Annotated in this window: 101 protein-coding genes, 5 tRNA genes and 1 riboswitch (2 of these 107 only partly in view); of the genes, 68 read left to right on the top strand and 38 right to left on the bottom strand. The window is 59.6% G+C overall.

The genetic code is table 11. The annotated features are described in order from the left end of the window. On the top strand, positions 1-283 hold the 3' portion of the coding sequence (locus tag ACOYXG_RS19975; RefSeq protein ID WP_460353557.1) for a hypothetical protein. It extends 863 nt beyond the left edge of the window; the window shows 283 of its 1146 coding nt (coding positions 864-1146); the start codon falls outside the window, past its left edge; its stop codon occupies positions 281-283. A 9-nt stretch (positions 284-292) separates the two neighbouring features. On the opposite strand, the gene ACOYXG_RS19970 is transcribed toward ACOYXG_RS19975, so the two are convergent. The 5 genes from ACOYXG_RS19970 to ACOYXG_RS19950 form a co-directional block, all read right to left on the bottom strand. After that, positions 293-1276 carry a hypothetical protein gene (locus tag ACOYXG_RS19970; protein WP_460353555.1) on the bottom strand — a complete coding sequence of 328 codons (984 nt, stop codon included), beginning with the start codon at positions 1274-1276 and terminating at the stop codon, positions 293-295. A gap of 270 nt (positions 1277-1546) precedes the next feature. Continuing rightward, positions 1547-1777, bottom strand: a complete 231-nt coding sequence (locus tag ACOYXG_RS19965; RefSeq protein WP_456017747.1) for a DUF7683 domain-containing protein — start codon at positions 1775-1777, stop codon at positions 1547-1549. A 42-nt stretch (positions 1778-1819) separates the two neighbouring features. Continuing rightward, the gene (locus ACOYXG_RS19960) at positions 1820-2053 is read right to left on the bottom strand and encodes a DUF7683 domain-containing protein (protein ID WP_456017746.1); all 234 of its coding nucleotides are present in this window, start codon (positions 2051-2053) and stop codon (positions 1820-1822) included. Continuing rightward, positions 2050-3243 carry an S-type pyocin domain-containing protein gene (locus tag ACOYXG_RS19955; RefSeq protein WP_456017745.1) on the bottom strand — a complete coding sequence of 398 codons (1194 nt, stop codon included), beginning with the start codon at positions 3241-3243 and terminating at the stop codon, positions 2050-2052. Before ACOYXG_RS19955 ends, ACOYXG_RS19960 begins: the two co-directional genes overlap by 4 nt. A gap of 232 nt (positions 3244-3475) precedes the next feature. Further along, positions 3476-3985, bottom strand: a complete 510-nt coding sequence (locus ACOYXG_RS19950; RefSeq protein ID WP_456017744.1) for a BRO-N domain-containing protein — start codon at positions 3983-3985, stop codon at positions 3476-3478. 572 nt (positions 3986-4557) lie between these two features. On the opposite strand from ACOYXG_RS19950, the gene dcm reads away from it, so the two are divergent. The 3 genes from dcm to ACOYXG_RS19935 all read left to right on the top strand — a co-directional run bounded on the left by dcm (position 4558) and on the right by ACOYXG_RS19935 (position 7958). After that, the gene (gene dcm, locus ACOYXG_RS19945) at positions 4558-5994 is read left to right on the top strand and encodes a DNA (cytosine-5-)-methyltransferase (RefSeq protein WP_456017743.1); all 1437 of its coding nucleotides are present in this window, start codon (positions 4558-4560) and stop codon (positions 5992-5994) included. Between the two features lie 44 nt (positions 5995-6038). Next, entirely contained in the window at positions 6039-6521 is a 483-nt protein-coding gene (locus ACOYXG_RS19940; RefSeq protein ID WP_456017742.1) for a very short patch repair endonuclease, read from the top strand. Between the two features lie 111 nt (positions 6522-6632). Beyond that, positions 6633-7958 (top strand): type II restriction endonuclease, encoded by a 1326-nt coding sequence (locus ACOYXG_RS19935; RefSeq protein WP_456017741.1) that lies wholly within the window; start codon positions 6633-6635, stop codon positions 7956-7958. Between the two features lie 127 nt (positions 7959-8085). On the opposite strand, the gene ACOYXG_RS19930 is transcribed toward ACOYXG_RS19935, so the two are convergent. After that, complete coding sequence (locus ACOYXG_RS19930; RefSeq protein WP_027612630.1) at positions 8086-9336, bottom strand: ribonucleotide-diphosphate reductase subunit beta; 1251 nt, start codon at positions 9334-9336, stop codon at positions 8086-8088. A gap of 553 nt (positions 9337-9889) precedes the next feature. After that, a complete protein-coding gene (locus tag ACOYXG_RS19925; protein WP_027612631.1) occupies positions 9890-10150 on the bottom strand; it encodes a DUF2790 domain-containing protein in 261 nt (86 codons plus the stop codon). 417 nt (positions 10151-10567) lie between these two features. On the opposite strand from ACOYXG_RS19925, the gene acs reads away from it, so the two are divergent. The 7 genes from acs (at position 10568) to argR (ending at position 18626) form a co-directional block, all read left to right on the top strand. Beyond that, positions 10568-12523 carry an acetate--CoA ligase gene (acs, locus tag ACOYXG_RS19920; protein WP_047599664.1) on the top strand — a complete coding sequence of 652 codons (1956 nt, stop codon included), beginning with the start codon at positions 10568-10570 and terminating at the stop codon, positions 12521-12523. Positions 12524-13231: 708 nt separating this feature from the next. After that, positions 13232-14005, top strand: coding sequence for an ABC transporter substrate-binding protein (locus tag ACOYXG_RS19915; RefSeq protein WP_027612633.1), 774 nt, complete (start codon positions 13232-13234; stop codon positions 14003-14005). A gap of 91 nt (positions 14006-14096) precedes the next feature. Beyond that, positions 14097-14786: an ABC transporter permease gene (locus ACOYXG_RS19910; protein ID WP_003227287.1), complete on the top strand. Its 690-nt coding sequence runs from the start codon at positions 14097-14099 to the stop codon at positions 14784-14786. Beyond that, positions 14783-15481 (top strand): ABC transporter permease, encoded by a 699-nt coding sequence (locus ACOYXG_RS19905; protein WP_003227285.1) that lies wholly within the window; start codon positions 14783-14785, stop codon positions 15479-15481. The genes ACOYXG_RS19910 and ACOYXG_RS19905 overlap by 4 nt, the downstream gene beginning before the upstream one ends. Position 15482: 1 nt before the next feature. Beyond that, on the top strand, positions 15483-16595 hold the full coding sequence (locus ACOYXG_RS19900; protein WP_460353545.1) for a M14 family metallopeptidase: 1113 nt from the start codon (positions 15483-15485) through the stop codon (positions 16593-16595). A 27-nt stretch (positions 16596-16622) separates the two neighbouring features. Next, the gene (locus ACOYXG_RS19895) at positions 16623-17387 is read left to right on the top strand and encodes an ABC transporter ATP-binding protein (protein WP_003227281.1); all 765 of its coding nucleotides are present in this window, start codon (positions 16623-16625) and stop codon (positions 17385-17387) included. Positions 17388-17633: 246 nt separating this feature from the next. Then, complete coding sequence (gene argR / locus ACOYXG_RS19890; RefSeq protein WP_178083198.1) at positions 17634-18626, top strand: transcriptional regulator ArgR; 993 nt, start codon at positions 17634-17636, stop codon at positions 18624-18626. Positions 18627-18652: 26 nt separating this feature from the next. Here argR and ACOYXG_RS19885 read toward each other — a convergent pair whose 3' ends face one another. Continuing rightward, a complete protein-coding gene (locus ACOYXG_RS19885) occupies positions 18653-23698 on the bottom strand; it encodes a dermonecrotic toxin domain-containing protein (protein WP_460353542.1) in 5046 nt (1681 codons plus the stop codon). A gap of 310 nt (positions 23699-24008) precedes the next feature. Between ACOYXG_RS19885 and ACOYXG_RS19880 the strand changes: the two genes are divergently transcribed. The 7 genes from ACOYXG_RS19880 to astE all read left to right on the top strand — a co-directional run bounded on the left by ACOYXG_RS19880 (position 24009) and on the right by astE (position 31874). Continuing rightward, complete coding sequence (locus tag ACOYXG_RS19880) at positions 24009-25229, top strand: aspartate aminotransferase family protein (RefSeq protein WP_460353539.1); 1221 nt, start codon at positions 24009-24011, stop codon at positions 25227-25229. Positions 25230-25430: 201 nt separating this feature from the next. Beyond that, positions 25431-26450 carry an arginine/ornithine succinyltransferase subunit alpha gene (aruF, locus tag ACOYXG_RS19875; protein WP_025112905.1) on the top strand — a complete coding sequence of 340 codons (1020 nt, stop codon included), beginning with the start codon at positions 25431-25433 and terminating at the stop codon, positions 26448-26450. A 51-nt stretch (positions 26451-26501) separates the two neighbouring features. Next, positions 26502-27527, top strand: coding sequence for an arginine N-succinyltransferase (gene astA / locus ACOYXG_RS19870; protein ID WP_027612638.1), 1026 nt, complete (start codon positions 26502-26504; stop codon positions 27525-27527). Continuing rightward, a complete protein-coding gene (gene astD, locus ACOYXG_RS19865) occupies positions 27524-28993 on the top strand; it encodes a succinylglutamate-semialdehyde dehydrogenase (RefSeq protein ID WP_460358510.1) in 1470 nt (489 codons plus the stop codon). Before astA ends, astD begins: the two co-directional genes overlap by 4 nt. 163 nt (positions 28994-29156) lie before the next feature. After that, on the top strand, positions 29157-30503 hold the full coding sequence (gene astB / locus ACOYXG_RS19860; protein ID WP_003227272.1) for an N-succinylarginine dihydrolase: 1347 nt from the start codon (positions 29157-29159) through the stop codon (positions 30501-30503). A 57-nt stretch (positions 30504-30560) separates the two neighbouring features. Continuing rightward, positions 30561-30851 (top strand): hypothetical protein, encoded by a 291-nt coding sequence (locus ACOYXG_RS19855; protein ID WP_027612641.1) that lies wholly within the window; start codon positions 30561-30563, stop codon positions 30849-30851. A gap of 12 nt (positions 30852-30863) precedes the next feature. Beyond that, a complete protein-coding gene (astE, locus tag ACOYXG_RS19850) occupies positions 30864-31874 on the top strand; it encodes a succinylglutamate desuccinylase (RefSeq protein WP_027612642.1) in 1011 nt (336 codons plus the stop codon). A gap of 152 nt (positions 31875-32026) precedes the next feature. On the opposite strand, the gene ACOYXG_RS19845 is transcribed toward astE, so the two are convergent. Continuing rightward, entirely contained in the window at positions 32027-32536 is a 510-nt protein-coding gene (locus ACOYXG_RS19845) for a 6,7-dimethyl-8-ribityllumazine synthase (RefSeq protein WP_027612643.1), read from the bottom strand. Between the two features lie 99 nt (positions 32537-32635). After that, a riboswitch (FMN riboswitch) is annotated at positions 32636-32807 on the bottom strand. 360 nt (positions 32808-33167) lie between these two features. Here ACOYXG_RS19845 and ACOYXG_RS19840 point away from each other — a divergent pair. The 9 genes from ACOYXG_RS19840 to ACOYXG_RS19800 all read left to right on the top strand — a co-directional run bounded on the left by ACOYXG_RS19840 (position 33168) and on the right by ACOYXG_RS19800 (position 40376). Next, positions 33168-34103 (top strand): IS110 family transposase, encoded by a 936-nt coding sequence (locus tag ACOYXG_RS19840; RefSeq protein WP_103369841.1) that lies wholly within the window; start codon positions 33168-33170, stop codon positions 34101-34103. A gap of 160 nt (positions 34104-34263) precedes the next feature. Further along, a complete protein-coding gene (gene ltaE / locus ACOYXG_RS19835) occupies positions 34264-35268 on the top strand; it encodes a low-specificity L-threonine aldolase (protein WP_460353533.1) in 1005 nt (334 codons plus the stop codon). 146 nt (positions 35269-35414) lie between these two features. Continuing rightward, a complete protein-coding gene (gene alaS, locus ACOYXG_RS19830; RefSeq protein WP_098965156.1) occupies positions 35415-38033 on the top strand; it encodes an alanine--tRNA ligase in 2619 nt (872 codons plus the stop codon). A gap of 90 nt (positions 38034-38123) precedes the next feature. Continuing rightward, positions 38124-39365 (top strand): aspartate kinase, encoded by a 1242-nt coding sequence (locus tag ACOYXG_RS19825; protein WP_025112914.1) that lies wholly within the window; start codon positions 38124-38126, stop codon positions 39363-39365. A gap of 188 nt (positions 39366-39553) precedes the next feature. After that, positions 39554-39742, top strand: coding sequence for a carbon storage regulator CsrA (gene csrA / locus ACOYXG_RS19820; RefSeq protein ID WP_002554426.1), 189 nt, complete (start codon positions 39554-39556; stop codon positions 39740-39742). A 62-nt stretch (positions 39743-39804) separates the two neighbouring features. Continuing rightward, positions 39805-39895 (top strand) — tRNA-Ser (locus ACOYXG_RS19815). A 107-nt stretch (positions 39896-40002) separates the two neighbouring features. Beyond that, positions 40003-40079 (top strand) — tRNA-Arg (locus tag ACOYXG_RS19810). 71 nt (positions 40080-40150) lie between these two features. Further along, positions 40151-40227, top strand: a tRNA-Arg gene (locus tag ACOYXG_RS19805). A gap of 72 nt (positions 40228-40299) precedes the next feature. After that, a tRNA-Arg gene (locus ACOYXG_RS19800) sits at positions 40300-40376 on the top strand. 18 nt (positions 40377-40394) lie between these two features. Here the strand turns inward: ACOYXG_RS19800 and ACOYXG_RS19795 are convergent. After that, positions 40395-40913: a cell envelope protein SmpA gene (locus tag ACOYXG_RS19795; RefSeq protein ID WP_460353530.1), complete on the bottom strand. Its 519-nt coding sequence runs from the start codon at positions 40911-40913 to the stop codon at positions 40395-40397. A gap of 321 nt (positions 40914-41234) precedes the next feature. Between ACOYXG_RS19795 and mgtE the strand changes: the two genes are divergently transcribed. Beyond that, positions 41235-42677, top strand: a complete 1443-nt coding sequence (gene mgtE / locus ACOYXG_RS19790; RefSeq protein ID WP_027612263.1) for a magnesium transporter — start codon at positions 41235-41237, stop codon at positions 42675-42677. Between the two features lie 128 nt (positions 42678-42805). Here mgtE and ACOYXG_RS19785 read toward each other — a convergent pair whose 3' ends face one another. Next, complete coding sequence (locus tag ACOYXG_RS19785; RefSeq protein WP_003178899.1) at positions 42806-43132, bottom strand: Arc family DNA-binding protein; 327 nt, start codon at positions 43130-43132, stop codon at positions 42806-42808. A 388-nt stretch (positions 43133-43520) separates the two neighbouring features. On the opposite strand from ACOYXG_RS19785, the gene phnN reads away from it, so the two are divergent. After that, positions 43521-44090 carry a phosphonate metabolism protein/1,5-bisphosphokinase (PRPP-forming) PhnN gene (phnN, locus tag ACOYXG_RS19780; RefSeq protein ID WP_460353526.1) on the top strand — a complete coding sequence of 190 codons (570 nt, stop codon included), beginning with the start codon at positions 43521-43523 and terminating at the stop codon, positions 44088-44090. On the opposite strand, the gene ACOYXG_RS19775 is transcribed toward phnN, so the two are convergent. Further along, positions 44065-44244 carry a PA3371 family protein gene (locus ACOYXG_RS19775; RefSeq protein ID WP_460353523.1) on the bottom strand — a complete coding sequence of 60 codons (180 nt, stop codon included), beginning with the start codon at positions 44242-44244 and terminating at the stop codon, positions 44065-44067. The genes phnN and ACOYXG_RS19775 overlap by 26 nt on opposite strands. A gap of 20 nt (positions 44245-44264) precedes the next feature. After that, positions 44265-44495 carry a hypothetical protein gene (locus ACOYXG_RS19770; RefSeq protein WP_041074282.1) on the bottom strand — a complete coding sequence of 77 codons (231 nt, stop codon included), beginning with the start codon at positions 44493-44495 and terminating at the stop codon, positions 44265-44267. Between the two features lie 294 nt (positions 44496-44789). Between ACOYXG_RS19770 and ACOYXG_RS19765 the strand changes: the two genes are divergently transcribed. Next, positions 44790-44866, top strand: a tRNA-Arg gene (locus ACOYXG_RS19765). A gap of 82 nt (positions 44867-44948) precedes the next feature. On the opposite strand, the gene ACOYXG_RS19760 is transcribed toward ACOYXG_RS19765, so the two are convergent. After that, positions 44949-46316: a lysozyme inhibitor LprI family protein gene (locus tag ACOYXG_RS19760; RefSeq protein WP_460353520.1), complete on the bottom strand. Its 1368-nt coding sequence runs from the start codon at positions 46314-46316 to the stop codon at positions 44949-44951. A 212-nt stretch (positions 46317-46528) separates the two neighbouring features. Here ACOYXG_RS19760 and ACOYXG_RS19755 point away from each other — a divergent pair, with 212 nt between their 5' ends. From ACOYXG_RS19755 to ACOYXG_RS19740, 4 genes are all read left to right on the top strand, one after another. Next, complete coding sequence (locus ACOYXG_RS19755) at positions 46529-48133, top strand: tetratricopeptide repeat-containing response regulator (RefSeq protein ID WP_095137132.1); 1605 nt, start codon at positions 46529-46531, stop codon at positions 48131-48133. After that, on the top strand, positions 48130-48822 hold the full coding sequence (locus ACOYXG_RS19750) for a sensor histidine kinase (protein ID WP_095137133.1): 693 nt from the start codon (positions 48130-48132) through the stop codon (positions 48820-48822). The genes ACOYXG_RS19755 and ACOYXG_RS19750 overlap by 4 nt, the downstream gene beginning before the upstream one ends. 200 nt (positions 48823-49022) lie before the next feature. Beyond that, the gene (locus tag ACOYXG_RS19745) at positions 49023-50264 is read left to right on the top strand and encodes a glutamine synthetase family protein (protein ID WP_178083275.1); all 1242 of its coding nucleotides are present in this window, start codon (positions 49023-49025) and stop codon (positions 50262-50264) included. A gap of 69 nt (positions 50265-50333) precedes the next feature. Next, positions 50334-51716, top strand: coding sequence for an MFS transporter (locus ACOYXG_RS19740; protein WP_095137135.1), 1383 nt, complete (start codon positions 50334-50336; stop codon positions 51714-51716). A gap of 254 nt (positions 51717-51970) precedes the next feature. On the opposite strand, the gene ACOYXG_RS19735 is transcribed toward ACOYXG_RS19740, so the two are convergent. The 4 genes from ACOYXG_RS19735 to flgA all read right to left on the bottom strand — a co-directional run bounded on the left by ACOYXG_RS19735 (position 51971) and on the right by flgA (position 54574). Further along, positions 51971-52717 (bottom strand): flagellar brake protein, encoded by a 747-nt coding sequence (locus ACOYXG_RS19735; RefSeq protein ID WP_027612274.1) that lies wholly within the window; start codon positions 52715-52717, stop codon positions 51971-51973. Positions 52718-52809: 92 nt separating this feature from the next. Then, on the bottom strand, positions 52810-53277 hold the full coding sequence (locus tag ACOYXG_RS19730; protein WP_007963060.1) for a flagella synthesis protein FlgN: 468 nt from the start codon (positions 53275-53277) through the stop codon (positions 52810-52812). Positions 53278-53325: 48 nt separating this feature from the next. Then, complete coding sequence (gene flgM, locus ACOYXG_RS19725; RefSeq protein WP_007917589.1) at positions 53326-53652, bottom strand: flagellar biosynthesis anti-sigma factor FlgM; 327 nt, start codon at positions 53650-53652, stop codon at positions 53326-53328. A 160-nt stretch (positions 53653-53812) separates the two neighbouring features. Further along, positions 53813-54574, bottom strand: a complete 762-nt coding sequence (gene flgA, locus ACOYXG_RS19720) for a flagellar basal body P-ring formation chaperone FlgA (RefSeq protein ID WP_027612276.1) — start codon at positions 54572-54574, stop codon at positions 53813-53815. Positions 54575-54656: 82 nt separating this feature from the next. Between flgA and ACOYXG_RS19715 the strand changes: the two genes are divergently transcribed. The 7 genes from ACOYXG_RS19715 to ACOYXG_RS19685 all read left to right on the top strand — a co-directional run bounded on the left by ACOYXG_RS19715 (position 54657) and on the right by ACOYXG_RS19685 (position 63935). Continuing rightward, positions 54657-55589 carry a chemotaxis protein CheV gene (locus ACOYXG_RS19715; RefSeq protein WP_103368760.1) on the top strand — a complete coding sequence of 311 codons (933 nt, stop codon included), beginning with the start codon at positions 54657-54659 and terminating at the stop codon, positions 55587-55589. A 46-nt stretch (positions 55590-55635) separates the two neighbouring features. Continuing rightward, positions 55636-56463, top strand: coding sequence for a protein-glutamate O-methyltransferase CheR (cheR, locus tag ACOYXG_RS19710; RefSeq protein WP_007963053.1), 828 nt, complete (start codon positions 55636-55638; stop codon positions 56461-56463). A 365-nt stretch (positions 56464-56828) separates the two neighbouring features. Then, on the top strand, positions 56829-57236 hold the full coding sequence (flgB, locus tag ACOYXG_RS19705; protein WP_007917581.1) for a flagellar basal body rod protein FlgB: 408 nt from the start codon (positions 56829-56831) through the stop codon (positions 57234-57236). 3 nt (positions 57237-57239) lie between these two features. Further along, positions 57240-57683, top strand: a complete 444-nt coding sequence (gene flgC / locus ACOYXG_RS19700; RefSeq protein WP_007963049.1) for a flagellar basal body rod protein FlgC — start codon at positions 57240-57242, stop codon at positions 57681-57683. A gap of 15 nt (positions 57684-57698) precedes the next feature. Next, on the top strand, positions 57699-58427 hold the full coding sequence (gene flgD / locus ACOYXG_RS19695; protein ID WP_096796810.1) for a flagellar hook assembly protein FlgD: 729 nt from the start codon (positions 57699-57701) through the stop codon (positions 58425-58427). A gap of 30 nt (positions 58428-58457) precedes the next feature. Continuing rightward, complete coding sequence (gene flgE / locus ACOYXG_RS19690) at positions 58458-59789, top strand: flagellar hook protein FlgE (protein ID WP_097085783.1); 1332 nt, start codon at positions 58458-58460, stop codon at positions 59787-59789. A gap of 261 nt (positions 59790-60050) precedes the next feature. Beyond that, positions 60051-63935, top strand: a complete 3885-nt coding sequence (locus ACOYXG_RS19685) for a beta strand repeat-containing protein (RefSeq protein WP_460353511.1) — start codon at positions 60051-60053, stop codon at positions 63933-63935. A gap of 169 nt (positions 63936-64104) precedes the next feature. Here the strand turns inward: ACOYXG_RS19685 and ACOYXG_RS19680 are convergent, their stop codons facing one another. Next, positions 64105-66999, bottom strand: a complete 2895-nt coding sequence (locus tag ACOYXG_RS19680) for a ribonucleoside-diphosphate reductase subunit alpha (protein WP_096796807.1) — start codon at positions 66997-66999, stop codon at positions 64105-64107. A gap of 856 nt (positions 67000-67855) precedes the next feature. Between ACOYXG_RS19680 and ACOYXG_RS19675 the strand changes: the two genes are divergently transcribed. Further along, positions 67856-68578 carry a response regulator gene (locus tag ACOYXG_RS19675; RefSeq protein ID WP_027612283.1) on the top strand — a complete coding sequence of 241 codons (723 nt, stop codon included), beginning with the start codon at positions 67856-67858 and terminating at the stop codon, positions 68576-68578. Continuing rightward, on the top strand, positions 68575-70185 hold the full coding sequence (locus ACOYXG_RS19670; RefSeq protein ID WP_460353507.1) for an ATP-binding protein: 1611 nt from the start codon (positions 68575-68577) through the stop codon (positions 70183-70185). The genes ACOYXG_RS19675 and ACOYXG_RS19670 overlap by 4 nt, the downstream gene beginning before the upstream one ends. A 117-nt stretch (positions 70186-70302) precedes the next feature. Here the strand turns inward: ACOYXG_RS19670 and ACOYXG_RS19665 are convergent, their stop codons facing one another. Together ACOYXG_RS19665 and ACOYXG_RS19660 are read right to left on the bottom strand one after the other, a co-directional pair. After that, on the bottom strand, positions 70303-71028 hold the full coding sequence (locus ACOYXG_RS19665) for a 4'-phosphopantetheinyl transferase family protein (protein WP_460353504.1): 726 nt from the start codon (positions 71026-71028) through the stop codon (positions 70303-70305). Positions 71029-71167: 139 nt separating this feature from the next. Further along, positions 71168-71959 carry a dienelactone hydrolase family protein gene (locus ACOYXG_RS19660; RefSeq protein ID WP_460353501.1) on the bottom strand — a complete coding sequence of 264 codons (792 nt, stop codon included), beginning with the start codon at positions 71957-71959 and terminating at the stop codon, positions 71168-71170. Between the two features lie 141 nt (positions 71960-72100). Between ACOYXG_RS19660 and ACOYXG_RS19655 the strand changes: the two genes are divergently transcribed. The 3 genes from ACOYXG_RS19655 (at position 72101) to ACOYXG_RS19645 (ending at position 74878) form a co-directional block, all read left to right on the top strand. Further along, complete coding sequence (locus tag ACOYXG_RS19655; RefSeq protein ID WP_027612287.1) at positions 72101-72706, top strand: membrane protein; 606 nt, start codon at positions 72101-72103, stop codon at positions 72704-72706. A 151-nt stretch (positions 72707-72857) separates the two neighbouring features. Beyond that, a complete protein-coding gene (locus ACOYXG_RS19650) occupies positions 72858-73535 on the top strand; it encodes a response regulator transcription factor (RefSeq protein ID WP_027612288.1) in 678 nt (225 codons plus the stop codon). Continuing rightward, the gene (locus tag ACOYXG_RS19645) at positions 73532-74878 is read left to right on the top strand and encodes an ATP-binding protein (protein ID WP_027612289.1); all 1347 of its coding nucleotides are present in this window, start codon (positions 73532-73534) and stop codon (positions 74876-74878) included. Before ACOYXG_RS19650 ends, ACOYXG_RS19645 begins: the two co-directional genes overlap by 4 nt. A gap of 111 nt (positions 74879-74989) precedes the next feature. On the opposite strand, the gene ACOYXG_RS19640 is transcribed toward ACOYXG_RS19645, so the two are convergent. Beyond that, on the bottom strand, positions 74990-75988 hold the full coding sequence (locus tag ACOYXG_RS19640; RefSeq protein WP_460353497.1) for an AraC family transcriptional regulator: 999 nt from the start codon (positions 75986-75988) through the stop codon (positions 74990-74992). 350 nt (positions 75989-76338) lie between these two features. Here ACOYXG_RS19640 and ACOYXG_RS19635 point away from each other — a divergent pair, with 350 nt between their 5' ends. Further along, a complete protein-coding gene (locus tag ACOYXG_RS19635) occupies positions 76339-77673 on the top strand; it encodes a dicarboxylate/amino acid:cation symporter (RefSeq protein WP_027612291.1) in 1335 nt (444 codons plus the stop codon). Positions 77674-77929: 256 nt separating this feature from the next. Continuing rightward, complete coding sequence (locus tag ACOYXG_RS19630; protein WP_096796801.1) at positions 77930-79111, top strand: CaiB/BaiF CoA transferase family protein; 1182 nt, start codon at positions 77930-77932, stop codon at positions 79109-79111. Positions 79112-79221: 110 nt separating this feature from the next. Here the strand turns inward: ACOYXG_RS19630 and ACOYXG_RS19625 are convergent, their stop codons facing one another. Further along, the gene (locus tag ACOYXG_RS19625) at positions 79222-79716 is read right to left on the bottom strand and encodes a SprT family zinc-dependent metalloprotease (protein WP_003227192.1); all 495 of its coding nucleotides are present in this window, start codon (positions 79714-79716) and stop codon (positions 79222-79224) included. Positions 79717-79864: 148 nt separating this feature from the next. Then, entirely contained in the window at positions 79865-80467 is a 603-nt protein-coding gene (locus ACOYXG_RS19620) for a Yip1 family protein (RefSeq protein WP_007917515.1), read from the bottom strand. Between the two features lie 289 nt (positions 80468-80756). On the opposite strand from ACOYXG_RS19620, the gene ttcA reads away from it, so the two are divergent. Continuing rightward, positions 80757-81581 carry a tRNA 2-thiocytidine(32) synthetase TtcA gene (gene ttcA / locus ACOYXG_RS19615; RefSeq protein WP_007968702.1) on the top strand — a complete coding sequence of 275 codons (825 nt, stop codon included), beginning with the start codon at positions 80757-80759 and terminating at the stop codon, positions 81579-81581. 133 nt (positions 81582-81714) lie between these two features. Further along, complete coding sequence (locus tag ACOYXG_RS19610; protein WP_098965089.1) at positions 81715-82389, top strand: DNA-3-methyladenine glycosylase I; 675 nt, start codon at positions 81715-81717, stop codon at positions 82387-82389. A 113-nt stretch (positions 82390-82502) separates the two neighbouring features. Here ACOYXG_RS19610 and ACOYXG_RS19605 read toward each other — a convergent pair whose 3' ends face one another. From ACOYXG_RS19605 to arsC, 3 genes are read right to left on the bottom strand one after another with little or no spacing between them, the layout of a single operon-like run. After that, positions 82503-82928: a DUF2069 domain-containing protein gene (locus ACOYXG_RS19605; protein WP_027612294.1), complete on the bottom strand. Its 426-nt coding sequence runs from the start codon at positions 82926-82928 to the stop codon at positions 82503-82505. A 2-nt stretch (positions 82929-82930) separates the two neighbouring features. After that, positions 82931-83527: an NAD(P)H:quinone oxidoreductase gene (wrbA, locus tag ACOYXG_RS19600; protein ID WP_460353491.1), complete on the bottom strand. Its 597-nt coding sequence runs from the start codon at positions 83525-83527 to the stop codon at positions 82931-82933. Next, positions 83524-83877 carry an arsenate reductase (glutaredoxin) gene (arsC, locus tag ACOYXG_RS19595; protein WP_460353488.1) on the bottom strand — a complete coding sequence of 118 codons (354 nt, stop codon included), beginning with the start codon at positions 83875-83877 and terminating at the stop codon, positions 83524-83526. The genes wrbA and arsC overlap by 4 nt, the downstream gene beginning before the upstream one ends. Positions 83878-83991: 114 nt before the next feature. On the opposite strand from arsC, the gene ACOYXG_RS19590 reads away from it, so the two are divergent. After that, positions 83992-84459 (top strand): TlpA disulfide reductase family protein, encoded by a 468-nt coding sequence (locus tag ACOYXG_RS19590; RefSeq protein WP_096796797.1) that lies wholly within the window; start codon positions 83992-83994, stop codon positions 84457-84459. A gap of 210 nt (positions 84460-84669) precedes the next feature. On the opposite strand, the gene ACOYXG_RS19585 is transcribed toward ACOYXG_RS19590, so the two are convergent. Continuing rightward, positions 84670-85074, bottom strand: coding sequence for an META domain-containing protein (locus ACOYXG_RS19585; protein WP_007968709.1), 405 nt, complete (start codon positions 85072-85074; stop codon positions 84670-84672). Further along, on the bottom strand, positions 85074-85508 hold the full coding sequence (locus ACOYXG_RS19580; protein WP_025112952.1) for a hypothetical protein: 435 nt from the start codon (positions 85506-85508) through the stop codon (positions 85074-85076). The genes ACOYXG_RS19585 and ACOYXG_RS19580 overlap by 1 nt, the downstream gene beginning before the upstream one ends. Before the next feature lie 133 nt (positions 85509-85641). On the opposite strand from ACOYXG_RS19580, the gene ACOYXG_RS19575 reads away from it, so the two are divergent. Then, positions 85642-86082: a hypothetical protein gene (locus ACOYXG_RS19575; RefSeq protein ID WP_460353484.1), complete on the top strand. Its 441-nt coding sequence runs from the start codon at positions 85642-85644 to the stop codon at positions 86080-86082. 12 nt (positions 86083-86094) lie between these two features. On the opposite strand, the gene ACOYXG_RS19570 is transcribed toward ACOYXG_RS19575, so the two are convergent. After that, positions 86095-87084 (bottom strand): 2-hydroxyacid dehydrogenase, encoded by a 990-nt coding sequence (locus ACOYXG_RS19570; protein WP_150367909.1) that lies wholly within the window; start codon positions 87082-87084, stop codon positions 86095-86097. 83 nt (positions 87085-87167) lie between these two features. Then, entirely contained in the window at positions 87168-89921 is a 2754-nt protein-coding gene (locus tag ACOYXG_RS19565) for a response regulator (protein WP_027612300.1), read from the bottom strand. A 217-nt stretch (positions 89922-90138) separates the two neighbouring features. On the opposite strand from ACOYXG_RS19565, the gene ACOYXG_RS19560 reads away from it, so the two are divergent. The 7 genes from ACOYXG_RS19560 to ACOYXG_RS19530 all read left to right on the top strand — a co-directional run bounded on the left by ACOYXG_RS19560 (position 90139) and on the right by ACOYXG_RS19530 (position 98628). Continuing rightward, a complete protein-coding gene (locus ACOYXG_RS19560) occupies positions 90139-90861 on the top strand; it encodes a response regulator transcription factor (RefSeq protein ID WP_460353480.1) in 723 nt (240 codons plus the stop codon). Next, complete coding sequence (locus tag ACOYXG_RS19555) at positions 90848-92272, top strand: histidine kinase sensor domain-containing protein (protein WP_460353477.1); 1425 nt, start codon at positions 90848-90850, stop codon at positions 92270-92272. The genes ACOYXG_RS19560 and ACOYXG_RS19555 overlap by 14 nt, the downstream gene beginning before the upstream one ends. A 202-nt stretch (positions 92273-92474) precedes the next feature. Further along, positions 92475-93377: a cysteine synthase CysM gene (cysM, locus tag ACOYXG_RS19550; RefSeq protein WP_045122014.1), complete on the top strand. Its 903-nt coding sequence runs from the start codon at positions 92475-92477 to the stop codon at positions 93375-93377. Beyond that, positions 93377-94753: a 23S rRNA (uracil(1939)-C(5))-methyltransferase RlmD gene (gene rlmD / locus ACOYXG_RS19545; RefSeq protein ID WP_460353474.1), complete on the top strand. Its 1377-nt coding sequence runs from the start codon at positions 93377-93379 to the stop codon at positions 94751-94753. The genes cysM and rlmD overlap by 1 nt, the downstream gene beginning before the upstream one ends. A 101-nt stretch (positions 94754-94854) precedes the next feature. After that, positions 94855-97098, top strand: a complete 2244-nt coding sequence (relA, locus tag ACOYXG_RS19540; RefSeq protein ID WP_103368743.1) for a GTP diphosphokinase — start codon at positions 94855-94857, stop codon at positions 97096-97098. Positions 97099-97225: 127 nt separating this feature from the next. Then, a complete protein-coding gene (mazG, locus tag ACOYXG_RS19535; protein ID WP_096796789.1) occupies positions 97226-98059 on the top strand; it encodes a nucleoside triphosphate pyrophosphohydrolase in 834 nt (277 codons plus the stop codon). A 26-nt stretch (positions 98060-98085) separates the two neighbouring features. After that, complete coding sequence (locus tag ACOYXG_RS19530) at positions 98086-98628, top strand: DUF2058 domain-containing protein (protein ID WP_007968960.1); 543 nt, start codon at positions 98086-98088, stop codon at positions 98626-98628. 70 nt (positions 98629-98698) lie between these two features. On the opposite strand, the gene ACOYXG_RS19525 is transcribed toward ACOYXG_RS19530, so the two are convergent. From ACOYXG_RS19525 to ACOYXG_RS19500, 6 genes are all read right to left on the bottom strand, one after another. After that, complete coding sequence (locus tag ACOYXG_RS19525; RefSeq protein ID WP_095137166.1) at positions 98699-98887, bottom strand: hypothetical protein; 189 nt, start codon at positions 98885-98887, stop codon at positions 98699-98701. Between the two features lie 390 nt (positions 98888-99277). After that, on the bottom strand, positions 99278-100498 hold the full coding sequence (fabB, locus tag ACOYXG_RS19520; protein WP_007968959.1) for a beta-ketoacyl-ACP synthase I: 1221 nt from the start codon (positions 100496-100498) through the stop codon (positions 99278-99280). 11 nt (positions 100499-100509) lie between these two features. Next, complete coding sequence (fabA, locus tag ACOYXG_RS19515) at positions 100510-101025, bottom strand: 3-hydroxyacyl-[acyl-carrier-protein] dehydratase FabA (protein ID WP_003227150.1); 516 nt, start codon at positions 101023-101025, stop codon at positions 100510-100512. 247 nt (positions 101026-101272) lie between these two features. Beyond that, a complete protein-coding gene (locus ACOYXG_RS19510; RefSeq protein ID WP_103368741.1) occupies positions 101273-103177 on the bottom strand; it encodes a response regulator in 1905 nt (634 codons plus the stop codon). Beyond that, on the bottom strand, positions 103174-104106 hold the full coding sequence (locus tag ACOYXG_RS19505) for an ABC transporter substrate-binding protein (RefSeq protein WP_103368740.1): 933 nt from the start codon (positions 104104-104106) through the stop codon (positions 103174-103176). The genes ACOYXG_RS19510 and ACOYXG_RS19505 overlap by 4 nt, the downstream gene beginning before the upstream one ends. A gap of 1 nt (position 104107) precedes the next feature. Continuing rightward, positions 104108-106231 (bottom strand): TonB-dependent receptor plug domain-containing protein, encoded by a 2124-nt coding sequence (locus ACOYXG_RS19500; RefSeq protein ID WP_103368739.1) that lies wholly within the window; start codon positions 106229-106231, stop codon positions 104108-104110. 196 nt (positions 106232-106427) lie between these two features. On the opposite strand from ACOYXG_RS19500, the gene ACOYXG_RS19495 reads away from it, so the two are divergent. The 9 genes from ACOYXG_RS19495 (at position 106428) to ACOYXG_RS19455 (ending at position 114486) form a co-directional block, all read left to right on the top strand. Then, entirely contained in the window at positions 106428-107453 is a 1026-nt protein-coding gene (locus ACOYXG_RS19495; protein ID WP_027612311.1) for an NAD(P)H-dependent glycerol-3-phosphate dehydrogenase, read from the top strand. 18 nt (positions 107454-107471) lie between these two features. Continuing rightward, positions 107472-107819 (top strand): DUF4389 domain-containing protein, encoded by a 348-nt coding sequence (locus tag ACOYXG_RS19490; protein WP_007968953.1) that lies wholly within the window; start codon positions 107472-107474, stop codon positions 107817-107819. Beyond that, the gene (gene sixA / locus ACOYXG_RS19485) at positions 107816-108268 is read left to right on the top strand and encodes a phosphohistidine phosphatase SixA (protein ID WP_027612312.1); all 453 of its coding nucleotides are present in this window, start codon (positions 107816-107818) and stop codon (positions 108266-108268) included. The genes ACOYXG_RS19490 and sixA overlap by 4 nt, the downstream gene beginning before the upstream one ends. Before the next feature lie 122 nt (positions 108269-108390). Beyond that, on the top strand, positions 108391-110046 hold the full coding sequence (locus ACOYXG_RS19480; protein WP_460353465.1) for an AMP-binding protein: 1656 nt from the start codon (positions 108391-108393) through the stop codon (positions 110044-110046). A gap of 31 nt (positions 110047-110077) precedes the next feature. Then, positions 110078-110521 (top strand): hotdog fold thioesterase, encoded by a 444-nt coding sequence (locus ACOYXG_RS19475; RefSeq protein WP_098965067.1) that lies wholly within the window; start codon positions 110078-110080, stop codon positions 110519-110521. Between the two features lie 275 nt (positions 110522-110796). After that, entirely contained in the window at positions 110797-111603 is an 807-nt protein-coding gene (locus ACOYXG_RS19470; RefSeq protein WP_096796783.1) for an alpha/beta fold hydrolase, read from the top strand. After that, entirely contained in the window at positions 111600-112454 is an 855-nt protein-coding gene (locus ACOYXG_RS19465) for an alpha/beta hydrolase (protein WP_027612316.1), read from the top strand. Before ACOYXG_RS19470 ends, ACOYXG_RS19465 begins: the two co-directional genes overlap by 4 nt. A 115-nt stretch (positions 112455-112569) precedes the next feature. Continuing rightward, the gene (locus ACOYXG_RS19460) at positions 112570-113376 is read left to right on the top strand and encodes a DUF4892 domain-containing protein (RefSeq protein ID WP_027612317.1); all 807 of its coding nucleotides are present in this window, start codon (positions 112570-112572) and stop codon (positions 113374-113376) included. 69 nt (positions 113377-113445) lie between these two features. Continuing rightward, a complete protein-coding gene (locus ACOYXG_RS19455; RefSeq protein ID WP_027612318.1) occupies positions 113446-114486 on the top strand; it encodes an AI-2E family transporter in 1041 nt (346 codons plus the stop codon). 660 nt (positions 114487-115146) lie between these two features. Here the strand turns inward: ACOYXG_RS19455 and xopAW are convergent. Continuing rightward, positions 115147-115343, bottom strand: partial view of a XopAW family type III secretion system calcium-binding effector gene (gene xopAW / locus ACOYXG_RS19450; RefSeq protein ID WP_460353460.1) — the final stretch only. Its footprint extends 655 nt past the window's final position; 197 of the gene's 852 nt are visible here — the last part of the coding sequence; its start codon lies beyond the right edge, outside the window; the stop codon is at positions 115147-115149.

Here is a 115343-nt window from a genome sequence, read left to right as displayed (position 1 = left end):
CAGCCAGAGTGACGTGTTTGTGCAATGGTTGATAAAGCAATTCACCTCGCTGTATCCCAACGAAATGAAGAAGCCGGCTGTAGGTGACGAGGACAGTTGCGACTACACCGATGAAAACGTCTGGGTCGTTTCCGATTGGTACTTCACCGCGAAGGGCATTTATCTCGGGCCGTATTTCCCTCGTGTACAACGCGGTTGCGATGAGCCCGAATGGACGATCCTGCCGTACTCAGTGGTCAAACAGCATCCCGGTGCAGTCAAACTGCAACTGCCCCAGGGCTGACCCCGAGCATCACACCAACCCCGGCGCTTCCCGCACAATGAAGTGATCCAGATTCTCGATGTTGGCACTGAACACCCCGAACGTCTGTTCGGGGTTCTTCTTGCTCGGCACCTGCTTCAACTCCGGCGTCACGCCATAGAAGAAACAGAACAACTCCTTGTCGCTGTCGATCGCGTGCTTGATCTCTTCCAGAAACGCCTTGCGCTTGCGGTAGTTGTCGATCAACTTCTTGCTCAAGTACACGTTCACCGAATACGGCTTCTTCTTCGCCTCATCCGCCTGCTTGAACCAGACCTTCTGCTCGAAATCGATACGAAAACTCTGGGTGTAATCCTTGATCTCCTTGATCTTGCCCCAGTAAATCAGCCCCTTGTTGTCCGTCAGATACTCGATCTTCTTGAAGAACGAGCCATAAGGCGCCGTGTGCTCACCGATCTTCAACGGCATGCGCTTAAGCAACTCCTTGTCGGCGAAGTTCGACACAAAACACTCCACCGGATGCGCAAACACACTGGTCTTGTCCGGCGCCGTCTCACGCCCCGGCGACTCCTTGGAACTCACCTGCGCCACCCGCACCGGATCATCCCGCAACGCATCCGCCGCCCCCGCAGGCGTAGCAGGCTTGCGCACATACTCACGCCGCGTCAGCAACAACTCTGATGGGAAATGCTCCTCCCGTCCGTCATCCGTTTCGCCATCCGCCGTCTCAACGCCAGACGCCGACGCCTTCAAACTCACATACGGACAACCCGCCACATGCTGCGTAGTGGGCAAGTTCTTGAAGTGCGGCGTGCGCACGTAATTCACGTTCTTGGCGTTGAAGGTGCCCAGCTCGTTTGAAGCATCAAACGCCAAACGACAGGCATCGTTGGGGCACTGGAAATGCTCCTTGGCCGAATCGAACGCCACCGTCTCATCGAAATTGAGATCGCGAACGTCATAGATCGACAACTTGTCGTCGAGGCTGAGGCAGTAGGCGAGATCGAATTTCATGGTGGGGCTCGGATCCTTGAGTGGGGGAGAGGTATTAATAGCGGGAGGCGCGGCGGGTTGCACTGATTGTTTTCAGGATGATGCAAAACCTGTGGGAGCCAGCCTGCTGGCGATTCCAGGCATCAACCAGATTTCAATCCTCACCCCGCCACTGTAGGCAGCACATCACCCCTGTGGCGAGGGAGCTTGCTCCCGCTGGGCTGCGAAGCAGCCCCAAATCCGGTGAACATGCGACCGGTTTGTTCTGCTCACCGGTGTCAGAACCATCGGTTACACATTGCAGCTGAGCTGAAATTTATAAGCAGGGTTATAAACTTTCTTTCCCAAGAGTTTTTCCAGGGCACTAAGCTGTTCGTGTGAGAGATCGTATCCCTCCCATCCTTCCTGTTCCAGCGTCCATTCCATGATGGCTTTTATAGACTGATCAGATCCACTTGGGAGTTCCTCTTCAAATGCCAGAAAACCGCTTTCTTTATCAAATGCTTCGATTAGAAAAATCATGGATCTGCTGTCTTCGTACCATCGCTGGGTTGCCTTGGACCGTTAGTTACCATAGCTAGCCAGTTGGTAATCGTATTGAGGATCGTAGAAGGATCTTCCAGTTAACATTTCCAGTTGTGCTAACTGCTGAGAGTCAAGATCGTAACCGTAGAGTTCGTCTTCTGCGTCATTCCATTTCATGATGACTCGCAACTTCTCGATATCCTCTGCCGAGATAGGCACTTCGAAAATCAGAGCTTCGGTGGATCGATCAAATGCATAAATTACGTGAGTCATGGTTCTATCCTTCTTTTTGGATCGGCCGGTTTGTTCTGCTCTCCAGTATCAGCATCGAATTCGCCCAGATGCCGACCGCGTTTGTCGTACATCTCTACCGCTCCATGTTGATAATCCCATTCCAGAATTAGCCCATCCTTGGTTTTCCAGCGCATACGAGTACCTCGTCCTTTGACCCTGGTCTTCTGTTTTGCGGGTGTTGCGTCGGGAAACGCACTTAATCCTTTGGGTGCCGGATGATATTTGTGATCAGAAACACTCACCACAATATAAACCGGCCTTACCCCCGAACTCTCTGGAAACACCAGAATGAAATCCTTGTATTCCTGTGGATAAACCGGATTCACAAGGATGTCGTTCGCCGCTTTCGTTGGCGGGTAAACCCAGATATGCGGTGTCTGCGGGGCGGCTTCCAGAGCCGGAATGCCGAGGATGTCCGAGCCGTCTACGGCGGGTGTCCAGATCAGCTCGACGCCTTCACCCAGGTTGGCGACGTACTGGGTGTCGCGGGTCTCAAGTTTCACGACCTCGACCATTTCCCAATCCCGGTTCTTACCGGTGTAGAAGGCATAACCTTTTAGAGCGCCATCGGATTGCTGCTCAATGCGCAGGCGAACACGGGTGCGGGCCTGCTTGAGGGCGCGTAATTGTTCGTCGGTGTAGAGAGCGCTGTCACCCAGACTGGGTGTCCAGAGCAAAGCGACCATGCCGGTCATGAGTGCGGCACTGGTCGCGCCGATGGCTGCTCCCAGACCTGCCGTTGGCGTAGCGAGTGCCGGGCTGCGAAGAGCAAGGCGCCCGAGGCCAAGTGCGACAGTATCTCCGCTGATGGTTTGCAGGTTGTGCAGCCCAGCGTCATCGGCTTCACGGGCACCAAGCAGTGCGAACTCGCCATAATCCTTCAGGCTGTCGGTCGGCACCATCCCTGAAGGATTCGAGTAGTCAATGATGGCGTCCGGCAGCTTGCAAGACTTCGCGAACACACATCCGGCCCTGACCGCGTCGTTTTTTTTGGCTGCGACCTGCCGGCTGCGCTCAAACGCATCCTGCCGGGCCAGCATGGCCTCGTAAGCGTTCTGCGTGGCTTCGCGCTCGGCCAGTTCGGTCGCGTTCATGAACCGGTAGGTGACGTGATGCCCGTCACCCGAAGGTGGATTCCTGACCCGGGGAATATCCTTTTTGCCAGCCACTGATCATCCTTTCGTTCATTTATAGGTCGCACCGGAATGAAGCCGGGCGACGTTAACGAAGGTGATGCTTTGAGGCTGTAGGACGGGTCTTGGATCAGGTTAGGAATTGTCGCTGTTTGATTTGGGTGTCAGTACAGAGTGTATGGGGCGGTGGGCGTCGTCCCTCCAAAAAAAGGATTTTGAGCCACAAAAAATCCGCGGCTTGAACCTCAAACAGCGGATCTTGAAACCCTCAGCAACCACGCAACAATCGAGAAGCCTTACGCCACCAGGTCTCCTGTCGATTGAACGGATCCTCCGCCAGCAAACAAGGCATATCCCGCAACCGAATCCACGGCTCGTCCTGCCAGTGCAGCGTACTCAGCGACATCTGCGGCCAACTCAAGACACTCAGCGTCGGACGCTCAACCGAGCGCGTCGGACGAGCATCACGCAGCGCTGGCACGACCTGATGCGTCAGCCACTCACGAAGCTGCCGATACTCAGGACAGTAGTGATAGATCAGCAGCGCATACACGCCGGACTCACTCACCATCATGTGGTCCTCAGATTCGCCATAGGTTTCTACACGCATCATCTGCCGCTGATCAGCGTCGAGTTTGCGCAACTGGCGCTCATCAAGATGTTTGCCCATCAACCGGCCCAGCTCATGGACGCAGAACCACGCCTGGTTCTCGACCAGAAGGGCATGCAGGTGGGTTTTGTTGCGGGTGAAACGAGTCGGGAGAAGTGGTTCAGACATGGCGTGCCTCCCGAGTAGGAAGCACGGAATTCAAACGGCGGGTACAGCGAATCACCTTCATCATGAAGGTTGGATAGTCAGGCATTTCCATTTACCTCTGGCTGCTTTCTTAGGGCATTCGTTAGGGTGTCGGGAGCTAAGAAACCCACCAGAGACGGGCCGGACATATTCCCCTTTCGGGTCTTGTATTCGCCCACTCCCGACATAACGGGATTTTTCGCAGGCGTAGAGAAACCGCAGACGAAAAAAAGCCGCATGACTGTCGGGTGCGGAGGACCGCTCTGGTTTGTAGAGTTTCTTAGGCTCGTAGCTGAGGGTAGGGGCATCACGGATGGTCGTCAACCAGCGAATTTTCCTACTGATCCTGAGGCGAAAGGAAACCTGGACAAAGACGCAGAGTAAATTATGCTGTGTTTATATCCAGTATTTGTCCGCCATCGAATCCAGCAGCTCCCATATCCGTGTCGCCACGACCATCTCACGGAATATAGGAAATTTCATTTACTTTGAAGTTTTGCGGGCTAGAATGGTGACCATTCGTCACAGCTTTGACCCAGAGGAATTTCGGGCTCATGAATCTTTTTGAAACACCGTCTTTTGAATCCATGAGCGAAGCAACCTCGGCTTCTTACGAGCCTGATACCCATCCCGTAACTGACTTGGCGCTGCTGCACAAACTGCTGGAAATCTATGACCAAGGGCAGTTGGCCGAAATTCTCAACGATGTGAGCCCGAATCACTGGTGCCGTGAAACCATCAATAGATGGATCAAGGGCAAGGCTTCGCCGAAGCTTTCCCACATTGAGTTCACCCGCCTCAAGGATCTGCTGCCCAAGCGTTTGAACCACAAACCTTCATTCACCTTTATCGATCTCTTTGCCGGTATCGGCGGTATCAGAAAAGGGTTTGAAGCCATCGGCGGCGAGTGCTTGTTCACATCCGAATGGAACAAGTACGCCGTTAAAACGTACAAGGCGAACCACTACTGCGATCCTGCTCGTCATCGCTTCAATCTCGATATCCGCTCGGTCACGCTTTCAGACAAGCCCGAAATCAGCGACGAGGAAGCCTACAAGAATATTGATCGTGAAATTCCTGATCACGATGTTCTGTTGGCAGGCTTTCCATGCCAGCCGTTTTCGCTTGCAGGTGTTTCCAAGAAGAACTCCCTGGGGCGTAAGCACGGTTTCGAGTGCGAGACCCAAGGCACTCTGTTTTTCGACGTGGCGCGGATTATTGCCGCGAAACGCCCGGCTGCATTCTTGCTTGAGAACGTGAAAAACCTCAAAAGCCATGACAAGGGCAATACGTTCCGGATCATCTGCGAAGCGCTGGATGAATTGGGCTACGAGGTTGCAGATGTAAATGCGCCAAAGGGGTCAGATCCGAAGGTTATCGATGCCAGACACTTTGTGCCGCAACATCGTGAGCGAATAGTTCTGGTCGGTTTCCGGCGTGATCTGAATGTTCACCAGGGATTCACTCTGAGTGAAATCAGCAAGCTCATACCAAAGCAGCGACCTAGTTTCGGTGATCTGCTTGATAGGGAAGTGGACGAAAAATACATCCTTACCCCGAAGCTTTGGGATTATCTCTACCGCTACGCTGCTAAGCATCGTGAGAAGGGCAACGGATTTGGTTTTGGTTTGACCCGTCCTAACGACATTGCTCGCACCCTCTCAGCGAGATATCACAAAGACGGGTCGGAAATCCTGGTTGACCGTGGATTTGTGGAAACGCTGGACTTCAACAATGAATTGAATCAGCTCAATCGTCCGCGTCGTCTGACTCCGCATGAGTGCTCGCGTCTGATGGGTTTCGACAAACCGGGGGAAAGCAAGTTTGTGATTCCAGTGTCCGATACCCAGGCATATCGTCAGTTTGGAAACTCGGTTGCCGTTCCGGTTTTCGAAGCGGTAGCCCGGTTGATGAAAGAGCGCATCCTGAAAGCGAAAGAGAAAATGGCCGATACTGGGCAGCCTCAATTGGAGTTCGCCCTTCCCACTTGATGCTAGAGACGCTTCGGCCGATCTGACGACAATATGGATGCGAAATGACTGATGTCGTGGATGTAGCTACTCGTTCAAGAATGATGGCTGGAATTCAGGGTAAAAATACCAAGCCTGAAATTCTAATCCGCAAGGCCCTGCATGCGCGGGGCTTTCGCTTTCGTCTGCACGTCAAAGACCTTCCCGGTAAACCAGATCTGGTGTTGCCGAAATATCGCGCGCTCATCCTTGTACATGGCTGTTTTTGGCACGGGCATGCGTGTAAATATTTTAAGGTTCCTCAGACTCGCCCCGAGTTCTGGCTGGAGAAGATCGGGAAAAATCAAAAACGCGACAGCCTGCAGGAAGAAGCGCTCAAGGCGATGGGCTGGAGAGTTCTTGTCGTTTGGGAGTGTGCTGTACGGTCAATGAGCAAAGGGAAGTCCTCATTGCTTGTTGACCTGATTGCTAGCTGGCTTAAAAATGGATCGAAATATTTCCAGATCGACGAAACCATGTTGAATTCACGATGCGATTTCTCACATTAGCGCGTGCTGATTTGCGGTTTTAGTCAAGTTTGCACAGTAATCGGGTGGTTCAGTCGGTCGAGCTTTTTTGCTTACCTAAGCTCAGCTGAAAGTCATAAATAAGGAATAAAGATGGGTTTCCATCCTGAATGGAATGATATTTCTACTTTGGTCAATCAAAGTGAGAGCATCTTCATTAAGAAGCTGTCTCGCAATGACTCATCATGGGCAGACAGTGCAGATAATGGCCACCAGAATGGCCCTTTCATTCCTCGTACTATTGCAGAGTCTGATTTTTTTCCGAAGCTGAAAAATTTACAGCCAGAGAAGCCGCACATTTTCGAAGTTGATTATCAGACCTTCTGGCCATCCTCCGGGGAAATAAAAACCTCCACGATCAAATACTATTCGAAGCGAAATCCCGGTAAGGAGACAGAAAGACCGCGATATGAATGGCATCACACGGGGGTACCAAAAGAGCAATTTCGATCGCTTTCCCCTGCCTCATTGCTTGTTGTCGGAAAGCTGAAGCAAGCTATATCTGGTGCGCTCTATTGGCTTATTGTTGTCGACTCGATAAGCGAAGAGGCGGAAATTATTGAGACGGCTTTCGAGCTAAGCGCCGACTTTCACTATGATTTTTTCGATCCGGCGGCTATTGCTCAGCCTGCTTCCGAAACCGATCAGCTCATTGCCGAGTTATCGCAAGCGATCAAAGATGGAACGCTAGAGCAGTTTATTAAAAATCAGGCTCTGCCTACTCCAGACGCGCTAGCCAGAATGGCGCAGGATAAATGGCTTTACGAAAACGATCTTCGCCACATGAACCCCTTCTGTGTTCGCGAGCCTGGTGATGCGGTAATGCGTATTAGTAGAGACATCGAATACTCCATCTATAAGCAAGCGGAGCGCCGTTTTCGAGCAGCTCAAGTCGCCCGCCTTCTCCTTCATGGGGGAGGTGATCCTGTTGGTAATCTTGTACGGGCATTTTCTGAGCTCGACTCGATTTTCCTTAGCGCGGCGCAAACCCGTAAAAGCAGGGCCGGGCTTTCTTTTGAGCATCACGTGGCGAGGCTTTTCAAGGAAGGTCGAATTCGTCATGAAGCACAGGCTGTCTTTGGTGGGCGCCGGCCGGATTTTGTTTTACCTGACGTTAAGGAACTCAACATCAAGGGGGACGCTGTTATTGTTTCCTTGAAAACAACCCTGCGTGAAAGATGGAAACAGTTGGCGTTAGAGAAACCGTTTGGAGCAATTTTTCTCGCTACTGTTGATGACCGTGTGTCGAGTGAGGCTATTACTGAGATGGGTAAAAACTCAATCACCCTGATCGTTCCGGAGTCCCTGAAGAAAGCTAAAGAGTCTGCTTATGCGGGCTACGATAATGTCATCACGTTCAGGCAATTTTTCGATGATGAGGTGAAGTCGAAGCGCCCTTCAATGATTATTCCGCTGTAGCAAGAGGCGTTCAGTCATATACCTTTTTTATTTCGTCCAATAAAAAAGCCCCGATCAGATCGGGGCTTTTTGCTTTCTCGACTTGGCGACTCAGGCAGCAATCGTCAAATCGTGCCAAGCGAGACCATTAGTCCCAGCTCAACGCACCACCAGTTTGGTATTCGATCACGCGAGTCTCAAAGAAATTCTTCTCTTTCTTCAAGTCCATAATCTCGCTCATCCAAGGGAACGGGTTAGTCGTCCCTGGGTACTCTTCCTTCAAACCAATCTGCGACAAACGACGGTTAGCGATGAACTTCAGGTAGTCCTCCATCATCGCCGCGTTCATGCCCAGTACGCCGCGAGGCATGGTGTCGCGGGCGTATTCGATCTCCAGCTGCGTACCCTGCAGGATCATCTGGGTCGCTTCTTCTTTCATCTCGGCATCCCACAGGTGTGGGTTTTCGATTTTGATCTGGTTGATCACGTCGATGCCGAAGTTCAGGTGCATGGATTCGTCGCGCAGGATGTACTGGAACTGCTCGGCGACGCCGGTCATTTTGTTGCGGCGGCCCATGGAGAGGATCTGGGTGAAGCCGCAGTAGAAGAAGATGCCTTCCAGAACGCAGTAGTAGGCGATCAGGTTGCGCAGCAGTTCTTTATCGGTGTCCGGGGTGCCGGTTTCGAACTTCGGATCGGAGATCGAACGGGTGTATTTCAGGCCCCAGGCTGCCTTTTTGGCGACCGATGGGATCTCGTGGTACATGTTGAAGATCTCGCCTTCATCCATGGCCAGCGATTCGATGCAGTACTGGTAGGCGTGGGTGTGGATCGCCTCTTCGAACGCTTGGCGCAGGATGTACTGGCGGCATTCCGGGTTGGTGATCAGGCGGTACACGGCCAGCACCAGGTTGTTGGCAACCAGGGAGTCGGCGGTGGAGAAGAAGCCGAGGTTGCGCATCACGATGCGGCGCTCGTCGTCGGTCAGGCCTTCCGGGTTTTTCCAGAGGGCGATGTCGGCGGTCATGTTGACTTCTTGCGGCATCCAGTGGTTTGCGCAGCCGTCCAGGTACTTCTGCCAAGCCCAGTCGTACTTGAAAGGTACGAGTTGGTTGAGGTCGGCGCGGCAGTTGATCATGCGCTTTTCGTCAACGGCGACACGGGCGGAGGCGCCTTCGAGTTCGGCGAGGCCTTCGGCGACGTCGAGGGAATCCAGTGCGGCCTTGGCGCGGGCCACGGCGGCCGAGTCGTCGGCGGTCACGGCGCGGGCTTCCAGCGCTGCGGCACCGCCGGCGCTGTCGAGGCGGTCCATGTTGGCTTCAGTAGCGTGGCCGGCGTTGGCGCCTTTCACTGCTGCTACTTCACTGTCTTCTTTGTCGAATTCGTCCCAGCTCAGCATGACGTGTCGTCTCCTGCGTGAGGGCCTGTCGCCCCGTGTGAAACCTGATTGGTTGGTTTTTCACACGGTCGTACAGACCGCGTTGGATCTTAAGGAATCGTTTTTTGCGGCAGCCAAGGCAGGCAATAAAACAGAATTTTGTACGGGTTTCCGAGAGCCTCTGACGGGCGCAGATCAGCGTTGACGCTGCTGCGGGGCTTCAGAATGGCTTTTGTTCCCTGTAAGGGAATATTGCTGACCCGATTAGGGCGGCATTATAGGGAAAAAAACACGGCTGTGCTGAGGCGAATCCGCGCATGGAGCGGTCGAGGAGGGTGGTTTTTCGATGAGAGTGCGGGTTTACAGGGCTTTGCCGGGTGAAGATTTTTTTTCGTAAAAATCTCGCGATTGTGGAGTTGCTCAAAAAACGAACAGAAAAACCGGTTTTTCACTACATCTAGTGTTTTGCAAGCATTTTTGACGACTCCAGACACAACTGAGCCCGACCGAAGCCGGGCTGGAATCGACCCTCAAATGAGGCACTGAGCGGTCCTATTCGGTGCAGTCTCAATCATCAATTGGTGCAGCCGTTGCCCATGACGCTGTAACGCAGGATGTGGCGCTGACCCTTGGAGTCGTCGTACTCCATTTTGGCCGGTACCACTTCGCAGACATTCGGCACTTCGCTCATCGATACAACTTTGGCGATGTCCAGGTGAGTGGAGTAAGTGTATTCCTCGATCACCGGTTGTTGCTGTGCGACATCAGTCGGGACCTCGTCTGCCATGGCGGTTGCGCACAGACTGCTGAGGGCCAGAACCAATAAAGCTTTCATTTCAGATTTACCTTTTTGAGGTCGAGTGGGGTCACGCAACCTTTTTAGGGTTGCGTGTGGAACTTCATCATTTGCAGTTATTACTTGAGAGCTGGATTAACGGCCTTCGTGGGGGCTGTAACGTTGTTAATCGCGTTTGCCTTGTTGGCGAGGTGGATTTTAAGGAGGTGGGGTGGGGGTAAACAGGTGGGGTTTTGATAAACACTTTTGGCGGTTTTGGTAACAATCGCCGCAAAACACCGCCCAACCCTTGTAGGCGCTGCCGAAGGCTGCGATCTTTCGTCTTTGATTTTGCAAAGCAGGATCAAAAGATCGCAGCCTGCGGCAGCTCCTACAACCATCGTCGAATGGTTCTATGGGCCCGGCCCGGCTACAACGGGGTCATACAAAAACAACTATTCCACCGAGGTAAGAAAGATGAGTGCGGCTTCTCTGTATCCCGTTCGTCCCGAGGTTCTGGCCAATACGCTGACTGACGAGGCGACCTACAAAGCCATGTACCAGCAGTCGGTCGTCAACCCTGACGGTTTCTGGCGCGAGCAAGCCAAGCGCCTCGACTGGATCAAGCCTTTCACCACGGTGAAGCAGACTTCCTTCGACGATCACCATGTCGACATCAAATGGTTCGCCGACGGTACCCTGAACGTTTCCTACAACTGCCTCGACCGTCATCTGGCCGAGCGCGGCGATCAGATCGCAATCATCTGGGAAGGCGACGATCCTTCCGAAAGCCGTAACATCACTTACCGCGAACTGCACGAACAAGTCTGCAAGCTGGCCAACGCCCTGCGTGGTCAGGACGTGCACCGCGGCGACGTGGTGACTATCTATATGCCGATGATCCCCGAAGCGGTGGTCGCCATGCTGGCCTGCACCCGGATCGGCGCGATTCACTCGGTGGTGTTTGGCGGCTTCTCGCCGGAAGCGCTGGCGGGGCGGATCATCGACTGCAAATCGAAAGTGGTGATCACCGCTGACGAAGGCATCCGTGCCGGCAAGAAGATTTCGCTGAAGGCCAACGTCGACGACGCGCTGACCAACCCGGAAACCAGCAGCATCCAGAAAGTCATCGTGTGCAAGCGCACCGGCGGCGACATCAAGTGGAACCAGCATCGCGACATCTGGTATGAAGACCTGATGAAAGTGGCGGGCACCGTCTGCGCGCCGAAAGAGATGGGTGCTGAAGAAGCGCTGTTCATCCTTTATACCTCTGGCTCGACCGGCAAACCGAAGGGCGTGCAGCACACCACCGGCGGTTATCTGCTGTATGCGGCGATGACCCACGAGCGCGTGTTCGACTACCGTCCGGGCGAAATCTACTGGTGCACCGCCGACGTCGGCTGGGTCACCGGCCACAGCTACATCGTCTACGGCCCGCTGGCCAATGGCGCGACCACGCTGCTGTTCGAAGGCGTGCCGAACTACCCGGACATCACCCGGGTGGCGAAGATCGTCGACAAGCACAAGGTCAACATCCTCTACACAGCGCCGACCGCGATCCGCGCAATGATGGCTTCGGGCACCGCCGCCGTTGAGGGCGCTGATGGCAGCAGCCTGCGTCTGCTCGGTTCGGTGGGTGAGCCGATCAACCCGGAAGCCTGGGACTGGTACTACAAGAATGTCGGCAAGTCCCGTTGCCCGATCGTCGATACCTGGTGGCAGACGGAAACCGGCGGCAACATGATGAGCCCGCTGCCGGGTGCGCATGCACTGAAGCCGGGTTCGGCGGCACGTCCGTTCTTTGGTGTGGTGCCGGCGCTGGTCGACAACCTCGGCAACATCATCGAGGGCGAGGCTGAGGGGAATCTGGTGATTCTCGATTCGTGGCCGGGTCAGGCGCGCACGCTGTATGGCGACCATGACCGTTTCGTCGACACCTATTTCAAGACCTTCCGTGGCATGTATTTCACCGGTGACGGTGCGCGGCGTGATGCCGATGGTTACTACTGGATCACCGGGCGTGTCGACGACGTGCTCAACGTTTCCGGCCACCGCATGGGCACCGCCGAGATCGAAAGCGCGATGGTCGCTCACCCGAAAGTCGCCGAAGCGGCGGTGGTCGGTGTGCCGCACGACATCAAGGGGCAGGGCATTTATGTCTACGTCACCCTGAAGAATGGCGAAGAGCCGAGCGAGCAACTGCGTCTGGAGCTGAAGAACTGGGTGCGTAAAGAGATCGGCCCGATTGCTTCGCCGGATGTGATCCAGTGGGCACCGGGGCTGCCGAAGACCCGTTCGGGCAAGATCATGCGGCGGATTCTGCGCAAGATTGCTACGGCTGAGTACGATGGGTTGGGCGATATCTCGACCCTGGCGGATCCGGGTGTGGTGCAGCATTTGATTGATACGCACAAGACGATGAATGTGGCGTAAGCCTGTCTGATGCATTGAAAAGCCCTGTCCGGTGATGCCGGGTGGGGCTTTTTTGTGTCTGGTGGGTTTGTGGTGGTTTTGCTGGCCTCATCGCGAGCAGGCTCACTCCTACAGTTGATTGGAGCGCGATCACTGTAGGAGTGAGCCTGCTCGCGATAGCCATCTGTCAGACACCGGTGTACTTCGCTGTCGGAATGAAAACCCACCCAACCAATAATTATCGATTTCCTGCGTAAGCCCCTTCCCGCTGTTACCCATCCCCGTCCGAGTAACCAAATGTGTAACCGCCCGCCCCGCCGCGGGGCGAAGGGAAACGCAATGCCCCGTTTTAGAGCCTCAAAACCCCCGGTGAAAAATAAGACACAACGCTGCGCTTGCCGGATTAGAAGGGTTTGCGAATAATAGGCCCGCAATTTGCAGCATAGATCGGTTCACTGTCTTTCGCTCTTGCATGAATTTGCAAGGCTGTCAATGCGCTCAAGCGGGTTTCTCTGTGCATCTGTAATTAGTTGTCGCATTGAAGAAATATCGGCTTCGGGCCTGTCGTTAGAATGCCGATCACTCGCTCATCGTGGCTGACGTTGAAACCCCCGAGGGTTTCAATGGGAAATTTCCCACCGATGCTGCACCGCTTTCCCGATTCACCCATTCGCATATTGGGCTGTCGCTCACTCTGCCGTTTTTGCCCTTTACCGATGGAGTCCCAAGATGAAGAAACTTGTGCTGCTTGGCGCCCTGGCACTGTCCGTGCTGTCGCTGAATTCCTTCGCTGATGAAAAACCTCTGAAGATCGGTATCGAAGCGGCTTACCCTCCGTTCGCTTCCAAAGCGCCGGATGGCAGCATCGTTGGTTTCGACTACGACATCGGCAATGCCCTGTGTGAAGAAATGAAGGTCAAGTGCCAGTGGGTCGAGCAAGAGTTCGACGGTCTGATCCCGGCACTGAAAGTGCGCAAGATCGACGCGATCCTGTCGTCCATGTCGATCACCGAAGACCGCAAGAAGTCCGTGGACTTCACCAACAAGTACTACAACACCCCGGCCCGTCTGGTCATGAAGCAAGGCACCGTTGTCAGCGACAACCTGTCCGAGCTCAAGGGCAAGAACATCGGCGTGCAGCGTGGTTCGATCCACGAGCGTTTCGCTCGCGAAGTCCTGGCCCCGCTGGGTGCCGAGATCAAGCCATACGGCTCGCAGAACGAAATCTACCTCGACGTGGCCGCCGGTCGCCTCGACGGTACCGTGGCTGACGCCACCCTGCTGCAGGACGGCTTCCTGAACACTGATTCCGGCAAAGGCTTCGCCTTCGTTGGCCCGCAGTTCACCGACGTCAAATACTTCGGCGACGGCGTAGGCATTGCTGTGCGCAAGGGTGACGCGCTGAAAGACAAGATCAACGCGGCCATCGCGGCCATCCGTGAAAACGGTAAATACAAAGCTATCCAGGACAAGTACTTCGCCTTCGATATCTACGGCAAGTAACACGTCTCTGCGACAAGTCAGAAATGGCGCAAGCAACAGGATCTCTGCGGTTTGCGCCATTTTTTCATCCCAACTTTCGAGGACCTGAATCATGTTGAAAGGCTACGGGGCTGTCATCCTCGATGGCGCATGGCTGACGCTTCAGCTCGCCTTGTCGTCCATGGCCCTGGCCATCGTTCTCGGGCTGATCGGGGTCGCATTGCGCCTGTCGCCGATTCGCTGGCTGGCGTGGCTGGGCGATCTGTATTCCACGGTGATCCGCGGGATTCCCGACCTGGTGCTGATCCTGCTGATCTTCTACGGCGGCCAGGATTTGCTCAACCGCGTTGCGCCGATGCTCGGCTATGACGACTACATCGACCTGAACCCGCTGGCCGCCGGTATCGGCACCCTCGGTTTCATTTTCGGTGCGTACCTGTCCGAGACGTTCCGCGGTGCGTTCATGGCGATCCCCAAGGGCCAGGCCGAAGCGGGCATGGCGTACGGCATGAGCAGTTTTCAGGTGTTCTTCCGAGTGATGGTGCCGCAGATGATTCGCCTGGCGATTCCCGGCTTCACCAACAACTGGCTGGTACTGACCAAAGCCACCGCGCTGATTTCGGTGGTCGGTCTGCAAGACATGATGTTCAAGGCCAAGCAGGCGGCAGATGCCACCCGCGAGCCTTTCACCTTCTTCCTCGCAGTGGCGGCGATGTACCTGGTGATCACCAGTGTCTCGTTGCTGGCGCTGCGTCACCTTGAGAAGCGCTACTCGGTAGGCGTAAGGGCGGCTGATCTATGATCTTCGACTACAACGTCATTTGGGAGGCCATGCCGCTGTACCTCGGCGGCCTGCTGACCACCCTCAAACTGCTCGCGCTGTCGCTGTTGTTCGGTCTGCTCGCGGCACTGCCGCTGGGGCTGATGCGCGTCTCCAAGAACCCGATCGTCAACGGCGCCGCGTGGCTCTACACCTACGTGATTCGCGGCACGCCGATGCTGGTGCAGCTGTTTTTGATCTACTACGGTCTGGCGCAGTTCGAAGCGGTGCGTGAAAGCTTCTTGTGGCCGTGGCTGTCCAGCGCGACGTTCTGTGCGTGCCTGGCCTTCGCGATCAACACCAGCGCCTACACCGCCGAAATCATTGCCGGCAGCCTCAAGGCCACGCCGAACGGCGAGATCGAAGCCGCCAAGGCCATGGGCATGTCGCGCTTTAAACTGTACAAGCGCATTCTGTTGCCATCGGCCCTGCGCCGGGCGTTGCCGCAGTACAGCAACGAAGTGATCATGATGCTGCAGACCACCAGTCTGGCGTCCATCGTGACCCTGATCGACATCACCGGCGCGGCCCGTACCGTCAACGCGCAGTACTACCTGCCGTTCGAGGCGTACATCACCGCCGGCGTGTTCTACCTGTGCCTGACCTTCATTCTGGTGAAGCTGTTCAAGCTGGCCGAGCGCCGCTGGTTGAGCTACCTCGCCCCGCGGAAGCACTGATATGGAACGCATCGACCACGTATTGCCTTGGAGCCATCTGGGCAGCGAGCGCAAGATTTCGGTCTTCCGCTTCGGCAGCGGCGAGCGCAAGGCTTACATCCAGGCCAGCCTGCACGCTGACGAACTGCCGGGCATGCGCACCGCCTGGGAGCTGAAAAAGCGCCTCGGCGAACTCGAAGCCCAAGGTCTGCTCAACGGTGTGATCGAGCTGGTACCGGTCGCCAACCCTCTGGGCCTCGGCCAATTGCTGCAAGGCAATCATCAGGGGCGTTTCGAGGCGGGCAGCGGCAAGAATTTCAACCGCGATTTCGTCGAGCTGAGCGCGCCGGTGGCGGCGGCTTTGGCCGACAGCCTAGGTGATGATCCGCACGCCAATATTCGTCTGATCCGTCAGGCCATGGCTGATCATCTGGCGGCATTGCCCGAGGCGAGCAGCCAGTTGCAAGGCATGCAGCGCGTTTTGCTCAGCCACGCCTGCACTGCCGATGTGGTGCTTGACTTGCACTGCGACGCCGAAGCCGCGCTGCACATGTATGCACTGCCGCAGCACTGGCCGCAGTGGCGCTCCCTGGCCGCACATCTGAATGTGAAGGTCGGTTTGCTGGCGGAAGATTCCGGCGGCAGCTCCTTCGATGAAGCGTGCTCGTTGCCGTGGTTGCGACTGTCGCGGCAGTTCCCCGACGCGCAGATTCCACTGGCGTGCCTGGCGACTACCGTCGAGCTCGGCGGTCAGGCCAATACCGACCGCGCGGATGCGGTGGCATGGGCCGAAGGCATTCTGGCGTTCCTCGCCGAGCAAGGCCTGATCACTGGCGAGTGGCCGAAGCCGGCCAGCGAGCCGTGCGAAGGCATGCCGTTCGAAGGCACTGAATTACTGTTGGCGCCGCACCCCGGTGTGGTGAGTTTCCTGCGTAAACCCGGCGAGTGGGTTGAAGCCGGGGATGAGATTTTCGAAGTGATCGACCCTGTGTCCGATCGGGTCAGCACCGTGTGTGCTGGTACGTCCGGGGTGCTGTTTGCCATTGAACGGCTGCGCTATGCCCAACCCGGTTTCTGGCTGGCCAAGGTGGCGGGGCGCGAAGCGCTGCGTCACGGGCGCTTGCTCAACGACTGACTGACTGTTTTTGTGAGAACCGACCGCATGTACAAACTTGAAGTCCAAGACCTGCATAAACGCTATGGCAGTCACGAAGTGCTCAAGGGCGTGTCCCTGAAAGCGGCAGCCGGCGATGTGATCAGCATCATCGGCTCCAGTGGCTCCGGCAAAAGTACTTTCCTGCGCTGCATCAACCTGCTTGAGCAGCCGCACGCGGGCAAGATCCTGCTCAACAACGAAGAGCTGAAGCTGGTAGCGAACAAGGACGGCGCGCTGAAAGCCGCTGATCCGAAACAGCTGCAGCGCATGCGCTCGCGCCTGTCGATGGTGTTCCAGCATTTCAACCTGTGGTCGCACATGACTGCGCTGGAAAACATCATGGAAGCGCCGGTCCACGTACTGGGCGTGTCCAAGGCCGAAGCCCGCGAGAAAGCCGAGCACTACCTGAACAAGGTTGGCGTGGCCCATCGCAAAGACGCGTTCCCGGGGCACATGTCCGGTGGCGAGCAGCAGCGTGTGGCAATTGCCCGTGCGCTGGCGATGGAGCCGGAAGTGATGCTGTTCGACGAACCGACTTCGGCGCTCGACCCGGAACTGGTCGGCGACGTGCTCAAAGTCATGCAGGCCCTCGCTCAGGAAGGCCGCACCATGGTCGTGGTCACACACGAAATGGGTTTCGCCCGTGAAGTGTCGAACCAGTTGGTGTTCCTGCACAAGGGTGTGGTGGAAGAGAGCGGCAACCCGCGCGAAGTGCTGGTCAATCCGCAATCCGAGCGTTTGCAACAATTCCTGTCGGGTAGCTTGAAGTAATCAGAACTGCCGATATGCACCGGAATAGTGCATGCTTCGCAGCCTGAAGGCTGGCTACAATCCCTGTGGGAGCTGGCTTGCCAGCGATAGCGGTGGGCCAGTTGGCATTTCTGGTACAGATTCACCGCCATCGCTGGCAAGCCAGCTCCCACAGTGGATCGGTGCAGGTTTCGAGATTTGCGTTCATTTACGGGCTAGCATTGGCCCATGCCTTCATCACCGTTCTTCGTTTCGGATTGCCCGCCCATGACTGCCCATCGAATTGGTTTCCTGATTTGGCCCAGCACTAAAGCTCTGACGCTGGCGCTGGCGGAGGAGGCCTTGCGTGTTGCTCAGCGGGTGCATCCGGAGGTGGTTTACGAATTGTCGTTCCTCCAGGCCGAAACCGTGACAGACGTTGCGGCCGAGGGGGCGTGGCAACTGCCGGGCGAGGCGTGGACCGGCAAGCTGGAAAACTTCCAGAAACTGTTCCTGCTCGCCGACGAGCCGCCGACCAATCTGGCCCCGGCCCTCAGCAGCGCGCTCAAGCAACTGGTGCGGGCCGGTTGCGTGATCGGTGGTCTGTCGGCCGGTGTCTATCCGTTGGCGCAACTCGGTCTGCTCGACGGTTATCGCGCGGCTGTGCACTGGCGCTGGCAGGACGATTTCGCCGAGCGCTTCCCGAAAGTCATCGCCACCAGTCACCTGTTCGACTGGGATCGTGATCGCCTGACCGCGTGTGGCGGCATGTCGGTACTCGACCTGCTGCTGGCGGTGCTGGCCCGTGATCATGGGGCAGAACTGGCCGGTGCGGTGTCCGAAGAACTGGTGGTCGAGCGCATCCGCGAGGGCGGTGAACGCCAGCGCATTCCACTGCAGAACCGCCTCGGTTCCAGCCATCCGAAGCTCACCCAGGCGGTGTTGCTGATGGAGGCCAACATCGAAGAGCCGCTGACCACCGACGAAATCGCCCAGCACGTGTGCGTGTCCCGTCGACAGCTGGAGCGGATCTTCAAGCAATACCTCAACCGCGTGCCGAGCCAGTACTACCTGGAACTGCGCCTGAACAAGGCCCGGCAGATGTTGATGCAAACCAGCAAGTCGATCATCCAGATCGGCCTGTCCTGCGGTTTCTCCTCCGGGCCGCATTTCTCCAGCGCCTACCGCAACTTCTTCGGCGCCACGCCGCGCGAAGATCGCAACCAGCGGCGCAGCAGCAGTCCGTTCGAACTGTCGTCAGTGCCGCCGGAGCGCGGTTGACGCACCCCGGCAGAACCCGCTGAGCGTCACTCATCGACCCCCGAATCTTCGGACGTGGACACCTCCATTTCCGCCCGTTCGATGACGGCTTCCACGCCAAAATCGATGCGGTGCTTTCTGAAGTAGGCGATCAGCCGTTGCAGGCTCAGCTCAGAGAGCGGATTGCTCCGCAGGCTGAATTTTTCCGCACGCTCTTCTGGCAACTCCAGGATATCGCTGGGAACCTGGGTGATCGCGTTGTCGCTCAGGTCGGCGATTTCCAGGTGTTCGAGTTGCAGCAAGCCCGGCGGCAGGCTGGTGATGCCGCTGTTGTCCAGCATCAGCGTTTGCAGATTAGTCATCTGGCTGACATCCGGCGTCTCGCCCAACGGGTTGTCACTCAAGTCCAGGTGATCGAGGCGCTCCATTTGCGCAAGCTCAAGGGCGTTTTGCGGCGTGAGCGTCAGCTCGCAGTGTGAAAGCGACAAATAGGTCAGCTTGGCCATGCGAAACACCGCCGGCGGAATGTGTTCAAGCCGATATTGATAAATCGTCAGTCCTCTGAGGCTGGCAAACGTCTCGACAAACCTGTCGATTCCAAACGTCTGACCCGGCAGGCTTCTGAGGTACAGATGGGTGACATGGCTGAAATCGGCATTGAGTACGGGCAAGTCGCCGCGGATGATCGTCGCCAGGTTCAAGTCATGCAGTGGCTGGAGGTTCTGGTCCGGTTCGTCCTGCTCGGTTTCCCGGCGCCAGCACTGTTCAATGAGCGATTTGAATTCGTGACGTGCGGCGTGCTCGTTCAGCACTTGCTCAATCGTGAAGGGCTCGCCACTGATCGGGTGCAGGGCCGGGTGGTCGGTCGCCCAGTTGGCGAGGTTGCTACTCAAGTCGCTGTATTCACGCTCAAGCCGTGCAAGTTCGATTCGACCCTCGGCCAGGGTGCCGGGTAGCAGATAGAAAAATTCACTGGCCTGTTCCAGATCCATGTGTGTGTACAGCGCCTGTACGCGCAGCAGATCAGCCTGTTCGGCCATTACGCCGAAGTCCTGGCGGGTGTCGTTGAAGTGGCGTTTGATGCGCTCCCGGTCTGCGTTGGCAATCGGATTGCCGCTCAGATCGAAGCCTTCCGGAACGTTGTTGGGCAGCTCGAAAAGGGCGGGAGGCAACGACCGGATCTGGTTGTCGTTGAGCAGCGCAGTGCGCAATAGCGGGCGCGTGAGCAGGCCGGGTGGCAGTTCGGATATGCCGGTCTCCGACACATCGATGTAATTGAGTCGGGGCATTTTTTCGACATTGGGGGTGAGTCCGAGCGGGTTCCTGAACAGGTCCAGGGTTCTCAGCTGAGTCAATGCCGCCAGTGTGGTTTGGCTCTCGGCTGTCAGGGTGATGCTGCAGTCGCTCAGAATCAGCTCGCGCAGTTGTGGCGAACGGCTGATCGACTCCGGCAGACTGCCCAGCTGGAAATTGCGCAGCGCCAGACGACGCAAGCCGGAGAAGCAGTTCAGAAACCCGTGTATACCCTGAGTGCTGCCGACCCCTTCGATGGTCAGGTAGTCCACGTGACTGAAGTTCACCTCAAGTTGTGGCAGCTCTCCGATGATTGACTGTGACAGACGCAGATCGATGGTCTGCTCGGTGTTCTCCGACAAGGAAACCTGCTGTTTCCAGCAGTCCAGGATGTCGACCCGCATCTGCCGTCGGCGATGACGCTGGATCGCGTATTGCTCGGTGGTGAGGCGGGCACCGGACTGCGGATGAACGAGGGGAATCCCCTCAGTCCACGGACTCAGCACCGCGTCGAGGCGGTTGCGTTCAGTGATCAAGCGGCTCAGCTCCGCTCGCGGGCCGTTCGGATGGCGTTGCAGGCGCTCGACAAACGCGTTGAGTTCCTCGGGCAGCAAGTGCGGCAGCAGCCAGTGGGCATGGGCGTGCAGCGTCGGCGTATTGGTAGGCATGCGCCGATAGCCGCTGGTACCGCCACGCAGGCGCATCACGGTGGGGTCGTAAGCAGGTTTGCGAAGCGGGTTTTGCGACAGCAGGTTCAGCAACGCTTGACGGTCGAGCGCGTGGTCACGAATCAGCTGCTTGAGCTGCAGGTCTTGCGTGATGTGGATGTTCAGCGCCGAACGTTCTGCGTCGGGCAGGGCATGCAGCAGGCTTGAATACAGTGAACCCGGCGCGCTGAGTGACTCACCGCTAGCGTCGAACGGCTGATAGTCGCCCTGTTCGGTCAGTAACAGCACCTTGCGAATGAGCGCGTCCTGCGCGCCGAGGCTGTCGATCAGTTGCCCGCTATGGCTGTAGTGCCTGAGCTCCATTCGTATCGACGGCGACCAGCCCGGCAAGCGTGGCAGCGAGTGGAGGGCCAGCCGATCCGTATCCAGATTATTGACTGTCGCTTGCAGCTCCAGCCCTTCAAAGGCTCGGGTTACGCGCACTTGCAGAACCGTTTCCTGAGTCAAAACCACCAGTCTTGCGGAGAGTGTTCCACGCTGTAATTGCAGGTATTCAGCATCACTTGCCGTTTCCAGTATCGATTGCGCCAACGCCTTCGGCAGGCCGGGTTCGGCATCCATCAGTACCTGTACCAGCGGGCTGGCGCCGCGCTGTAACTGACGATATCGATCCTCGAACAGGCTTTGGCGCTTGCGCTGTGCCAGCTCGGCGACGCTGCGCCGCAGGCTAGTTGCGCGGGCCTCGGCCGAGGGGGCGGGCGTATGCAGGGCTTCGCTCAATAGCCGCCTTCGTTGCGATTCTGTCAGGCGTTGCAGACAGGTCTTGAGCAGGTCGCCATCGTCCAGTCGTGAGCCCTCGATTTGTATGAAGGGCACATCGGCGACGGGGCTGCGCCACAGGGTTCTGCCTTGACGGTCGATCAGTTGCAGGCCTCGGTCGGCAGGCCAGTCGCCGTTGTCGAAAAGCAGTTGCAGTTGGGTGGCCGGGTCGGCCTTTAGGTAATCCTCGGCATTCGAGCTGCCAATCTGCGCGATGAACAATTGAATGTCCTGATCGATCTGCCAGCGCTGCAGCGTGTCACTGAGTAAGGGTGGCAATTGATCGCGCTCGACGTGCATCTGGCGCAGGGTGTTTTCCTCGCAGCCACTGATATTCAGCAGGCGCTCCCGCAGAGCGGCGGGAAGGCGCTGCATCTGCGCACTGCTGCGGCTCAGCACGGTGGCGCGATCCCAAGCCAGTGGCTGGTCTATTTCGGTTTGCCAGGCGCCTGCGGTGTTGTGCCTGAGTGCGGGTTTGTAAGCCTCGGGGCGCGTCGGATGGTCGATGCGATGGGCGCCCGTTTCGGTGTCAAGGCTGACGGCATACAACTTGTCTTCCAGGGCCAGCAGGCTCTTGCCCTGGTGGGTTTGCAGGCCCAGTGCATCGGTTCTGGCGTCTTTGGACAGCGTGGCGGGCCACTCGTAAGGGCGCAGGTCGGGTTTCCAGTAGCGGGTCTTGCCATTGGCCGTTTTCACCGGAATGAAGCGGTCGATGAACTGGACGACATTGGCAGGCAACAGCGCGCGAAACTCGCTGACGGCGATAGCGCCGCCGGCGGCGAAGGTGCCGACCTGCACCATGGACTCCACGACGCCGATCAAATGCGCGAACGCTTCGCGGGGTTGTCCTTCGGCCCAGTCGACGATGCTTTCGAACGTCTCGTCGAGCAGTTGGTAGGCCGTGTAGGCAAGCATCAGCTCGCCGAGAAATGGCACGAATGGCAAGGCGACAAACGCGACGAGGTTGAGCAACGACTGTGCGATGTCCGTGAAGGAATCCCAGAGTGCCCAGCGCGCCTTGCGATCGACCATGGCCGTCGAGACGGCGATGACGCGGGCATCGTTGAGCATCTTGTCGAGCTTGCGCTGGTAGAGGTAAACCCACAGCTCACCCCGGATTGGGGTCGCGACGATCTGCAGGGCAGGCCGCACGGTTGGATGCTCGCGCCAGGTGGGGCGTGGATCGCCGGCCGGTACGGGTTGCCAGGTGACGGGGCTGAGCAAGGCCCGCAACTGACCGAAGAAAGCGCCGCGCTCGGCGTGGTCGATAAAACGGCTGAAGAAGGCCTGATAGTCCGGATCGCGCAAGCGTTGCGCCAGCTCCTCAGCGAAGGCAGCGGAACTGGCGTATTCCTTGACCGGGTGTTGCGGGTCATCGGGAATGTAAACCACGACTCGCGCTGCTGCGTTTGCAGCTTCAAGATTCGGCGCGAACAGCACGATGCCGGTCAGGCTGACTTTCATCATCGTCAGCGCATGGCAATGCCACGCCTGACGATTGAGGCGTAAATGCTGCAAGCCATCGAGCAGCCCGAGGATCAGGCGATGGACATCGGCTCCCAGCAGCTTTTGCATGTAGGCCATTTGCAGGGCGGCGACCAGTGCGGCTTTGTCACTCGTGCAAACCTGCGGTTGCAGCACGGCTGCGACCAGCGGATTGCTGATGCCCAGATTGTCTTGCAGATAAGTGTTGTAGCGGCGGCCGATATCCAGCTCGCGACACAGTCGGGTGAAGGCAGGGATCGGCATCGCCTTGGGGATGTTCGGCAGCACGCTGAACTGACCGTCAGGTGAGGGCTGGCTGACATAACCCGAGGCGGACTCAAAGGCGTCAGCGCTGGTCTCGCTGCTTTCAAAATTGTGCAGCGCGGCGTCCAGCAGCGAGACGGTCCAGGTGCGTGCGGCGCCGGATTTGATGCGCAGCCACGGAACATGGTCGGGCAGGTACAGGCGCAGGAAGGTCTGCCGGACATCCAGATTCAAGCCAAAGCGCTTTGCCAGTTCGGCGCGCAGCAGCGGTTCGGCGAACGCTTTGGCGTCCTGCAACCGGGCAAGGCTTCGTTCGACGCGGTTGTGTGCGCTCCAGTGCGCGGCATTTAGTGCGCGCAGTTTTGCATGCTCGGTGCGTGATGCCTGTTTGAGGTTGGCGGGCAGCAGCGGACTGGCCCGTTTCAATGCCGTGCGCTTGTGTGCCGCAGCCTGAATCAGCCATGTCGGGATAGCCTGGAGCAGCGGTTGATAGTGTGCGTCCTGCCGGGGTAGCAGCAGTGGGTCGGGCAGTGTCGCGGGGGCGGGTGTGGTTTCTTGAATCATGGGGTGAGGCCGTTTGCCTGGAGAAAGGTCCCTAGCAAACACCGGCCGTTGATTCGATGTGCGGTACATATATACCGCACGCCACAAAACTCTCTTGATTAAGATCCCCGGTACGTCTGCGCAAATGGCGGCGTGCAGTTTAAACTGCGCCTTTGCGACGCTATATGTCGCATTGCCGTAAACCCGGGAAAATCCGGGGTTTGCGCTATAAGAAGTTGTCGCTTGGCGGCAAGGCCGGGCTGAAAACTGTCCTTACAATCCCCCCATCGCTCGCCAGTTTCAGGCGGGTGTTCCTCTTCAGGAGACTCCGATGTCCGTTGAGCACGCTGCGGTACAACGCGCCGATTTCGACCAGGTAATGGTTCCCAACTACGCGCCTGCCGCTTTCATTCCGGTGCGTGGCGCCGGTTCCCGCGTCTGGGACCAGAGCGGTCGCGAGCTGATCGACTTCGCCGGCGGGATTGCCGTAAACGTATTGGGCCACGCGCATCCGGCGCTGGTCGGTGCCTTGACCGAGCAGGCGAACAAGCTGTGGCACGTGTCCAACGTGTTCACCAATGAGCCGGCCCTGCGCCTGGCGCACAAGCTGATCGACGCCACGTTCGCCGAGCGCGTGTTCTTCTGCAACTCGGGCGCCGAAGCCAACGAGGCCGCGTTCAAGCTGGCCCGTCGCGTAGCGTTCGACCGTTTCGGCAGCGAAAAATACGAGATCATCGCCGCGCTCAACAGCTTCCACGGTCGTACCCTGTTCACCGTCAACGTCGGTGGCCAGTCGAAGTACTCCGACGGTTTCGGTCCGAAAATCACCGGCATCACTCACGTTCCTTACAACGATCTGGCCGCGCTGAAAGCGGCGGTGTCCGACAAGACCTGTGCGGTCGTGCTCGAACCGATCCAGGGCGAGGGCGGTGTACTGCCGGCCGAACTGGCTTACCTGCAAGGTGCCCGCGAACTGTGCGACGCGCACAACGCGCTGCTGGTGTTCGACGAAGTGCAGACCGGCATGGGCCGTACCGGTCACCTGTTCGCCTACCAGCATTACGGCGTAACCCCGGACATCCTGACCAGCGCCAAGAGCCTGGGCGGTGGTTTCCCGATCGCCGCGATGCTGACCACCGAAGCGCTGGCCAAACATCTGGTCGTCGGCACCCACGGCACCACTTACGGCGGTAACCCGCTGGCGTGCGCCGTCGCCGAAGCAGTGATCGACGTGATCAACACCCCCGAGGTGCTGAGCGGCGTCAACGCCAAGCACGACAAATTCAAGACCCGCCTGCAGCAGATCGGCGAGAAGTACGGCCTGTTCACTCAGGTGCGTGGCCTCGGTCTGTTGATCGGTTGTGTGCTGAGCGACGCCTGGAAAGGCAAGGCCAAGGACATTTTCAACGCCGCTGAAAAAGAAGGCCTGATGATTCTGCAGGCCGGCCCGGACGTCATTCGTTTCGCCCCGAGCCTGGTGGTGGACGACGCCGATATCGACGCCGGCCTCGACCGCTTCGAACGCGCGGCTGCTGCACTGACGCAAGCCTGATAGACCCTTCGGCGCCCGAGGATTCGGGCGTCGATCAAAATTTTATGCCGAACCCGATCCACTGTAGGAGTGAGCCTGCTCGCGATTGCGGTATGTCAGTCGACTCATTGGTTTCTGACAGACCGCAATCGCGAGCAGGCTCACTCCTACAAGGTCCGGTGTTTTTTCTTCTGTAAATTTATAAGAGAAAGGAGTGACACCATGCTGGTGATGCGCCCTGCGCAAATGGCTGATCTGGGCGAGGTACAGCGTCTGGCTGCGGACAGTCCGATTGGTGTCACTTCCTTGCCGGATGACGTGGAACGTCTGAGCGACAAGATCGCGGCGAGCGAAGCCTCGTTCGCCGCCGAAGTGAGTTTCAACGGTGAAGAGAGCTACTTCTTCGTCCTCGAAGACACCGCCACCGGCAAACTGGTCGGCTGCTCGGCCATCGTTGCCTCGGCCGGTTACTCCGAGCCGTTCTACAGCTTCCGCAACGAGACCTTCGTCCACGCCTCCCGCGAGCTGAAGATCCACAACAAGATCCACGTGCTCTCGCAATGCCACGACCTTACCGGCAACAGCTTGCTGACCAGTTTCTACGTGCAGCGTGAGCTGGTCGGTTCGCCGTGGGCCGAGCTCAACTCCCGTGGCCGCCTGCTGTTCGTCGCCAGCCACCCGGAGCGTTTCGCCGATTCGGTGGTGACCGAGATCGTCGGTTACAGCGACGAGAACGGCGATTCGCCATTCTGGGACGCAATCGGGCGCAACTTCTTCGACCTCAACTACGCCGAGGCCGAACGCCTGTGTGGCCTGAAGAGCCGCACGTTCCTCGCCGAACTGATGCCGCATTACCCGATCTACGTGCCGCTGCTGCCGGATTCCGCTCAAGAAGCGATGGGCCAGGTGCACCCGCGTGCGCAGATCACCTTCGACATCCTGATGCGCGAAGGCTTCGAGACCGATCACTACATCGACATTTTCGACGGTGGCCCGACCCTGCATGCGCGTGTTTCGGGGATCCGTTCGATCGCCCAGAGCCGTGTAGTGCCGGTGAAGATCGGCGAGCCGGTCAAAGGTGCCGGACGCCAGTATCTGGTGGCCAACGCGCAGTTGCAGGATTACCGCGCGGTGTTGCTGGAACTGGATTACGCGCCGGGCAAACCGGTGACCCTGGATCTGGAAGCAGCCGAAGCCCTGGGCGTCGGTGAAGGTGCCAGCGTGCGCCTGGTGGCGGTTTAACGCCTTAGCGAGTTTCACGGGTGGCGAAGGCGGCCCGTTTGAGGAGATAGCATGATTGTTCGTCCCGTACGCAGCAGCGATTTATCCGCGCTGATCGACCTGGCCCGCAGCACCGGCACCGGCCTGACCACCTTGCCGGCCAATGAAGAGCGCCTGACCCATCGGGTCGGCTGGGCCGAGAAGACCTTTCGCGGCGAAGCCGGCCGTGGCGATGCGGACTACCTGTTCGTGCTCGAAGACGACAACGGTCGCGTGGTGGGGATTTCCGCCATCGCCGGCGCGGTCGGTCTGCGCGAGCCGTGGTACAACTTCCGCGTCGGCCTGACCGTCAGCGCCTCGCAAGAGCTGAACATCTATCGCGAGATTCCGACGCTGTTCCTCGCCAACGACCTGACCGGCAACTCCGAGCTGTGCTCGCTGTTCCTGCATGCCGATTACCGCACTGGTCTGAACGGCCGCATGCTGTCCAAGGCGCGCATGCTGTTCATCGCCGAGTTCCCTGAGCTGTTCGGCAACAAGATCATCGCCGAGATGCGCGGCGTCTCCGACGAAGCCGGTCGTTCGCCGTTCTGGGAAAGCCTGGGTCGGCACTTCTTCAAGATGGAATTCAGCCAGGCCGATTACCTGACCGGTGTTGGCAACAAGGCGTTCATTGCCGAACTGATGCCGAAATTCCCGCTGTACACCTGCTTCCTGTCGCCGGATGCGCGCAACGTCATCGGTCAAGTACACCCCGACACTGAACCGGCACTGGCGATGCTCAAGAGCGAAGGTTTCAGCTATCAGGGCTACGTCGACATCTTCGACGCCGGCCCGGCCATCGAGTGTGAAACCAGCAAGATCCGCGCAGTCCGCGACAGCGAAGCACTGGTGCTGGCGATTGGTACGCCGGGCGATGATGCTACGCCGTTCATCATCCATAACCGCAAGCGCGAAGACTGCCGCATCACGGCTGCGCCAGCCCGACTGGCTGCTGGCACGCTAGTGGTCGATCCGCTGACCGCCAAACGTCTTCAACTCAACGCCGGCGATCAAGTGCGCGCCGTGGCGTTGTCTGCTGCTCGGGAGTCGAAATAATGAATTCGCTATACATCGCAGGTGAATGGCTGGCCGGTCAGGGCGAAGCATTCCAGTCGCTGAATCCGGTGACCCAGCAAGTGCTGTGGTCGGGGGAAGGTGCGACTGCCGCTCAGGTCGAGTCGGCCGTGCAGGCTGCGCGTCAAGCGTTTCCGGGTTGGGCGCGGCGTTCGCTGGACGAGCGTATCAGCGTGCTCGAAGCCTTCGCCGCCGCCCTGAAAAACCACAGCGACGAACTGGCCCGCACCATCGGCGAGGAAACCGGCAAGCCTCTGTGGGAAGCCGCGACTGAAGTCACCAGCATGGTCAACAAGATTGCGATCTCGGTGCAGAGCTACCGCGAACGTACCGGCGAGAAGAGCGGCCCGCTGGGCGACGCCACCGCCGTACTGCGCCACAAGCCACATGGTGTGGTGGCGGTATTCGGCCCTTACAACTTCCCCGGCCATTTGCCGAACGGGCACATCGTGCCGGCGCTGCTGGCCGGTAACAGCGTGCTGTTCAAGCCAAGCGAGCTGACGCCGAAAGTCGCCGAGCTGACGGTCAAGTGCTGGATCGAAGCCGGTCTTCCGGCCGGCGTGTTGAACCTGCTGCAAGGTGCTCGCGAAACCGGTATCGCGCTGGCGGCGAACCCGGGCATCGACGGTCTGTTCTTCACCGGTTCGAGCCGCACCGGCAATCACCTGCACCAGCAGTTCGCCGGGCGTCCGGACAAGATTCTTGCTTTGGAAATGGGTGGCAACAACCCGCTGGTGGTCGATCAGGTGGCTGATCTGGACGCGGCGGTGTACACGATCATTCAGTCGGCGTTCATCTCCGCCGGTCAGCGTTGCACCTGCGCCCGTCGTCTGCTGGTGCCGCAAGGCGCGTGGGGCGACAGCCTGCTCAAGCGTCTGGTGGACGTCAGCGCGACCATCGAGGTCGGTGCGTTCGATCAGCAACCCGCGCCGTTCATGGGCTCGGTGATTTCCCTTGGCGCGGCGAAAGCGCTGATGGATGCCCAGCAACACCTGCTGGCCAATGGCGCGGTGTCGTTGCTGGCGATGACTCAGCCGCAAGCGCAGTCTGCCTTGCTGACCCCGGGCATTCTGGATGTGACCGCCGTGGCCGAGCGTCCGGACGAAGAACTGTTCGGCCCGTTGCTGCAAGTGATTCGCTACGCCGATTTCGCTGCGGCGATCGCTGAGGCCAACGACACCGCTTATGGCTTGGCGGCTGGTTTGCTGTCGGATTCCGAAGATCGTTATCAGCAGTTCTGGCTGGAAAGCCGCGCCGGTATCGTCAACTGGAACAAACAGCTGACCGGTGCGGCGAGCAGCGCGCCGTTCGGCGGTGTTGGCGCTTCGGGCAACCATCGCGCCAGCGCCTACTACGCGGCGGATTACTGCGCGTATCCGGTGGCGTCGCTGGAAACACCGAGCCTGGTGTTGCCTGCGGCCCTGACGCCTGGCGTGAAAATGGCGTAACGGCCATCGCGAGCAGGCTCACTCCTACAGGATTTGTGTCGTACACAACATGTGTGTTCCCCGCCAAACCTGTAGGAGTGAGCCTGCTCGCGATAGCCGCGACGCGGTCTGACTGAATTGTTACTTGAAGCCTATAACAACAGATTCTCGTGGAGCCTCGCTGATGAAATCCTATGAAGTCAATTTTGACGGTCTAGTGGGGCCGACCCATAACTACGGTGGTCTGTCCTACGGCAACGTTGCGTCCCAGAGCAACAGCCAGCAGTCCTCGAACCCGAAGGAAGCGGCGCTGCAAGGTCTGGCGAAGATGAAAGCGCTGATGGAAATGGGCTTTCAGCAAGGCGTGCTGGCGCCGCAGGAGCGTCCGGACGTGGCCGCGTTGCGCCGTCTGGGTTTCAGCGGCACCGACGCGCAAGTGATCGAGCGCGCCGCGAAGGAAGCCATGCCGTTGCTGGTCGCCAGTTGCTCGGCATCGAGCATGTGGGTGGCCAACGCCGCTACTGTCAGCCCGAGTGCCGACACCGCTGACGGTCGCGTGCATTTCACCGCCGCCAACCTCAACTGCAAATACCACCGCAGCATCGAACACCCGACCACCAGCCGCGTGCTCGGTGCGATGTTCGCCGATCAGCAACACTTCGCCCATCACGCCGCGTTGCCGGCGGTGGCGCAGTTCGGTGACGAAGGCGCGGCCAACCACACGCGTTTCTGCCGTGAGTACGGCGAGGCCGGTGTCGAGTTCTTCGTGTTCGGTCGCAGCGCGTTCGACACCCGCTACCCGGCGCCGCAGAAGTACCCGGCGCGCCAGACTCTGGAAGCCTCGCAAGCGGTAGCGCGTCTGCACGGTCTGCGTGACGAGGGCGTGGTTTACGCGCAGCAGAACCCGGCGGTGATCGACCAAGGCGTATTCCACAACGACGTGATCGCGGTGGGTAATGGCGAGGTGCTGTTCTATCACGAGGACGCGTTCCTCGACACCGAACAGATGCTGGCCGAGTTGCAGGGCAAACTGGCCAAGGTCGGCGGCAAGTTCCAGTCGATCTGCGTGCCGCGTTCGGCGGTCACCGTCGATGACGCAGTGCGCTCCTACCTGTTCAACAGCCAGTTGCTGTCGCGTCCTGATGGCTCGATGCTGCTGATCGTGCCGGAAGAATGCCGTGGCAACGAGCGCGTGTGGAACTACCTGCAAGGTCTGACCAGCTCCGGCGGGCTGATCCGCGAAGTCAAAGTCTTCGACCTCAAGCAGAGCATGCAGAACGGCGGTGGCCCGGCGTGCCTGCGACTGCGCGTCGCGCTCAACGAAACCGAGCTGGCGGCGGTCAACCCAGGGGTTATCATGACGGCCCCGTTGTACGGTTCGTTGACCGCATGGGTTGAAAAGCACTACCGCGACCGCCTGAGCGAAACCGATCTGGCGGACCCGCAGTTGCTGCTTGAATGCCGGACGGCACTGGATGAACTGACGCAAATCCTTAAACTGGGCGCGGTTTATCCATTCCAGATTAATTGATGGCCGGCGCGTCGCCTGAACGCGACGCGCGGCTTGTCTCCCCAAGAGAGTAAAAACATGAGCGATTCCCTGCAGCTGATCCTTGAAGACACCGACGGCACGCAACTGCAAACCTCGTGCACCCGCGTCGCGGTCATGTGGCAAGGCAAAGAGCTGTGGATCCAGCAGGACGGCCGTGGCCAACTGCTGATCGGCGTGGACGTCGAGGAAGGTGACGAAGAGTACGCCAACCTGCTGCTGCGCCCATTGGCAACTAATCTGGTAAGTCTGCAACTGGAAATGGAGCCGGCTGACGTCGGCGACGACGAAGACCACGTGCACGGCCCGGATTGCAACCACGATCACTAAGGAAACCGCTCTATGCTCGCCCTCGGCAAACTGCTTGAACTGACCCTCGCCGGCCGCGAACCGGCGGAGAAGACTCAACTGACTGTCGAAGGCGTGCGCATGCGCTGGTTGAGCGAGGGTGCGCTGGAAGTCCGGCCACCCGAAGCGCGTGACAATGGCCTGGACCTGCTGCTGTCGGCGGGTATCCACGGCAATGAAACAGCGCCGATCGAGTTGCTCGATCGGCTGCTGCATGACATCGCTCGCGGCGATCTGAAGCCGCGTGCACGCATTCTGTTTCTGTTCGGTAACCCGGAAGCGATCCGCAAGGGCGAGCGCTTCGTCGAGCAGGATGTCAACCGGCTGTTCAACGGCCGGCATGAACAAACCAGCGGTTCCGAAGCCATCCGCGCCTGTGAGCTGGAACGGCTGGCGGCGAGCTTCTTCAGCCTGCCGGATCGGCAGCGCCTGCACTACGACTTGCACACCGCCATTCGTGGTTCGAAGATCGAGCAGTTCGCGCTGTATCCGTGGAAGGAAGGTCGCCAGCATTCGCGCCGCGAGCTGGCGCGTCTGCGCGCCGCCGGGATGGAAGCGGTGCTGCTGCAGAACAAGCCGTCGATCGTGTTCAGTTCCTACACCTACGACAAGCTCGGTGCCGAGGCTTTCACCTTGGAACTGGGCAAGGCGCGGCCGTTCGGGCAGAACGAAGGGGTGGATGTTTCACGTCTGGAAACTCGTCTGAAGCAGATCATCGAAGGCAATGAGCCGGATCTGGCAGCAGAGGGACTGGATGGTTTGCAGCTGTTCAGCGTCGCCCGGGAAATCATCAAGCACAGCGATGCGTTCCGCCTGAACCTGCCAGCGGACATCGAGAACTTTTCTGAATTGGATGTGGGTTATGTGCTAGCCGAAGATCTGGCCAATACCCGCTGGGTCATCGAGGAAGAGGGCGCGCGGATCATCTTCCCTAATCCCAAGGTCAAGAACGGCTTGCGTGCGGGCATCCTGATCGTGCCGGCCACCGACGAACATCTCGCCTGACGCAATTAGGCAACTGACGCAAATCCCCTGTGGGAGCGAGCCTGCTCGCGAATGCTGACCGTCAGCCAGCAATTATGATGGCTGACACACCGCATTCGCGAGCAGGCTCGCTCCCACATTTGATTTGAGTGAGGTCAAAACCTCACTCAGCTTTAGACCGCTACAGCACGCGGCTCACTGCGACGCAGCGCACGAACCTTCTGCAGCGTATCCGCGCAAGTCCGCGCCGCTTCCTGACCCTTGTGCACGAAGTGCTCGAAGAAGAACTTCTGATGTTCTTCACCGGCATGGAAGTTATGCGGGGTCAGGGACACCGAGAACACTGGCACTTCGGTTTCCAGTTGCACCTGCATCAGGCCGCTGACCACTGACTGGGCGACGAATTCGTGACGATAGATGCCGCCATCCACGACCAGAGCGGCCGCGACGATGCCGGCATAACGGCCAGTTTTGGCCAGCAACTTGGCGTGCAGGGGCATTTCAAAGGCGCCGCCGACTTCGAAGAAGTCGATGTCCGATTCCTGATAACCCTGAGCCAGCATTTCGGCGACGAAGCCTTTACGGCTCTGGTCGACGATTTCCTTGTGCCAGCAGGCCTGGATGAACGCAACGCGCTCGCCGTGAGGGTGTTTGGTTTTGCTGTCGATAGCGGTGGGTTGCATGTTCTGACTCCTGTTTGTGTGAAAAACAGGGCGTTATGAATCGAAAGGGATTCAAGGGTACGCACGAGCACACAAGCGCGGGCGGCCCTTTGGCGTCAATCCCGTTCTCTCTTCATCCGGACTATGACCGTCGGCCCCGGAATCACACCGGGTCTGCTGACCTTGTCGCCGATCACAGCCTTTGCCGTGTTCGTCGCCAAGCGCTCGCGGGCTATGCGCATTGCGCGCAATTACCGCCGGTGGGGAATTGCACCCCGCCCTGAGAACGTTTTTGCCGCCCTTTCTCGGGCGGCGCAGCGTTTTTATCACATATTTTCCGGCCTTGCACAGAACCTGTGGGAGCGAGCCTGCTCGCGAAAGCGGTCTGTCAGTGACACATCTGCTGACTGACACACTGCTTTCGTCGGAACGCCGCCCGGAGCAGGCTCGCTTGTATGTTTAGACTTGAAGGGGTGGGCGGGACTACAGACTCGATTCTGACTCTGACCAGTACAGACCGTGGGAGACTTCTCGTCCCGCCCCTTCTACCCAAAGCGCCAATAAGGAATTCATCGGTAAACCGACGATAGAGACAAGCCAGCGCAACGGTAGACCCCAACAAGCTCTTAAACCCTAGCTCCGAGGATTCGTCATGACAATCCTTACTTCGCAGACGGTTGTTGGTATCGATATCGCCAAGGCCGAAATCGTTGTCTATCGCGCCGACTTGGAAACCATTGAAGCGGTCAAGAATGATCGTGCCGCCCTCAAACGTTGGCTCAAAACTCTGCCCGCGCAAAGCGCTATCGCTGTCGAAGCCACCAATATCTACCATTTGGAGACTGTTGATCTGGCTCATGCGATGGGACATCAGGTCTATGTGGTGGATGCTTATCGAGTCAGCCACTATCGTCGCGGTGTCGGTCAGCGAGCCAAAAATGATCCCTGCGATGCACGCGTGCTCGCACGCTATCTGACGAATGAACAAAGCAAACTGCGGCTTTGGAACCCGCCTCCTAAAGCCTACACCGTACTGAAAAGCTTGCTGCACAGACGCGCGACGCTGATTCAGAACCATACGGGTCTGATGTTGAGCTGGGCCGACGAACCCTTGCTGAAGAAAGAACGTACGGCTCAGCAAAAGGCATTCGAGCGATCCGACAAGGTCATTCAAAAACTGCTGCGCAAAGTCAGCAAAGAGGCCGGTATTGATGACAATATTGACCGCTGCAAAGCAATCGAGGGCGTGGGAGAGCTGACTGCGACTGGGTTGGCAACGACCTATATGCGCGGTGACTTTGCCAACAGCGACGCGTTCATCGCGTTTTTGGGTATGGATCTGACGGTGGACGATTCGGGGAAAAAGAACGGCCCGAGGTTCCTGAGCAAAAAAGGAGATCCGGAGATCCGTCGATTAGCCTACAACGCCGCAATGGCGGCGTGTCGCTCAACCAAGTGGAAGCCTTTTTACGAGTCATACTTGGCCAGAGGCTTCTCGAAAACACAGGCATTGGTAGCTCTTGCTCGCAAGCTCTGCCGAGTGGCATTCACCCTGATGAAGAATCAGGGCGAATACCGATCAGTTTGAGATTCTAGGGTTGCTGAGCAACATAGAATCTCCCACATGGATGGCGTGTTCGCAAGAAGTAACCTGACCTTTTCGCGCTCAGGGGTTGATTAATCGGCGCCATGACCGCAGTAATTCACCTTCGAAAAGGGATTTCCCCTGCTGACCAGAGGCCAGGTTCATGAGCGTTATCGATCTTCGCAGCGACACCGTCACTCAACCGACTCCAGCCATGCTCGACGCGATGACTGCGGCGGCTACCGGTGACGACGTGTACGGCGAAGATCCGACGGTCAATCGTCTGGAGGCCGAATTGGCGAAAAGGCTGGGTTTCGCGGCTGCGCTGTTCGTGCCGACCGGCACCATGAGCAACCTGCTCGGGCTGATGGCGCATTGCGAACGTGGCGACGAATACATCGTCGGCCAGCAGGCGCACACCTATAAGTACGAGGGCGGCGGCGCGGCGGTGCTCGGTTCGATCCAGCCGCAGCCGCTGGAAGTGCAGGCCGACGGTTCGCTGGATCTGGATCAGGTAGCAGCGGCGATCAAGCCCGATGACTTTCACTTTGCCCGTACCCGGCTGCTGGCGCTGGAAAACACCATGCAGGGCAAAGTGTTACCGCTGGAGTATCTGGCCCGCGCGCGCCAATTCACGCGGGAGCACGGCCTGGCCCTGCATCTGGACGGCGCGCGGCTGTACAACGCGGCAGTCAAGCTTGGGGTGGATGCCCGCGAGATCACGCAACATTTCGATTCGGTGTCGGTGTGCCTGTCCAAAGGCCTCGGCGCGCCGGTCGGTTCAGTGCTGTGTGCCACTGAGCAGCTGATCGGCAAGGCCCGCCGCCTGCGCAAAATGGTCGGCGGCGGCATGCGTCAGGCCGGATTGCTGGCAGCGGCGGGGCTGTATGCACTGGATCACAACGTCGAGCGCCTGGCCGATGACCACGCCAACGCGCAGTTTCTGGCTGAAGGCCTGCGCGAGGCCGGGTTCAGCGTCGAGCCGGTGCAGACCAACATGGTGTACGTGCAAATGGGCGACCAGGCCGAAGCGCTCAAGGTGTTTGCCGCCGAACGCGGGATCAAGTTGAGCGCCGCCGCGCGCTTGCGCATGGTCACGCACATGGACGTCAGTCGCTCGCAAATCGAGCAAGTGATCGCGACATTCGTCGAGTTTTCGCGCAAGTGACAGCGTTAGCCGTCCAATTGACCGTTACTATCGTATAAACACGCTGTACCCCGCGCGAAGGGCCGATATAATGCGGCCCTTTGCCGTCGTTTCGTCTGTTGACGTTTCGTACAGGCCTTTGGCCGCAGCCTCCGTGGAAGAACCTAATGAAAAGCGCAGAAATCCGTGAAGCCTTCCTTCGCTTCTTCGAAGAGCAAGGCCACACCCGTGTAGCCTCCAGCTCTTTGATTCCGGGCAACGACCCAACCCTGCTGTTCACCAACGCGGGGATGAACCAGTTCAAGGACTGCTTCCTGGGCCAGGAAAAGCGCGCGTACACCCGCGCAACCAGCAGCCAGAAGTGCGTGCGTGCCGGTGGCAAGAACAGCGACCTGGAAAACGTCGGTTATACCGCTCGTCACCACACCTTCTTCGAAATGCTCGGTAACTTCAGCTTCGGTGACTATTTCAAGCACGACGCGATTACCTTCGCCTGGACCTTCCTGACCGGCGTTCTGAAACTGCCGAAGGAAAAACTCTGGGTCACCGTCTACGCCTCCGACGACGAAGCGTATGACATCTGGACCAAGCAGATCGGCGTGCCGGTCGAGCGCATGATCCGTATCGGCGACAACAAAGGCGCGCCTTACGCGTCCGACAACTTCTGGACCATGGGCGATACCGGCCCGTGCGGCCCGTGCACCGAGATTTTCTACGATCACGGCGACCACATCTGGGGCGGCCCACCGGGTTCGCCGGAAGAAGACGGCGACCGTTACATCGAGATCTGGAACAACGTGTTCATGCAGTTCAACCGCACCGCCGATGGCGTGTTGCATCCGTTGCCAGCGCCGTCGGTCGACACCGGCATGGGCCTGGAGCGGATCAGTGCGGTGATGCAGCACGTCAATTCCAACTACGACATCGACCTGTTCAAGAACCTGCTCAAAGCCTCGGCCGAAGCGATCGGCTGCGAAAACGGCGATCAGTCGTCGCTCAAAGTGGTGTCCGACCACATCCGTTCGTGCGGTTTCCTGATCGCCGACGGCGTGCTGCCGTCCAACGAAGGCCGCGGCTACGTGCTGCGCCGGATCATTCGTCGCGCCTGCCGTCACGGCAACAAGTTGGGCGCCACCGGCAGCTTCTTCTACAAGATCGTCGCTGCGCTGGTCGCCGAGATGGGCGAAGCCTTCCCGGAACTGAAGAAGCAGCAGAGCAACATCGAGCGCGTACTGAAGGCCGAAGAAGAGCAGTTCTCCAAGACCCTGGAGCACGGCTTGAAGATTCTCGAACAGGATCTGCTGGAACTCAAAGGCACCGTGGTGCCGGGCGACGTGGTATTCAAACTCTACGACACCTACGGTTTCCCGATGGATCTTACGGCTGACATCGCTCGCGAGCGCGGCCTGACCGTCGACGAGGTCGGCTTTGAACGTGAAATGGAAGCCCAGCGTGTTCGTGCGCGTTCCGCCAGCTCGTTCGGTCTGGACTACAACACCCTGGTCAAGGTTGATGTGGCCACCGAGTTCACCGGTTACAAAGACACCAGCGGTTCGGCAAAAATCGTCGCTATCTATAAAGATGGCCAGTCGGTCGACGTTTTGAGTGAAGGCGAAGAGGCGGTGATCGTCCTGAACCAGACGCCGTTCTACGCTGAATCCGGCGGCCAGATCGGCGACTGCGGTTTCCTCCAGGCCGGTAACGCACGTTTCGACGTCCGTGACACCACCAAGACCGGCGGCGCATTCCTGCACCACGGCGTGCTGGATTCCGGCAGCCTGACCATCGGCGCGCCAGTGGAAACCCATGTCGATGCCGAGGTGCGTCACGCGACTTCGCTGAATCACTCGGCCACCCACTTGCTGCACGCTGCGCTGCGTCAGGTACTGGGCGAGCACGTTCAGCAGAAGGGTTCGTTGGTGGATAGCCAGCGTCTGCGCTTCGACTTCAGCCACTTTGAAGCGATCAAGCCGGAGCAGATCAAAGCGCTGGAAGACATCGTCAACGCCGAGATCCGCAAGAACTCCGCAGTTGAAACTGAAGAAACCGACATCGAAACCGCCAAGCAGAAAGGCGCGATGGCGCTGTTCGGCGAGAAGTACGGCGACAACGTGCGCGTGCTGAGCATGGGCGGCGATTTCTCTGTCGAGCTGTGTGGCGGTATCCACGCCAACCGTACCGGTGACATCGGCCTGCTGAAGATCATCAGCGAAGGCGGTGTGGCATCGGGTGTGCGTCGTATCGAGGCAGTCACCGGTGCTGCGGCACTGGCCTACTTGAACGCTGCAGAAGAACAACTCAAGGAAGCGGCCAACCTGGTCAAGGGCAGCCGCGACAATCTGATCGACAAGCTGTCGGCCGTGCTGGAGCGCAACCGCGCGCTGGAAAAGCAACTCGAGCAGTTGCAGGCCAAGGCTGCCAGCGCCGCGGGCGACGATCTGTCGAACTCGGCAGTCGACGTCAAGGGCGTGAAGGTTCTGGCCGCACGTCTGGATGGTCAGGATGGCAAGGCGCTGCTGGCGCTGGTCGATCAGCTGAAAAACAAACTCGGCCGCGCAGTGATCCTGCTCGGCAGTGTCCATGAGGAAAAGGTCGTACTGGTTGCAGGCGTAACCAAAGACCTGACTGGCCAACTCAAAGCCGGTGATTTGATGAAACAGGCTGCTGCGGCAGTGGGCGGGAAGGGCGGTGGTCGTCCGGACATGGCGCAGGGCGGCGGTGTTGACGCCGGCGCACTGGATGGCGCGCTGGCGCTGACCGTTCCATTCGTCGAGCAGGGTTTATAAGACGGCCCGCCGGGCCCGCAGTCTAGTGGCGGGCCCGGCGGCTGTTCGAGTGATTATTGGGCGCCCTTCATGGGCAGAGGCGGCTTTGAAATGGCTTTGATCGTACAGAAATTTGGAGGCACCTCGGTCGGCACTGTCGAGAGAATCGAGCAGGTCGCCGACAAGGTTAAGAAATTCCGCGATGCCGGCGATGACCTGGTGGTTGTGCTGTCTGCAATGAGCGGCGAAACCAACCGTCTGATCGATCTGGCCAAGCAAATCAGTGGCGACGTGCAACCGGTTCCGCGTGAACTGGATGTGATCGTTTCCACCGGTGAGCAGGTGACGATTGCCCTGTTGGCCATGGCGCTGATCAAGCGCGGTGTGCCGGCGGTGTCGTACACCGGTAATCAGGTGCGGATCCTGACGGACAGTGCGCACAATAAAGCGCGTATCTTGCAGATTGATGACCAGAAGATTCGCGGTGATCTGAAAGCAGGTCGCGTGGTGGTTGTCGCCGGTTTCCAGGGCGTCGACGAGCACGGCAACATCACCACCCTCGGCCGTGGCGGTTCCGATACCACAGGCGTGGCACTGGCGGCTGCATTGAAGGCTGACGAGTGCCAGATCTACACCGACGTCGATGGTGTCTACACCACTGACCCGCGTGTGGTGCCGGTCGCTCAGCGTCTGGACAAGATCACCTTCGAAGAGATGCTGGAAATGGCCAGCCTCGGTTCCAAGGTGCTGCAGATCCGTGCGGTGGAATTCGCCGGCAAGTACAACGTTCCGCTGCGCGTACTGCACAGCTTCAAGGAGGGTCCGGGCACCCTCATTACTATTGATGAAGAGGAAACCATGGAACAGCCGATCATTTCCGGCATCGCTTTCAACCGCGATGAAGCCAAGCTGACCATCCGTGGCGTGCCAGACACCCCGGGTGTGGCGTTCAAGATTCTCGGCCCGATCAGTGCCGCGAACATCGAAGTCGACATGATCGTGCAGAACGTTGCGCACGATAACACCACCGACTTCACCTTCACCGTGCACCGCAACGACTACCAGGCCGCACAGACCGTGCTGGAAAACACCGCTCGCGAGATCGGTGCCCGGGAAGTGGTGGGCGACACCAAGATTGCCAAGGTCTCGATCGTCGGCGTCGGCATGCGTTCCCACGCAGGCGTGGCCAGCCGCATGTTCGAATCCCTGGCCAAGGAAAGCATCAACATCCAGATGATCTCGACGTCGGAAATCAAGGTTTCCGTGGTGATCGAAGAGAAGTATCTGGAGCTGGCCGTGCGCGCCCTGCACACGGCTTTCGAACTGGATGCGCCGGCCCGTCAGGGCGAGTAAATCCGGTCACCTGAAGGGCGCGGTCTGACCGCGCCCTTTATTTTTTGAATGGCGCGAGCCCTGAACTGTTCTTTTGCTCGCGCTGGTCAATACTCAGGCATGTAGGGCTACGATCGCTCCGGTTGTAGGTCGGGTGCCTTTTTTTTGCAGACTGTTGTCCCTGAAATGAAATGCGTGAGGAGAAAGGTATGCTGATTCTGACTCGTCGGTGCGCAGAAAGCCTGATTATCGGTGATGGCGAAATCACCGTGACCGTGCTCGGCGTCAAAGGAAATCAAGTGCGCATCGGCGTCAACGCCCCGAAAGAGGTTGCCGTGCACCGTGAGGAAATTTACCTGCGTATAAAGAAAGAGAAGGACGAAGAACCAAGCCATTAATTTTTATCGATTTTTATGTTTGCAAACGGGGAAGAAGGTGGTTAATATACGCCCCGTGTTGCGGAGAGCTGGCCGAGTGGCCGAAGGCGCTCCCCTGCTAAGGGAGTACACCTCAAAAGGGTGTCGGGGGTTCGAATCCCCCGTTCTCCGCCATTATTTGCTTAGTACGTTGTAATCTGGCTTTTTCTGTAAGTTGTTGAATTTATTAGAAAAAGTGGTTGGAATAGAGATTAGACGGGCTATAATGCGGCGCAACAAATGCACTCGTAGCTCAGCTGGATAGAGTACTCGGCTACGAACCGAGCGGTCACAGGTTCGAATCCTGTCGAGTGCACCATTTAAGAGTTGTTTATAGCGATATAAAGAACTCGGCTTCAGCCAGTTGTGGTCTGGTTTAAAAACACAAATGCACTCGTAGCTCAGCTGGATAGAGTACTCGGCTACGAACCGAGCGGTCACAGGTTCGAATCCTGTCGAGTGCACCATTTAAGAGTCGTTTGTAGCAATACAGGCAACTCGGCTTCAACCAGTTGTGATCTGGTCTAAAAACACAAAATGCACTCGTAGCTCAGCTGGATAGAGTACTCGGCTACGAACCGAGCGGTCACAGGTTCGAATCCTGTCGAGTGCACCATATTCAAGAAGCCCGCGTTTAACGCGGGCTTTTTGTTGCCTGCGATTTGGCTTTTCCTTTCACGCATCCCTTCGCGTCAAAATCGACTTGAGCACTTCGGCCTCTTTTCAGGTCATAGCGATAGCTCGTCGTCGACGTTCGAATATTCACCTTGTCCGGTTTGCCGAGCGCGCTCTCGACATCCTGTTGGCTCATGCCGGCAATCACTCGTTGATTGATGATTGCTGCGCGGCGCTGCCTGGCATCGATCAGGTTGCCGCATTTGTCCTCCAGGCGGCCAACGATGTCCGGTTCACGTCCCCTGATTGTCATACCGGATATTTCCTCATGGTTGTGTTCCGGCATGATCGGTACGACGGATCCGGGCGAGTAGGGGTGAACCTGTTGCTCTGAAAGCTGCTCGTCGCTCGCACAGCTCAGGGTCGTGAAGGTGATGCCGCCGTCGGCAGCTTCGCAGCGGTGAAGGGTGGTGGCGGCTCCGGCGGGTGGCAGGCAGAGCAGGCTGGCGACTACAAAAAGGCATGTTCTGGATAGCATTCGACGTCCTCCATGACGGTCTACGCTCAAGGGTAGTCGCTACATTTTTCAACGCCGGTGTGTTTTCTTTTCAAGATGAGTCGTCGCATCTGCACGGGTCAGGACAGCGCTCAACTTTGTCGCGCAAGCACTTGTTTCGACCGCGATTTTTTAACGTTTAAAACCGTCAGGCGGTGTATCATTGCGCCCGTCAGCCCCGCCGGGGCTTATGGAAAACCTCCATGGACTTACCCAGTAGTTACTCAGTAGCCCGTTTCACCAATCATGAATTGACTGATTGATCCTTCCGGCGTGCCCCGCTGCTGGGAGTGGAGTTCGCCTATGTCCGAAATCGAAGTAAAGAAAACCCAGGAAAGCCTGCAGGATCGCCTGGCTCAGGTCGTTGAGCTGCTGCAGCGCCAGAAGGTCGTCGAAGACCTGACTCATCGCCAGGAAGGCGCGCACCACGACCGGGTCGAGAACCTGGTTCACCGGCAGAACCTCGTCGAGCTGCAACGCAAACTCGATGATCTGCACTCCGCCGACGTTGCCTACATCCTTGAAGCCTTGCCGCTGGACGACCGTCTGACGCTCTGGCAACTGGTCAAGGCTGATCGCGACGGCGACATTCTTCTCGAAGTATCCGATTCCGTTCGTGAAACGCTGATCGCCGACATGGACGATCACGAGCTCCTGGCTGCGGCCAAGGACATGGACGCCGACGAACTTGCTGACTTGGCCTCCGAGCTGCCGCGAGACGTCGTCCATGAGCTGATGGAGACGCTCGACCAGCAGCAACGCGAGCGCGTGCGTTCGGCCCTGTCCTATGACGAGGAGCAGGTCGGTGCGCTGATGGACTTCGAGATGGTGACGATCCGTGAGGATGTCAGCCTCGAAGTGGTTCTGCGTTACCTGCGTCGTCTCAAAGAGCTGCCGGGCCACACCGACAAACTGTTCGTGGTCGATTACGACGGCGTGCTCAAGGGCGTGCTGCCGATCAAGCGTCTGTTGGTCAACGACCCGGAGAAGCAGGTTTCTGAAGTCATGGCCAGCGATCCGGTGAGTTTTCACCCGGACGAAGACGCCTATGACGCGGCTCAGGCGTTCGAGCGTTACGACTTGATTTCGGCCCCGGTGGTCGACAAGAACGGCAAGCTGATCGGCCGTCTGACCATCGACGAAATGGTCGACCTGATTCGTGAGGAGAGTGAAAGCGAAGTCCTCAACATGGCGGGTCTGCGCGAAGAGGAAGACATCTTCGCCTCCGTCTGGAAATCCCTGCGCAACCGTTGGGCGTGGCTGGCGATCAACCTGATTACGGCATTTGTCGCGTCGCGGGTGATCGGTCTGTTCGAAGGCTCGATCGAGAAGCTGGTGGCGCTGGCGGCGCTGATGCCGATCGTGGCGGGTATCGGCGGTAACTCCGGTAACCAGACGATCACCATGATCGTGCGTGCCATGGCGCTCGACCAGGTCAGCACCGGCAACACCTCGCGTCTGATGCGCAAGGAGCTGGCGGTGGCGTTGATCAATGGTCTGGTCTGGGGTGGGGTGATCGGTGTGGTCGCCTACCTGCTTTACGGCAGTTGGTCGCTGGGTGTGGTGATGACGGCGGCGATGACCCTCAACCTGCTGCTCGCGGCGCTGATGGGGGTGTTGATCCCGATGACGCTGGCCAAGATGGGCCGCGACCCGGCGATGGGCGCCAGCGTGATGATCACGGCCATGACCGACAGTGGTGGCTTCTTCATCTTTCTGGGGTTGGCGACGATCTTCCTGCTCTGATTCGCTGCCATACAAAAGCCCGCCGAAATGGCGGGCTTTTTTGTGCCTGTGTCTTTATTTGTAGTGAGGGTCAGATTTCAAACAAAAAAAAGCCAGCACTTAAGCTGGCTTGAGATGTTCGGCACGACTCAGGACGCGTCTGCGGCCATCTCGGCGTCGTGAGCGATCAGCGACACCAGTGCGTTCTGTTGACGGTGCGACAGCTGACGGAAGCGTTGCAGCAGCTCACGCTCATGCAGCGAAAGCTCCGGGCTGTCCAGGCGCATGCTCAACTCTTCGCCCAGTGCACCTTCCTGAATAAGACTCTGCTCAAGGCGCGCAATGATTTCGGAGTTCATGCTGCGATGATGATTGCGAGCCACCTCGGCAATGCGTTCACGCATCCCGTCTGGCAGACGTACGACGAACTTGTCAGCCGTACGGCTGGAATAAATTGCCTGTTTCAATGGGCGCATATATTTAACCGGTTAGTTCAGGGGAGCGGTTCTCGGGATTGGCCGCAGGATGTGTGGTAGGACAAGCATCCGCGCCAAATGGTTCAACCTGAATTGTTAAGAGGCCCGCATCATGCCTCAAAATTGCCAGATCATTGGCGTCAATTCTGTGACAAATATTGAGCTGGGTAAAGGCGTAATGCCAGCACCAATTATCAGAAATGCGGACTGGTTGGAAAACTTTGCCTTGGTCCGCATCAATGACCGCTTCCGGGTGCACATCTGTTGATGTCCGAAGACGTCAGAACGTGCATGCTATGCGGCTTTCAATCCTTGTTCCTTACCTGTACAGGATAGTGGCAATTTGCCGATTTACTAGGGCAAACACCCGTTGGAGGGCGTTTTCAGGATGGATGGCAGGCTTATTTATCTGATGGGACCCTCCGGTTCAGGCAAGGACAGCCTGATCGAGGCCGCGCGTGAGCCTTTGCGTGAGTTGAAATGCGAAATCATCCGCAGAGTGATTACCCGATCAGCGGAATCGGTGGGTGAGGATGCCATCAGCGTGACGCCCGAAGAGTTCGAGCGACGCCAGCAAGCCGGGGATTTCTCGCTGTCCTGGCAGGCCAATGGGCTGGCTTATGGTATCCCGGCAGAAATCGACGAATGGTTGCGCACTGGACGATCTGTGCTGGTGAACGGCTCACGCGCCAACCTGCGTCAGGCGCTTGAGCGCTATCCGACGCTGCTGCCGGTACTGCTGACGGTCAAGGATGAGGTCTTGCGTGAACGCCTGCTCAGACGAGGGCGGGAGACGCCTGAGCAGATCGATGCAAGGCTGGCGCGCAATTCGCTGTTCAAGGACAGAAGGGCAACTGACTTGCCCGTGCATCTGATCGACAACTCGGGCGACCTGGCGGACGCCGTCAAGCAACTGCTGGGCTTGATCCGTCTTAACGCAGCACCGGATCAAACTTGATCCTGCGCCCGGCCACCAGGGCCAGCACAAACAACACCGCAAACACGCCGCAGCCAATCAGGGGCAGGGTGACTGAGGTTTCCTCGAACAGCGAAAAATGCACAAAGCCACTCAATAAGGCGAGGATCAGAAATCCTGCGGCTGATTTGGACATGCTGTACTCCTGAAGATATTTCAAAAAACCAGACGTTCGGTGTCACGCGTCGGCAGTGCTTGCTCAGGCTCATTGACTGCCTGCGCCGCGAAGTCGCCCTGATCGCTCAGCACCGCCAACTGCGGCGCTCTCTGCACCTGCAAGTAATGCGGCATACGCTGAGCCACCGGCTCAGCACGCTCTGGAACAAAATGAAAACCCACCAAAACCGCGAGGGCGATTGCATTTGCGAGCAGGAGAGTGCTGTTCATGGGGCGGACTCCGTTTGTTCTGTTATACGAACAGACAAAGCACCCGGCGTGCCAACAGTCTAACCGCTGTGAAGTCCTTTAAAAACAAGCATTTGGAAGGGTTTTTAGCAAGTGTCGGGTTGCAATCTGCAATGATGGCTTTTTGCGGTAGTGCAAATTGCACGGTAAATGTTCCCGCAGCATTGCAAGGCGCCTGCCTACACTTAAAAAACCCATGGACGACATGACAAACCAAGGGCTGGCCGTTAACATGCTCGCCGTCCGTCGCGCCGTGTCCGGCCGCGACAACTCAGTGTCTCAGTAGCTCAATTGGATAGAGCATCCCCCTCCTAAGGGGAAGGTTGGCAGTTCGAACCTGCCCTGGGACACCATTATTCAGAGCCTTGCAACGGTTCGAAAAAAGCCCCGCACAGGATGATCTGGCGGGGCTTTTTCATGCTCGTAACAAGTGGCTCAGTTCAGTGCTCCGCCGTCGGCCTTGCCAATTGAGGTGCTGACTTCGATCACATGCCGGCGCCCGTTGACCTCGAAACTGCGCCCATCTGCATCAATGTCCGGTTTGCGCATTGCCAGTTGTGCAAACAAGCCATGTTTTTCGTCGTAGCTGCCAAACCAGTCAACCAGTTTTCCGATGTAGCATTCGTTACCGATAATCACCGGCAGGTCGAAAACATCTTCCACCGAGTAATGCACCGGGCCGTAGCTGTAGTAATCGCTCTCGCCTGCGCCTGTTGCAGGAATCGGGCAAAGAGGCGTGCGCTGAGTGTCCGGTTTACGGGGGCGTGCTTCGTTCGCCTTGGTGATTGCCTGATTGAGCGTAAGCCGCAGATCAGGTTCCAACTCAAAGGTGCTGGCGCCGTCATCCTTGTGTTGGGTGGTGGGCACGTTCAAGTAGTAGCCATATCGCACCGTCACGGTAGGCACTTCACGGTTGATCTTCAACGGATTGAGCAAGTAGATGTGATCAACGCCGTAGGCACCGTTGCGGTAGGCGAGGTAAATATTGCCCCGAGCCTTGATCCAGTACGCCGATTGGTTGGCTCTGCGATCATTGGTGTAGAACAGCGCGCTTTCAGGCTCAGGAGACCTTTTGACAAAATGGTCACCGTCTCGGCGCCAGGTTTCCACGTAGGTAAACATGCCGGTGCCACCGGCGTAAGTCTGGACGATCAGGTCTCGTTGCCCGTCGCCGTCCATGTCCAGCAACGAGTAGGAGGTTTGACCGGTTTCTGCTGCCGCATCGATTTCGGTGGCGGTCAATGCCTTCCATTCATCCGGTGTAACGTCTTTGGGAATCGAAGCTGGAAAGTGCGTTTGCTCGCTGGGGTTTTCTTTGTCGGAGTCGCCTGAAAACGATGTCTCTTCAGAGTTGAAAGCCAGTGAAGCCAGCACTCGTTCAACCGCCACCTCGCGATTGCCGCCCTCGCTGGCCGCTTGAATGCTGCGTTGCAGATCTTCCAGAACCTGTTTGTCGATGCCGGTCGGTCTGTGCGCAACGGCATCCATCTGCTGCGCCCGTAATAATTTCAGCCGGTCACGATAACTTTGTTCAAGGCAAGCAATACCCGCTTCGCATTGATTACGTGTCTTGAGCCACAACCGTTGTGTGCGCTTGAGTTCAGACTGCTTATCACCGGAGATCTTCATCAGCTCCCGATAAGCCGCACCCATCTGCGCATCCAGCGCATACAACCCTCTATCCGCACAAACAGCCTTCTCCACGGCATTCGCCGCTTTCGCACAATCCATTCCGCCCGCCATCGCCTGCTGGAAAAACAGCAGCGCACAGGCGGACACGATGCAACGTCCTTTGATGTACACGAGATAAACCTTGTAGGGGGGAAAGGTGAGTCGGTGCGCAGGTTAATCGCTGCGCCAGGAATCTTGAAGTGTCCGCTTCAGAGAACGTCACTTGTGGCCGATAACCCACTCGGTGACTTAAAAGTCGCGTGAAATCGCTTGATAGCATTTGGCCGGCAGCTATCATCTGCGCGCCTGAAATTGCCCTCACTTCAATTGCCTGGAAATCCTCGATGCTGTCGTATCACCAAAAGAGTTTTCTGATCGTCGATGATTTCTCGGATTTCCGCAGTTCCGTACGCTCGATGCTGCGCGAACTGGGGGTCAAGGATGTGGATACCGCCGATACCGGCGAGCAGGCGCTGAAGATGTGTGCGCAGAAGTCCTACGATTTCATTCTGCAGGATTTCCACCTCGGCGACGGCAAGAAGAACGGCCAGCAAGTGCTGGAAGACTTGATGTCGGAAAAGCTCATCAGCCATGAAGCGGTGTTTGTCATGGTCACGGCCGAGACCAGTCAGGCGATGGTGCTCAGTGCCCTGGAGCATGAGCCGGATGCTTACCTGACCAAGCCGTTCAATCGCTCCGGTCTGGCGCAGCGCCTGGAGCGTCTGGAGCAGCGCAAGACGTTGCTCAAACCGATTCTGCAAGCCCTTGATCGCGGTAAGCCGGTCGAGGTGCTCAATGCCTGTATTGCGCTGTGCAAGCAGGACATCCGTTATTCGCCGCTGTGCCTGCGTTATCGCGCCGATGCGCTGCGCGATATGAATCAGAACGAAGCGCTTGAACGCCTCTACGACAGCATCATCGCTGACCGGCCGTTGCCGTGGGCGTTTGCCGGGCTGGGCAAGTTGCTGTTCAAGCGTGGGCAAGTGGCGCAGGCCAAAGATGTCTACGAAAAAGCGCTGAAAGTGTTCCCGATGATGCCGGCGTTGTACGACGGCATGGCCGATGTGCTGGTCGCCGAGGGCGACACCAAGGGCGCGCAGCGGGTGCTGGAGGAGGCGATTCGTTTGTCGCCGCTGGCGGTGCGCCGGCAGGCGTTGCTCGGCAAACTGGCGATGACCAACGAGGATTTCGACACCGCGTCCCGGGCCTATCGTCAGGCGGTGGCGCAGGGCGCGCAGTCGCGTTTCAAGGACCCGGAAAGCAACCTCGGCCTGGCCCATGCCTTGATCAGCAAGGGCAGTGAGCGCGGGCTCGATACGCGCACCCGGCTAGAGATCAACACCACGCTCAGCGCCGTCGCCAAAGAGAATCCGTCTGACCCCGGCCTGCAGATTCGTGCGCGCCTGATGAAGGCCACCAGTCTGCTGCTCAACGATGCCGAGACCGCCGACAAGCTCACCGAACAAGCGCTGATGCGCCTCGACGGCATGGAACAGTTCATGAGCCCTGAAGCGGCGCTGCTGGTGGCCAAGCAATTGCAGATGCTCGGTCAGGCCGAGGCGGGCACTTCGATGCTCAAGAGCTGTGCGGAGATCTACGGCGACGATCCGGCGGTGATGAAAGACATCGCCAAGCTTACTGACGACCCGACTATCCTCAGTTCGAGCAACGCCGCGGCCGACCTCAACCGGCAGGGCGTGCGTGTGTACAAGACCGGCAACCTGGTGGAAGCCCGCGAGGTGTTCCGCAAGGCGCTGAAGATGCAACCGAAAAACATCAGTATCGCGCTGAACATGGCCCAGTCGCTGCTGCACGGCACCGACACCAGTGTGCCGTCGGCGGAGCTGGAAGAATGTCGGGCCTGCCTGAAAATGGTCGGCCTGATGCCCGACACCGACGCGCGTTTTGCGCGTTATCAGAAGCTGAAAAGCAAGGCGTTTGGCGAATGAACCAAGACGAGCAGGCTCTGGATTTCTCCACGGTGATTGCCTCCACCGTTCACGACATGAAGAACTCGCTGGCGATGCTGATGCAGGCCCACAGCCAGTGGCTGGCGCGCTTGCCCGAGGGGCAGCGCGCAGGAGCGGAGCAGGGCGTGATCGACTTCGAGTTCGCCCACCTCAACGGCATGCTGGTGCAGTTGCTCGGGCTGTACAAACTCGGCGTCAACCAGTTGCCGTTGCAACCGGCTTATCACGAGCTGGATGATTTCATCGAGGCGCAACTGGCCGCGCACCAGGAGGTGTTTGCCAGTCGCGGGATCATTGCCACCTACGAAGTTGATCCGCTGAGCCCGCTGGGTTTCTTCGATCGCGAATTGGTGGCGTCGGTGTTGGGCAACTGCATCAACAACGCCATCCGTTATGCCCGCGAGTCGCTGCTGATTACCGTCAGTGACGAGGCCGGGCAACTGGTGTTGAGCATCAACGATGACGGCGACGGTTACCCGGCCGAGATGCTCGAGCGTCAAGCCGATTACGTGCAGGGCATCAATCACGGCAGCGGCAGCACCGGGTTGGGTCTGTATTTCGCCAACCGGATTGCTGCGTTGCATCAGCGCAATGGCGTGGTCGGGCACACCGAGATTCGCAATGGCGGACCGTTGGGTGGCGGGGTGTTCAGCCTTTATCTGCCGTGACCCGGGTTTTTGTTTGACGCTGCTTGATATTCCGAACGGCCGGAGCCTATTTTGTACGGGTTGCCGCTTGCGGCTCGCACAATAACAAGGATTGCGTCATGACAACCGATGGCCAGCGTTCACTCGCGCAGCGACTGACCGGCATTGATGAGATTGAATGTGTCACGCCGGATTTGAACGGCGTGCCGCGCGGCAAGGTGATGACCGCCGAGGGTTTCCTCGAAGGGCGGCGTTTGCAGATGGCTCGGGGTGTGCTGCTGCAATGCATCATGGGCGGTTATCCGCCGGCGCGGTTTTACGGCAGCGATGACGGCGACCTGGCGCTGGTGGCCGAGCCGAGCATGATCCATCCCCTGCCATGGAGCGACGAGCCACGTGCTCTGGCCATCTGCGATGCCGACGAACTGAGCGGCGAAAGCTCCAACCTGTCGACCCGCGGTCAATTGAAGAAAGTCATTGCCCGGTACGCCGCACGCGGTCTGGCGCCGGTAGTGGCGACCGAGCTGGAATTCTTCGTCTTTGCGCCGAACACTGATCCGACCCAGCCGTTCCGTCCGCCAGTCGGCCTCGACGGACGTCGCGAGGATGGGCAGTCGGCGTTCAGTGTCAGTTCCAACAATGGCCTGCGGCCATTCTTCAGCGAAGTCTATAAATGCATGGCAGCCCTCGGTCTGCCGCGCGATACCTTCATGCATGAAATGGGCGTCAGCCAGTTCGAGATCAACTTGCTGCATGGTGATCCGCTGTTGCTCGCCGATCAGACCTTCTTGTTCAAACACCTGCTCAAGGAAGTCGCGCTCAAGCATGGTCTGAGCGTGGTTTGCATGGCCAAGCCGCTGGCGCACACGCCGGGCAGTTCGATGCACATTCACCAGAGCCTGATCGAGATCGCCACCGGCAAGAATGTGTTCAGCGACGAGGACGGCCAGCCGACCGCGATCTTCCGCCATTTCATCGGCGGGCAGCAGGCGGGCATGGCCGATTTCACTGCGCTGTTTGCGCCGAACGTGAACTCCTATCAGCGTCTGTGCCACCCGTATGCGTCGCCGAACAATGCCTGCTGGTCGCACGACAACCGCGCCGCAGGGCTGCGGATTCCGGCCAGTTCGCCGGTGGCTCGCCGCGTCGAAAACCGCTTGCCGGGCGCCGACGCCAACCCGTATCTGGCGATTGCCGCGAGTCTGGCCGCCGGCTTGCATGGGATCGAGCATGAGCTGGAACCGACTGCGGCGATTCAGGGCGAATTCGAAGTGCCGGACAATCTTTCGCTGCCGTGTACCTTGCATGCCGCACTCGAACGTCTGAAACGTAGCCAATTGGCCAGGGAACTGTTCGGACAGGAGTTCATCGAAGGCTACATCGCTTCGAAGACCATGGAGTTGACCAGCTTCTTTGATGAAATCACTCCCTGGGAACGGCGTGTTCTAGCAGCCCAGGCCTGACTAACTGTCGCCGTCGGGCTATCGTCTGGATAGCCCGATACTCACTGCAAGGAGCCGCTCGGAACGCCGATGCGCCAAATCTGGAAATCCTTTCGAGCGCTGTATTTCGCCTCGCTGATGATGTTGATCGGCTCGGGCCTTCTATCTACTTACCTGGCGTTGCGCCTGGCCGCTGACAATGTTGACGGGCTGTGGGTCGGTGCGCTGATGGCGGCCAACTATTTCGGCCTGGTGCTGGGCGGCAAGATCGGTCACCGCTTGATCGCCCGGGTCGGACACATTCGGGCGTATTCGGCGTGTGCCGGGATCGTCGGCGCGGCGGTGCTCGGGCATGGCCTGGTCGACTGGCTGCCGGCGTGGCTGGTGCTGCGGACCATCGTCGGTCTGGGCATGATGTGCCAATACATGGTGATCGAGAGCTGGCTCAACGAGCAGGCCGACGCCAACCAGCGCGGTCTGGTGTTCAGCGGCTACATGATCGCTTCGTATCTGGGGCTGGTGCTCGGTCAACTGATTCTGGTCATGCATCCGGGCCTCGGTCTGGAGCTGCTGATGCTGGTCGCGCTGTGTTTTGCCCTGTGTCTGGTGCCGGTGGCGCTGACCCGCCGGATTCACCCGGCGCCACTGCATCCGGCACCGATGGAGCCACGCTTCTTTATCAAGCGGGTGCCGCAGTCGTTGAGCACGGTGCTGGGCGCCGGCTTGATCATCGGCTCGTTCTACGGTCTGGCGCCGCTGTATGCGTCGCAGCAGGGGCTGTCGACCGAGCAGGTCGGTCTGTTCATGGGTAGCTGCATTTTTGCCGGACTGCTGGTGCAGTGGCCGTTGGGCTGGCTGTCCGATCGTTATGACCGGGCGCTGCTGATTCGCTGCTTTGCCGGGTTCCTGGCGGTGGCGGCGTTGCCGTTGGCGATCCTGCCGCAGGTGCCGCTGGAAGTTCTGTTTGTCGTCGGGTTCATGTGTTCACTGGTGCAGTTCTGCCTGTACCCGCTGGCGGTGGCGTTCTCCAATGACCACGTCGAGGGTGATCGCCGGGTGTCGCTGACGGCGATGCTGCTGGTGACCTACGGTGTCGGCGCGAGCATCGGCCCGCTGCTGGCCGGGGTGCTGATGAAGCTGTTCGGCAGTCAGAGCCTCTATGCGTTTTTCAGCTTTTTTGCGTTGGTGCTGGTGTGGCGCATCCGGCCGAAAGCGGTGACCAATCTGCATCAGGTCGACGACGCACCGCTGCATCACGTTGCGATGCCGGACAGCATGTCCAGCTCGCCGCTGGTGGCCGCCCTCGACCCGCGGGTGGATGAGCAGGTGGTGCAGGAGCAGATGCAGACCACGGTTACGCCAGAGCCGGAACCGGAGCCAGAACCCGAAGTGCAGCCTGAAGCGGCGGTGGAAACTGATCCGGCTGATGAGGGGGATAAACCAGCACCGGATATCAGTGGGGCCAGACCCTGAATCGGGTGATGGCAACGCTGTTCAAAGAATGATGCTTTAACTGTGGTGAGGGGATTTATCCCCGATGGGTTGCGAAGCGGCCCAAAAGCCATTCAGTGCGGTGTGGCAGTGGAATCGAGGCGTCCGGTTTGGGGCTGCTGCGCAACCCATCGGGGATAAATCCCCTCGCCACAGGTGTCCAGCCCAGGACGGGACAGTAGAAATAAAAAAGGGCAGTCCCGCCAGGGACTGCCCTTTCTATTTGCCTGCAGAAATTACAGATCGTCTTTATCGAACCGGCGTGCTTCACGCTGCAGCTGATAGACGAAGCGCTCGACATTGCGCGCCGCCTGGCCACTGATGTTGTGAAAGCGCAGGCCGGCGAAGGTGATGTTGAGCTTTTCTTCGAAGTGCAGATAACGCAGTTCGACCGAGATCGGTTGATTGCCAAACAGCGGGGTGGCGATCATGCGGTCGTAGACCTGGCCCAGTTGCAGGCGGTCGGTGATGTCGCCTTCAAAGCGCAGCTTGCAACCGGTGGCGGAAATATCCAGCAGTTTGCCGTTGATCGGCGCCTTGAGCTTTTCGCCGCCGAGTTCGACGCTGACCAGGTCAGTCAGCTTCAGGGCTGCACGAAAGGCGTTGCGGCGCTGGTGGTAAACCACTTCGGTCGGCAGTTCGCCGGTGTAGAAGCGATCGCCCTCGGACTCTTCAATGTTCAGCTTACCGGTGCATTCCCAGGCGATGCGCACGCCCTCGTGGAAGCCTTCGACCTTGAACGGTTCGCCCGCCTGCAGAAAGCGCTCGCCATCGCGCGGGATCATTTCGTCCAGGGCAATCGTTGCGGTTTCGCGGTCGACCTTGATCAAGTAGCTCTGAAAGCGCTGGCTGCGCTCGTGGAACGTGATGATCAGCGGATCGTGGCTTTCTTGCAGCTGGCGCAGGTTGCTGGAGATTTCCAGGGGCGTGGTCAGCACCTTTGGTGGCTGCGGACTATCATCCGCGCTTAGGGCGTTTGGCACGTTTTCTCAATCTCCAGACAAAATTTGACTACGACTAGCCAGCATTTTGCCAGCATGTTTCGCGGGTTGATAGTGCAGGCACATCGAATGGCTCACGCCTGGCTGAGCGTACGCGGCTTGGTGGGTTTGGCGAAAGTGCCCGAGGCGTCATACAACGCTGGCGGCTCGCCCCCGGTGAGGATTTTCAGCTGATTGGCCGTGGCAGCCTGCTGAATCTGGATCGACTGGCCGTTCTTGACGTTCGCCGCCTGGCACTGGGCAATCAGGTCGGTCAACACGTCGCTCTGGGCCAGCAACTGGTCGCCAATGCTCGAGTGGCTGGCCAGTTGCTCCAGGCCCTGACGGTCGAGCGGCAGGTTGAGGCTGGCGAGGATTTCGCTGCGCTTGCGGCCATGCTGTTCAAGCAAAATGATCAATGCCTGTTTGCGCGCCAGAATATCTTCGAGCAAAGGCATGTCGCGACCGTGCAAGGCGAGGGACTCGGTTTGCAGTAACTCCAGCAATTGTTGAGCTGGAGCAAAGTCGTCGGTGATCAGTTGCAATAAATTAGTGTCGTGCATGGCTGGCCTTGGGTTTTAAGCGTCCAAAAGCCTGGCGCCGGCAAAAGCCTAGCGCTGGGCTTCGAAGTTGAGCAGTTTGCTGGCTACACGGTTGCTGTCGACTTTATAGCTGCCATCGGCAATCGCTGCTTTCAACTCGGCCACCCGGGCTTTGTCGACGGCAGGCTGATCGCGCAGCTTGTCAGTGACCTTCTGCAACTGTTGAGCCTCATTGCTGAGGTGTACCGATTCCCCGCTTTTTGCGGTACTGGCCGTTTCGGCCTGGGTATTCAGCGGCGCGGAGGTGCCGGATTCGGCGGTTTCCTTGGCGTTGCTGGTACGTGTACTGCCCGTAAGTGACGAGGAGCTGTTCAAACGGCTGAAATCGATGACCATGTTAAAAACCTCTGGGAATTTGGACGCTTGCCATGTTCTCGGCCATTCCCTGGAAAACTTTAGGCTCACTTTGCAATGAGCTGCATGTGCCGAAGCGTGTTCTGCTGCGGCACAGTTTAGGGAAGCATCGAGGCCGGCGCCAGTTTTCTGCCTGAGCGTTTTACATGGCCACTTCCACCTGGCCCGGCGCGATGACCTGCGCCTTGATCACCCGGTTGGAATTGAGGTTTTTCACCCGGATCTGTTCTTTCAAACCGCCATTGGCCAGGGCTTCGCCGGGCATGCGCACGGCGAGCGTACCGCTGCGGGCGATGATGACCACCTGATCACCCTTGCGCACCACTTCAGCCTGTTCCAGATGCACCAGGGTAATCACCTGATCGGCGACCGTTGGTCGGGTCAATTTCTGCCCGATGGCTTCATCCACCGACGTCAGGAAACCCTGATTGATCTGGCTGATGTCGCGTTCACGCAAGGTCACATCCTGCGGCTCGATAATTCCGGCGCGTTTCAGCGGGCGGGTGGTGGTAACAATTTCGCGAAACAGGCGGACTTGAGCGGGCACGAACACCGTCCACGGCGAGCTTCCCTCGCACCGGACCTTGACCGTTACCCGGCCCAGCGGACGGGCCGGACTCTCCAGCGACGCTGTCAATTCCTTGTCGCACATAGGCATGCGCATACGCGGGTCGAGCTGGTTGACCTCGATTTCGTAGCGGCCTTCCGTTTGACTGGTAGCCAGATAGTCTTCTACGGTGAACTCAAGAAAGCCTTGGGTGACGCCGATAAGCATGTCAGGCAAGGTAACCGTATCAGCACCGGCAGGGCTGCCAGCGAAGAAGAAGCAGACGGCAGACACCGCGCACAGCGCTTTGCGGGTGCGGGAGGTCAGGCGTCGGAAAAATGTCGTTTGAGCGTTCATACGAGTTAAAAAGCAAGCGCCGTGCCGTTTAGCAATGAATGTGCGTCGCAACAACACTTGGCGTTGGTGTAGGAGTCTGGGCATGGCTGGTGTAATGGATTCGGTGAACCAGCGCACGCAACTGGTAGGGCAGAATCGCCTGGAGCTGTTGTTGTTCCGTCTCGACGGTCAGCAGCTCTACGGCATCAACGTGTTCAAGGTGCGGGAAGTGCTGCAATGCCCGTCGCTGACGTTGATGCCCAAGTCCAGTCCTGTCGTGTGCGGGGTGGCGAATATCCGGGGGGCGACCATTCCGATCCTTGATCTGGCAATGGCGACCGGTTCCGGGGCGTTGAAAGACAAGAACAGTCCGTTCGTGATCATCACGGAGTACAACACCAAGACCCAGGGTTTCCTGGTTCGCTCGGTGGAGCGCATCGTCAACATGAACTGGGAAGAGATCCATCCGCCGCCCAAGGGCACCGGGCGCGATCACTACCTGACCGCTGTGACTCGGGTCGACAATCAGTTAGTCGAAATCATCGATGTCGAGAAGGTGCTGGCGGAAGTGGCGCCGACGCCCGAGGCGATTTCGGTCGGTGTGGTCGATGTCGAAACCCAGAGCAAGGCGTTGTCGCTGCGGGTGCTGACGGTCGATGACTCGTCAGTGGCGCGCAAGCAGGTCACGCGTTGCCTGCAGACGGTCGGGGTCGAAGTGGTGGCGCTGAACGACGGCAAGCAGGCGCTGGATTACCTGCGCAAGCTGGTCGAAGAGGGCAAGAAGCCGGAAGAAGAGTTCCTGATGATGATTTCCGACATCGAGATGCCGGAGATGGACGGGTACACCCTGACGGCGGAGATCCGCAGCGACCCGCGCATGCAAAAGCTTCATATCATCCTGCATACTTCGTTGTCGGGGGTATTCAATCAGGCGATGGTCAAGAAAGTCGGCGCCGATGACTTCCTGGCCAAATTCCGTCCTGATGACCTGGCATCCCGGGTAGTCGACCGGATCAAAGCAGCAGATATCAGCTAGGGACCTTTTGTCCCTGGCGGTCAACACGATTTAAGAGGCGGCATCATTGTCTACGGGTAATTTGGATTTCGAACAGTTCCGGGTCTTCCTGGAAAAAGCCTGTGGCATTTTGCTCGGTGAAAACAAGCAGTACCTGGTCTCGAGCCGTCTCAACAAACTGATGGAGCAGCAAGGCATCAAGTCCCTGGGTGAGCTGGTACAGCGCATCCAGACCCAGCCGCGCAGCGGTTTGCGCGAGCAGGTGGTCGATGCCATGACGACCAACGAAACCCTGTGGTTTCGGGACACCTATCCGTTTGAAGTCTTGAAGAACAAGGTGCTGCCCGAGGCGATCAAGGCCAGTCCCAACCAGCGTCTGCGGATCTGGTCGGCGGCGTGCTCGTCGGGTCAGGAACCGTATTCGCTGTCGATGTCGATCGACGAGTTCGAGCGCAGCAACCTCGGTCAGTTGAAGATGGGCGTGCAGATTGTTGCCACGGACTTGTCCGGCAGCATGCTGACCAACTGCAAGACCGGCGAGTACGACAGCCTGGCGATCGGCCGCGGTTTGTCCGCCGATCGTCTGCAGCGCTACTTCGACCCGAAAGGGCCGGGGCGCTGGGTGATCAAGGCGCCGATCAAGAACCGGGTGGAATTCCGTTCGTTCAACCTGCTCGACAGCTACGCCAGTCTGGGCAAGTTCGACATCGTGTTCTGCCGCAACGTGCTGATCTACTTCTCCGCCGAGGTGAAGAAAGACATCCTGTTGCGCATTCACAGCACGCTGAAGCCGGGCGGGTATCTGTTCCTTGGCGCGTCCGAAGCGCTGAACGGTTTGCCGGATCATTACCAGATGGTCCAGTGCAGCCCGGGGATCATTTACCAGGCGAAGTGATTGCACGGGCAACACGAGAAACGGGAGTCCTTGGGGGCTCCCGTTTTTTTGTGCCTGAATTATCTCCCTCACGCACCACAAAATCCCCTGTGGGAGCGGGCTTGCTCGCGAAGGCGGTGTGCCAGGACAACAAATATTGACTGACACGACGCCTTCGCGAGCAAGCCCGCTCCCACAGTTGTCCGGTGTTGGCGAGAGCACGCAAGCGGCAGAAAAGCGGCAGCCAGCGGAAACCGGTTGCCGCTTTTCTGGCATTGCCGCTTTGCCGGCTCCTCGCAAAGCCCCGGTTTATGGGGGTTGTTCTGTTTGGCACGGCGCTTGCTAAAGCTCAGGTACGAAAAACCGGTCACCCGAAGGTTCCCGACATGAGCATCAGCTTCGATAAAGCGCTCGGCATTCACGAAAAGGCATTGGGCTTCCGCGCCCAGCGTGCCGAAGTGTTGGCCAACAACATCGCCAACGCCGATACCCCGAACTACAAGGCTCGGGATCTGGACTTCTCCAAGGTGCTTGAAGCACAGACCCAGAAGAACGCCAACGGCACCATCGCGCTGAACATGACCAACAGCCGTCACATCGAAGCTGAAGGCCTGGGCAATGGCGACGAGTCGCTGATGTATCGCACGCCGATGCAGCCTTCGATCGACCAGAACACCGTTGACGCTCAGCTTGAGCAGTCGAACTACGCGGAAAACGCGGTCGGCTTCCAGGCCAGCTTCACCCTGCTCAACAGCAAATTCAAAGGGCTGGTGTCAGCCCTGCGCGGAGAGTAATCCATGTCCCTGTCCAGCGTTTTCAACATTGCCGGCAGCGGCATGAGCGCACAAACCACGCGTCTGAACACCGTGGCTTCGAACATCGCCAACGCCGAAACCGTTTCGTCGAGCATCGACCAGACCTACCGCGCCCGTCACCCGGTGTTCGCCACCATGTTCCAGGGCGGCCAGAACACTGGCAGCAACTCGCTGTTCCAGAGCCAGGACGCCGCAGGGCAGGGCGTGCAAGTACTTGGCGTGGTCGAAGACCAGAGCAATCTCGAAGCGCGTTACGAGCCGAACCATCCGGCCGCTGACGCCAAAGGCTACGTCTACTACCCGAACGTGAACGTGGTGGAAGAAATGGCTGACATGATTTCCGCGAGCCGTTCGTTCCAGACCAACGCCGAAATGATGAACACCGCCAAAACCATGATGCAGAAGGTACTGACCCTCGGTCAGTAATAAGGGGCGACTGCCATGAGCGTTACCGATACCACCAGCAGCCTGAGCATGAATGACATCCTGGCGAACTCCTCGAAGAAAACGAGCAGTACGACCACCGGTGGCATTGCTTCGGCCACCAACAGCGCCACTGGCGGCAAAGCCCTGGGCAAGGATGCGTTCCTGCAACTGCTGGTCACCCAGCTGAAAAACCAGAACCCGCTTGATCCGCAGGACAACAGCGCCTTCGTAGCACAGTTGGCGCAGTTCAGCAGTCTTGAGGGCATCACCACCCTCAACAGCACCGTCAGTTCGCTGGCCGGCAACTACAGCTCCTCGCAAGCCCTGCAGGCGTCGTCGCTGGTTGGCCGCAACGTGATCGTGCAGACCAACACCGTTCAATTGGACGACCCGAGCAAAGGCATGACCGGTTCGGTCACCGTGCCGTCGTCGATTGCCGGTGGCACCGTCAGCATTACCGACAGCAGCGGCACGGTGGTTCGCACCATCGATCTGGGCAGTCGCGCCGCAGGCAGCGCAAGCTTCACCTGGGACGGCAAGGACAAGGATGGCAATCTGGTGAAGACCGGGACCTACACCGTCAAAGCCAACGCCTCGATCAATGGCACCGCGACCGATCTGGCGACCTACCTGCCAGCCACGGTCAACAGCGTGACCATCAGCCAGACCGGTGGCGAGCTGATGCTCAACCTGTCCGGCAAGGGCACCGTCGCCCTGTCCAAAGTACAAACCATTGGTATATAGAGCCGACTAACCGGCACAAAGGAGTGGAATATGTCTTTCAATATCGGCCTTAGCGGTCTCTATGCAGCCAACAAACAACTGGACGTGACCGGCAACAACATCGCCAACGTCGCGACCGCCGGTTTCAAATCGTCCCGTGCAGAATTCGAAGACGTCTATTCGGCCACTCGCCTGGGTAGCGGCAGCAAGGTCATCGGCAACGGCGTGCGCCTGGCCAACGTGTCCCAGCAGTTCACCCAGGGTGACATCAACAACACCGGTAACGTGCTGGACATGGGCATCAACGGTTCCGGCTTCTTCACCATGAGCAACAATGGCTCGATCACCTACACCCGTGCCGGTACGTTCAAGGTCGACAATGCCGGTTTCATCACCAACACCGACTACACCTCGCGTCTGCAGGGTTACGGTGTGGACGCCAACGGCAAGATCATCAACGGCGTGTTGACCGACCTGAAGATCGACACCTCGAACCTGGCGCCGAAGTCGACTTCGTTGGTGACTTCGAGCATCAACCTGAACTCGTCGGCACCCGTGATCGACGACACAGCGGCGGCAGGCAAGTTCGACCCGGCAAAACTCGAAACCTACACCAAGTCCTTCAGCACGCCTATCTATGACTCTCAGGGCAACTCGCACGTCATGGATCAGTACATGGTGAAAACCGGCCAAAACACCTGGAAAGTCTACACCCTGGTGGACGGGCGCAATCCAGATGCAACCGGCAGCGATCCAACCAAGACCGCCCCGACTGCTTCGACACTGACGTTCGACAGTTCGGGCAATCTCACTCAGGTCAGCACGCCTAACCCGGCAGATCCGACCAAGCCGATCATCAGCAGCGACCTGAAGCTGACCGGCTGGGTACCGGGTACCGTGACCAACGGCACCTTCACGCCAAACGGCGCGTCTGCCAACACCAATGGCGTGACCATATCCATGGCCAAGACCACTCAGTTCAACGCTGACACCGCCCGTTCGATCCCGACTCAGGATGGTTACGCCACTGGTCAGATCACCAACCTGACCATCGACGGCACAGGCACGTTGTTCGCCAACTTCAGCAACAACCAGAGCAAGGCCATCGGCCAGGTTGCGCTGGCCAGCTTCACCAACGAACAAGGCTTGCAGGCGGTCGGCGGTACCAGCTGGAAAGAGACTTTTGCCTCGGGTATCCCGGGTTACGATGCGCCGGAAACCGGTACGCTGGGTTCGATCGCGTCCAACTCGCTGGAAGAGTCCAACGTTAACCTGACCAACGAGCTGGTGGATCTGATCAAGGGCCAGAGCAACTATCAGGCGAACGCCAAGACCATTTCGACCCAGAGCACTATCATGCAGACCATCATTCAGATGACCTGATTGGGTTTACCCGCTTCATGAAAAAGCCGACGCCTTGAGCGTCGGTTTTTTTATGCTTGTGGTTAAACATATTCACGATCGTACCGTTTGTCTGAATTTATGGTGTGGAAGTTGCAGCCCTGCCCGGTAAGGGACCTTGGCGTCAAAACTTCGCACAACCTGCTTCATTGAGCCAGGACACTGTACGGCGATATGGAAATCAGGAAGCTCCTACCAGGTTTTTCAACGTAGTTTCCAACACAAAAACACAAGGACGATGTAATGGCGATAATCAACGGGACCGCTGGTGCCGATAATCTGATCGGTTCTGCGGGCGATGATCAGATACGCGGGTTGGCGGGAAATGATGTTTTGAATGGTGGCGATGGTAATGATCTGTTGATCGGCGGCGATGGCGCCGATCAACTGATTGGCGGCGCAGGTTTCGATATTGCCAGCTATGAAGACGTACCCAACAGCGTTGCGGTAACCCTGAACCTGAAGACGGGTGTGCATACCGGGTATGCAGCGGGCGATACGTTTGTCGGGATCGAGAGTTTCCGTGGTTCAAATTATGACGATACGTTCTTTGCCAGCGCTGCTGCCGACAATCTCGATGGCTACAACGGCAACGACCGGCTGAGCTACTCGCAGTCGGAGCAAGGCGTCAACATCACCATGACCGCTGCACGTTCGGGTACCGGTCTGGGCGGCGACGCTCAGGGCGATACGTTCTCCGATTTCGAAACCATCATCGGCTCGAACTACAACGACGTGTTCACGGCATCGCTGGGTACCACGGCTTTTTACGGCGGTGCCGGCAATGACGTGTACATCATCAACGGCTCGGCCAGCCAGAACGTGGTGGAAATGGCCGGTGGCGGTGATGACGAAGTCCGCACCACGCTGAACATCATCACCTTGGCCAATGAGGTCGAGCGTCTGACCTTTACCGGTTCCGGCACCTTCATCGGTCGTGGTAATGCCTCGGACAACGTCATTACCGGCGGTGCCGGCAACGACATCCTGATGGGGGGCGCAGGCGCCGACCAGCTGATTGGCGGCGCAGGTTTCGATATTGCCAGCTATGAAGACGTACCCAACAGCGTTGCGGTAACCCTGAACCTGAAGACGGGTGTGCATACCGGGTATGCAGCGGGCGATACGTTTGTCGGGATCGAGAGTTTCCGTGGTTCAAATTATGACGATACGTTCTTTGCCAGCGCTGCTGCCGACAATCTCGATGGCTACAACGGCAACGACCGGCTGAGCTACTCGCAGTCGGAGCAAGGCGTCAACATCACCATGACCGCTGCACGTTCGGGTACCGGTCTGGGCGGCGACGCTCAGGGCGATACGTTCTCCGATTTCGAAACCATCATCGGCTCGAACTACAACGACGTGTTCACGGCATCGCTGGGTACCACGGCTTTTTACGGCGGTGCTGGCAATGACGTGTACATCATCAACGGCTCGGCCAGCCAGAACGTGGTGGAAATGGCCGGTGGCGGTGATGACGAAGTCCGCACCACGCTGAACATCACCACCTTGGCCAATGAGGTCGAGCGTCTGACCTTTACCGGCGTCGGCAACTTCATCGGTCGTGGTAATGCTTCCGACAACATCATTACTGGCGGTGCCGGCAACGACATCCTGATGGGGGGCGCAGGCGCCGACCAGCTGATTGGCGGCGCAGGTTTCGATATTGCCAGCTATGAAGACGTACCCAACAGCGTTGCGGTAACCCTGAACCTGAAGACGGGTGTGCATACCGGGTATGCAGCGGGCGATACGTTTGTCGGGATCGAGAGTTTCCGTGGTTCAAATTATGACGATACGTTCTTTGCCAGCGCTGCTGCCGACAATCTCGATGGCTACAACGGCAACGACCGGCTGAGCTACTCGCAGTCGGAGCAAGGCGTCAACATCACCATGACCGCTGCACGTTCGGGTACCGGTCTGGGCGGCGACGCTCAGGGCGATACGTTCTCCGATTTCGAAACCATCATCGGCTCGAACTACAACGACGTGTTCACGGCATCGCTGGGTACCACGGCTTTTTACGGCGGTGCCGGCAATGACGTGTACATCATCAACGGTTCGGCCAGCCAGAACGTGGTGGAAATGGCCGGTGGCGGTGATGACGAAGTCCGCACCACGCTGAACACCATTACCCTGGCCAACGAAGTCGAGCGTCTGACCTTTACCGGTTCCGGCACCTTCATCGGTCGTGGTAATGCCTCGGACAACGTCATTACCGGCGGTGCCGGCAACGACATCCTGATGGGGGGCGCAGGCGCCGACCAGCTGATTGGCGGCGCAGGTTTCGATATTGCCAGCTATGAAGACGTACCCAACAGCGTTGCGGTAACCCTGAACCTGAAGACGGGTGTGCATACCGGGTATGCAGCGGGCGATACGTTTGTCGGGATCGAGAGTTTCCGTGGTTCAAATTATGACGATACGTTCTTTGCCAGCGCTGCTGCCGACAATCTCGATGGCTACAACGGCAACGACCGGCTGAGCTACTCGCAGTCGGAGCAAGGCGTCAACATCACCATGACCGCTGCACGTTCGGGTACCGGTCTGGGCGGCGACGCTCAGGGCGATACGTTCTCCGATTTCGAAACCATCATCGGCTCGAACTACAACGACGTGTTCACGGCATCGCTGGGTACCACGGCTTTTTACGGCGGTGCTGGCAATGACGTGTACATCATCAACGGCTCGGCCAGCCAGAACGTGGTGGAAATGGCCGGTGGCGGTGATGACGAAGTCCGCACCACGCTGAACATCACCACCTTGGCCAATGAGGTCGAGCGTCTGACCTTTACCGGCGTCGGCAACTTCATCGGTCGTGGTAATGCTTCCGACAACATCATTACTGGCGGTGCCGGAAATGACACGTTGTTCGGTGGTGCAGGGGCGGACCAACTCAATGGCGGAGATGGTTTTGATACGGTCAGTTATGCCGATGCCGACAAGGGCGTGAGCCTCAACACTAAAACCGGGATACATACCGGAATTGCTGCTGGCGATGTTTACACCAGTATTGAAGCAATCAGTGGTTCGAATTTCAGTGATGCTTTTGTCGGGGATGCGGGTATAAACCGCTTCGACGGTGGTAGCGGCATGGATATGGTGAGCTTTGCTGACGAAACTGCAGGTATCACCCTTGATTTGGGGGCGCCTGTTTTGACGGGGGCGGCCGCTGGCGATATTTACACCTCGATCGAGATATACCAAGGCACTGCGCAAGCCGACAGCTTTACCGGAAGTGCGGCAGCTGCGGAGAATTTCGTAGGTGGCGCTGGCGCCGATCTACTGACGGGTGTGGGTCGAGGTGATGGCGCCTGGTACTTGACCAGTACTGGCAGCGTTCAGATAAATTTGCTGGATGGCACTGCCGCAGGTGGCGACGCTCAAGGTGACGTACTGATCAACATCGATAATCTGATGGGGTCGTCATTCAATGACACGCTGACAGGCAATGCCTATTCGAACAAGCTTGAGGGTGGAGCGGGTAACGATGTCATCTATGGTGGCGAAGGCGATGACTTTATCTATGGCGGCACTGCCACTGATATCGGTGCATTTGGACTGCTCGCTATCAGCGGCGTCCAGGCCGATACGCTTTACGGTGGCAATGGTAACGACACTATGCGCAGTGCCGATGAAGATACTGGCAGCATTCTCTATGGCGAGGCTGGCAACGACAACATAACCGTGTCGGCAGGGATTGCTTATGGTGGCGACGGCAACGATACCTTGACGGGTACCGGTTACGGCTACGAACTCCAGGGTGGTGCAGGCGTTGATACGTTGAACCTGCGCGGCTCTGGAGATGCCTTGGGTGGAGAGGGCGGTGACACCTATGTCGTGTTCTCGAAAACCATGGTCGGCATCCAGGACACAGGCACTTCGGGGGTTGATACCGTCACCCTCAAGAATATTCAAAGTGTCAGTGATGTGCGGATTGTTCAGAACGACCTTGGCGCCTACATCTTCAATGCCGCCGATCTGCAAAGCGGCAACCTGGACTCCGGCGTATTCCTGAAAGACTGGTACAAGGGGGGGAACACCATTGAAACCTTTTTCACCAACAACGGTGAGTCCTTCACCATTCCTGTCGTAGGGCAAGCGATGATGGAGTCTTTCGCAGTCTGACAAAGGCGTTGCACACATAAAAAACGGCGAAGCCTGTATTCAGGTCTCGCTGTTTTTTTGCCGTTTTTTTAGGTTGCCAAAAGAAAACCCCCGACAAACCAGAAGTCTGTCGGGGGTTTTCTTTTGCCTGGAAGCATCAGGCGTCTCGCGACGCCTGACCCGGCTCAGCTTATTGGCAAGCTTCGCAATCCGGCTCGTCGATCGCGCAAGCCTTTGGCACTGGCGCTGGGCCGGCCGGAGCTGCCAGAACCGAATCGTCGCCGTGGTTGCCGCCGCTGGAAACAGCGTTCAGCTTGCCGGTGTTGATGGTCGACTTCTCGGTGCTGGTCGCGGCCAGGGCACGGAGGTAGTAAGTGGTTTTCAGGCCACGGTACCAGGCCATGCGGTAGGTCACGTCGAGTTTCTTGCCCGAGGCGCCGGCGATGTACAGGTTCAGCGACTGGGCCTGGTCGATCCACTTCTGACGACGGCTGGCGGCGTCAACGATCCACTTGGTATCCACTTCGAACGCGGTCGCGTAGAGCTCTTTGAGTTCTTGCGGGATGCGCTCGATCTGCTGAACCGAACCGTCGTAGTACTTCAGGTCGTTGATCATGACCGAGTCCCACAGACCGCGAGCCTTGAGGTCGCGAACCAGGTACGGGTTGATCACGGTGAATTCGCCCGACAGGTTCGATTTCACATACAGGTTCTGGTAGGTCGGTTCGATCGACTGCGATACGCCGGTGATGTTGGCGATGGTCGCGGTCGGTGCGATGGCCATGATGTTGGAGTTACGAATGCCTTTCTGTACACGGGCGCGAACCGGTGCCCAGTCCAGGGTTTCGTTCAGGTCAACGTCGATGTACTTCTGGCCGCGTTGCTCGATCAGGATCTGTTGCGAATCCAGCGGCAGGATGCCTTTGGACCACAGCGAACCGTTGAAGGTCTCGTACGCGCCACGCTCATCGGCCAGGTCGCAGGACGCCTGGATCGCGTAGTAGCTGACCGCTTCCATCGACTTGTCGGCGAACTCGACGGCAGCGTCGGAACCGTAAGGGATGTGCTGCAGGTACAGCGCGTCCTGGAAGCCCATGATGCCCAGACCGACCGGACGGTGGCGGAAGTTGGAGTTCTTCGCTTGCGGCACCGAGTAGTAGTTGATGTCGATCACGTTGTCGAGCATGCGCACGGCGGTGTTCACGGTGCGTTGCAGCTTGGCGGTGTCCAACTTGCCGTCGACGATGTGGTTCGGCAGGTTGATCGAGCCCAGGTTGCAAACGGCGATCTCGTCCTTGTTGGTGTTCAAGGTGATCTCGGTGCACAGGTTCGAGCTGTGAACCACGCCGACGTGCTGCTGCGGGCTACGCAGGTTGCACGGGTCTTTGAAAGTCAGCCATGGGTGGCCGGTTTCGAACAGCATGGAGAGCATTTTGCGCCACAGGTCTTTGGCCTGGATGGTCTTGAACAGCTTGACCTTGCCCGGGTACTCGGTCAGGGCTTCGTAGTACTCGTAGCGCTCTTCGAAGGCTTTGCCGGTCAGGTCGTGCAGGTCCGGCACTTCGGAAGGCGAGAACAGGGTCCACTTGCCGTCATCGAAGACACGCTTCATGAACAGGTCAGGGATCCAGTTGGCGGTGTTCATGTCGTGGGTACGACGACGATCATCACCGGTGTTCTTGCGCAGTTCGATGAACTCTTCGATGTCCATGTGCCAGGTTTCCAGGTAGGCACACACAGCGCCTTTGCGCTTGCCACCCTGGTTAACGGCTACAGCGGTGTCGTTCACCACTTTCAGGAACGGAACCACGCCTTGCGACTTGCCGTTGGTGCCTTTGATGTACGAACCCAGGGCGCGCACAGGGGTCCAGTCGTTGCCCAGGCCGCCAGCGAATTTGGACAACATGGCGTTGTCGTGGATCGCGTGGTAGATGCCCGACAGGTCGTCCGGAACGGTGGTCAGGTAGCAGCTCGACAGCTGTGGACGCAGGGTGCCGGCGTTGAACAGGGTCGGAGTCGAAGCCATGTAGTCGAACGAGGACAGCAGGTTGTAGAACTCGATCGCACGGTCTTCTTTCTGCTTCTCTTCGATCGCCAGGCCCATGGCCACGCGCATGAAGAAGATCTGCGGCAGTTCGAAACGCACGCCATCCTTGTGGATGAAGTAACGGTCGTACAGGGTCTGCAGGCCCAGGTAGGTGAATTGCTGATCGCGCTCGTGGTTGATCGCCTTGCCCAGTTTTTCCAGGTCGAAGGTGGCCAGCACAGGGTTCAGCAGTTCGAACTCGATACCTTTGGCGATGTAAGCCGGCAGTGCCTTGGCGTACAGGTCGGCCATTTCGTGGTGAGTGGCGCTTTCGGCCACTTCGAGGAAGCCCAGGCCTTCGGCACGCAGGGTGTCCATCAGCAGGCGGGCGGTGACGAACGAGTAGTTCGGCTCACGTTCAACCAGGGTACGCGCGGTCATCACCAGTGCGGTGTTGACGTCGTTCAGGGCCACGCCGTCGTACAGGTTTTTCAGGGTTTCGCGCTGGATCAGGTCGCCATCGACTTCAGCCAGGCCTTCGCAGGCTTCGGTGACGATGGTGTTCAGGCGGCCCATGTCCAGCGGCGCGAGGCTGCCGTCAGCGCGGGTGATGCGGATCGACGGGTGCGCGTCGACCGCAGCTTCGACCGGCGCGTGGGCAGCGCGTTCTTTCGAACGGCCGTCACGGTAGATCACGTAGTCACGAGCGACTTTCTGCTCGCCGGCACGCATCAGGGCCAGTTCGACCTGGTCCTGGATTTCTTCGATGTGGATGGTGCCGCCCGACGGCATGCGACGCTTGAAGGTCGCGGTGACCTGTTCGGTCAGGCGCGCAACGGTGTCGTGGATTCGCGACGAAGCGGCAGCGGTGCCGCCCTCAACTGCGAGAAACGCTTTGGTGATAGCGACGGTGATCTTGTCATCGGTGTAAGGAACGACAGTGCCATTGCGCTTGATCACGCGCAGTTGACCAGGCGCGGTGGCGGCCAGATCCGAATTCGAATCGGCGGCCTGCGGCAAGGTGCCCTGCGGGTTCTCGCGAGTTGTGTCGGTTTGCATGGGGGGTGATCTCCACATTCTCTATGTTTGTTTGGGCACCATCATGGTGCTCACCGTTCTGGTCCGAAGCACTACAACCGACGGGCGTCGGGCATAACAACTTCGGACCAGTAGGAAAAAGGCTAATGACGCCGCATCCTTGCCGAAGTTTTTGGCTGCGAGCCAGGGCTCGAGCCGGATTCCTTCCCGGATGACAGTAATGACTGCAACACCCGTACCGTTCCGGTCGTTTCCGACCTGAAAAACGGCGCCATCCGCAAGTGCGGTTTGGGCTTTGAAAAACTTGCTTGGTTCAACCGGAAACTGGCAATAAAGCGCTTGAGTTTCAGGTCCGAAATGTGGTTGGTCGTCTGAGCGTAAAACCCTATATGTAGGGTCTCTCCTCGCGCCGTGCTACAAGATAATGCGTTTCGAGAGGGCTTGCAACGTACTAGCTGTGGATAAACCTGTGCGTAAATTGTGTAAGAAACCAGGAATTCCCGTGTAGGCCGCGAACCTGCTGAGCTAGACCGTTTGTCACTGCTTTTCACTTGGGAAAAACGCTTCAGCGGATTTTTAAGGGCGCGAACCCTATCACAAAAAACCGCCTTGTCCGAACGCATTTGCCGACTTGTGTTCTGGTTGTACGCCGTTTATACAATCGGGCAGTGTTTACCCATTCTTATCCTCCCGAAAGATGACAAAAAGACGGGAGGATCTACAACTGTGGGAGCGAGCCTGCTCGCGAAAGCGTTGGATCAGCCAACATTGATGCTGAACCTACCGACGCATTCGCGAGCAGGCTCGCTCCCACATGGATTGTGCTGCGTCGCACGGTTCTTCCTTTATTAATAAAAACAGCAAGCAGAGGTCACCGGTGGAGCAAGAAGCCTGGCAGGTATTGATAGTCGAGGATGACCAGCGTCTGGCCGAACTCACCCGCGAATACCTGCAAGCCAATGGATTGCGCGTGGAGATCGAAGGCAACGGCGCGCTGGCGGCGGCGCGGATCATCAAGGAGCAGCCGGATCTGGTGATCCTCGACCTGATGCTGCCTGGCGAAGACGGCCTGAGCATTTGCCGCAAGGTGCGCGACCGTTACGACGGTCCGATCCTGATGCTCACCGCGCGCACCGACGATGCTGACCAGATTCAGGGTCTTGACCTCGGCGCTGACGATTACGTGTGCAAACCGGTGCGTCCACGGCTGTTGCTGGCGCGGATTCAGGCCTTGCTGCGACGCAGCGACACAGCCGAGCCAATCGTGGAAAAAAGCCGTCGCCTGCAATTCGGCCCGCTGGTGGTGGACAACGCCTTGCGCGAAGCCTGGCTCAGCGACAGCGGCATCGAACTGACCAGCGCCGAATTCGACCTGCTCTGGCTGCTGGTGTCGAATGCCGGGCGGATCCTCTCTCGCGAAGAAATCTTCACTGCGTTGCGCGGCATCGGTTACGACGGCCAGGATCGTTCGATCGATGTGCGCATCTCGCGCATTCGCCCGAAAATCGGTGATGACCCCGACCATCCGCGGCTGATCAAGACCATCCGCAGCAAAGGCTATCTGTTCGTCCCTGAAGCCTGTGTGGATCTGGCGCTGTGAATTCGATCTTCCTGCGCATCTATGGCGGCATGTGCGCGGCGCTGATTCTGGTGGCGGTGCTCGGTGTGCTGGCACTGCACCTGCTCAATCAGGTGCGCAGCGAGCAATACCGCGAGCGCCTGGCCCACGGCACGTTCTCGCTGATGGCCGACAACCTGCAACCGATGAACGAAACCGAGCGCCATCGGGCGTTGTTGGTCTGGGAGCGTCTGCTGGGGATTCCGCTGGCGCTGAAGAAGTTTTCCGAGACCGATCTGGATCTCTCTCAGCGCGCCCGGGTGCAGCGCGGTCAGGCCTTGGTGGAGCAGACCGGCCCGCATGCGGCGCGGGTCTATCGACTGGTCAGTGATAAAGAACAATTGGTGCTCACCGGCGACGTGCAGCAGATCAGCGAGCAATTGGCCCGCGCGACTATTTATCTGTTGGCCGATGAACTGGTACGGGTGCCGGTCGGCGAACAGCCCAAACGACTGGCGCAGTTAAAGGAAGAGAAAGGCTTCGGTTTTGATCTGCGGCTGGTCACGGTCAACGAGGCCGACATGGACGAAGACCAGAGCCGTCGCGTGTCCGAGGGCGATACGGTGATGGCGCTTGGCAAGGGCGGGGATTCGATCCGGGTGTTTGCCGGCATGGTCGGCACGCCGTGGGTGCTGGAGATCGGCCCGCTGTATCAGATGAATCCATATCCGCCGCAATGGCTGGTGTTGATCGCTGCCTTGGGCCTGAGCCTGATCGGTCTGATCGTTTATCTGTTGGTGCGTCAGCTCGAGCGGCGTCTGCGCGGTCTCGAAGCCGCAGCCACACGCATCGCCAAAGGCAGCCTGGAAACCCGCGTGCCGGCCCGCGGAGCTGACTCGGTCGGGCGGCTGGCGGCGGCGTTCAACGGCATGGCCGAGCATCTGCAGCAGTTGCTGGCGATCCAGCGCGAGCTGGTGCGCGCGGTGTCCCACGAACTACGCACGCCAGTGGCGCGCCTGCGTTTCGGGCTGGAGATGATCGGCTCGGCCACCACCCCGCAGGCGCTGGAGAAGTACCGCGAGGGCATGGATCACGACATCGAGGATCTCGATAAGCTGGTCGACGAAATGCTCACTTACGCGCGGCTGGAGCAGGGTTCACCGGCACTGACCTTTCAGCGCATTGACCTCGATGCGCTGGTCAATCAGGTGATCGCAGAACTGGCGCCGTTGCGTGCTGAGGTCACGGTGCAGCGCGGGTTGTGCCTGTCAGCGGCGGACAACGATGGCGCCTGGGTCGAAGCCGAGCCGCGCTTCCTGCATCGGGCGTTGCAGAATCTGGTGAGCAACGCGATGCGCCATGCACGCTCTAACGTCACGGTGAGTTATCAGGTCGGGCAGTTGCGCTGCCGGGTCGATGTCGAGGATGACGGGCCGGGTGTGCCGGAGTCGGCGTGGGAACGGATCTTCACGCCGTTCCTGCGTCTGGATGACAGCCGCACCCGGGCCTCTGGTGGGCACGGGCTGGGGCTGTCGATTGTGCGGCGGATCATTCACTGGCATGACGGTCGGGCGCTGATCAACAAGAGCAAAAGTCTGGGTGGGGCTTGTTTCAGTCTGAGTTGGCCGAGGAATCAGGAGCGCCGTTGAGTTTTGTGTCAGCAGAAATGACGCCTTCGCGAGCAAGCCCGCTCCCACAGGGGAATGTATTTCAAGGGTGGGAGCGGGCTTGCTCGCGAAGGCGGTGCAACAGTCGCCGAAAAATCCTCAGGCAGGAATGCTGACCAGACTCAACAACTGCCCATCCTGCACACCAAATTGCGCCTCCAGCTCGGTGCCATGACGCCATTCGCCAGACAAGTCAGTCAGCAAACGCAACCGGACCTGACCCTGCTCCGTCCACTCCAGCACCTCGGCGTGCTCGAAGTAGAAACGCTTCTGCACAATCGGGTACAGCGCCTTGAACAGACTCTCTTTCACCGAAAACGTCAGGGTCACCAGTAACGCCAGTTGTTCCCGCGCACCGGCGGCCATGCGCTGCAGCTCCGGCGGCGTCAGAATCTCTCCGGCCAGGCGTTCGGCGCGCTCGGTCTCGAGCAGGTTTTCCAGATCCATGCCCAAGCCGCGCCAGTGCCGCTTGTTGGCGACAATCGCCGCCGCGTGTCCGGTGCTGTGAGTGATCGAGCCGCAGATATGCGCCGGCCACACCGGTGCGCGGTCTTCGCCAATCGCCGGAATCACGCTTGAGCCTTCCAGTTGCTGCAGCGCGGCCCGGGCGCAGATTCGTCCGGCAAGAAACTCGGCCTGCCGTTTGGCCACCGAGCGCTGAATGCTCGGCGGCGGCTCGATGGCGCTGCGCTGGAAGTCATCGCCGAGCAGTTGCTTCGGGTCGAAACGGGTACTGAGCAGCACGGTCTCGGGCAACACGTTGGGCAACGGCCAGTGGGCGTCGAGTGGGGTGCAGCAGGCGGGGAGGGGCGGGCTGGAATTCATGGCGGGCATTTTGCCGATTCGCAAGGGCAAGGTCGAGATCGGCGGTGCGGCTTTCGCGAGCAGGCTCGCTCCCACATTTGGAACGCATTCCCATGTGGGAGCGAGTCTGCTCGCGAAGGCCGCGCTGCAATCTATCTGATCAGGCAAAGATTTTCTGGAAGAACGCCTTCATGTCCGCCCAGGATTTTTCATCGGCCGCCTTGTTGTAGCCGATATCCGGGCCGCCGTGATCGCCGTGGCTCAAGCGATCGGCATCCGGATTGGTGAAGCCATGTTTGGCGCCGTCGAGGCTGACGAACTTATAGTCGGCGCCGGCCTTGTCCATTTCAGATTTGAACGCGGTGACGTTGTCCGCGGTGACCATGCTGTCCAGCGCGCCATGCTCGACCAGAACTTTCGCCTTCACACTGCCGGGCGTCGCCGGGGTGGTGGTTGCCAGCGCACCGTGGAAACTCACTACGCCTGCCAGCGGCTCGCCCTGACGCGCGGCGTTGAGCACCACGCCACCGCCGAAGCAGTAACCGATGGCGGCGATTTTATTGACGTCGGTCTGCGGCTGCTTTTTCAGCAGGTTCAACCCGGCCTCGAAACGTTTGCTGGAGGCCGCAGCATCCTGGGTCGCGGCCTGCATGAACGCCATCGCATCTTTCGGGTGCTCAGTGTTCTTGCCTTCGCCATACATGTCGATCGCCAGCGCGCTGTAGCCCAGTTCGGCGAGGTCGCGGGCGCGACGTTTGGCGTAATCGTTAAGGCCCCACCATTCATGCACCACGACGACTCCCGGGCGTTTGCCCTTGATCGCGTCGTCATAGGCGTAGTAGCCGATCAGCTTGGTGCCGTCGGCACTCTGGTAGGGAATCTCCTGAGTCTTGATCGCGGCGTTGGCCAGATTGCTGGCGGCGAGCAAGACGAGGGCGAGGAACAGGCGCATGGTCGGTCTCCTTATCGAAAGTGGTCAGGACAGCCTAGTCGATTTGATTCAGCGCAGGTTCAGAGAGTGTTCAGGGCAGGTACAGGGGCGGGTCAGTAACCTTGCGCCATACCCAAACAGCACTGTGAAAGAGGAAACGCGATGAATCGTCTAAACAAACTGCTGCTGGCTTTTACCTTGTTGGGCTCCAGCCTTGCGGCACATGCCGATGACACCAGCAACTTCGCCGGCCTGACCTTTGGCCAGACCAGTGACAAGGTTAAAAAATCCCACGCGCTGAACGACAACCTTGGCCATCCGGACGCCAGCGGCGCAATCGACGGCAACAACACTTACGGCGTGCGCCTCGGTCAGCAAAACTCGCAAGGTCGTTACTACGCGACCTACGACAACGTGTCCGGTTCGCACAATGGCATTAAACTGCGCCAGGAAAACCTGCTGGGCAGCTACGATCTGTTCTATCCAGTGGGCGGCAGCACCAAATTGTTCGGTGGCGCCACGGCCGGTTTGACCAAGCTGACTCAGGATTCGCCAGGCTACAGCCGCGACAGTGACATCGGTTACGCCGTCGGTGGCCAGTTCGGTGTGCTGCAACAAGTGGCGCAGAATGTGTCGGTCGAACTCGGTTACCGTTACCTGATGAGCAACGCCAGCACTGAAATGAAAGAAAGCGGTGGCAGCAAGCAAGGCTCGCTGGACTTGACCAGCAGCGCCCAGACTTACCTGTCGGCGAACTACGCTTTCTAAAGCGCGGTTCGTTCTAGACCCTGTGGGAGCGAGCTTGCTCGCGAAAGCGGTCTGTCAGTCGACAACAATGTTGGCTGATACATCGCCTTCGCGAGCAAGCCCGCTCCCACAGGTGCGTTGTTGGAGTTTTTGATTTACCCGGGAGAGCGTTATGAAACTGTTGGTCGTCGAAGATGAAGCGCTGTTGCGCCATCACCTGCAAACCCGCCTGACGGAGAGCGGTCACGTGGTCGAGTCCGTGGCCAATGCCGAAGAGGCGCTGTACCAGACCGGGCAGTTCAACTTCGATCTGGCGGTGATTGACCTCGGTCTGCCGGGCATGGGCGGTCTGGACCTGATCCGCCAGTTGCGCTCGAGCGGCAAGACCTTTCCGATCCTGATCCTCACCGCGCGCGGCAATTGGCAGGACAAGGTCGAAGGCCTCGCCGCCGGTGCCGACGACTACGTGGTCAAGCCGTTCCAGTTCGAGGAACTCGACGCGCGCCTGAATGCCTTGCTGCGTCGCTCCAGCGGCTTCACCCAGTCGACCATCGTCGCCGGGCCGCTGTTGCTGGACCTCAATCGCAAGCAGGCGTCGCTGGATGAAGAGCCGCTGGCACTGACCGCCTACGAATACCGCATCCTCGAATACCTGATGCGCCACCACCAGCAAGTGGTGCCCAAGGATCGCCTGATGGAGCAGCTCTATCCGGATGACGACGAGCGCGATCCGAACGTGATCGAAGTGCTGGTCGGCCGTCTGCGCCGCAAGCTCGAAGGACCGGGCGGGTTCAAGCCGATCGACACCGTGCGCGGTCTTGGCTACTTGTTCAATGAGCGCTGCACTTGATTCGTTCTCTTCGCGTTCGCTTGATGCTCGCCGCCACCACGTTGGCGGTGTTGTTCATGCTCGGCTTGCTGCCGGCCATGCAGGGCGCGTTCAGCCTGGCGTTGCAGGACTCGATCGAGCAGCGCCTGGCCTCGGACGTCACCACGCTGATCTCGGCGGCACGCGTCGACAGTGGCCATCTGGTGATGCCGGCGCAGCTGCCGGATGAGCGTTTCAATCTCACCGACAACCGCCTGCTCGGCTACATCTACGACCGCGAAGGCAAACTGGTCTGGCGCTCGAAAGGCACGCAGGAAGAGCAGATCAACTACAAGCCGCGTTACGACGGCATGGGCAACGAGTTCGCGCGGATCCGCGAGAGCAATGGCCAGGAGTTCTTCGTCTACGACGTCGAAGTCAAACTGCTGGGCGGTAAAAGTGCCGCGTTCAGCATCGTCGCTCTGCAACCGGTGCGCGAATACGAAAATACCCTCGAAGGCCTGCGCGAAAATCTCTACCTGGGCTTCGGCGCCGCATTGCTGGTGCTGCTGGCGCTGTTGTGGATCGGCCTGACCTGGGGCCTCAAGGCGCTGCGCCGACTGAGTCAGGAACTCGACGAGATCGAAAGCGGCACTCGTGAAAGCCTCACCGAACAGCACCCGCGCGAACTGCTGCGCCTGACTGGCTCGCTCAACCGTCTGCTGCACAGTGAACGCCAGCAGCGCAGCCGCTACCGTGACTCCCTCGATGATCTGGCGCACAGCCTGAAAACCCCGTTGGCGGTACTGCAAGGGGTCAGTGAAGACATGGCCCAACGCCCGGAAGATCGCGATCAAGCCTGGGTACTTCAAACCCAGATCGAGCGCATGAGTCAGCAGATCAGCTATCAACTGCAACGGGCCAGCCTGCGCAAAAGCGGCCTGGTGCGCCACCAGGTGCGTCTGCAACCGGTGCTCAAAAGCCTGTGCGACACCCTCGACAAGGTCTACCGCGACAAACACGTGCGGGTGGCCTTCGATCTGCCGGAGCACTGCTACGTGCCGATCGAGCAGGGCGCGCTGTTGGAGATGATGGGCAACCTGCTGGAGAACGCCTATCGCCTGTGCCTGGGCGAAGTGCGCATCAGCGTGCGCGAGACCCTCGCCGGCATCGAGTTGTGCATCGAAGACGACGGCCCCGGTGTGCCGCCGAATCAGCGCGCGCGGATTCTCGAGCGTGGTGAGCGTCTGGATCGTCAGCACCCGGGGCAGGGCATCGGGCTGGCGGTGGTCAAGGACATCATCGAGAGCTACAACGCCAAGCTGATGCTCGGGGATTCGCCGATGGGCGGGGCGGCGTTCAGGATTCAGTTTCCTGCGGTTTAGGTGTTGGCTGTTCTGACGTCATCGCGAGCAGGCTCACTCCTACAAGGGGAATGCATTTCAAATGTAGGAGTGAGCCTGCTCGCGATAGCGCCAGTCAGTTCAGCGCGGGTCTTACTGCTCTTGCGCCCGATACGCCCCCGGTGTCAGCCCGGTCCATTTCTTGAACGCCCGGTGAAACGCCGACGGTTCGGAAAAACCCAGTTGCTCGGCAATCTGTTGCAACGACAGATCCGCCCGGCCCAGGTGATAAATCGCGATGTCGCGGCGCAACTGATCCTTCAATTCCTGAAAACTGCTGCCTTCCTCACGCAAATGCCGACGCAGGGTTTGCGGGCTGATGTGCAGCTGCGCGGCCACGGCTTCGAGGTCCGGCCAGTGCGCACTGTCGCGGCTGAGCAAGCGGCGCAGGCGACTGCTGAGGCTGTCGCCGTCGTCCGGGCGCGACAGCAGGTCGGCGGGTGAGCGTTCGAGAAAGTGCTTGAGGGTGCGTTCGTCCTGCAACAGCGGCATGTGCAGATAGCGACTGTGAAACAGCAGGCTGCTCTGCTGGGCGGAAAACACCAAAGGGCAGGGGAATAGCAGGTCGTACTCGGCACCGTGCGCCGGTTTCGGATAACTGAAGGTGGCCTGCTCCAGACGAATCCGCTGGCCGATCAGCCAACTGCCGAGGCGATGCCAGATCACCAGCAGGCTCTCGCTGAGAAAGTGATCCGGGTCCCATAACTGCGAGTCATCAAGGCTCAGGCGCACCCATTCGTCTTCGCGGCTCAGGCTCAGGCGCGGAGCCTCGGGGAATAGGCTATAAAACAATAAACCGCGTTGCAGTGCCTTCTCCAGATTGCGGCAGTGGATCAGCGCGTGGCACATCATCGCGAAGCTGCCGGGCTTGCTCGGCGCGGTGCCAAAGCCCAGGTATTCGTCATCCAGCGCCAGCCACAGGCTCTGGATCAGTTGGGTGAATTGCTCCGGGGCGATGCGCGCCCGAGGTTCATCGAGCAACTCGGGGCTGATCCCCAGTTGCTGCAGCAGCGGCGCATAGTCGAACCCCGAACGGCGTGCGCCACCGAGGGCGGCGCGGGCGAAATGACTGGCGATGGTACGTTCGCGCATAAGCGGCAGATCCTTCCTCAGGCGCTGGATGGTAGCCGGGGCATGCGCAGGGCAACAAGGCGGATTTCCGCCAAATTGTAGGACGAGATCCGCTGACTTGGCGGAAATCCGCCACACTGGCGTCACCGGGCAGTGACAAAAATTAGCCTGCATCCCCTGATATCAAAAGGCTTGCAGCGAATTGCACCAAAGTGGCACGGCGTTTGCGATAACAGCGACAGAAGTGTGCGTCTATTCCGCTGGAATAGCGCCGCTCCAACAACAAATCCCTCCAGTGCAGGAGGGTTCGCAATTCAGGTTCTGCGCCCAACAGATGGATGTTGCCCGCGGGACGCTTGAGGACACTTGCAATGACGACTCGTCAGCCACTGTACAAATCCCTGTATTTCCAGGTGATCGTCGCAATCATCATCGGTATTGCGCTTGGTCACTACTACCCGCAGTTCGGTGTGGCGGTAAAGCCACTGGGTGACGGGTTCATCAAGCTGATCAAAATGATCATCGCCCCGATCATCTTCTGCACCGTGGTCAGCGGCATCGCTGGCATGCAAAGCATGAAGTCGGTCGGCAAGACCGGCGGTTACGCACTCCTGTACTTCGAAATCGTTTCGACCATCGCCCTGCTGGTGGGCCTGATCGTGGTCAACATCGTGCAGCCGGGCAACGGCATGCACATCGACGTCAGCACCCTGGACGCCTCGAAAGTCGCGACTTACGTGCAGCAAGGCGCAGACCAGAGCGTTGTCGGCTTCCTGCTCAACGTGATCCCGACCACCATCGTCGGCGCGTTCGCCACCGGTGACATCCTGCAAGTGCTGATGTTCTCGGTGATCTTCGGTTTCGCCCTGCATCGCCTGGGTGACTATGGCCGTCCGATCCTCGACTTCATCGATCGCTTCGCCCACGTGATGTTCAACATCATCAACATGATCATGAAGCTCGCGCCAATCGGTGCCTTCGGCGCGATGGCGTTCACCATCGGTGCTTACGGTGTCGGTTCGCTGGTGCAGTTGGGTCAACTGATGGCCTGCTTCTACATCACCTGCCTGGCCTTCATCCTGATCGTGCTGGGTGCCATCGCCCGCATGCACGGCTTCAGCGTGCTGAAGATGATTCGCTACATCCGTGAAGAACTGCTGATCGTACTCGGTACCTCGTCCTCGGAATCGGTACTGCCACGCATGCTGATCAAGATGGAGCGTCTGGGCGCGAAGAAATCTGTCGTGGGTCTGGTGATCCCGACCGGTTACTCGTTCAACCTCGACGGTACCGCGATCTACCTGACCATGGCTGCAGTGTTCATTGCTCAGGCCACCGACACGCACATGGACATCACCCATCAGATCACCCTGCTGGTGGTGTTGCTGCTGTCTTCCAAAGGCGCTGCCGGTGTGACCGGTTCGGGCTTCATCGTGCTGGCCGCCACCCTGTCGGCAGTCGGTCACCTGCCGGTGGCCGGTCTGGCGCTGATCCTCGGTATCGACCGCTTCATGTCCGAAGCCCGCGCCCTGACCAACCTGGTCGGCAACGCCGTCGCGACCATCGTGGTTGCCAAGTGGGTGAAAGAGCTGGACACCGACGTGCTGCAATCCGAGCTGGCTTCGGGCGGTCGCGGTATCGCCGATACCCGTCCGGAAGATGACCTGGGTGTGGCTGAAGGTGCTACTCCGAGCAACGTCAAGTAATCTGAATTGGCTCCAGTGTAATGCTGGAGTCTGAGAGCCCTTGTGGTGAGGGGATTCATCCCCGATGGGTCGCGAAGCGGCCCCTTCTTAGATAGAAGGGGACTGCTGCGCAGTCCATCGGGGATGAATCCCCTCGCTACAGGGGTTTTTTATTGCCTGCGATTTGAGCATTACGGTCACTGCCGCTGATGCATCCGGTGATTGCCGTGTGCGGCAGCGCTGCCTAGGCTGGGTGCATCGCCCAAGGAGATCGCCCATGTCCGCGCCGCTGGCCTCACTGAAGATTCTGGATTTCTCGACCCTGCTGCCAGGGCCATTCGCCTCGCTGTTGCTGGCGGACATGGGCGCCGAAGTGCTGCGCATCGAATCGCCAACGCGCATGGACCTGCTGCGGGTGCTGCCGCCGCATGATCAAGGTGTGTCAGCCAGCCACGCTTACCTCAATCGCAACAAGCGCAGTCTGGCGCTGGACCTCAAACAGCCTGAGGCGCTGGAGGTGGTCAGGCAGTTGCTGGCCGACTACGACATCGTCCTCGAGCAGTTTCGGCCCGGTGTGATGGAGCGCCTGGGTCTGGGTTACGAGGCACTGAAGGCGATCAACCCGAAGCTGATTTACGTGTCGATCACCGGCTATGGCCAGACCGGGCCGTACAAGGATCGCGCCGGGCATGACATCAACTACCTGGCGCTGGCCGGTCTTTCCAGTTACACCGGCCGCGCCGACAGCGGGCCGTTGCCGCTGGGCATGCAGGTGGCGGATATCGCGGGTGGTTCGCTGCATGGGGTGATCGGCCTGCTGGCGGCGGTCATCGCCCGGCAGCAGACCGGGCAGGGCACGCATCTGGACGTGAGCATGACCGATTGCGCCTTCAGCCTGAACGCCATGGCCGGTGCCGGCTATCTGGCCTGTGGCGACGAACCGCATTGGGAAGAGCTGATGCTCAATGGCGGCAGCTTCTACGACTACTACCGCTCCCGCGACGGGCGCTGGTTGTCGGTAGGCAGTCTTGAGCCGGGGTTCATGCAGCAGCTGTGTACGGCGTTGGGCCGGCCGGAGCTGGCGGCGCAGGGCTTGTCGCCGAAACCCGAGCAGCAACGGTTATTGAAGGATGCGTTGAAAGTCGAATTCGAGAAGCACGACTTTGCCGAGCTGCGCGCGTTGTTTGCCGAGGTCGATGCCTGTGTCGAACCGGTCTTGAACCTGAGCGAGGCGGTGCAGCATCCGCAGTTGCAGGCGCGGGAACTGGTGACCCAGGTGCCGCGTGGCGACGGTACGACCCAGGCGCAGATTGCCTGTCCGCTGAAATTCTCCGAAGCGCTGCCGGCGCCGCGGCATGTCGGCGCAGGGTTGGGACAGCATACTGAGCAGGTGTTGGGGGAGTTGGGGTTTGATGCTGAGCGGATTGCTCAATTGCGGGCGGCCAAGGTAATTCTCTAGCGTCTGTACCGACCTCTTCGCGAGCAGGCTCGCTCCCACATTTGAAATGCATTCCCCTTGTGGGAGCGGGCTTGCTCGCGAAGGCGTCGGCGGCGACAACACCAAACCGCCTATTCCACCCGCATCTCACCACTGAACACCAAAGTGTTGCGGCATCTACGGCACAAATACCGTCGCCCTTGACGCACCAGGCTATGACGCTGCGCCGAAAACGGAAAATCACTGTCGGCGCACGGGCATTTGTAGATGTAGCGGGTCACGCTGCGGCGTTTGATTGCGTAGGTGTGGCAGCGATCCGGCGGCAACTCGTAAACCCCGCGCATGATCAGTTGCCACTCCTCGCCGTGCGGCTGGATGCGGTCGCCGAACAGTTGATGGGCGATCAGGTGCGCGACTTCGTGGGCCACGGTCTGCTTGAGGAAGTGTTCGGTGTTTTCCCGGTACAGCTGCGGGTTGAAGCGCAGCAAGTTCTCGTGCAGATGCGCGACACCGGCTTTTTGCCCGCGCAGCTTGAGGCTGACGACGGGGCGTTGGAAATGACGTTTGAAAAAGGCTTCAGCGAGTTGGTAACAGTCTTCGACGCGGGTATTGAGTTGCTCGGGCATGCTTGATGGATCTCCAGAGGCGTCGAGTATGCCGCAACGTTCCTGACTTGCGAATCGCTGACCTGCCGAATGGTCATCCGCCAAACGAGAAGGCCGCCTTGCGGCGGCCTGTATTGGCAGATCTTGTTTTTCTCTGGGGTGAAGCTTGTCAGTTGGTATACACCGGCCCCACGCCGAGGCCCCAGACAATCACGGTGAACGCCATGATGGCCACCAGCACCACCAGACCCACCGCCAGCACTGAGCTGGAAAACAGGAAGCCTTCATCCGATGGAATGTTCATGAACGTTGGCAACCCCACGTACAGCAGATACACCGTGTAGCAGATGGCCGCCGTGCCGACAATCATTCCCAGCCACATGTGTGGATACAGCGCCGCCAATCCGCCGACGAACAACGGTGTCGCGGTGTAGGTGGCGAAGGCCACGCAACGGGCCAGACTCGGATTGGCGTCATAGGTGCGGGCCATCCAGTGCACGAACGCGCCCATCACTGCGACCCCGCCGAGCATCGCCAGGTACGACATCACGGTCATCCAGATCGCACTTTCCACGGTGAGCATCACCGGTGCGCGGTTGCCGATTACCCAGCCGACCTGAGTGGTGCCGATAAACGCCGAAACCGCCGGAATCGCCGCCAGAATCAGCGTGTGCGTCAGGTACATGTGGCTGATGCTTTCCTCTTGGTCGCCACGGATTTCCTTCCATTCCTGATCGGGGTGGGTAAAAAGTCCCACTACGTGATGGATCATGCCAGTCACTCCTCTTGTTATTGCCATCGCCCCCCAGCGGAGCGCCTACGGGCCAAGGTGGCCGAGCAAATTCAGGTCTTCAGATTGTGTGCGACCTTATGTCGCAGTATAGAAAGGACTTAACCGCACAGGGACTAGGGGCTTAGAGCAAATTGCGCTGTAAACCGGCGGGGTAATCGCGTCGGGGTCTGTGCAAACGGTCAATTGAAGGGGCGACAACCTGTGGCCACAACCCCGGTGTTTTTGCGTAAAATGCCCGCCTTTCGTCACACCTCACGGATTTCGCGTCATGGGCACTCTTACGGTCAACCAGAACAAACTGCAAAAGCGCCTGCGCCGCCTGGCCGGCGAAGCGGTCGCCGATTTCAACATGATCGAAGACGGCGACAAGGTCATGGTCTGCCTGTCCGGGGGCAAGGACAGCTACACCATGCTCGACGTGCTGCTGCACCTGCAGAAGGTTGCACCGATCAAGTTCGAGATCGTCGCGGTGAACATGGACCAGAAGCAGCCGGGCTTCCCCGAGCACGTACTGCCGGCCTACCTGAAAGAGCTGGGCGTCGAGTACCACATCGTCGAGAAGGACACCTATTCGGTGGTCAAGGAGCTGGTGCCGGAAGGCAAGACCACTTGCTCGCTGTGCTCACGCCTGCGTCGCGGCACGCTGTACACCTTTGCCGACGAAATCGGCGCGACCAAAATGGCCCTCGGTCACCACCGTGACGACATCGTCGAGACGTTCTTCCTCAACATGTTCTTCAACGGCACCCTCAAGGCGATGCCGCCGAAGTTGCGCGCCGACGACGGGCGCAACGTGGTGATCCGTCCGCTGGCCTACTGCAACGAGAAAGACATCCAGGCCTACTCGGACTTCAAGGAATTCCCGATCATCCCGTGCAACCTCTGCGGTTCGCAGGAAAACCTGCAGCGCCAGGTGGTCAAGGAAATGCTTCAGGACTGGGAGCGCAAGACTCCGGGCCGAACTGAAAGCATCTTCCGCAGTCTGCAGAACGTGGTGCCGTCGCAACTGGCCGACCGCAACCTGTTCGACTTCACCAGCCTGAAGATCGACGAAACGGCGGCTTCGCGCTTCGTTAACGTCGTTAACTTGTAAACACCTTCAAATGTGGGAGCGAGCCTGCTCGCGAAAGCGGTGTGTCATTTAACTGATTTGTTGACTGATACTCCGTCTTCGCGAGCAGGCTCGCTCCCACATGGGTTTTTCGTTTTATTCAATAGGAGAGGGCATGCGCGATTACAAGTGGCTGCACGAATACTGTCTGAACCGCTTCGGTTCGGCGGCTGAACTGGAAGCCCATCTGCCCGTTCCCAAGACTCCCGCGCAATTGCGCAAGATCAGCGACGATCGTTACCTCTCGACCATGGCCCTGCGCGTATTCCGTGCCGGGCTCAAGCACAGCCTGGTGGACGCCAAGTGGCCGGCCTTCGAAGAAGTGTTCTTCAGGTTCGACCCGGAAAAAGTCGTGCTGATGAGCGCCGAACACCTCGAACGCCTGATGCAGGACGCGCGCATCATCCGCCACCTGGGCAAGCTCAAGAGCGTGCCGCGCAATGCCCAGTTCATCCTCGATGTGGAAAAGGACAAGGGCAGCTTCGGCGCGCTGATCGCCGACTGGCCGGTGACCGATATCGTCGGTCTGTGGACCTACCTGAAAAAGCATGGGAGTCAGTTGGGCGGGCTGTCGGCGCCGCGCTTCCTGCGCATGGTCGGCAAGGACACCTTCGTGCCGAGCTATGACGTGGTCGCGGCGCTGAATGCACAGAAGATCGTCGACAAGGCGCCGACCAGTCTGCGCGATCTGGCGATTGTGCAGAACGCGTTCAATCAGTGGCATGAGCAGAGTGGCGGGCGGCCGATGAGCCAGATTTCGATGATGCTCGCGTACACCGTCAACCATTAAGACCGCGTCGCCCCATTCGCGAGCAAGCCCGCTCCCACAGTTTTTGTGTCGATCACAAAATTGTGATTCAACAAGGATCCTGTGGGAGCGAGCCTGCTCGCGAAGGCGTCAGATCAGGCGACGCTGATCTCGCCTTCACCCGCCAGCTTGCGATTCAACTGATACCGCCACCGCACATACAGCAGCGCCGAGCAGAACAGCGCCAGGCTCGCGGCCATCTCCAGCACGCCAAACAGTTGCCGATTCGGGTCATACGCTGCCAATGCGCCCTTGATGAAATACAGATTCACCACAAAGCACATCCACGAGTGCGCACGCGCGTTGCCCATCAGCATCCCCGGCGCGAGGATCAGCCACGGGATCAGCTCGACCAGCAGGATCACCCACGGTCGGGCGCCGTGCAGGTCGGCGAACACCAGGTAGTAAGCGGCGAGCAGCCCGGCGAGGCCGAAGAAGCACAACAGGCTGACGACCCGCATCGCCTTGACGCGGGGTTCAAGCCACTCGACGGAGGGCAGGACTTTCGGCTTCTTCGCCACCCTCAGCCCTCCAGTTTTTGCGCGGTCTTGGCCAGGCGTGCGCCGAGTGCGCGACACAGTGCCATCTCGTGCTGATCGAGACCTTTCTTGCCATCGGCGCCGGCGTGATGACTGGCGCCATACGGCGTGCCGCCGCCCTGGGTTTCCAGCAGCGCCGACTCGCTGTACGGCAGGCCGGTGATCAGCATGCCGTGGTGCAACAGCGGCAGCATCATCGACAGCAGGGTGGTTTCCTGACCGCCGTGCAGGCTGGCAGTGGAGGTGAACACGCCGGCCGGTTTGCCGACCAGTGCGCCGGTCAGCCACAGGTTGCTGGTGCCGTCGAGGAAGTACTTCAGCGGCGCGGCCATGTTGCCGAAGCGCGTCGGGCTGCCAAGGGCGAGGCCGGCGCAGTTCTTCAGGTCATCGAGGGTGGCGTAGAGCGCACCGTCTTCCGGGATGTCCGGGGCGACCGCCTCACACTCGGTTGAGATTGCCGGCACGGTCCGCACGCGCGCTTCGAGGCCGGCCTGTTCGACACCGCGGGCAATCTGCCGGGCCATCTCGTTGGTCGAACCGTTGCGGCTGTAATACAGAACCAGAATGTACGGCGCGCTCACGGCAGCAGCTCCAGCACATTTTCCGGCGGACGGCCGATCACAGCCTTGTCGCCGACTTCGAGAATCGGTCGTTCCATCAGTTTTGGATGCTGGGCGATGGCGTCGATCAATTGCGCTTCGCTGAGGCTTTCGTCAGCCAGCTGAAGCATTTTGTATTCATCTTCTCCGCTGCGCAGCAACTGACGCGCGCTGATCCCGAGCTTGCCGAGCAGTGCCTTGATTTGCACCGCATTCAGCGGGGTTTCGAGGTAACGCACCACGTTCGGGGTCAGGTCACGGGCCTCAAGTAGTTCCAGCGCGCCGCGGGATTTCGAGCAGCGCGGATTGTGATAAAGCGTCAGATCGGTCATGGCGGGTCGCTTCTGGCGTAAAGTGGCGGCTATTCTAACTGTGCAGCGCGCAATCCAGAACCTTCAGAGGCGATGGGTCGCAGGCGCCTTCAATTTTTGACCAGGGAACATGACATGACACGGCGATTGGCAGCGGCATTGACGATAATCGGGGCGTTGATGCTGGGGGGCTGCGGCAATGACTACGGCATTGACCAGAATGGTCAGAAGGTCGCGTCCGAGCGTCTGGACAAACAATGGGTAGTCATCAATTACTGGGCCGAATGGTGTGGCCCGTGCCGCACGGAAATTCCTGAGCTCAATCATTTGGCTGACGAACTCAAGAGCAAGAACATCGGCGTGTTCGGGGTCAACTTCGACAACGTCCAGGGTGAAGACCTGAAGAGTGCCAGCGAGAAGCTGGGCATCAAGTTCACCGTGCTGGCGCAGGATCCGGCCGACCTGTTCGACCTGCCGCGCAGTGAGGCCTTGCCGGTGACCTACATCATCGACAACAAGGGCAAGGTGCGTGAGCAGTTGATGGGCGAGCAGACGGCGGCGGGGGTGATGGCCAAGCTTGAGGCATTGCAGGCGACAAAGTGAGCTGCCTCTAAAGAGCAACCCTCACCCCAGCCCTCTCCCAGAAGGAGAGGGAGCTGACCGAGGTGTCTGGCGCTTCCATCGACCTGGAAGATCGTGTCGATTATGGATTCAGCGAAGATCCTTCAAGTCGGCGCACACTTTCAGAACCCCCCAATCAGTTCCCTCTCCCTTTGGGAGAGGGTTAGGGTAAGGGTTTGGCGTTCTTGAGGGTTAACCCTCTTCCAGCCACCAACGCAACGGCTTGCCTTCGGCCGGCCAGAAGCGCATCTGCTCGATCGGCGAGATGTCCCAGCGCTCAACGCCTTGCAGCGCCTGCAGGAAGCGTTGTTCCTGCTCCATCAGCGCCGGGGCGCAGAGTTTGCGGGTCTTGCCGATCGGGCCGAAGCTCAGCTTGTCGCCGTCGAGGGTGTACGGCGCGAACCAGTGGTTGCAGCCGCCATTGCCGTACGCGCGACCATCGTCACCGAGGGTCACGGTCAGATGGCTGTAATCCATCAATGGCCGCTCGCCTATCCACTCCAGAATGTAGCTGCGGTTCTGCTGCAATTGCACAGGCTCTGCGGCGCAGCCCACCAGAGCGGCACCGACCAGCAGCGGCAGGGCAAGGCGTTTCATCACGCAGGCTCCTGGCATTTCGGGCACAGGTGCTTGTCGCCGACGGCTTTCCAGCCCAGCTCGGCGATGCGCGCCGTGGCGGCCGGTTTCTCGGCGGTCTTGCCCAGCTTGGCGTCCACGGCAAACTCGAAGTTCAGCTCTTTGGCGCAGCTGTCGCAGTTGACCTGCCAGGTGTGGATCGCCAGTTCGCCGAAGACCGGGCCGGTGGTCATCGCGGTCCATTGGCCCGGCGGATTGATCAGGTGGCGCACGGTGTCGACGGTCAGGCGCATGGACAAGTCCTTGCTGCCTTTGAGGGTGACCAACAGGACGTCACCGTTGCGGATCGAGCCACCGTTGCCGGTGACCTGATAGCGGCCCGGTACGAGGGCGCGGCATTCGGTGAGGGTGTGTTGCGGGTTCATCAGGGTGTAGCGGAAATCGTGTTCGACCATGGGTCCTCCAAATCTGCGCGACATGCTAGCACGGGCTGGATTGCAGGATGGCGTACACGTGCGACCTTCGATCCGGTTCAAATCGGCTGGCGCTCATGGCAAACTGCCGCCCTTCACTCTGAGGGAACGGAACATGGCGCTGATCGAATGTTATGAATGCAAGCGGAGCATCAGCTCGGAAGCAAAGGCGTGCATTCATTGTGGTGCTCCGATGGCGCAGCAGCACGAGCACACACCGGCGCAAGCCGCCGCTGCGACGATTTCATTTGGCAGCCTGCCGCGCAACAAATCCGTGCCCGAGGCGTTTGTCCCGCCAGCAGCCCCTGAACCTGCGCCGCGCGTTTCACCGGCGGCGGTCGGTCGCCGCCGTCGGCAACCGGAACCCGCACCTCAACTTCAGCCCAACGCCGACGGTTCGCGGCCGGTGGAAGGCTGGTTGAAGATCATGGTGTTCCTGCTACCGATGGTCTTCGTCTGGTTCCTGCTGCGTAACGGTCATTCGATGAAGCAGCGCTTTTTCGGTTTTGGCTGGCTGGCGTTGCTGATCCTGGCCTCGTCGCTGTCGCCGAAGTAAACCGGCAAGCCTTCAACCTTCGACCTGGTTCTGCGGCGCGCCTGCGGCCCAGGTCGCGATGTTGTGCAGGGTGGTCGCGGCAATCGCGCCCAGCGCCTCATGGGTCAGAAACGCCTGATGGGCGGTGATGATCACGTTCGGGAAGGTCAGCAGCCGCGCCAGCACGTCGTCCTGCAACGGCAAATCGCTGCGATCCTCGAAAAACAGCTGCGCCTCTTCCTCATACACATCCAGTCCCAAATAGCCCAATTGACCGTCCTTCAGGGCGTCGATCAGCGCCGGTGTGTCGACCAGGCCGCCGCGTCCGGTGTTGATCAGCATCGCTCCCGGCTGCAGGTGCGCCAGTGATTCGCGGTTGATCAAGTGTTTGCTCTGGGCGTTGAGCGGGCAGTGCAGGCTGATGATCCGCGACTGCGCGAGCAGCTCCGGCAGGCTCAGGTAACGTGCGCCCAGCGCCACGACCTCAGGGTTTGGGTACGGGTCGTAGGCCAGCAATTGGCAACCGAAACCGTGCATGATTTTCGCGAACGTCGCGCCGATCTGCCCGGTGCCGACGATGCCCACGGTCTTGCCCACCAGATCGAAACCCGTCAGGCCGTGCAGCGTGAAATCGCCTTCGCGGGTGCGGTTGTAGGCGCGGTGCAGGCGTCGGTTGAGTGCCAGAATCAGCGCCACCGCGTGTTCGGCCACCGCATGTGGCGAGTAGGCCGGTACCCGCACCACGGCCAGCCCGAGGCGTTTTGCCGCGAGCAGATCAACATGGTTGTAGCCCGCCGAGCGCAGGGCGATCAGCCGTGTGCCACCGGCGGCGAGGCGCTCCAGCACCGGCGCACTGAGGTCGTCATTGATGAAGGCGCAGACCACCTCGTGCTGCTCGGCCAGGGCGGCGGTGTCGAGACTGAGCCGGGCCGGCTGAAAGTGCAGTTCCAGCCCGGCCGGGCATTCGGCGCCGAGGAAGCTGTCGCGGTCATAGGTCTGGCTGCTGAAAACGAGCGTGCGCATGAATTCCTCCTGGAACGGGGTGGCGAGTCAGCGTTGACGGCCACCACTTTAACGGCAGATGCCGCTGCCGGCATTGCCGTGGATCAGGCGCTGATCCTGGCTTGCGTCGCGAGTCGATTGATCGCCCGCTCCAGTTCTTCCAGCGCCACCACTGCCTTCGGATCGCCCTGTTTGAGCAGGGTTTCACTGCGCTGACAGGCCGCGCGTAACTGCGGCACGCCACAATATCGGGTCGCACCGTGCAGGCGATGCACGCGCTCGATCAGTGCATTCTGATCGCGGGCTTCACTGGCGGCACGAATGGCTTCGCGGTCGGCTTCCAGCGAGGCGAGCAACATGGCCAGCATGTCGGCTGCCAGATCGGCCTTGCCGGCGGCCAGACGCAAGCCTTCTTCGTGGTCGAGCACCGGCAACTCATTGCCACCCGCCGCGCTGTCGCTGGCCCGTTCCGTTCCTTGATTGCGCAAGGCCAGACCGGTCCACTTCAGCACCACTTGCGCCAGTTGCCGCTCGCTGATCGGCTTGGTCAGATAGTCATCCATGCCGCTTTGCAGCAAGGCGCGTTTTTCGTTGGCCATGGCGTGGGCGGTGAGGGCGACGATCGGCAGCGGTGTGCTATGCCGTTCGCTTTCCCACTGGCGAATGGTTTCGGTGGTCTGGCGTCCGTCCATACCCGGCATCTGTACGTCCATCAGCACCAGATCGAAGGACTCGCTCTGCACCGCTTTGACTGCTGCGTAGCCGCTTTCCACGGCCAGAACCTTGGCGCCCATGTCTTCGAGCAGAGTCTGCACCAGCAACAGGTTGGCCGGGTTGTCGTCGACGCACAGCACTTTCGGTGCACGGCTCGACAGCGGCTCACCCGGCTCGTTACGCGGCTGGCGTGGATTGGCCAGATCGGCCAACGCCCGACGCAGTTTGCGCGTGCAGGCTGGTTTGGCCTGCAGCTGGCTGTGCGGGTTGGGCACCGAGAGATGGAACAGCGTCTGTTCGGTGGTCGGGCACAGCACCAGCACTTTGCAACCGAGGTGTTCGAGATCCCAGATGTGCTGGTTCAAGCGCTCCGGGAGCATGTCGTTGCTGGTGATGCCGAGCACCGCAAGGTCGATCGCCTGATCGGTCTGGTGCGCGCCAGTGACGCCGTTGGTCAGGCTCTCCAGCGTATTGAACGGCGTGACGTCGAGGCCGCAGTCTTCCAGTTGATGCTGCAGGGCCTGACGCGCCAGTTCGTGATTTTCCAGCACCGCCACGCGACGCCCGAGCAGTGGCGGGCCCGGCAGGTCTTCGCTGTCGTCGCGGGTTTTCGGCAGGCTCAGGCTGATCCAGAATTCCGAGCCTTCGCCCGGGGTGCTGTCGACGCCGATTTCGCCACCCATCTGTTCGATCAGACGCTTGGAGATCACCAGACCCAGACCGGTACCGCCGGGTTGGCGCGACAGCGAGTTGTCGGCCTGACTGAAGGCCTGGAACAACGCGCGCACGTCCTGACTCGACAGGCCGATGCCGGTGTCCTGAATGCTGATGCGCAACTGCACGCTGTCTTCGTGTTCCTCTTCGAGCATGGCGCGGGCGACGATGGTGCCTTCGCGGGTGAACTTGATCGCGTTGCTGACCAGGTTGGTGAGGATCTGCTTGAGGCGCAGCGGGTCGCCGACCAGTGACAGCGGCGTGTCGCGATAAACCAGACTCACCAGCTCCAATTGCTTGGCGTGGGCTGCCGGCGCCAGGATGGTCAGGGTGTCCTGCAACAGGTCGCGAAGATTGAACGGGATGTGGTCGAGCACCAGTTTGCCGGCCTCGATCTTCGAGAAATCGAGGATCTCGTTGATGATCCCCAGCAGGCTGTCAGCGGACTTCTCGATGGTGCCCAGATAGTCGAGCTGGCGCGGGGTCAGTTCGCTTTTCTGCAACAGATGCGTGAAACCGAGAATGCCGTTGAGCGGCGTGCGGATCTCATGGCTCATGTTGGCGAGGAACTCGGATTTGATCCGGCTCGCCTCCAGTGCTTCTTTGCGCGCCAGGTCCAGTTCGATGTTCTGGATCTCGATGGTTTCCAGATTCTGCCGCACGTCTTCGGTGGCCTGATCGACGCTGTGCTGCAGTTCTTCGCGAGCGTTCTGCAAGGTGCCGGCCATGCGGTTGATGCCCGAGGCGAGCTCGTCCAGTTCCTGACTGCCGAGCGGTGGCAGGCGGGTTTCCAGATGACCGTCCTTGAGCTGGGCAACTGCCTGTTTGATCTGGCTCAGCGGGCGGTTGATGGTGCGGCCCATGCGCAACGCGAGCAGGGCCGCGCCCGCCAGACCGGCGGCAATCAGCAGCAGGCTGGCAAACAGGCTGCGATAACCGCGCAGCAGCATGCCGTTGTGCGACAGCTCCAGTTCGACCCAGCCGAGCAGACGGTCGGATTCTTCGGGGATCAGATCACCAGCGAGGTTGCGATGCTTGCCGAACACCGGCATCAGGTAACGGGTGGCGTCATTGCCGCTGCGCCGTTGCAGTTGTGCACTGTCACCGCTGGGAGCTTGATTGAGCATGGTCGGGCCGGCGTGCGCCAGCGGTGTGCGGTCGGGGGCGAGGAAGGTGACGGCGCGCACGTCAGGCTGTTCGAGGGACTGGGTGGCGATGCGTTCGAGCAGATCGGTGTTGCCGTGGCCCATGGCGGGCGCCACCAGCGGCGCCAGTTGTTCGGCGATCATTTCACCGCGCTGCATCAATTGGGTCTGCAAATCGGACTGTTGCATCCAGGTGAAATAACCACCGAGCACCAACGCCATCAGGCTGGTGGGCAACAGGGTCAGCAACAACACGCGACCTTTGATTCCCAGTTTCTTGAGCACACCCATCTCCTGCATCCCGCTGAACTGTTGACTCGCACGTGCGTCCGGCACGCGACATTGGCGCAGTGTAGCGATTTGCAGGCGGGCAATCTTCGGAAAAATCATGTCGCCATTGGTCGGCGCGGCCTGGCGCGTTTGTCCGGCCGGTCAAGCTTGGGTTGCCCGATGGCGGGCAATCTTGAATAATCGGCCAACTGAGAATTATTAGCAGATACTCATGACTCCTGTTTCCACCGACCTGCCACGCATTCTCGCCATTGAGGACGACCCGGTGCTGGGCGCCTATGTTCACGAGCATCTGGGCCGCAGCGGCTTTGCGGTGACCTGGTGCCAGAACGGTCAGGAAGGGCTGAACATTGCGCGTCACCAGCCGTTCGACGTGGTGCTGATGGACATTCTGCTGCCGGGGCTCGACGGCCTGAAGGTGCTGACGCAATTGCGCCAGAGCCATTCGACGCCGGTGCTGCTGATGTCGGCGCTGGGCGCCGAGGCCGATCGCATCAGCGGTTTTCGCCTGGGCGCCGATGATTACCTGCCCAAGCCGTTCAGCATGGCCGAGCTGCATGTGCGGATCGAGGCGATCCTGCGCCGGGTGGCGCTGGATCGGCGCCCGGCAGCGATTGCCCCGGCTGCGATCCACGGCGAGCTGCGCTTCGACGACGAACAGTGCGAAGTCTTCTATAACGCACAAGCCGCCGGTCTGACTCGCAGCGAATACCGTCTGCTGGAAACCCTCAATCGCAACGACGAAGAAGTGCTGAGCAAGGCCTTCCTTTATCAGCATGTGCTGCAACGCGGCTACGCGGCCCACGACCGCAGCCTCGACATGCACATCAGCCAGATCCGCCGCAAACTCAAGGCCATCGGTTACGCCGAACGGGAAGTGCGCACGGTGTGGGGCAAGGGTTATGTGCTGAGTGCCACCGATGAAAGTCTCTGACCTGCCGGGGCGGCATTCGCTGTTCTGGAAACTGGCGTGTCTGCTGGTAGCGTTCTGTCTGTTGATGATCTGGCTGAGCTGGTCCTGGGGCCGCTACATGGAAGAGCGCAACCAGTATCTCTCCGACGAGGCGCGCGGCACTCTGAGCCGCTATGCCAGCGAAGCCGAGCGGGCGTGGCAGCGTGGTGAGCGCGACGGGGTCGATAACTGGTTGCAGAGCATGGAGCTGCGCGAAGCCGCCTGGGTCGGGGTGATCGACCGCAATCTGCAGTCGTTGAGCAGCGATCCGCTGAATGAACAGGAAATCCAGCACCTGACCTTTTTGCGCGGCCTCGACTGGCCGATCCACAAGAAGGGCCGGCCGTGGCTGCGCGTACCGTTTCCGCAGAATCCGTCCGCCGGCAGTCTGGTAATCGAGTTGCCCGAGCGCTTCCTGCCGGGGAAATACCGGGTGTTCTGGCGGGTGATCACCAACGGGGTGATTCCGGGATTGTTCACCTTGCTGCTGTGTGTCGGTCTGTATCGCTTGCTGGTGGTGCCGCTGAACAATCTACGCAAGCAGGCCAATGCGTGGCGTGCCGACCAATTGAATGTGCGTCTGTCGAGCGGCATTACCCAGCGCCCGGACGAACTCGGTGAACTGGCGCGGGCCTTCGATTCAATGTCCGAACGCCTGCAATCCACCGTCGCCCTGCAACAGCAATTGCTGCGCGACCTGTCCCATGAACTGCGCACGCCGCTGAGCCGGCTGCGGGTGGCCAGTGAAAGCGAACAGGATCTACGGCAACTGCGCGAGCGCATCAGCCGTGAAGTCGACGGCATGCAACGACTGGTCGAAGACACCCTGCAACTGGCGTGGCTCGACACCGAGCGTGCGCCGCTGCCGGACGAGGCGATCCAGATTCAGGCCTTGTGGGAAATGCTCACCGACAATGCCTGTTATGAAAGCGGCTGGCCGAGCCTGCAATTGCAGTGCGCGGTGCCGGCGTCGTGCTGGGTGCGCGGCAACCTCAATACTTTGGCGCAGGCGCTGGAGAACATCCTGCGCAACGCCATTCGGCATTCGCCCGAGGGCGGCATCGTGCGCCTCGATGGACGGCGTGACGGCGATTACTGGCATTTATGGCTGGAGGATCAGGGCGGCGGGGTGGCCGAGGGCGATCTGCAACGGATCTTCTCACCCTTCACCCGCCTCGACGGCTCGCGCCCGGGGGACGGCGGTTTTGGGCTGGGGCTGAGCATTGCGAGGAATGCGGTGCAGCGTCAGGGTGGGATGGTGTGGGCGGAGAATGGTGGGGCGGGGTTGCGCTTGAATTTTCGGCTGATTGCCGATGACGGCGGCGTGACGGCTGACGCCTTCGCGAGCAAGCCCGCTCCCACTTTGGATGTGTGTCGTCCGCAGATTGTATAACCAACACCGCCACCCTCCTGTGGGAGCGGGCTTGCTCGCGAAGGGGCCCTTCGATTCACCGCTGAACTCAGAAGTCGCACCACCGGTGCGACATTCATCTGCTTATTCCCAGAAACCATAAGCACCGCACTTTGCGTGATATGGCCTGTGAACGTTTGCCGGTATGATAGGCGCCCCCGCACGTCTGAATTGCGAATACGCCATGACCCTGCAGTACCCAACCATCGCCGATTGCGTCGGCAACACTCCGCTGGTGCGTTTGCAGCGCCTGCCCGGTGCCACCAGCAACACCCTATTGCTCAAGCTCGAAGGGAACAACCCGGCGGGCTCGGTCAAGGACCGTCCGGCGCTGTCGATGATCACCCGTGCCGAACTGCGCGGGCAGATCCACGCCGGTGACACGCTGATCGAAGCGACCTCGGGCAACACCGGGATTGCGCTGGCCATGGCCGCCGCGATCAAGGGTTACAAGATGATCCTGATCATGCCGGACAACTCCAGTGCCGAACGTAAAGCGGCGATGACCGCTTACGGTGCCGAGCTGATTCTGGTCAGTCAGGAAGAGGGCATGGAAGGCGCTCGCGATCTCGCCCAGCGGATGGAAGCCGAAGGCCGTGGCAAAGTGCTTGATCAGTTCGCCAACGGCGATAATCCGGAGGCGCACTACACCACCACCGGCCCGGAAATCTGGCGTCAGACCCAGGGCTCCATCACCCATTTCGTTAGTTCGATGGGCACCACCGGCACCATCATGGGTGTCTCGCGCTACTTGAAAGAGCAGAGCGACAGCGTGCAGATCATCGGGCTGCAACCGATGGAAGGCTCGGCCATTCCCGGCATCCGTCGCTGGCCGCAGGAATACCTGCCGAAGATCTATCAGGCCGACCGCGTCGACCGTATTGTCGACATGGCGCAAAGCGAAGCCGAGGACGTCACCCGGCGTCTGGCCCGCGAAGAAGGCATCTTCTGTGGCGTGTCCTCGGGTGGTGCGGTGGCAGCCATGCTGCGCCTGTCCAAAGAAGTTGAAAACGCGGTGATCGTCGCGATCATCTGCGACCGTGGCGACCGTTATCTGTCGACCGGCATTTTCGACGCGCCCAACTGATGGCCAAGCACGAGAGAGGCCTGCGCTTCCAGCCCACCGGCGGCAGCAAGGCCGCGCAAATTCCGACCGGCAAAAAACAGCGCTTGAACATCGAGCGCCTGGCCAATGACGGTCGCGGCATCGCGTTTTTCGAAGGCAAAACCTGGTTCGTCCTCGGCGCCCTCGCCGGTGAAGAGGTCGAGGCGCGGGTGCTTGGCGCCCGCGGCAAAGTGGTCGAGGCGCGCACCGAGCGCGTGTTCAAGGCCAGCGAGTTGCGTCGCCCGGCAGCTTGTCAGCACGCCGGCCGCTGCGGCGGGTGCAGCGTGCAGCATTTGCCCCACACCGAACAGCTTGCCCTGAAACAGCGCATGCTCGCCGAGCAGCTGTCGAAGGTCGCCGGGGTCGCGCCTGACGAATGGGCTGCGCCGTTGACTGGCCCGGAATTCGGCTATCGCCGCCGCGCGCGGATCGCCGTGCGCTGGGACATGAAAGCCAAGCAGCTTGAAGTCGGTTTCCGCGCTGCCGGCAGTCAGGACATCGTCGCCATCAACGAATGCCCGGTGCTGGTACAGCCCTTGCAACCGATCATGACCCGCTTGCCGGAGATGCTCCGTCGTTTGAGCAAACCGCAGGCGCTGGGGCATGTCGAGTTGTTCAGTGGTTCATCGCTGGCGGTGTTGTTGCGACACATGGCGCCACTGTCCGAAGCCGACCTGACGATCCTCAAGGATTTCTGCCAGTTCCATCAGGCGCAACTGTGGCTGCATGGTGAGGGCGAGCCGCAACCGGTGGATGCCACGCAGGCGCTGGGCTATCGCCTGGAGCAATGGGATCTCGATCTGGCCTGGCGGCCAGGGGATTTCATTCAGGTCAACGCCGGGGTCAATGAGGCCATGGTCGCGCAGGCGCTGGACTGGCTGAAGCCGACCGGTGACGAGCGCGTACTCGACCTGTTCTGCGGTCTGGGCAACTTCGCCTTGCCGCTGGCCAAAAGCGTGCGTGAAGTGGTGGCGGTGGAGGGCGTGCAGACCATGGTCGACCGTGCCGCTGCGAACGCTGCTAGCAACAATTTGCATAACACAAAGTTTTTTCAAGTCGATTTATCCCAGCCTTTGACCGATGCTCAGTGGATCGGAAACGGCTTTTCTGCGGTACTCTTGGACCCACCGCGTGACGGTGCTTTCGAGGTGGTGCGCAAGCTCGCGACCCTGGGTGCCAAACGGTTGGTGTATGTATCGTGCAACCCTGCAACTCTGGCGCGCGATACGGTCGAATTGATCAGGCAGGGCTACCGGTTAAAACGTGCCGGGATTCTCGATATGTTTCCTCAGACGGCACATGTCGAGGCCATGGCGTTATTTGAAGCGAGCCAGGATGGCTCGTCTGAATCCGTCTGACCTGTCCGGGCGGCGCTCGCTTTAGCCCCGCGAGCGCATACGGGCGTTGAGGGTCAGCGATTTGACGCATTGAATCTGCGTCGTAGGGAAGGTAAAGCAGCATGGTACAGGTGAGAGCACACCAGCCGATCAACACTGACGGCAGTATCAATCTCGAGGCTTGGCTCGATCACGCGGTCAGTGTCGACATGGCACTGGATCGCGAAGCCTTGAAAGAAGCCTGCGAGTTCGCTCGCGAGGCCGAACAGCAGTCCAATGCCAAGAAGAATCTGTGGGCCGAAGGCTCCGGCAGTTTCAGCACGGGACTGGAGATCGCCGAGATCCTCGCCGACCTCAAACTCGATCAGGATTCGCTGGTCGCGGCGGTGCTGTATCGCGGCGTCCGCGAAGGTCAGATCGAACTCGCGGCGGTCAGCCAGCGCTTCGGTCCCGTCGTGGCCAAACTGATCGACGGCGTGCAGCGCATGGCGGCAATCAGTGCCAGCCTCAGCCCGCGCCAGTCGATGGTGATGGGCACTCAGGGCCAGGTGGAAAACCTGCGCAAGATGCTGGTGGCGATGGTCGACGACGTTCGTGTCGCGCTGATCAAACTGGCCGAACGTACCTGCGCCATTCGCGCGGTGAAAACCGCTGACGACGAGAAGCGCAACCGCGTCGCCCGGGAAGTCTTCGACATCTATGCGCCGCTCGCGCACCGGCTCGGCATCGGTCATATCAAGTGGGAGCTGGAGGACTTGTCCTTCCGTTACCTGGAACCCGATCAATACAAACAGATCGCCAAGCTGCTCCATGAGCGGCGGCTGGACCGTGAGCGGTTCATCAGCGATGTGATGACCCAGCTCAAGGACGAATTGCAGGCCACCGGCGTCGACGCCGACATCAGCGGCCGGGCGAAACACATCTATTCGATCTGGCGCAAAATGCAGCGCAAGGGTCTGGAATTCAGCCAGATCTACGACGTGCGTGCGGTGCGCGTGCTGGTGCCGGAAATGCGCGACTGCTACACCGCGCTCGGCATCGTCCACACCCTGTGGCGGCACATCCCGAAGGAATTCGACGACTACATCGCCAACCCGAAAGAGAACGGCTACCGCTCGCTGCACACCGCGGTAATCGGTCCGGAAGGCAAGGTGCTGGAAGTGCAGATCCGTACGCACTCGATGCACGAAGAGGCCGAACTCGGCGTCTGCGCGCACTGGCGCTACAAGGGCACCGACGTCAAATCCGGCTCGAACCACTACGAAGAGAAAATCTCCTGGCTGCGGCAGGTGCTCGAATGGCACGAAGAGCTGGGCGACATCGGTGGTCTGGCCGAACAGCTGCGCGTCGATATCGAACCGGACCGGGTCTACATCTTCACCCCGGACGGTCATGCCATCGACTTGCCGAAGGGCGCGACGCCGCTGGACTTCGCCTATCGCGTGCACACCGAAATCGGGCACAACTGCCGTGGCGCGAAGATCAACGGGCGGATCGTGCCGCTCAACTACAGCCTGCAGACCGGTGAACAGGTCGAGATCATCACCAGCAAGCACGGTACGCCGAGCCGCGACTGGCTGAACCCGAACCTGGGTTACGTCACCACCTCGCGGGCGCGGGCGAAGATCGTTCACTGGTTCAAGTTACAGGCCCGTGACCAGAACGTCGCGGCCGGTAAAACCCTGATCGAGCGCGAACTCAATCGCCTCGGTCTGCCGGCGGTGGACTTCGACAAGCTGGCCGAAAAGGCCAACATGAAAACCGCCGAAGACATGTTCGCCGCCCTCGGTGCCGGCGACTTGCGTCTGGCGCAACTGGTCAACCTGGCGCAGCAACTGGTCGAGCCGGAGCGTGGCAACGAACAGCTGGAGTTGATCCCGCGCAAAGCTACCGGTTACAAGCCGGGCAAGCGCGGCGACATCCAGATCCAGGGCGTCGGCAATCTGATGACGCAGATGGCCGGCTGCTGCCAGCCGCTGCCGGGCGACGCGATTGTCGGCTACATCACCCAGGGTCGCGGCGTGAGCATTCACCGGCAGGACTGCGCCTCGGTGCTGCAACTGGGCGGGCGCGAGCCGGAGCGGATCATCCAGGTCAGCTGGGGCCCGGTGCCGGTGCTCACCTATCCGGTGGACATCGTCATCCGCGCCTACGACCGTTCCGGTCTGCTGCGGGACGTCTCGCAGGTGCTGCTCAACGAGCGGATCAACGTGCTGGCGGTCAACACCCGCTCGAACAAGGAAGACAACACTGCGTTGATGTCGCTGACCATCGAGATTCCCGGGCTGGATGCGCTGGGGCGCTTGCTGGGGCGGATTTCGCAGTTGCCGAACATCATCGAGACGCGGCGTAACCGTACCCCGTGATGTCGTTTTTCTGTGGGAGCGAGCCTGCTCGCGAAGAGGGTGTGTCAGCCGACAAGGTTGTTGCAGACACACCGCTTTCGCGAGCAGGCTCGCTCCCACAATGGTTTTGTGGTGAGACAGAAAAATGATGCACAGCCTTGAAGACCTGCTCCACCTGATGAACCGCCTGCGCGACCCGCAGTACGGTTGCCCGTGGGACATCAAGCAAACCTACGCGACCATCGTCCCGCACACCCTCGAAGAAGCCTACGAAGTGGCCGACGCCATCGAGCGGGGCGACTTCGATCACTTGCAGGGCGAGCTGGGTGATCTGCTGTTTCAGGTGGTTTATTACAGCCAGTTGGCCAAGGAAGAAGGGCGCTTCGAATTCGCCGGGGTGATCGACAGCATCACTCGCAAGCTGATCCGCCGCCATCCGCACGTGTTCCCCACCGGCGATCTGTATGCGCCGCTGGACGTACCACGCTTGAGCGAAGAGCAGGTCAAGCAGCGCTGGGAAGAGATCAAGGCCGAAGAACGCGCCGAGAAATCCGCCGCGCCCGAGCAGCTGTCACTGCTCGATGATGTACCTGCCGCGCTGCCGGCACTGTCGCGTTCAGCCAAGTTGCAAAAGCGTGCCGGGCAGGTCGGTTTCGACTGGCCGGATGCGTTGCCGGTGCTGGACAAGGTGCGCGAAGAGCTCGATGAAGTGCTCGAAGCCATGTCCGAAAACGATCCGCAAGCGGTGGCCGACGAGATCGGCGATCTGCTGTTTTCCGTGGTCAATCTGGCCCGGCACCTGAAGGTCGATCCGGAAACCGCGCTGCGTGGCGCCAACGCCAAGTTTGAAAGACGTTTCCGTTTTATCGAACAGGCATTGCGCGACACCCGTCGTCCCATGGAAGATTGCACCCTCGAAGAGTTGGACGCCCTGTGGGGTGAAGCCAAACGTCAGGAAAAGAATTTGCCCAGCTGCGGCTGAGCCGTTGCCCAAGTGAGTAAGCATTAATGAGCCTTTCCCTTCGCGACCAGCTGCTCAAAGCAGGCCTGGTCAACCAAAAGCAGGCCAAGCAGGTCAGCAAAGACAAGCAGAAGCAACAGCGTCTGGCCCACAAAGGGCAGGCCGAGCTGGATGATTCGCAGCAGCGCGCCGCTCAGGAAGCCATGGCCGAGAAGGTCAAGCGTGACCAGGAACTGAACCGCCAGCAGCAGGAGAAGGCCGAGGCCAAGGCCCGTGCCGCGCAGGTCAAGCAGTTGATCGAAGTCTCGCGTCTGCCGAAGCTGACCACCGAGGACTACTACAACTTCGTCGACGACAAGAAGGTCAAGCGCATCTCGGTCAACACGCTGATGCGCAACAAGCTCAGCAGCGGCTCGCTGGCGATCGTGCACCATGCCGGCGGTTACGAGGTGATCCCGCGTGAAGCGGCCCTGAAGATCCAGGAGCGCGACCCGCAACGTATCGTGCAGCTCAACGTGCAGACCGAAGAGGTCAATGCCGAGGACGATCCGTACGCGGCCTATCAGATCCCGGATGACCTGATGTGGTAAACCGATAAAGCTGTAATAACGACAAACCCCGCTCATGGCGGGGTTTGTCGTTTTCAATGCTGTGGTTGCTTCAGGCGGATTTCAGATCCCGCTGCTGTTCCTGCAGTTCAAGTTCGGCCTTGTAGTTGTGGGCGTCGATCTCGTTGTGGAACATGCCGACCAGCAAGTCTTGTTGATGCACATCCCAGATGCGGATACCGGCGGCTACGCCTTCGTGGGACATGTGTGAATCGTCGCGTTCAGTTACTTTTACAGTCATCTGCTAGCTCCAAATCTCAAGTTATCTGCAGCAAGGCGTGTGCAGGACTCTTTTATATGATTTGTTAGCTTGCTAAGTAAACGCTTGATTTGCGCAAGGTGTTGTTGCGGTTTTTGCAACAGTGCTGCAGCCCGCGTAATCCGCGACATTCGGTCGCAGGGTGCAAGGTTTCATGACAGAAGTTTCATTTTCAGAAGCTCAGCAAGTCCACTTGTGGGAGCGAGCCTGCTCGCGAATTCGGTGGGTCAGGTGATGAGAGGGTGGCTGGAATATCGCATTCGCGAGCAGGCTCGCTCCCACAGGGTTTTACGGTTAACTGCCATTTATTTCAGGCAAAAAAACGCCCCGAACCAGTCGGGGCGTTTTCATGTGTGGCTCTGCAGCGGGGGCTTACTTGCCTTCCCAGCGCTTGAGCACCAGCGTGGCGTTGGTGCCGCCGAAGCCGAAGCTGTTGCTCATCACGGTGTTGATGGTGGCGTTCTCGCGGGTCTTGGTCAGCACCGGCAGATCGGCCACTTCAGGGTCCAGTTCGTCGATGTTGGCCGAACCGGCGATGAAGTTGCCTTCCATCATCAGCATGCAGTAGATCGCTTCGTGAACGCCGGCGGCGCCCAGGGAGTGACCGGACAGGCTCTTGGTCGAGCTGATTGCTGGAGCCTTGTCGCCGAACACTTCACGCACACCTTTCATTTCCGCGACGTCGCCAACCGGAGTCGAGGTGCCGTGGGTGTTCAGGTAGTCGATCGGGGTGTCGACGGTGGACATTGCCATCTGCATGCAGCGGATCGCGCCTTCGCCACTTGGGGCAACCATGTCGTAGCCGTCGGACGTTGCGCCGTAGCCAACGATTTCAGCGTAGATCTTGGCGCCACGGGCCAGAGCGTGTTCCAGCTCTTCAACCACGACCATGCCGCCACCGCCAGCGATGACGAAACCGTCACGGTCGGCGTCGTAGGCGCGGGAGGCTTGTTCCGGGGTGTCGTTGCGCTTGCTGGACAGGGCGCCCATCGCGTCGAACAGGAACGACTGGCTCCAGTGCTCTTCTTCACCGCCACCGGCGAAGACGATGTCCTGCTTGCCCATCTGGATCTGTTCCATGGCGGTACCGATGCAGTGAGCACTGGTGGCGCAGGCAGAAGCGATGGAGTAGTTCAGGCCCTTGATCTTGAACGGCGTGGCCAGGCACGCGGAAACGGTGCTGCTCATGGTCCGCGTTACACGGTATGGGCCAACGCGTTTCACGCCTTTCTCGCGCAGGATGTCCAGCGCTTCCATCTGGTTCAGAGTCGACGCGCCGCCCGAGCCGGCGATCAGGCCGGTACGCGGGTTGGACACTTGCTCTTCGGTCAGGCCGGAGTCAGTGATCGCGTCTTTCATGGCCAGGTAGGCGTAAGCCGCTGCGTGGCCGACGAAACGATAGATCTTGCGATCGATCAGTTCTTCAAGGTTGAGGTCGATGGAGCCGGAAACCTGGCTACGCAGACCCATTTCAGCATATTCCGGGTTGAACCGGATGCCAGGGCGGCTTGCACGCAGGTTAGCGGAGACGGTCTCTTTGTCATTGCCCAGGCACGAAACAATGCCCAGACCAGTGATAACGACGCGGCGCATGCGAATAACCCTTAGAAGTTGTCAGTGGAGGTGAACACGCCGACGCGAAGGCCTTCGGCGGTGTAGATTTCGCGACCGTCGACAGTCACCGAACCGTCGGCGATGGCCAGGTTCAGCTTGCCCTTGAGGACGCGTTTGATATGAATGTTGTAGGTGACTTTCTTGGCGGTCGGCAGGACCTGGCCGAAGAATTTCACTTCGCCCGAACCCAGCGCACGGCCACGGCCCGGCAGGCCTTGCCAGCCCAGGAAGAAGCCGACCAGTTGCCACATGGCGTCCAGACCCAGGCAGCCCGGCATCACCGGATCGCCCTCGAAGTGGCACGCGAAGAACCACAGGTCAGGGTTGATATCCAGCTCGGCGACCAATTCACCTTTGCCGTACTTGCCGCCTTCTTCGCTGATCAGGGTGATGCGATCCACCATCAGCATGTTCGGGGCGGGCAGTTGCGCGTTACCTGGGCCGAACAGCTCACCGCGACTGCAGCGCAGCAGGTCTTCCCGAGTAAAGGCGTTTTGTTTGGTCATGCGAGCTCCTCAATAATCCCATGCGGCAGGTGGGGCAAAACTTCCCGGCCGATCGACGCGTTCATGCCTCGTACCGGCAGCCTACTCATAGACTATTGCGTTGTGGTGAAAGTCACAGCACCAAGGACATGAATGTACACTTGTGCACTGAAATTTTTATTCAAGCCTCTTTTGAGGCTCGTTCGGGTGCCTAAGACTGCCGCACTTTCGCTTTTCACGCCAGTCGCAGATGGTCGAAAAACCGTCACTACTGCACCCAGCGCTGCAGAATCTGTTGTAGGTCATTGCGTTTGAACGGCTTGGCCAGGTAATCGTTCATGCCCGCCGACAGACAGGTTTCGCGGTCGCCCTGCAACGCGTTGGCGGTCAGCGCGATGATCGGCACCTCGCGGCGTCCGGGCAGTTGGCGGATCTGCCGAGTCGCCTCGTAACCGTCGATGATCGGCAGGCGGCAGTCCATCAGAATCACTTCGAAATCATTGCCTTCGGCGCTGCGCACCGCTTGCGCGCCATCGGTGGCGACGCTGACAGTAAAGCCGAGGCTGCGCAGCATGGCTTCGATGACCGTCTGGTTGACCGGGTTGTCCTCCACCAGCAACACATTGCGCCCCTCACCATGCCCGTTGCCATTGGCCGCGCGCGGTGCAGCCAGTTGCGGCAACGTCTGCTTATATAAGGCCAGCGGGATTTCCAGAGTGAACACCGATCCCAGGCCTTCTTCGCTTTGCGCGCGCAACGTCCCGCCCATGCGTTCGGCCAGGGTGCGGGCGATCGGCAAGCCGAGGCCGGTGCCGCCATAGCGCCGGGAAATCGAACTGTCGGCCTGCTGGAACGCATTGAACATCAACTCCAGACTTTCCGAGGAGATACCGATGCCACTGTCGCGCACCGAACAGGTGAACCACAGCAACTCGTGATCCAGCGACTGCCACTGCGCCTCGATGCTGACCCGGCCACGCTCGGTGAACTTCAACGCGTTGCCCACCAGGTTGACCAGAATCTGCCGGATCCGCGTCGGGTCGCCCTGCACCTGCAAGGCGCGCATGTCCTCGGGGATCCGCAGATTCAGGTCCAGGCCACGCTGCACCGCGCTGTGCTGGAACGACTGGGCACACGCGCCGATCAGGTCGGCGAGGTTGAATGGAATGTGCTCAAGCTCCAGTTCCGAGCGTTCGATCCGCGAGAAGTCGAGGATGTCATTGATGACTTTCAGCAGGTGTTCGGTCGACTCGGAAGCCAGCGCCGCGTACTCGATCTGCTCCTCGGTCATGTCGGTGGTTTCCAGCAACTGCAACATGCCCAGCACGCCGTTCATGGGGGTGCGCAGTTCGTGGCTCATCATCGCCAGGAAATCGGATTTGGCATTGTTGGCTTTTTCCGCTTCCTCGCGGGTCTGGATCAGTTGCGCCATCGCCTGATGCTGTTCGCGGCTGGCCTGCTCCAGTGCCTGGGCGAGGTTGTTGATGTGCTGCGACAGCGCGCCCAACTCGGTGTCATCGACGATCGGCAGCGGAGTCTTGTAGTCGCCTTGCTGAATCGCCTTGACCGCGTTGCCGATATCGCGAATCGGCGCTGACAGACTGCCGGCCAGACGCCGCGCCAGAACAAAGGTGAAGAGCAGGGCAAACAACGCCAGGATCCCAGCCTTGAACAGAATTTCCTGTTGGCGCTGACTGAAGGCATCGTTGGACAGACCGACGATTACCCGGCCCAGGTAATCCTCGCTGGTCACGTTGTTGCTGGCTTTGGCGTCGTGGAAAAAATCGCTGTTGAGGGCGATTCGTTGCAGGCGCACCGGGGCCTGGAACACCTCGACCTGATGCGGGCGGTTGTGCGCATCGGCGGCTTGCTCAACGTAGGCCAGAATCCGGTTGGCGCTGTCCTGCACTTCCAGAAAGCGCACGTTCGGTGTGGCCAGGGTCGCTTTGAGCAGGCTTTCCAGCACTTCGTTGTTGCCGGAAATCACTCCGTACTCGGTGGCAGGCGCCAGTTGGTTGGCGATCAGTTGCCCGGTGTGATTGAGCTCCTGACGTAAATCCTGAATTCGCACGAAGGTAAAGAAACTGATCAGCAGCAGCGTGAGTAGCAGGGCCGGGCCGAGGCTGATCAATTGCGTGCGGGTGTTGATGTCCCAGCGGCGACGCAGATTCATGGGTGGCTTTCTCCTTCAGCCAACTGGCGGGCAACAGACGCTTCATCGATTGGCTCGATACCCAGGGAACGAGCGACCTGCACATTACTTGAGACCTTGAAGCGATCGGGGTAGAGCGTGCGCGGCCACGTCGCCGGCGGGCGATCGAGCAACTGGTCAAGGATCGCCAGCCAGTCGGGCTGATCGCTGTAAGTGCTGGCGAGGCTGCCGGCGCGCACGAACGCCGCGTTCGGCCCGACCAGCGCCACTTGCCGGGAGTAACTGCTGAGCAACAGGTTTTTCGCGGTTTTCGGGTTGTACAGATCGGGATCGTCAAGGCCCAGCAACACATCACTGTTTCTCAGCACGCTTTGCAACGGACGACTGTCCTGAGTGTTGTCCCAACGCTGGCTGACGATTTGCAGATTCAGCGGCGCTGCGGCCTGGTGCAGCTCCTTGAGCAGGAATTCGCTGTGTTGGTCGAACAGCACGCCGACCCGGCGCGCCTGCGGCAGAATCCGCCGAATCAGTTGCAGTTGCCGCCCCAGCGGCGGGTCGCTCCACAGCAGACTCAAGTGCGGCGGTTGTGCGCCACCCAGGCGTTGCCGCGCTTGCAGTCGGCTGATGCGCAACACCAGCGTCGCCGGGCCCTGGGGCTCCTGCAGGCGCCAGTCGAGGCTGGGCAGGTCGAGCAGAATCATCCGCAGATTGCTCGGCAACTTGCCCGGCGCCGGCAGGCTGGCCAGCGGCTGGAACCGCACGTTGTCGGTGGGACGCAGCTCGCTCAGGGCCTGGACGAAGGCTTGCACCCCGGGGCTTTCTTCGGCGCCGGTCAACAGAATATCGGCGGCTTGCACCGCCACGCCGTGCAGCCACGCGGTCAAAAACAGACAGACACCCGCCAGCCAGTGGCCAAGGGTTGGCGTCTTGTTTGGCGTGGCGTAGCGCACCCTAGAACTCCAGCTCGGCGCTGAAGTACAGCACCCGGCGTTCGTCGTAATTGTTGTCGACGAAAGTGGTCGGTTCATTGTCGAGCCGCTGCTGCAGCACGCCGGCCAGTTGCAGTTGTGCCTTGCCCAGCGGGATGCGTTTGGCGATGCGCGTGTCGACGCGCTCGAAGCGGTAGCCGTTGAGCGCGTTGTCGCCGTAATAGAACAGCGCGCTGTTCCAGCCGTGGCCCCAATCACGCAGCCAGCCGGCAGAACCGCTGTTGCGCGAGGTGAATTGCTGATCCAGCGGATTGCTCGCTTCGGCGTCGACGAAAGCGTAAGTGAAGCGCAGGCGATCGATCATGCTCAGGCGCCAGTCGAGCTGGGTTTCGCTGCCGCGAAAGCGTGAGCTGTTGGCGTTGCTGGCGATGTACTGGTTGTTGCGCAGCGGCTCGCTGATCATCCCGGTGATTTCGTCGTAGAACAGCTTCACGTCCACAGCCAGCCCCAGCTCGGCGAAATAGCCGTTGTAGCCCAGTTCGCGCGAGCGCATGTGCTCCTGATCGAGATTGCCCGGGCCACGGGTCTTGACGAAGTAGCGCGCCGAAGACTGACCATAGGCGGACGGCCGCAGGTTGCTCACCTGATAGCTCCAGTTGACGTTGTTCTCGAACATGTCCGGCGAGCGGATCGCCTCGGAGTACACCGCGCGCAGGCCATGGCGTGGGTTGATCAGGTAGTTGACGGCGAATCGCGGCGTCAGCGAACTGCCGATCAATTGGGTGTTTTCGAACATGGCGCCACCCTGCAACAGCCAGTGTTCACTGGCGCGCCACTCCAGTTGGCCGAACGCGCGCCAGGTGGTGTCGTCCAGCGTGCCGTTGAAGTAGGTCTCGGAGTCGGCCCGGTCGTAACGATAGTTCAGGCCGCTGACCAGTCGCAGGTTGTCGGACAGACTGAGGGTGTCCTGCAATTCGAGGTCGTAGCGTGATTCGCGGGCGCTTTGATCGATGTCGCCACACAAGGTCTGGCTGGCACCGTTGCGCCATTGATCCAGCACTTGATTGGCCAAGGCCATTTCCTGTGGCGTTCCGGCTTCCGGGCCGGGGCCGGTGAAGCGGGTGATGTTGCGCGCCAGGCGTTCGGTGTAATTCGGGTTGAGCTGCCACAGTTGGGTCAGTTGCGGGCTGAACGATACTTCGGCATCACAGGCGCGCCACACTTGCTGGCGATCCCAGTGCTGGGCCGAACCTTGTATATAAAGGCTGTGTTCGGGATTGATGTCGAGATTCCAGCGCACCGAGCCGGCGTAATCCTTGGCGACCACGTCGGAATTGTTCCCGGCAGCGGTAATCCCCGAGAACACAGGGCGGTAGGTGTAGGGCCGCTGGTTACTGCCGTCCTTCGCGTTGATTTGCCAGTCGAGGCTCTGGTTGTCGCTCAGGGTCTGGCTGACGCCGAGGCTGAAGCGGTTCAAGCGGCGGCTGTCACGGTAATCGGCGCCGGTGCGGTCGCTGTCAAAACCGTCGTCTTCCTGGCCGGACAACGACAGACGCAGGTCGCCGCCATTCCAGCCCGTGCCCTGGCTGGCATAGAAATCGTTGATGCCGCGCTGGCCTCGGGTGACCTTCAGGCGCGTGCCGTGGCTGTCCGCCGGGTTGCGGGTGATGATGTTGACCACCGCCATCAGCGCGTTGGCGCCGTAGCTGACGGTGTTCGGCCCACGGAAAACCTCGATGCGCTCGATGTCTTCCATGGCCACCGGAATGTCACTCCAGTCCACCGTGGCCAGGCCTGCGCGGTACACCGAGCGGCCATCGATCAGCACCTGCATGCGCCGCGCTTCACTGGCATTGGTCCCGTGATAATTGACCGCCGCCTGATTGCCGCTGATGTTGCCGACCATCATCCCCGGCACCAGCCGCAGCAACTCGCTGATGTCCCGCGCGCCGCTGGCGTTGATCAGCTCACTGTCAAGCACGGTCATGCTCCCCGGCACTTCCGCCGGTGTCTGTTTCAGGCGCGTAGCCGTCAGCACCTGCGGCAGCGTTTCGCTGTCGACAAACAGGTCGTCCGCCTGCAACACCGGGCTGAACAGCAGCGCCAGCAGCAGTGACGAACGCGAGGGGGGAGAGCCAAAAGACACGGCACGGCCTTGATCGCAAAGAATTGGCGCGCATGTTAACCGAGGACAGTGACTTTTCCAGTCACGATGCGGGCATTTTCCTCGGCTTTATTGGTCTTCTTCCTACAAGTGTCGGTAATTGACGCAGGGGCTGGCCGCGCTCCGGCCGCCCCGTATAATGCCGGCATCGCCACTGGTATGGATTAACGGATTGCATATGACTGAACAGCGCCCGATTGCGGTCCTGGGAGGCGGAAGTTTTGGTACCGCCGTGGCCAATCTATTGGCCGAGAACGGCCATCAAGTCCGGCAGTGGATGCGTGACCCCGAGCAGGCCGAGGCCATCCGGGTCAACCGCGAGAATCCGCGTTACCTCAAAGGCATCAAGATTCTGCCGGGAGTGACTGCGGTCACTGACCTGCAGGCCACCCTCGATGCCTGCGAGCTGTGCTTCGTCGCGCTGCCCTCGAGCGCATTGCGCACGGTGCTGGCCGCCCACGCCGAGCGCCTGAGCGGCAAAATGCTGGTCAGCCTGACCAAGGGCATCGAAGCCCACACCTTCAAACTGATGAGCCAGATCCTCGAAGAGATCGCCCCGCAGGCGCGTATTGGCGTGCTGTCCGGGCCGAACCTGGCGCGGGAGATCGCTGAACACGCGCTGACCGCCACCGTGGTCGCCAGCGAAGACGAAGAACTCTGCAAAGCGGTACAGGCTGCGTTGCATGGTCGCACCTTCCGCGTTTACGCCAGTGCTGACCGTTTCGGCGTCGAGCTGGGTGGGGCGTTGAAAAACGTTTACGCGATCATCGCCGGCATGGCGGTGGCGCTGGAGATGGGCGAGAACACCAAGAGCATGCTGATCACTCGCGCCCTGGCCGAGATGACCCGGTTCGCGGTGAACCAGGGTGCCAACCCGATGACCTTCCTCGGTCTGGCCGGGGTCGGTGATTTGATCGTCACCTGCTCGTCGCCGAAGAGCCGCAACTATCAGGTCGGGTTTGCCCTCGGTCAGGGCTTGAGCCTTGATGAAGCGGTGTCGCGTCTGGGCGAAGTCGCCGAAGGCGTGAACACCCTGAAGGTGCTCAAGGCCAAGTCCCAGGAGGTTGGCGTGTACATGCCGCTGGTCGCCGGGCTGCATGCGATTCTGTTTGAAGGACGCACGCTGGAGCAGGTGATCGGTCTACTGATGCGTGCCGAACCGAAAACCGACGTCGACTTTATTTCCACCAGCGGTTTCAACTGATTCAACAGGAAGCGAGCCATGAACGATCCGAAAACCGAAGCCAAGTACGAATCCATTCTCCTGCGGGTGCTGTGGATGATCGTCTACGTGCTGGTCTGGCAAGTGGCGCAGTTCATCCTCGGCGCCGTGGTGCTGGTGCAACTGATCTATCGTTTGATTTACGGCGCGCCGAGCGCCAGCCTGATGAATTTCGGCGACAGCCTGAGCCAGTTCCTCGCGCAGATCGGCCGCTTCGGCAGCTTTCACAGCGACCAGAAACCCTGGCCGTTTGCCGACTGGCCAACCCCGCGTGCCCCGGAAGGCGAAGCACCGCACGCCGTGCCGCCAGCGCCGCATCCGGCCCGCGATGAGGAACCCAAGCTATGAAACTCTGGGTGTTGCGTCACGGCGAGGCGGTGCCTTACGGCTCGTGCCCTGACTCCGAGCGGGCGTTGACCGAACACGGTCGCAAAGAAGCGTTGAGCAGCGCCGCGCAATTGATCGGCCAGCCACTGACGGCGATCTACGCCAGCCCTTATCTGCGTGCGCAACAGACCGCACAGATTGTCCGCGAGGCGCTGGGGTTCGAGCCGGAGATCCGCACGGTCGATTGGCTGAAGCCAGAGAGCGATCCGGACAAGGTCACCGATCAACTGGTGTCGGTGAGCAATGTGCTGCTGGTCAGCCATAACCCGTTGGTGGGCAACCTGCTGAGCTATCTGCAGCACGGCGCCGGGCATCCGCCGGAGAAGGTCGGCACTGCCGGTCTGGCTGAGCTGGAAAGCCCTGAACTGCTGATCGGCTCGATGACCCTCAACAGCCTCAAGCACCCCTGACACTGATTCCTTGTGGGAGCGGGCCCTCATTTTCAGTTGAAATTATTTGTTTGAATTTTCCAACCAAGCACTTGCTTGGTTGACTACGCTTGCTCCAGACCCAAAAAACAGGAGCGAGTCGCATGTCTGCCGCCTTCCGTTTGCCGCTGGACGTGTTCTACGAGCGTGAGGCCCGGCACCCGCGCCAGCGTTTTCTGGTGCAGCCCATCGGCGGCGGGCAGGTCGAGACCCTGACCTGGGCCGACGTCGGTCATCAAGCGCGTTGTGCCGCGCACTGGCTGCGCGCCCGGGAATTACCGCAGGGCAGCCATATCGCGCTGATCTCGAAAAACTGCGCGCACTGGATCATTGCCGATCTGGCGATCTGGATGGCCGGACACGTATCGGTGCCGTTGTATCCCAACCTCACGGCAGACTCGGTGAATCAGGTCCTGACACATTCGGAAAGCGTGCTGGCGTTCATCGGCAAGCTCGATGACTGGCCGGGTATGTCGGTCGGTGTGCCGGCGGATTTGCCAACCATCAGTCTGCCGCTGCATCCGCCCGGCGAGTTTGATTTCAGTTGGGATGACCTGCTAAGGAACTCGCCGATCCAGGACGATCCGCGCCCGGCGGCCGAACAACTGGCGACCATCATCTACACCTCCGGCACCACCGGGTTGCCCAAAGGCGTGATGCACAGCTTTGCCAATCTGGGGTTCGCCACGACTCGCGGCACGCAACTGTTCGGGCTTAACGAGCAAGACCGGCTGCTGTCGTACCTGCCGCTGTGCCATGTCGCCGAACGGATGTTCGTCGAGCTTGCGTCGATCTACACCGGGCAAACGGTGTTCTTTGCCGAAAGTCTCGACACCTTCATCACCGATCTGCAGCGGGCGCGGCCGACCGCGATGTTCGGCGTGCCGCGGATCTGGACCAAATTCCAGATGGGCGTGTACGGCAAGATCCCGGCCAAGCGCCTGGATTTCCTCCTTGGCCTGCCATTCATTGGCAAGCGAGTCGGGCACAAGGTGTTGGCCGGGTTGGGCCTTGATGCCTTGCGCGTGGCGCTGTCCGGTGCGGCACCGGTGCCGCAGACCTTGCTCAGTTGGTATCAGAAGCTCGGCCTCGATGTGTTGGAGGTCTATGGCATGACCGAGAGTTGTGGTTACTCGCACATCTGTCTGCCGGGCCAATACAAACAGGGCTGGATCGGCAAGCCGTGCCCGGAGGTCGAGGTGCGGATCGACGAGTCCGGCGAGGTGCAGGTGCGCAGTCAGGCGAACATGCTCGGCTATTTCAAGGAGCCGCAGAAAACCGCCGAGACCCTCACCGAGGACGGCTTCCTGCGTACCGGCGACAAGGGTGAGCAGGATGCCGAGGGACGCTTGCGCCTGACCGGCCGGCTCAAGGAAATCTTCAAGACCAGCAAAGGCAAATACGTCGCCCCGGCGCCGATTGAAAACCGGCTGGCAGTGCACTCACGGATCGAACAGGTCTGTGTGGTCGGCGATGGCCTGAGTGCGCCGCTGGGCTTGTGCGTACTGTCGACGGTCAATCAGGAGGAGGGGCGGGCCAGCCTGCATTCGAGCCTGGAAAAACTGCTCGAAGAGGTCAACGCCGTGCTCGACAAGCACGAGCGCCTGCGGCGGCTGGTGGTGGTCAAGGACAGCTGGGCGGTGGAAAACGGTTTTCTCACGCCGACCTTGAAGATCAAGCGCAACGTCATTGAAGACACCTACGGCGCGCGGTTTGAAGAATGGAGCGCGCGCAGCGAGGCGGTGCTGTGGCAGGATTGAGTGACCACCAAAACAACAAAGGAAGCCTGCGATGACCTTGTGGCGCACCACTCCGAACATCGAGCAGTTGAACGCAATCCAGAAAAACACCATCGGCGAAGTGCTGGATATCCGTTTCGAGTCCTTCGACGAGGAATCGCTGACGGCGAGCATGGTCATCGACCACCGCACCCACCAGCCTTACGGTCTGCTGCACGGCGGCGCCTCGGTGGTGCTGGCGGAAACCGTCGGTTCGATGGCCAGTTATCTGTGCATCGATGCCAGCAAGTTCTACTGCGTGGGGCTGGAGATCAATGCCAACCACTTGCGCGGTTTGCGCAGCGGGCGGGTGACCGCGGTGGCCAAACCGATTCACATCGGCCGCACCACGCATGTCTGGGACATCCGCCTGACCAGTGACGAGGGCAAGGCCAGTTGTGTGTCGCGGTTGACCATGGCGGTGGTGCCACTGGGCGAGCAGCCGCCCTCACCCTAACCCTCTCCCGGAGGGAGAGGGGACTGATCGGGCTGGATGTTCGAGTTGCGCCGACCTGAGCTATCGAGCCGAGTTCAGGTTTTGAAATTCATGCAGATCAGCTCCCTGTCCCCCTCGCCCCCTTGGGGGAGAGGGTTGGGGTGAGGGGGAAGCGATCTCCCTGAAACACCATCATGCTGTCCGGACTGTCATCATTCCTGGCAGTTACGGTCATTGCTCAGGGCCGCGCTCTTGCGGACAATCAGCGGCATGTTTCCGCTCATGGATAAACCTGCATGTCGCAACCGATCTTTTTCGCCCACGCCAACGGGTTTCCCTCGGGCACCTATGGCAAGTTGTTCGCGGCGCTGGCGCCCGAGTATCGGGTCGCGCATCTGGACGTGCATGCCCATGACCCACGGTTTCCGGCGGACGATAACTGGTACAACCTGGTCGACGAACTGATCCACCATCTGCAGCAACAGGATCAGCCAGTGTGGGGCGTCGGCCATTCGTTTGGCGGTGTGTTGCACCTGCACGCGGCGTTGCGTTGCCCTGAGCTGTATCGCGGCGTGGTCATGCTCGACTCGCCGGTGCTGACCCGCACAGACCAGTGGGTGATCCGCGCGGCCAAGCGCTTCGGCTTCATCGACAAACTGACCCCGGCTGGACGTACGTTGGGGCGGCGCGAAGAGTTCGCCGATCTCGACACGGCGCGCAGCTATTTTGCCGGCAAGACCCTGTTTCGCGGTTTCGATCCGGAATGCTTCGATGCCTACCTGCAGCACGGGCTGCATACGGTTGGCGACAAGTTGCGTCTGCGCTTTGATCCGGCCACCGAAATCAGCATCTATCGCGGCGTGCCGCACACCAGTCCCGGTCGCACTCGTCAGCTGAAAGTGCCGCTGGCGGTGGTGCGTGGCCACAAGAGCCGCGTGGTCATGCGTCATCACAGCCGATTCGTCGGGCGCCTGCCGCAGGGTGAAGCACTGAGCATGCCGGGCGGGCACATGTTTCCGCTGGAACGTCCGCAAGACACGGCGCGCCTGCTCAAAGAGCTGTTTACGCGCTGGGAGCGCCGCCAACAGAAGGACTGCGCATGAGCCCGACCTTCGAAGAAGTGCGCTTGAGCCTGCCGCATATCGAACTGGCCGCGCATTTGTTCGGCCCGGAGGACGGTCTGCCGGTGATTGCCCTGCATGGCTGGCTCGACAACGCCAACAGCTTTGCGCGCCTGGCGCCCAAGCTCAAAGGCCTGCGCATCATCGCGCTGGACATGGCCGGGCATGGGCATTCCGGGCATCGGCCCAACGGCGCCGGTTATGCGTTGTGGGACTATGCGCACGACGTGTTGCAGGTCGCCGAGCAATTGGGCTGGAAGCGCTTCGGCCTGCTCGGGCATTCGATGGGCGCGATCGTTTCGCTGGTGCTGGCCGGTTCGTTGCCGGAGCGCATCAGCCACCTGGCGTTGATCGACGGGGTGATTCCTCCTACGGACAAAGGCGAAAATGCTGCCGAGCGCATGGGCATGGCCCTGCAGGCGCAACTGGATTTGCGCGAGAAGCGCAAGCCGGTCTACAACACCCTCGACCGCGCTATCGAAGCACGGATGAAGGGCTTGGTGGCGGTCAGTCGCGAAGCTGCCGAACTGCTGGCGCAACGCGGTCTGATGCCGGTGCCCGGCGGTTATACCTGGCGCACCGACAATCGCCTGACCCTGCCGTCACCGCTGCGCCTGACTCAAGAGCAGGCGATGGCTTTCGTCCAGCGCATCACCTGCCCGGCGCAACTGGTGGTGGCCGCCGACGGCATGCTGGCCAAACATCCGGAGTTGCTCGAGCGTCTACCCTTTAGCCAGGAACAGCTGGCGGGCGGGCATCATTTGCACCTGAACGATGAGTCCGGTGCCGACCTTGTCGCAGACTGTTTCAATCGCTTCTTCGCCATTCCTTGACTTGCACCGGGCAACTGTCGAGGCTGGGCGGGTTGAAATGGGAGACAAACACGATGGATTTCTATACCGCTGCGCCCCCGACCCGCCAAGCCATGCCGATCCGATGAGCCTGACTATGCGGTCACTCAGTCTGTTGGCGCTGTGCTGTTTCAGTTCCGTTTCGTTCGCCGCCGACGTGCCCGGCAGCCAGGATTTGCAGATCGTGCCGCGTCTGGCCGATGCGCAGATCGTTGACTATCGCCCTCCTGTGGAGCTTGAGCGGATCTATCCGCTGGGCTCGATCCGCAAGATCAGCGGCCAGTTGCGCTTTGACGGCCAGGTCACGGCGCGCGGCCAGACCACTTCGGTCACCTACGAGTTGCCGCCTGAGCATTCCGCCACCGAAGCCTTCACCGCCGCCCGCGAAGCCCTGCAAAAGCAGGACGCCGAGTTGCTGTTCTGGTGCCAGGCCCGCGATTGTGGCGAAAGCAGCCTGTGGGCCAATGAAGTGTTCGGTAACGCCAAGCTCTACGGTGCCGATGAGCAACAGGCCTATCTGCTGTTGCGTCTGGCCGCACCGAAGGACAACACCCTGGTGGCGCTCTACAGCATCACCCGCGGCAATCGCAAAGCCTACCTGCATGTCGAACAGTTCGAAGCGGGCGCGCCGCTGGGCGTGTTGCTGCCGACCTCGGCCACGCTGTTGCGACAGCTCAAAAGTACCGGTGAACTGGACTTTCCCAAGCTGACCGGCGATCCGGATGACACCTGGTTACGACTGATTTCCCGTGGCTTGAACCTCGACACCACCCAACGCGTGACGATTGCCGGACCCAAGGCCGAGGCCTGGCGTCAGGCGCTGATCGGTCAGGGGGTGCGGGCGGCACGGATGGAGGCGGGGAGCGCCGACGGCTCTGGCCTGCGCATCGATCTGTTGCGGTAAGCTGCATCGGGCGTGCACGCGCGGCGTGTTCGCCTACTCTTTGACCGACTGACTTCTTCGAGACTGTACATGCTCAATAACGATCGGCTGTTGGTGCAAATCCTCCTGCTGGTGCTGTTCGGTGCCAGCCTGTGGGTGATGGCGCCGTTCTGGTCGGCGCTGTTCTGGGGCGCGGTGCTGGCGTTCGCCAGTTGGCCGCTGATGCGTCTGCTGACCCGCTGGCTCAATGGCCGCGAATCACTTGCCGCGGCCATTTTGACCCTGGGCTGGATGTTGCTGGTGGCGGCGCCACTGGTGTGGCTCGGGTTCAACCTGGCCGATCACGTGCGCGATGCCACGGCGTTCATCAAGGATGTGCAGGTCGATGGTCTGCCGGAGGCGCCGGTCTGGCTCGGCAGCGTGCCATTGGTGGGCGAGCGGCTGGTGGGGATCTGGAACAGCATTGATCAGCAGGGCGCAGCGCTGATGGTGTCGATCAAACCGTATCTGGGGCAGGTCGGTAACTGGTTGCTGGCGCGCAGTGCGCAGATCGGCGGCGGGATTCTCGAGCTGACCCTGAGCATTGTCTTTGTGTTCTTTTTCTATCGCGACGGGCCGCGCTTGGCGGCATTTGTGCACGGTCTGCTGCAGCGCCTGATTGGTGAGCGTGCCGGGTATTACATCGAGCTGGTGGCCGGCACCGTGCAGCGGGTGGTCAACGGGGTGATCGGTACGGCGGCGGCGCAGGCGGTTCTGGCGTTGGTCGGGTTCCTGATTGCCGGGGTTCCGGGGGCGCTGGTGCTGGGGATCGTGACCTTTCTGTTGAGTCTGATTCCGATGGGGCCACCGTTGGTGTGGATTCCGGCCACGGCCTGGCTGGCCTGGAAAGGTGAATACGGGATGGCGGTGTTTCTCGGGATCTGGGGGACGTTCATCATCAGTGGCGTGGATAACGTGTTGAAGCCCTATCTGATCAGCCGCGGGGGGAATCTGCCGTTGGTGATTGTGTTGCTTGGGGTGTTTGGCGGGTTGATCGCTTTTGGGTTTATCGGGTTGTTTATCGGGCCTACGTTGTTGGCGGTGGCCTATAGTTTGTTGACGGATTGGAGTAAGAGTCAGGCTCGGGTTTAGGTTGGACTTGGCGGCCTTAGGGCCGACCAGGTTCCTGGGGGGGGGGGGGTGAATATCCGTTTTTTTGGGTGTTGCGGCTGGCGGTTTCGCCCTTACGGCGAGTCACTTTTGCAGACGCCCAAAAGTAACCAAAACGCTGGGCCCCGGCGTACGGCCCTCGCTTAGGCTCGGGTTCCTTCGTTACGGTGTTCATCCGGGGGCATCGCCTCCGGTTTGCTTCGCTGCACCTCCTCTCGATGTGTTTGGCTGCGCCAAACGGTCGCTGCGCTCCCACCCCCGGATAAACCCCTCCACTCAGCCTGCCGAAGGGGCCGGCACGGCAAGATCAAGAGCTTTCGGCGAGCTGACACTCGACCATTTGAGTGGTGAAGAGCGAGGCGGTGCACTATCTCGCTCTTCTGGAGGAGTGAGCCTGCTCGCCATGGCGGCCTTATAGCCGGCCAATTTCCAACTGAATAAACCCATTCCCACTGTGGGAGCGGGCTTGCTCGCGAAGGCGGCCTTATAACCAAACAATCTCCAACTGAATGCACTCCATCCAACTGTAGGAGCCAGCCTGCTGGCGATGAGGCCTTCTCAACCAACTACTCTCTTCCCGCTGTACCCAAATGACCGTTCCCACACCGCTGCATGGAAACGATCACCCATCACCCCATCAACTCAAGTCGCCACATTCAGGTACTTGCCCACCGACGCAGCATTGTCCAGCGAGTACTGTTTGCTCAAGTTGGCAATCATCCGGTTCAGCGCTTCGCTGGTGGTCTGGGTACTGGTGGTCTGTTCTTCGGGCGGGCGATCCCGACCTGCCTGTAGCGCCGCTTTCAGTTCGTCGCTGTTCACGCCGCCACTGCTGTCGC

The organism is Pseudomonas sp. G3-39 (assembly GCF_054790485.1).
This window is presented reverse-complemented; position numbering and strand designations above follow the sequence as displayed.

Bases quoted from the DNA above. Each gene is read 5' to 3' on its own strand.
- ACOYXG_RS19590 (WP_096796797.1), top strand. From the start codon at position 83,992: ATGACACGGCGATTGGCAGCGGCATTGACGATAATCGGGGCGTTGATG.
- ACOYXG_RS19570 (WP_150367909.1), bottom strand. From the start codon at position 87,084: ATGCGCACGCTCGTTTTCAGCAGCCAGACCTATGACCGCGACAGCTTC.
- ACOYXG_RS19525 (WP_095137166.1), bottom strand. From the start codon at position 98,887: ATGACTGTAAAAGTAACTGAACGCGACGATTCACACATGTCCCACGAA.
- ACOYXG_RS19745 (WP_178083275.1), top strand. From the start codon at position 49,023: ATGACCGCCGAGGGTTTCCTCGAAGGGCGGCGTTTGCAGATGGCTCGG.
- ACOYXG_RS19655 (WP_027612287.1), top strand. From the start codon at position 72,101: ATGAATCGTCTAAACAAACTGCTGCTGGCTTTTACCTTGTTGGGCTCC.
- ACOYXG_RS19480 (WP_460353465.1), top strand. From the start codon at position 108,391: ATGTCTGCCGCCTTCCGTTTGCCGCTGGACGTGTTCTACGAGCGTGAG.
- flgA (WP_027612276.1), bottom strand. From the start codon at position 54,574: ATGAACGCTCAAACGACATTTTTCCGACGCCTGACCTCCCGCACCCGC.
- ACOYXG_RS19560 (WP_460353480.1), top strand. From the start codon at position 90,139: ATGACTCCTGTTTCCACCGACCTGCCACGCATTCTCGCCATTGAGGAC.
- ACOYXG_RS19740 (WP_095137135.1), top strand. From the start codon at position 50,334: ATGCGCCAAATCTGGAAATCCTTTCGAGCGCTGTATTTCGCCTCGCTG.
- alaS (WP_098965156.1), top strand. From the start codon at position 35,415: ATGAAAAGCGCAGAAATCCGTGAAGCCTTCCTTCGCTTCTTCGAAGAG.
- relA (WP_103368743.1), top strand. From the start codon at position 94,855: ATGGTACAGGTGAGAGCACACCAGCCGATCAACACTGACGGCAGTATC.
- ACOYXG_RS19755 (WP_095137132.1), top strand. From the start codon at position 46,529: ATGCTGTCGTATCACCAAAAGAGTTTTCTGATCGTCGATGATTTCTCG.
- ACOYXG_RS19585 (WP_007968709.1), bottom strand. From the start codon at position 85,074: ATGAAACGCCTTGCCCTGCCGCTGCTGGTCGGTGCCGCTCTGGTGGGC.
- phnN (WP_460353526.1), top strand. From the start codon at position 43,521: ATGGATGGCAGGCTTATTTATCTGATGGGACCCTCCGGTTCAGGCAAG.
- ACOYXG_RS19510 (WP_103368741.1), bottom strand. From the start codon at position 103,177: ATGAATCTGCGTCGCCGCTGGGACATCAACACCCGCACGCAATTGATC.
- ACOYXG_RS19915 (WP_027612633.1), top strand. From the start codon at position 13,232: ATGAAGAAACTTGTGCTGCTTGGCGCCCTGGCACTGTCCGTGCTGTCG.
- flgE (WP_097085783.1), top strand. From the start codon at position 58,458: ATGTCTTTCAATATCGGCCTTAGCGGTCTCTATGCAGCCAACAAACAA.
- ACOYXG_RS19895 (WP_003227281.1), top strand. From the start codon at position 16,623: ATGTACAAACTTGAAGTCCAAGACCTGCATAAACGCTATGGCAGTCAC.
- ACOYXG_RS19660 (WP_460353501.1), bottom strand. From the start codon at position 71,959: ATGCGCCTGTTCCTCGCCCTCGTCTTGCTCGCCGCCAGCAATCTGGCC.
- ACOYXG_RS19770 (WP_041074282.1), bottom strand. From the start codon at position 44,495: ATGAACAGCACTCTCCTGCTCGCAAATGCAATCGCCCTCGCGGTTTTG.
- ACOYXG_RS19905 (WP_003227285.1), top strand. From the start codon at position 14,783: ATGATCTTCGACTACAACGTCATTTGGGAGGCCATGCCGCTGTACCTC.
- fabA (WP_003227150.1), bottom strand. From the start codon at position 101,025: ATGACCAAACAAAACGCCTTTACTCGGGAAGACCTGCTGCGCTGCAGT.
- ACOYXG_RS19715 (WP_103368760.1), top strand. From the start codon at position 54,657: ATGGCTGGTGTAATGGATTCGGTGAACCAGCGCACGCAACTGGTAGGG.
- ACOYXG_RS19925 (WP_027612631.1), bottom strand. From the start codon at position 10,150: ATGAAAGCTTTATTGGTTCTGGCCCTCAGCAGTCTGTGCGCAACCGCC.
- acs (WP_047599664.1), top strand. From the start codon at position 10,568: ATGAGTGCGGCTTCTCTGTATCCCGTTCGTCCCGAGGTTCTGGCCAAT.
- ACOYXG_RS19775 (WP_460353523.1), bottom strand. From the start codon at position 44,244: ATGTCCAAATCAGCCGCAGGATTTCTGATCCTCGCCTTATTGAGTGGC.
- ACOYXG_RS19970 (WP_460353555.1), bottom strand. From the start codon at position 1,276: ATGAAATTCGATCTCGCCTACTGCCTCAGCCTCGACGACAAGTTGTCG.
- ACOYXG_RS19640 (WP_460353497.1), bottom strand. From the start codon at position 75,988: ATGCGCGAACGTACCATCGCCAGTCATTTCGCCCGCGCCGCCCTCGGT.
- ACOYXG_RS19910 (WP_003227287.1), top strand. From the start codon at position 14,097: ATGTTGAAAGGCTACGGGGCTGTCATCCTCGATGGCGCATGGCTGACG.
- ACOYXG_RS19630 (WP_096796801.1), top strand. From the start codon at position 77,930: ATGTCCGCGCCGCTGGCCTCACTGAAGATTCTGGATTTCTCGACCCTG.
- astB (WP_003227272.1), top strand. From the start codon at position 29,157: ATGAAATCCTATGAAGTCAATTTTGACGGTCTAGTGGGGCCGACCCAT.
- aruF (WP_025112905.1), top strand. From the start codon at position 25,431: ATGCTGGTGATGCGCCCTGCGCAAATGGCTGATCTGGGCGAGGTACAG.
- flgB (WP_007917581.1), top strand. From the start codon at position 56,829: ATGAGCATCAGCTTCGATAAAGCGCTCGGCATTCACGAAAAGGCATTG.
- rlmD (WP_460353474.1), top strand. From the start codon at position 93,377: ATGGCCAAGCACGAGAGAGGCCTGCGCTTCCAGCCCACCGGCGGCAGC.
- fabB (WP_007968959.1), bottom strand. From the start codon at position 100,498: ATGCGCCGCGTCGTTATCACTGGTCTGGGCATTGTTTCGTGCCTGGGC.
- arsC (WP_460353488.1), bottom strand. From the start codon at position 83,877: ATGACCGATCTGACGCTTTATCACAATCCGCGCTGCTCGAAATCCCGC.
- ACOYXG_RS19930 (WP_027612630.1), bottom strand. From the start codon at position 9,336: ATGCTGAGCTGGGACGAATTCGACAAAGAAGACAGTGAAGTAGCAGCA.
- ACOYXG_RS19885 (WP_460353542.1), bottom strand. From the start codon at position 23,698: ATGATTCAAGAAACCACACCCGCCCCCGCGACACTGCCCGACCCACTG.
- astE (WP_027612642.1), top strand. From the start codon at position 30,864: ATGCTCGCCCTCGGCAAACTGCTTGAACTGACCCTCGCCGGCCGCGAA.
- ACOYXG_RS19530 (WP_007968960.1), top strand. From the start codon at position 98,086: ATGAGCCTTTCCCTTCGCGACCAGCTGCTCAAAGCAGGCCTGGTCAAC.
- ACOYXG_RS19455 (WP_027612318.1), top strand. From the start codon at position 113,446: ATGCTCAATAACGATCGGCTGTTGGTGCAAATCCTCCTGCTGGTGCTG.
- cysM (WP_045122014.1), top strand. From the start codon at position 92,475: ATGACCCTGCAGTACCCAACCATCGCCGATTGCGTCGGCAACACTCCG.
- astA (WP_027612638.1), top strand. From the start codon at position 26,502: ATGATTGTTCGTCCCGTACGCAGCAGCGATTTATCCGCGCTGATCGAC.
- ACOYXG_RS19495 (WP_027612311.1), top strand. From the start codon at position 106,428: ATGACTGAACAGCGCCCGATTGCGGTCCTGGGAGGCGGAAGTTTTGGT.
- flgD (WP_096796810.1), top strand. From the start codon at position 57,699: ATGAGCGTTACCGATACCACCAGCAGCCTGAGCATGAATGACATCCTG.
- ACOYXG_RS19465 (WP_027612316.1), top strand. From the start codon at position 111,600: ATGAGCCCGACCTTCGAAGAAGTGCGCTTGAGCCTGCCGCATATCGAA.
- flgM (WP_007917589.1), bottom strand. From the start codon at position 53,652: ATGGTCATCGATTTCAGCCGTTTGAACAGCTCCTCGTCACTTACGGGC.
- ACOYXG_RS19880 (WP_460353539.1), top strand. From the start codon at position 24,009: ATGTCCGTTGAGCACGCTGCGGTACAACGCGCCGATTTCGACCAGGTA.
- ACOYXG_RS19960 (WP_456017746.1), bottom strand. From the start codon at position 2,053: ATGACTCACGTAATTTATGCATTTGATCGATCCACCGAAGCTCTGATT.
- argR (WP_178083198.1), top strand. From the start codon at position 17,634: ATGACTGCCCATCGAATTGGTTTCCTGATTTGGCCCAGCACTAAAGCT.
- ACOYXG_RS19730 (WP_007963060.1), bottom strand. From the start codon at position 53,277: ATGCACGACACTAATTTATTGCAACTGATCACCGACGACTTTGCTCCA.
- dcm (WP_456017743.1), top strand. From the start codon at position 4,558: ATGAATCTTTTTGAAACACCGTCTTTTGAATCCATGAGCGAAGCAACC.
- ACOYXG_RS19845 (WP_027612643.1), bottom strand. From the start codon at position 32,536: ATGCAACCCACCGCTATCGACAGCAAAACCAAACACCCTCACGGCGAG.
- ACOYXG_RS19685 (WP_460353511.1), top strand. From the start codon at position 60,051: ATGGCGATAATCAACGGGACCGCTGGTGCCGATAATCTGATCGGTTCT.
- ACOYXG_RS19610 (WP_098965089.1), top strand. From the start codon at position 81,715: ATGCGCGATTACAAGTGGCTGCACGAATACTGTCTGAACCGCTTCGGT.
- ACOYXG_RS19665 (WP_460353504.1), bottom strand. From the start codon at position 71,028: ATGAATTCCAGCCCGCCCCTCCCCGCCTGCTGCACCCCACTCGACGCC.
- ACOYXG_RS19795 (WP_460353530.1), bottom strand. From the start codon at position 40,913: ATGCTATCCAGAACATGCCTTTTTGTAGTCGCCAGCCTGCTCTGCCTG.
- ACOYXG_RS19950 (WP_456017744.1), bottom strand. From the start codon at position 3,985: ATGTCTGAACCACTTCTCCCGACTCGTTTCACCCGCAACAAAACCCAC.
- ltaE (WP_460353533.1), top strand. From the start codon at position 34,264: ATGAGCGTTATCGATCTTCGCAGCGACACCGTCACTCAACCGACTCCA.
- ACOYXG_RS19490 (WP_007968953.1), top strand. From the start codon at position 107,472: ATGAACGATCCGAAAACCGAAGCCAAGTACGAATCCATTCTCCTGCGG.
- sixA (WP_027612312.1), top strand. From the start codon at position 107,816: ATGAAACTCTGGGTGTTGCGTCACGGCGAGGCGGTGCCTTACGGCTCG.
- ACOYXG_RS19635 (WP_027612291.1), top strand. From the start codon at position 76,339: ATGACGACTCGTCAGCCACTGTACAAATCCCTGTATTTCCAGGTGATC.
- ACOYXG_RS19620 (WP_007917515.1), bottom strand. From the start codon at position 80,467: ATGATCCATCACGTAGTGGGACTTTTTACCCACCCCGATCAGGAATGG.
- mgtE (WP_027612263.1), top strand. From the start codon at position 41,235: ATGTCCGAAATCGAAGTAAAGAAAACCCAGGAAAGCCTGCAGGATCGC.
- flgC (WP_007963049.1), top strand. From the start codon at position 57,240: ATGTCCCTGTCCAGCGTTTTCAACATTGCCGGCAGCGGCATGAGCGCA.
- ACOYXG_RS19900 (WP_460353545.1), top strand. From the start codon at position 15,483: ATGGAACGCATCGACCACGTATTGCCTTGGAGCCATCTGGGCAGCGAG.
- ACOYXG_RS19840 (WP_103369841.1), top strand. From the start codon at position 33,168: ATGACAATCCTTACTTCGCAGACGGTTGTTGGTATCGATATCGCCAAG.
- ACOYXG_RS19680 (WP_096796807.1), bottom strand. From the start codon at position 66,999: ATGCAAACCGACACAACTCGCGAGAACCCGCAGGGCACCTTGCCGCAG.
- mazG (WP_096796789.1), top strand. From the start codon at position 97,226: ATGCACAGCCTTGAAGACCTGCTCCACCTGATGAACCGCCTGCGCGAC.
- ACOYXG_RS19935 (WP_456017741.1), top strand. From the start codon at position 6,633: ATGGGTTTCCATCCTGAATGGAATGATATTTCTACTTTGGTCAATCAA.
- ACOYXG_RS19750 (WP_095137133.1), top strand. From the start codon at position 48,130: ATGAACCAAGACGAGCAGGCTCTGGATTTCTCCACGGTGATTGCCTCC.
- ACOYXG_RS19855 (WP_027612641.1), top strand. From the start codon at position 30,561: ATGAGCGATTCCCTGCAGCTGATCCTTGAAGACACCGACGGCACGCAA.
- ACOYXG_RS19575 (WP_460353484.1), top strand. From the start codon at position 85,642: ATGGCGCTGATCGAATGTTATGAATGCAAGCGGAGCATCAGCTCGGAA.
- ACOYXG_RS19580 (WP_025112952.1), bottom strand. From the start codon at position 85,508: ATGGTCGAACACGATTTCCGCTACACCCTGATGAACCCGCAACACACC.
- ACOYXG_RS19825 (WP_025112914.1), top strand. From the start codon at position 38,124: ATGGCTTTGATCGTACAGAAATTTGGAGGCACCTCGGTCGGCACTGTC.
- ACOYXG_RS19940 (WP_456017742.1), top strand. From the start codon at position 6,039: ATGACTGATGTCGTGGATGTAGCTACTCGTTCAAGAATGATGGCTGGA.
- ACOYXG_RS19650 (WP_027612288.1), top strand. From the start codon at position 72,858: ATGAAACTGTTGGTCGTCGAAGATGAAGCGCTGTTGCGCCATCACCTG.
- ttcA (WP_007968702.1), top strand. From the start codon at position 80,757: ATGGGCACTCTTACGGTCAACCAGAACAAACTGCAAAAGCGCCTGCGC.
- ACOYXG_RS19785 (WP_003178899.1), bottom strand. From the start codon at position 43,132: ATGCGCCCATTGAAACAGGCAATTTATTCCAGCCGTACGGCTGACAAG.
- ACOYXG_RS19965 (WP_456017747.1), bottom strand. From the start codon at position 1,777: ATGATTTTTCTAATCGAAGCATTTGATAAAGAAAGCGGTTTTCTGGCA.
- ACOYXG_RS19475 (WP_098965067.1), top strand. From the start codon at position 110,078: ATGACCTTGTGGCGCACCACTCCGAACATCGAGCAGTTGAACGCAATC.
- ACOYXG_RS19460 (WP_027612317.1), top strand. From the start codon at position 112,570: ATGCGGTCACTCAGTCTGTTGGCGCTGTGCTGTTTCAGTTCCGTTTCG.
- ACOYXG_RS19555 (WP_460353477.1), top strand. From the start codon at position 90,848: ATGAAAGTCTCTGACCTGCCGGGGCGGCATTCGCTGTTCTGGAAACTG.
- ACOYXG_RS19625 (WP_003227192.1), bottom strand. From the start codon at position 79,716: ATGCCCGAGCAACTCAATACCCGCGTCGAAGACTGTTACCAACTCGCT.
- csrA (WP_002554426.1), top strand. From the start codon at position 39,554: ATGCTGATTCTGACTCGTCGGTGCGCAGAAAGCCTGATTATCGGTGAT.
- ACOYXG_RS19470 (WP_096796783.1), top strand. From the start codon at position 110,797: ATGTCGCAACCGATCTTTTTCGCCCACGCCAACGGGTTTCCCTCGGGC.